Source organism: Phenylobacterium sp. (genome assembly GCF_036563285.1).
Lineage (GTDB): Bacteria > Pseudomonadota > Alphaproteobacteria > Caulobacterales > Caulobacteraceae > Phenylobacterium.
This window is the reverse complement of record NZ_DATCMR010000011.1, coordinates 440764-552028: the sequence shown is the minus strand read 5'-3', so window position 1 is coordinate 552028 and position 111265 is coordinate 440764. Positions and strand designations below refer to the sequence as shown.

At 70.9% G+C, this 111265-nt stretch carries 107 protein-coding genes, 2 tRNA genes and 1 pseudogene (2 of these 110 running past the window's edge); 55 read left to right on the top strand and 55 right to left on the bottom strand.

What is annotated here, in order from left to right; all coding sequences use genetic code 11:
* The 3 genes in view from nusA to infB are tightly spaced (at most 21 nt apart) and all read left to right on the top strand, a layout consistent with a single transcriptional unit that may run on beyond the window.
* Positions 1–21: the 3' end of a transcription termination factor NusA gene (gene nusA / locus VIL76_RS13385; RefSeq protein WP_332045527.1), read on the top strand. 1698 nt of this gene lie to the left of the window's left edge; 21 of the gene's 1719 nt are visible here — the last part of the coding sequence; its start codon lies beyond the left edge, outside the window; it ends in the stop codon at positions 19–21.
* 21 nt (positions 22–42) lie between these two features.
* Entirely contained in the window at positions 43–750 is a 708-nt protein-coding gene (locus tag VIL76_RS13380) for an RNA-binding protein (RefSeq protein ID WP_332045526.1), read from the top strand.
* 9 nt (positions 751–759) lie between these two features.
* On the top strand, positions 760–3711 hold the full coding sequence (gene infB / locus VIL76_RS13375; RefSeq protein ID WP_332045525.1) for a translation initiation factor IF-2: 2952 nt from the start codon (positions 760–762) through the stop codon (positions 3709–3711).
* Between the two features lie 56 nt (positions 3712–3767).
* Here the strand turns inward: infB and VIL76_RS13370 are convergent, their stop codons facing one another.
* Complete coding sequence (locus tag VIL76_RS13370; protein WP_332045524.1) at positions 3768–4271, bottom strand: GNAT family N-acetyltransferase; 504 nt, start codon at positions 4269–4271, stop codon at positions 3768–3770.
* Positions 4272–4339: 68 nt separating this feature from the next.
* Here VIL76_RS13370 and VIL76_RS13365 point away from each other — a divergent pair, with 68 nt between their 5' ends.
* The 6 genes from VIL76_RS13365 to pnp all read left to right on the top strand — a co-directional run bounded on the left by VIL76_RS13365 (position 4340) and on the right by pnp (position 9813).
* Entirely contained in the window at positions 4340–4837 is a 498-nt protein-coding gene (locus VIL76_RS13365) for a DUF2939 domain-containing protein (RefSeq protein WP_332045523.1), read from the top strand.
* Between the two features lie 35 nt (positions 4838–4872).
* A complete protein-coding gene (locus tag VIL76_RS13360) occupies positions 4873–5667 on the top strand; it encodes a dienelactone hydrolase family protein (RefSeq protein ID WP_332045522.1) in 795 nt (264 codons plus the stop codon).
* A 91-nt stretch (positions 5668–5758) separates the two neighbouring features.
* On the top strand, positions 5759–6196 hold the full coding sequence (gene rbfA / locus VIL76_RS13355) for a 30S ribosome-binding factor RbfA (protein WP_332045521.1): 438 nt from the start codon (positions 5759–5761) through the stop codon (positions 6194–6196).
* Complete coding sequence (truB, locus tag VIL76_RS13350; RefSeq protein WP_332045520.1) at positions 6196–7173, top strand: tRNA pseudouridine(55) synthase TruB; 978 nt, start codon at positions 6196–6198, stop codon at positions 7171–7173. The genes rbfA and truB overlap by 1 nt, the downstream gene beginning before the upstream one ends.
* Complete coding sequence (gene rpsO / locus VIL76_RS13345) at positions 7145–7414, top strand: 30S ribosomal protein S15 (RefSeq protein ID WP_332045519.1); 270 nt, start codon at positions 7145–7147, stop codon at positions 7412–7414. The genes truB and rpsO overlap by 29 nt, the downstream gene beginning before the upstream one ends.
* 254 nt (positions 7415–7668) lie before the next feature.
* A complete protein-coding gene (gene pnp, locus VIL76_RS13340) occupies positions 7669–9813 on the top strand; it encodes a polyribonucleotide nucleotidyltransferase (RefSeq protein ID WP_332045518.1) in 2145 nt (714 codons plus the stop codon).
* A 150-nt stretch (positions 9814–9963) separates the two neighbouring features.
* Here the strand turns inward: pnp and dnaA are convergent, their stop codons facing one another.
* From dnaA to mutM, 6 genes are all read right to left on the bottom strand, one after another.
* Positions 9964–11421: a chromosomal replication initiator protein DnaA gene (gene dnaA, locus VIL76_RS13335; RefSeq protein WP_332045517.1), complete on the bottom strand. Its 1458-nt coding sequence runs from the start codon at positions 11419–11421 to the stop codon at positions 9964–9966.
* Between the two features lie 400 nt (positions 11422–11821).
* Positions 11822–12088: a 30S ribosomal protein S20 gene (rpsT, locus tag VIL76_RS13330; RefSeq protein WP_332045516.1), complete on the bottom strand. Its 267-nt coding sequence runs from the start codon at positions 12086–12088 to the stop codon at positions 11822–11824.
* A 114-nt stretch (positions 12089–12202) separates the two neighbouring features.
* Positions 12203–12790, bottom strand: a complete 588-nt coding sequence (locus tag VIL76_RS13325) for a GDSL-type esterase/lipase family protein (protein WP_332045515.1) — start codon at positions 12788–12790, stop codon at positions 12203–12205.
* A gap of 5 nt (positions 12791–12795) precedes the next feature.
* Positions 12796–13575 carry an enoyl-CoA hydratase gene (locus VIL76_RS13320; protein ID WP_332045514.1) on the bottom strand — a complete coding sequence of 260 codons (780 nt, stop codon included), beginning with the start codon at positions 13573–13575 and terminating at the stop codon, positions 12796–12798.
* A gap of 30 nt (positions 13576–13605) precedes the next feature.
* Positions 13606–14469, bottom strand: coding sequence for a TraB/GumN family protein (locus VIL76_RS13315; protein WP_332045513.1), 864 nt, complete (start codon positions 14467–14469; stop codon positions 13606–13608).
* Positions 14466–15329 carry a bifunctional DNA-formamidopyrimidine glycosylase/DNA-(apurinic or apyrimidinic site) lyase gene (gene mutM / locus VIL76_RS13310; protein ID WP_332045512.1) on the bottom strand — a complete coding sequence of 288 codons (864 nt, stop codon included), beginning with the start codon at positions 15327–15329 and terminating at the stop codon, positions 14466–14468. Before mutM ends, VIL76_RS13315 begins: the two co-directional genes overlap by 4 nt.
* Positions 15330–15390: 61 nt before the next feature.
* Here mutM and VIL76_RS13305 point away from each other — a divergent pair, with 61 nt between their 5' ends.
* A complete protein-coding gene (locus tag VIL76_RS13305; protein ID WP_332045511.1) occupies positions 15391–16149 on the top strand; it encodes a class I SAM-dependent methyltransferase in 759 nt (252 codons plus the stop codon).
* A gap of 20 nt (positions 16150–16169) precedes the next feature.
* Positions 16170–17684 (top strand): 2-polyprenylphenol 6-hydroxylase, encoded by a 1515-nt coding sequence (gene ubiB / locus VIL76_RS13300; RefSeq protein WP_332045510.1) that lies wholly within the window; start codon positions 16170–16172, stop codon positions 17682–17684.
* On the opposite strand, the gene VIL76_RS13295 is transcribed toward ubiB, so the two are convergent.
* Both VIL76_RS13295 and VIL76_RS13290 read right to left on the bottom strand, forming a co-directional pair.
* On the bottom strand, positions 17681–18187 hold the full coding sequence (locus VIL76_RS13295; RefSeq protein WP_332045509.1) for a cupin domain-containing protein: 507 nt from the start codon (positions 18185–18187) through the stop codon (positions 17681–17683). The two genes, ubiB and VIL76_RS13295, sit on opposite strands and share 4 nt — an antisense overlap.
* Complete coding sequence (locus tag VIL76_RS13290) at positions 18187–18744, bottom strand: hypothetical protein (RefSeq protein WP_332045508.1); 558 nt, start codon at positions 18742–18744, stop codon at positions 18187–18189. Before VIL76_RS13290 ends, VIL76_RS13295 begins: the two co-directional genes overlap by 1 nt.
* A 114-nt stretch (positions 18745–18858) precedes the next feature.
* Here VIL76_RS13290 and coaBC point away from each other — a divergent pair, with 114 nt between their 5' ends.
* The 3 genes from coaBC to VIL76_RS13275 are packed head-to-tail and all read left to right on the top strand — an operon-like array spanning position 18859 to position 21112.
* Positions 18859–20049 carry a bifunctional phosphopantothenoylcysteine decarboxylase/phosphopantothenate--cysteine ligase CoaBC gene (gene coaBC, locus VIL76_RS13285; RefSeq protein WP_332045507.1) on the top strand — a complete coding sequence of 397 codons (1191 nt, stop codon included), beginning with the start codon at positions 18859–18861 and terminating at the stop codon, positions 20047–20049.
* Positions 20046–20501: a dUTP diphosphatase gene (dut, locus tag VIL76_RS13280; RefSeq protein ID WP_332045506.1), complete on the top strand. Its 456-nt coding sequence runs from the start codon at positions 20046–20048 to the stop codon at positions 20499–20501. The genes coaBC and dut overlap by 4 nt, the downstream gene beginning before the upstream one ends.
* A complete protein-coding gene (locus tag VIL76_RS13275; protein WP_332045505.1) occupies positions 20498–21112 on the top strand; it encodes a hypothetical protein in 615 nt (204 codons plus the stop codon). The genes dut and VIL76_RS13275 overlap by 4 nt, the downstream gene beginning before the upstream one ends.
* A gap of 3 nt (positions 21113–21115) precedes the next feature.
* On the opposite strand, the gene dapB is transcribed toward VIL76_RS13275, so the two are convergent.
* Complete coding sequence (dapB, locus tag VIL76_RS13270) at positions 21116–21877, bottom strand: 4-hydroxy-tetrahydrodipicolinate reductase (protein ID WP_332045504.1); 762 nt, start codon at positions 21875–21877, stop codon at positions 21116–21118.
* 66 nt (positions 21878–21943) lie between these two features.
* Positions 21944–22555 (bottom strand): glutathione binding-like protein, encoded by a 612-nt coding sequence (locus VIL76_RS13265; RefSeq protein ID WP_332045503.1) that lies wholly within the window; start codon positions 22553–22555, stop codon positions 21944–21946.
* A 71-nt stretch (positions 22556–22626) separates the two neighbouring features.
* Here VIL76_RS13265 and VIL76_RS13260 point away from each other — a divergent pair, with 71 nt between their 5' ends.
* Complete coding sequence (locus VIL76_RS13260) at positions 22627–23238, top strand: TetR/AcrR family transcriptional regulator (protein WP_332045502.1); 612 nt, start codon at positions 22627–22629, stop codon at positions 23236–23238.
* Between the two features lie 73 nt (positions 23239–23311).
* The gene (locus tag VIL76_RS13255; protein ID WP_332045501.1) at positions 23312–25603 is read left to right on the top strand and encodes an NADP-dependent malic enzyme; all 2292 of its coding nucleotides are present in this window, start codon (positions 23312–23314) and stop codon (positions 25601–25603) included.
* Between the two features lie 22 nt (positions 25604–25625).
* Here VIL76_RS13255 and VIL76_RS13250 read toward each other — a convergent pair whose 3' ends face one another.
* The gene (locus VIL76_RS13250; RefSeq protein ID WP_332045500.1) at positions 25626–25898 is read right to left on the bottom strand and encodes a hypothetical protein; all 273 of its coding nucleotides are present in this window, start codon (positions 25896–25898) and stop codon (positions 25626–25628) included.
* Positions 25899–26278: 380 nt separating this feature from the next.
* Here VIL76_RS13250 and VIL76_RS13245 point away from each other — a divergent pair, with 380 nt between their 5' ends.
* The gene (locus VIL76_RS13245; RefSeq protein ID WP_332045499.1) at positions 26279–26569 is read left to right on the top strand and encodes a hypothetical protein; all 291 of its coding nucleotides are present in this window, start codon (positions 26279–26281) and stop codon (positions 26567–26569) included.
* Positions 26570–26589: 20 nt separating this feature from the next.
* Here the strand turns inward: VIL76_RS13245 and VIL76_RS13240 are convergent, their stop codons facing one another.
* Positions 26590–30207: a CHAT domain-containing protein gene (locus VIL76_RS13240; protein ID WP_332045498.1), complete on the bottom strand. Its 3618-nt coding sequence runs from the start codon at positions 30205–30207 to the stop codon at positions 26590–26592.
* A gap of 61 nt (positions 30208–30268) precedes the next feature.
* On the opposite strand from VIL76_RS13240, the gene VIL76_RS13235 reads away from it, so the two are divergent.
* Both VIL76_RS13235 and VIL76_RS13230 read left to right on the top strand, forming a co-directional pair.
* On the top strand, positions 30269–31450 hold the full coding sequence (locus VIL76_RS13235; protein ID WP_332045497.1) for a S1C family serine protease: 1182 nt from the start codon (positions 30269–30271) through the stop codon (positions 31448–31450).
* A gap of 108 nt (positions 31451–31558) precedes the next feature.
* Positions 31559–32887, top strand: coding sequence for an Hsp70 family protein (locus VIL76_RS13230; protein ID WP_332045496.1), 1329 nt, complete (start codon positions 31559–31561; stop codon positions 32885–32887).
* A gap of 130 nt (positions 32888–33017) precedes the next feature.
* Here VIL76_RS13230 and VIL76_RS13225 read toward each other — a convergent pair whose 3' ends face one another.
* A complete protein-coding gene (locus VIL76_RS13225; RefSeq protein WP_332045495.1) occupies positions 33018–35852 on the bottom strand; it encodes a pitrilysin family protein in 2835 nt (944 codons plus the stop codon).
* A 132-nt stretch (positions 35853–35984) separates the two neighbouring features.
* A complete protein-coding gene (locus VIL76_RS13220) occupies positions 35985–36653 on the bottom strand; it encodes a glutathione S-transferase family protein (protein ID WP_332045494.1) in 669 nt (222 codons plus the stop codon).
* Positions 36654–36745: 92 nt separating this feature from the next.
* Between VIL76_RS13220 and VIL76_RS13215 the strand changes: the two genes are divergently transcribed.
* Positions 36746–37729: a LysR family transcriptional regulator gene (locus VIL76_RS13215; RefSeq protein WP_332045493.1), complete on the top strand. Its 984-nt coding sequence runs from the start codon at positions 36746–36748 to the stop codon at positions 37727–37729.
* Here VIL76_RS13215 and VIL76_RS13210 read toward each other — a convergent pair.
* The 4 genes and pseudogenes from VIL76_RS13210 to acs all read right to left on the bottom strand — a co-directional run.
* Positions 37726–38685: a small ribosomal subunit Rsm22 family protein gene (locus VIL76_RS13210; protein WP_332045492.1), complete on the bottom strand. Its 960-nt coding sequence runs from the start codon at positions 38683–38685 to the stop codon at positions 37726–37728. The genes VIL76_RS13215 and VIL76_RS13210 overlap by 4 nt on opposite strands.
* Entirely contained in the window at positions 38682–39260 is a 579-nt protein-coding gene (locus VIL76_RS13205; protein ID WP_332045491.1) for an SRPBCC family protein, read from the bottom strand. The genes VIL76_RS13210 and VIL76_RS13205 overlap by 4 nt, the downstream gene beginning before the upstream one ends.
* A gap of 17 nt (positions 39261–39277) precedes the next feature.
* Positions 39278–39664 (bottom strand): AMP-binding enzyme, encoded by a 387-nt coding sequence (locus tag VIL76_RS13200; RefSeq protein WP_332046501.1) that lies wholly within the window; start codon positions 39662–39664, stop codon positions 39278–39280.
* A 27-nt stretch (positions 39665–39691) separates the two neighbouring features.
* A pseudogene (acs, locus tag VIL76_RS13195) lies at positions 39692–41569 on the bottom strand (acetate--CoA ligase); the annotation flags it as partial.
* Between the two features lie 205 nt (positions 41570–41774).
* On the opposite strand from acs, the gene VIL76_RS13190 reads away from it, so the two are divergent.
* Positions 41775–42248, top strand: coding sequence for a DUF2939 domain-containing protein (locus VIL76_RS13190; RefSeq protein WP_332045490.1), 474 nt, complete (start codon positions 41775–41777; stop codon positions 42246–42248).
* Between the two features lie 18 nt (positions 42249–42266).
* The gene (locus VIL76_RS13185; protein WP_332045489.1) at positions 42267–43019 is read left to right on the top strand and encodes a creatininase family protein; all 753 of its coding nucleotides are present in this window, start codon (positions 42267–42269) and stop codon (positions 43017–43019) included.
* Positions 43020–43026: 7 nt separating this feature from the next.
* On the opposite strand, the gene VIL76_RS13180 is transcribed toward VIL76_RS13185, so the two are convergent.
* From VIL76_RS13180 to tsaD, 5 genes are all read right to left on the bottom strand, one after another.
* A complete protein-coding gene (locus VIL76_RS13180; RefSeq protein WP_332045488.1) occupies positions 43027–44187 on the bottom strand; it encodes a cell wall hydrolase in 1161 nt (386 codons plus the stop codon).
* Between the two features lie 163 nt (positions 44188–44350).
* The gene (locus tag VIL76_RS13175) at positions 44351–44713 is read right to left on the bottom strand and encodes a Rieske (2Fe-2S) protein (protein WP_332045487.1); all 363 of its coding nucleotides are present in this window, start codon (positions 44711–44713) and stop codon (positions 44351–44353) included.
* Positions 44700–44978 (bottom strand): YciI family protein, encoded by a 279-nt coding sequence (locus tag VIL76_RS13170; protein WP_332045486.1) that lies wholly within the window; start codon positions 44976–44978, stop codon positions 44700–44702. The genes VIL76_RS13175 and VIL76_RS13170 overlap by 14 nt, the downstream gene beginning before the upstream one ends.
* Positions 44978–45967 carry an NAD(P)H-dependent glycerol-3-phosphate dehydrogenase gene (locus VIL76_RS13165; protein ID WP_332045485.1) on the bottom strand — a complete coding sequence of 330 codons (990 nt, stop codon included), beginning with the start codon at positions 45965–45967 and terminating at the stop codon, positions 44978–44980. The genes VIL76_RS13170 and VIL76_RS13165 overlap by 1 nt, the downstream gene beginning before the upstream one ends.
* Positions 45964–47052: a tRNA (adenosine(37)-N6)-threonylcarbamoyltransferase complex transferase subunit TsaD gene (gene tsaD / locus VIL76_RS13160; RefSeq protein WP_332045484.1), complete on the bottom strand. Its 1089-nt coding sequence runs from the start codon at positions 47050–47052 to the stop codon at positions 45964–45966. Before tsaD ends, VIL76_RS13165 begins: the two co-directional genes overlap by 4 nt.
* A 69-nt stretch (positions 47053–47121) precedes the next feature.
* On the opposite strand from tsaD, the gene hemC reads away from it, so the two are divergent.
* The 6 genes from hemC (at position 47122) to VIL76_RS13130 (ending at position 52598) form a co-directional block, all read left to right on the top strand.
* Complete coding sequence (gene hemC, locus VIL76_RS13155) at positions 47122–48084, top strand: hydroxymethylbilane synthase (RefSeq protein ID WP_332045483.1); 963 nt, start codon at positions 47122–47124, stop codon at positions 48082–48084.
* A 78-nt stretch (positions 48085–48162) separates the two neighbouring features.
* Complete coding sequence (locus tag VIL76_RS13150; protein WP_332045482.1) at positions 48163–48867, top strand: uroporphyrinogen-III synthase; 705 nt, start codon at positions 48163–48165, stop codon at positions 48865–48867.
* Complete coding sequence (locus VIL76_RS13145; protein WP_332045481.1) at positions 48864–49739, top strand: COG4223 family protein; 876 nt, start codon at positions 48864–48866, stop codon at positions 49737–49739. Before VIL76_RS13150 ends, VIL76_RS13145 begins: the two co-directional genes overlap by 4 nt.
* Positions 49736–51265, top strand: a complete 1530-nt coding sequence (locus VIL76_RS13140; RefSeq protein WP_332045480.1) for a heme biosynthesis protein HemY — start codon at positions 49736–49738, stop codon at positions 51263–51265. The genes VIL76_RS13145 and VIL76_RS13140 overlap by 4 nt, the downstream gene beginning before the upstream one ends.
* A 40-nt stretch (positions 51266–51305) precedes the next feature.
* Positions 51306–51381, top strand: a tRNA-Thr gene (locus tag VIL76_RS13135).
* Positions 51382–51407: 26 nt separating this feature from the next.
* Positions 51408–52598, top strand: a complete 1191-nt coding sequence (locus VIL76_RS13130; protein ID WP_332045479.1) for a glycosyltransferase family 4 protein — start codon at positions 51408–51410, stop codon at positions 52596–52598.
* Here VIL76_RS13130 and VIL76_RS13125 read toward each other — a convergent pair.
* From VIL76_RS13125 to VIL76_RS13110, 4 genes are all read right to left on the bottom strand, one after another.
* Positions 52595–53008 (bottom strand): hypothetical protein, encoded by a 414-nt coding sequence (locus tag VIL76_RS13125; RefSeq protein WP_332045478.1) that lies wholly within the window; start codon positions 53006–53008, stop codon positions 52595–52597. The genes VIL76_RS13130 and VIL76_RS13125 overlap by 4 nt on opposite strands.
* 68 nt (positions 53009–53076) lie before the next feature.
* Positions 53077–53820 (bottom strand): Sir2 family NAD-dependent protein deacetylase, encoded by a 744-nt coding sequence (locus VIL76_RS13120; protein ID WP_332045477.1) that lies wholly within the window; start codon positions 53818–53820, stop codon positions 53077–53079.
* Positions 53821–53845: 25 nt separating this feature from the next.
* Complete coding sequence (locus tag VIL76_RS13115; protein ID WP_332045476.1) at positions 53846–54529, bottom strand: BON domain-containing protein; 684 nt, start codon at positions 54527–54529, stop codon at positions 53846–53848.
* 235 nt (positions 54530–54764) lie between these two features.
* Complete coding sequence (locus tag VIL76_RS13110) at positions 54765–55046, bottom strand: hypothetical protein (RefSeq protein WP_332045475.1); 282 nt, start codon at positions 55044–55046, stop codon at positions 54765–54767.
* A 154-nt stretch (positions 55047–55200) separates the two neighbouring features.
* On the opposite strand from VIL76_RS13110, the gene VIL76_RS13105 reads away from it, so the two are divergent.
* Entirely contained in the window at positions 55201–56409 is a 1209-nt protein-coding gene (locus tag VIL76_RS13105) for an ammonium transporter (RefSeq protein WP_332045474.1), read from the top strand.
* Positions 56410–56449: 40 nt separating this feature from the next.
* Here the strand turns inward: VIL76_RS13105 and VIL76_RS13100 are convergent, their stop codons facing one another.
* Positions 56450–56755 (bottom strand): YggT family protein, encoded by a 306-nt coding sequence (locus VIL76_RS13100; protein ID WP_332045473.1) that lies wholly within the window; start codon positions 56753–56755, stop codon positions 56450–56452.
* Positions 56756–56865: 110 nt separating this feature from the next.
* On the opposite strand from VIL76_RS13100, the gene VIL76_RS13095 reads away from it, so the two are divergent.
* Together VIL76_RS13095 and VIL76_RS13090 are read left to right on the top strand one after the other, a co-directional pair.
* A tRNA-Ala gene (locus VIL76_RS13095) sits at positions 56866–56941 on the top strand.
* A gap of 70 nt (positions 56942–57011) precedes the next feature.
* Positions 57012–57797, top strand: coding sequence for a metallophosphoesterase family protein (locus VIL76_RS13090; protein WP_332045472.1), 786 nt, complete (start codon positions 57012–57014; stop codon positions 57795–57797).
* Here VIL76_RS13090 and VIL76_RS13085 read toward each other — a convergent pair.
* From VIL76_RS13085 to VIL76_RS13070, 4 genes are read right to left on the bottom strand one after another with little or no spacing between them, the layout of a single operon-like run.
* Positions 57794–58672, bottom strand: coding sequence for a DUF1206 domain-containing protein (locus VIL76_RS13085; protein ID WP_332045471.1), 879 nt, complete (start codon positions 58670–58672; stop codon positions 57794–57796). The two genes, VIL76_RS13090 and VIL76_RS13085, sit on opposite strands and share 4 nt — an antisense overlap.
* A 41-nt stretch (positions 58673–58713) precedes the next feature.
* A complete protein-coding gene (polA, locus tag VIL76_RS13080) occupies positions 58714–61599 on the bottom strand; it encodes a DNA polymerase I (protein WP_332045470.1) in 2886 nt (961 codons plus the stop codon).
* 52 nt (positions 61600–61651) lie between these two features.
* Positions 61652–62044, bottom strand: a complete 393-nt coding sequence (locus tag VIL76_RS13075; RefSeq protein WP_332045469.1) for a hypothetical protein — start codon at positions 62042–62044, stop codon at positions 61652–61654.
* Positions 62045–62092: 48 nt separating this feature from the next.
* Positions 62093–62905 carry an isocitrate lyase/phosphoenolpyruvate mutase family protein gene (locus VIL76_RS13070; RefSeq protein ID WP_332045468.1) on the bottom strand — a complete coding sequence of 271 codons (813 nt, stop codon included), beginning with the start codon at positions 62903–62905 and terminating at the stop codon, positions 62093–62095.
* 118 nt (positions 62906–63023) lie between these two features.
* Here VIL76_RS13070 and recF point away from each other — a divergent pair, with 118 nt between their 5' ends.
* The 3 genes from recF to VIL76_RS13055 all read left to right on the top strand — a co-directional run bounded on the left by recF (position 63024) and on the right by VIL76_RS13055 (position 67134).
* Complete coding sequence (gene recF / locus VIL76_RS13065) at positions 63024–64169, top strand: DNA replication/repair protein RecF (protein WP_332045467.1); 1146 nt, start codon at positions 63024–63026, stop codon at positions 64167–64169.
* A gap of 186 nt (positions 64170–64355) precedes the next feature.
* Complete coding sequence (gyrB, locus tag VIL76_RS13060) at positions 64356–66794, top strand: DNA topoisomerase (ATP-hydrolyzing) subunit B (RefSeq protein ID WP_332045466.1); 2439 nt, start codon at positions 64356–64358, stop codon at positions 66792–66794.
* A gap of 4 nt (positions 66795–66798) precedes the next feature.
* Entirely contained in the window at positions 66799–67134 is a 336-nt protein-coding gene (locus VIL76_RS13055; RefSeq protein ID WP_332045465.1) for a TfoX/Sxy family protein, read from the top strand.
* Here VIL76_RS13055 and VIL76_RS13050 read toward each other — a convergent pair.
* The gene (locus tag VIL76_RS13050; RefSeq protein ID WP_332045464.1) at positions 67131–67823 is read right to left on the bottom strand and encodes a helix-turn-helix domain-containing protein; all 693 of its coding nucleotides are present in this window, start codon (positions 67821–67823) and stop codon (positions 67131–67133) included. The two genes, VIL76_RS13055 and VIL76_RS13050, sit on opposite strands and share 4 nt — an antisense overlap.
* Positions 67824–67972: 149 nt before the next feature.
* Between VIL76_RS13050 and VIL76_RS13045 the strand changes: the two genes are divergently transcribed.
* Entirely contained in the window at positions 67973–69112 is a 1140-nt protein-coding gene (locus VIL76_RS13045; protein ID WP_332045463.1) for an acyl-CoA dehydrogenase family protein, read from the top strand.
* A 29-nt stretch (positions 69113–69141) separates the two neighbouring features.
* Here VIL76_RS13045 and recQ read toward each other — a convergent pair whose 3' ends face one another.
* Entirely contained in the window at positions 69142–71454 is a 2313-nt protein-coding gene (gene recQ / locus VIL76_RS13040; protein ID WP_332045462.1) for a DNA helicase RecQ, read from the bottom strand.
* 134 nt (positions 71455–71588) lie between these two features.
* On the bottom strand, positions 71589–73328 hold the full coding sequence (locus VIL76_RS13035) for an N-acyl-D-amino-acid deacylase family protein (protein WP_332045461.1): 1740 nt from the start codon (positions 73326–73328) through the stop codon (positions 71589–71591).
* A 194-nt stretch (positions 73329–73522) separates the two neighbouring features.
* Here VIL76_RS13035 and VIL76_RS13030 point away from each other — a divergent pair, with 194 nt between their 5' ends.
* Positions 73523–73657: a hypothetical protein gene (locus tag VIL76_RS13030; RefSeq protein ID WP_332045460.1), complete on the top strand. Its 135-nt coding sequence runs from the start codon at positions 73523–73525 to the stop codon at positions 73655–73657.
* Positions 73658–73761: 104 nt separating this feature from the next.
* Here the strand turns inward: VIL76_RS13030 and VIL76_RS13025 are convergent, their stop codons facing one another.
* Positions 73762–74235, bottom strand: coding sequence for a hypothetical protein (locus tag VIL76_RS13025; protein WP_332045459.1), 474 nt, complete (start codon positions 74233–74235; stop codon positions 73762–73764).
* 46 nt (positions 74236–74281) lie between these two features.
* On the opposite strand from VIL76_RS13025, the gene VIL76_RS13020 reads away from it, so the two are divergent.
* The 3 genes from VIL76_RS13020 (at position 74282) to VIL76_RS13010 (ending at position 76887) form a co-directional block, all read left to right on the top strand.
* Complete coding sequence (locus tag VIL76_RS13020) at positions 74282–75418, top strand: DNA cytosine methyltransferase (protein ID WP_332045458.1); 1137 nt, start codon at positions 74282–74284, stop codon at positions 75416–75418.
* 72 nt (positions 75419–75490) lie between these two features.
* Entirely contained in the window at positions 75491–76480 is a 990-nt protein-coding gene (gene cysK, locus VIL76_RS13015; RefSeq protein ID WP_332045457.1) for a cysteine synthase A, read from the top strand.
* Positions 76477–76887 carry a DNA mismatch endonuclease Vsr gene (locus tag VIL76_RS13010; RefSeq protein WP_332045456.1) on the top strand — a complete coding sequence of 137 codons (411 nt, stop codon included), beginning with the start codon at positions 76477–76479 and terminating at the stop codon, positions 76885–76887. The genes cysK and VIL76_RS13010 overlap by 4 nt, the downstream gene beginning before the upstream one ends.
* On the opposite strand, the gene VIL76_RS13005 is transcribed toward VIL76_RS13010, so the two are convergent.
* The 3 genes from VIL76_RS13005 to VIL76_RS12995 all read right to left on the bottom strand — a co-directional run bounded on the left by VIL76_RS13005 (position 76877) and on the right by VIL76_RS12995 (position 79692).
* Positions 76877–77356: an OsmC family protein gene (locus VIL76_RS13005; protein WP_332045455.1), complete on the bottom strand. Its 480-nt coding sequence runs from the start codon at positions 77354–77356 to the stop codon at positions 76877–76879. The two genes, VIL76_RS13010 and VIL76_RS13005, sit on opposite strands and share 11 nt — an antisense overlap.
* Positions 77357–77358: 2 nt before the next feature.
* Complete coding sequence (locus VIL76_RS13000) at positions 77359–79143, bottom strand: acyl-CoA dehydrogenase C-terminal domain-containing protein (protein ID WP_332045454.1); 1785 nt, start codon at positions 79141–79143, stop codon at positions 77359–77361.
* Positions 79144–79224: 81 nt separating this feature from the next.
* A complete protein-coding gene (locus VIL76_RS12995; protein WP_332045453.1) occupies positions 79225–79692 on the bottom strand; it encodes a MerR family DNA-binding transcriptional regulator in 468 nt (155 codons plus the stop codon).
* Between the two features lie 144 nt (positions 79693–79836).
* On the opposite strand from VIL76_RS12995, the gene VIL76_RS12990 reads away from it, so the two are divergent.
* Entirely contained in the window at positions 79837–80256 is a 420-nt protein-coding gene (locus tag VIL76_RS12990) for an MAPEG family protein (RefSeq protein ID WP_332045452.1), read from the top strand.
* Here the strand turns inward: VIL76_RS12990 and VIL76_RS12985 are convergent.
* Complete coding sequence (locus VIL76_RS12985; protein WP_332045451.1) at positions 80253–81935, bottom strand: lysine--tRNA ligase; 1683 nt, start codon at positions 81933–81935, stop codon at positions 80253–80255. The genes VIL76_RS12990 and VIL76_RS12985 overlap by 4 nt on opposite strands.
* 101 nt (positions 81936–82036) lie before the next feature.
* On the opposite strand from VIL76_RS12985, the gene VIL76_RS12980 reads away from it, so the two are divergent.
* The 6 genes from VIL76_RS12980 to phnD all read left to right on the top strand — a co-directional run bounded on the left by VIL76_RS12980 (position 82037) and on the right by phnD (position 88865).
* Entirely contained in the window at positions 82037–82417 is a 381-nt protein-coding gene (locus VIL76_RS12980; RefSeq protein WP_332045450.1) for a hypothetical protein, read from the top strand.
* Between the two features lie 94 nt (positions 82418–82511).
* On the top strand, positions 82512–85070 hold the full coding sequence (locus tag VIL76_RS12975) for a TonB-dependent receptor (protein ID WP_332045449.1): 2559 nt from the start codon (positions 82512–82514) through the stop codon (positions 85068–85070).
* A 4-nt stretch (positions 85071–85074) separates the two neighbouring features.
* Positions 85075–86622 (top strand): alkaline phosphatase D family protein, encoded by a 1548-nt coding sequence (locus tag VIL76_RS12970; protein WP_332045448.1) that lies wholly within the window; start codon positions 85075–85077, stop codon positions 86620–86622.
* Positions 86615–87421 carry a hypothetical protein gene (locus tag VIL76_RS12965; protein WP_332045447.1) on the top strand — a complete coding sequence of 269 codons (807 nt, stop codon included), beginning with the start codon at positions 86615–86617 and terminating at the stop codon, positions 87419–87421. Before VIL76_RS12970 ends, VIL76_RS12965 begins: the two co-directional genes overlap by 8 nt.
* A complete protein-coding gene (locus tag VIL76_RS12960; RefSeq protein ID WP_332045446.1) occupies positions 87418–87882 on the top strand; it encodes a hypothetical protein in 465 nt (154 codons plus the stop codon). Before VIL76_RS12965 ends, VIL76_RS12960 begins: the two co-directional genes overlap by 4 nt.
* Positions 87879–88865 (top strand): phosphate/phosphite/phosphonate ABC transporter substrate-binding protein, encoded by a 987-nt coding sequence (gene phnD / locus VIL76_RS12955; RefSeq protein ID WP_332045445.1) that lies wholly within the window; start codon positions 87879–87881, stop codon positions 88863–88865. Before VIL76_RS12960 ends, phnD begins: the two co-directional genes overlap by 4 nt.
* Here phnD and VIL76_RS12950 read toward each other — a convergent pair.
* Together VIL76_RS12950 and VIL76_RS12945 are read right to left on the bottom strand one after the other, a co-directional pair.
* Complete coding sequence (locus VIL76_RS12950; protein WP_332045444.1) at positions 88862–89281, bottom strand: PaaI family thioesterase; 420 nt, start codon at positions 89279–89281, stop codon at positions 88862–88864. The two genes, phnD and VIL76_RS12950, sit on opposite strands and share 4 nt — an antisense overlap.
* The gene (locus VIL76_RS12945) at positions 89278–89724 is read right to left on the bottom strand and encodes a PaaI family thioesterase (RefSeq protein ID WP_414695433.1); all 447 of its coding nucleotides are present in this window, start codon (positions 89722–89724) and stop codon (positions 89278–89280) included. The genes VIL76_RS12950 and VIL76_RS12945 overlap by 4 nt, the downstream gene beginning before the upstream one ends.
* 315 nt (positions 89725–90039) lie before the next feature.
* Between VIL76_RS12945 and VIL76_RS12940 the strand changes: the two genes are divergently transcribed.
* Positions 90040–91050: a ligase-associated DNA damage response exonuclease gene (locus VIL76_RS12940; RefSeq protein WP_332045443.1), complete on the top strand. Its 1011-nt coding sequence runs from the start codon at positions 90040–90042 to the stop codon at positions 91048–91050.
* Complete coding sequence (locus VIL76_RS12935; RefSeq protein ID WP_332045442.1) at positions 91050–92672, top strand: cisplatin damage response ATP-dependent DNA ligase; 1623 nt, start codon at positions 91050–91052, stop codon at positions 92670–92672. The genes VIL76_RS12940 and VIL76_RS12935 overlap by 1 nt, the downstream gene beginning before the upstream one ends.
* A gap of 102 nt (positions 92673–92774) precedes the next feature.
* Here VIL76_RS12935 and VIL76_RS12930 read toward each other — a convergent pair whose 3' ends face one another.
* Complete coding sequence (locus tag VIL76_RS12930; RefSeq protein ID WP_332045441.1) at positions 92775–94220, bottom strand: PAS domain S-box protein; 1446 nt, start codon at positions 94218–94220, stop codon at positions 92775–92777.
* 101 nt (positions 94221–94321) lie between these two features.
* Positions 94322–94855, bottom strand: a complete 534-nt coding sequence (locus VIL76_RS12925) for an HAD family hydrolase (protein ID WP_332045440.1) — start codon at positions 94853–94855, stop codon at positions 94322–94324.
* A 95-nt stretch (positions 94856–94950) separates the two neighbouring features.
* On the opposite strand from VIL76_RS12925, the gene VIL76_RS12920 reads away from it, so the two are divergent.
* Positions 94951–96774, top strand: a complete 1824-nt coding sequence (locus VIL76_RS12920) for a dipeptide ABC transporter ATP-binding protein (protein WP_332045439.1) — start codon at positions 94951–94953, stop codon at positions 96772–96774.
* Here VIL76_RS12920 and VIL76_RS19725 read toward each other — a convergent pair.
* A complete protein-coding gene (locus tag VIL76_RS19725) occupies positions 96771–97514 on the bottom strand; it encodes a CatB-related O-acetyltransferase (RefSeq protein WP_349257485.1) in 744 nt (247 codons plus the stop codon). The two genes, VIL76_RS12920 and VIL76_RS19725, sit on opposite strands and share 4 nt — an antisense overlap.
* A gap of 102 nt (positions 97515–97616) precedes the next feature.
* Between VIL76_RS19725 and VIL76_RS12910 the strand changes: the two genes are divergently transcribed.
* From VIL76_RS12910 to VIL76_RS12900, 3 genes are read left to right on the top strand one after another with little or no spacing between them, the layout of a single operon-like run.
* Entirely contained in the window at positions 97617–98825 is a 1209-nt protein-coding gene (locus VIL76_RS12910) for a threonine ammonia-lyase (RefSeq protein ID WP_332045438.1), read from the top strand.
* Positions 98826–99359, top strand: a complete 534-nt coding sequence (locus VIL76_RS12905) for an FKBP-type peptidyl-prolyl cis-trans isomerase (RefSeq protein WP_414695432.1) — start codon at positions 98826–98828, stop codon at positions 99357–99359.
* Positions 99360–99372: 13 nt separating this feature from the next.
* On the top strand, positions 99373–99999 hold the full coding sequence (locus tag VIL76_RS12900) for a CoA pyrophosphatase (protein ID WP_332045437.1): 627 nt from the start codon (positions 99373–99375) through the stop codon (positions 99997–99999).
* Here the strand turns inward: VIL76_RS12900 and VIL76_RS12895 are convergent.
* Positions 99996–100844 carry a PhzF family phenazine biosynthesis protein gene (locus tag VIL76_RS12895; RefSeq protein WP_332045436.1) on the bottom strand — a complete coding sequence of 283 codons (849 nt, stop codon included), beginning with the start codon at positions 100842–100844 and terminating at the stop codon, positions 99996–99998. The two genes, VIL76_RS12900 and VIL76_RS12895, sit on opposite strands and share 4 nt — an antisense overlap.
* Before the next feature lie 86 nt (positions 100845–100930).
* Complete coding sequence (locus tag VIL76_RS12890) at positions 100931–101803, bottom strand: oxygenase MpaB family protein (RefSeq protein ID WP_332045435.1); 873 nt, start codon at positions 101801–101803, stop codon at positions 100931–100933.
* 80 nt (positions 101804–101883) lie between these two features.
* On the opposite strand from VIL76_RS12890, the gene argE reads away from it, so the two are divergent.
* Positions 101884–103056: an acetylornithine deacetylase gene (argE, locus tag VIL76_RS12885; protein WP_332046498.1), complete on the top strand. Its 1173-nt coding sequence runs from the start codon at positions 101884–101886 to the stop codon at positions 103054–103056.
* Here argE and VIL76_RS12880 read toward each other — a convergent pair.
* On the bottom strand, positions 103016–104011 hold the full coding sequence (locus VIL76_RS12880; RefSeq protein WP_332045434.1) for a glycosyltransferase family 2 protein: 996 nt from the start codon (positions 104009–104011) through the stop codon (positions 103016–103018). The two genes, argE and VIL76_RS12880, sit on opposite strands and share 41 nt — an antisense overlap.
* A gap of 62 nt (positions 104012–104073) precedes the next feature.
* On the opposite strand from VIL76_RS12880, the gene rfbC reads away from it, so the two are divergent.
* Entirely contained in the window at positions 104074–104628 is a 555-nt protein-coding gene (gene rfbC / locus VIL76_RS12875) for a dTDP-4-dehydrorhamnose 3,5-epimerase (protein ID WP_332045433.1), read from the top strand.
* Between the two features lie 104 nt (positions 104629–104732).
* Here rfbC and queG read toward each other — a convergent pair whose 3' ends face one another.
* The 5 genes from queG to VIL76_RS12850 all read right to left on the bottom strand — a co-directional run bounded on the left by queG (position 104733) and on the right by VIL76_RS12850 (position 109072).
* Positions 104733–105896 (bottom strand): tRNA epoxyqueuosine(34) reductase QueG, encoded by a 1164-nt coding sequence (queG, locus tag VIL76_RS12870; RefSeq protein ID WP_332045432.1) that lies wholly within the window; start codon positions 105894–105896, stop codon positions 104733–104735.
* Positions 105877–106563 carry a glutathione S-transferase family protein gene (locus VIL76_RS12865; RefSeq protein ID WP_332045431.1) on the bottom strand — a complete coding sequence of 229 codons (687 nt, stop codon included), beginning with the start codon at positions 106561–106563 and terminating at the stop codon, positions 105877–105879. Before VIL76_RS12865 ends, queG begins: the two co-directional genes overlap by 20 nt.
* 75 nt (positions 106564–106638) lie before the next feature.
* Positions 106639–107574, bottom strand: coding sequence for a cation diffusion facilitator family transporter (locus VIL76_RS12860; RefSeq protein WP_332045430.1), 936 nt, complete (start codon positions 107572–107574; stop codon positions 106639–106641).
* A gap of 162 nt (positions 107575–107736) precedes the next feature.
* On the bottom strand, positions 107737–107901 hold the full coding sequence (locus VIL76_RS12855; protein ID WP_332045429.1) for a hypothetical protein: 165 nt from the start codon (positions 107899–107901) through the stop codon (positions 107737–107739).
* Positions 107902–107986: 85 nt separating this feature from the next.
* On the bottom strand, positions 107987–109072 hold the full coding sequence (locus tag VIL76_RS12850) for a citrate synthase/methylcitrate synthase (protein ID WP_332045428.1): 1086 nt from the start codon (positions 109070–109072) through the stop codon (positions 107987–107989).
* An 82-nt stretch (positions 109073–109154) separates the two neighbouring features.
* On the opposite strand from VIL76_RS12850, the gene VIL76_RS12845 reads away from it, so the two are divergent.
* Positions 109155–110318 (top strand): citrate synthase, encoded by a 1164-nt coding sequence (locus VIL76_RS12845; protein ID WP_332045427.1) that lies wholly within the window; start codon positions 109155–109157, stop codon positions 110316–110318.
* Between the two features lie 76 nt (positions 110319–110394).
* Here the strand turns inward: VIL76_RS12845 and gltB are convergent, their stop codons facing one another.
* On the bottom strand, positions 110395–111265 hold the final stretch of the coding sequence (gene gltB, locus VIL76_RS12840; protein WP_332045426.1) for a glutamate synthase large subunit. It continues 3665 nt past the right edge of the window; 871 of the gene's 4536 nt are visible here — the last part of the coding sequence; its start codon lies off the right edge, out of view; it ends in the stop codon at positions 110395–110397.

Genomic DNA, 111265 nt, shown 5'->3' with positions numbered 1-111265 from the left:
GGCGAAGCCCGCGACGCTTAAGGTCCGGGACGGTGGCCGCCCATGGAACATCGAGCCCCCAGGACGGCCACCCTCGCTGAAGCCTCACGCGAGCGGCGTGACATCGTCACCGGCGAGGTCGTCGACGAGGCGCGCCTGATCCGCTTCGTCCCCGGCCCCGAGGGCGTGGTCGTGCCGGACCTGGCGCGCAAGCTGCCGGGCCGCGGCCTGTGGGTGGCGGCCGACCGCGCCTCCGTCGAGACAGCGGCGAAGAAGGGCCTGTTTTCGCGCGCCGCCAAGGCCAAGCTGTCGGCGCCGGCGGACCTGGCCGACCAAGTGGAAATCCTGCTGAAGCGCCGGCTTCTTTCGGCCCTGGGCCTTGCGCGCAAGGCCGGCGACCTTACCTCCGGGTTCGAGAAGGTCTCGTCCGCGGTCACCGGGGGCAAGGCCGCTTGGCTTATCGAGGCGTCGGACGGCGCCGCCGATGGCCGCCGAAAGCTCTGGGCGAAAGCCCGCAAGCAGTCTCCCCCTCCCGGCCTGTTCGGCGTGTTCTCCGCGTCCGAATTGGGTTTGGCCTTGGGGGGCGAGAATGTGATACACACCGCCTTCCTTGCGGGGCGAGCCGCCGATCGTTGGACGCAGGACGTCCACCGGTTGTCGGGCTTCTGTCCGCTCTTTCCTGAGAGTTGGCGCGAGGAAGCGGCGAACGGGGCCACCGCCCCGGGCGTCCATTCGACTATTGATGAGGGCCCATCCGGGGCCCGTGAGTAAAGCGAGCGCATGAGCGACGAGAACAACAACGGCCGCCCCTCCGCCCCCGGCGGACGCCCGCCCCTGACCCTGAAGCCCCGCGGGGGTGGATCGGTCAGCGCGGGTACGGTGAAGCAGAGCTTCAGCCACGGCCGTTCCAAGACGGTGGTCGTCGAGACCAAGCGGCCGCGTACGCACGCGGCCCCCGCCGGAAACCTGGCGGCCCCGTCGGCGCGTGAGAACCGGGTGTTCGACCCGAAGCCCGCCGCCGGCCCCGCGCCCGCGGCGCGCCAGCCCGCTGCGCCGTCCGACGGCCTGTCGGCCGAGGAGCGCGCCGCACGCCAACGCGCCATCGAGCTCGCCCGTCAGCAGCAGGCCAAGCAGGACGCCGAGCGCCGCGCCCGCGAAGAGCGCGCCCGCGCCGAGGCCGAGGCCGCCAAGGCCAAGGCCGCTCCGGCCCCGGAAGCTCCGGCCGCCCCTGCGGCTCCGGAAGCGCCGGCCGCTGCGGCTCCTGCGCCTGCGCCCGCCGCCGAGGCGCCCCAGGCGCCGGCTCCCCAGGCCGCGCCGCCCGCGCCACGCGCGCCGGCCGAGCGCGCGCAGCTGGGCAGCCAGACCCGCACCTATCAGCCGTCGCCCGACCGCCGCGACGACCGGCCGTCGACCACCACCTACCGTCCCGAGCGGCCGACCGGCCGCTTCGAGGGCGCCACGTTCAACCAGCGCGCGCCGCGCCGCGACGACGCTCGTCCCATGCGCGACGACCGTGGCCCGCGTCCGGGCGGCGATCGTCCGCCGCGCGACGACCGTGGCCCGCGTCCCGAGGGCGCCGGCGCCGGCACCGTCCGCTATTCGGCGCTCGCGCCGCGTCCCGCCGGTCCGCGTGACGGAGCCCGTCCGGGCGGTCCGCGTCCGCCGCGCATCGGCGCCGCCGCCCCGCCCGCGGCGCCCGAGATCCAGCGCGCCACCCGCCAGGCCCCGCGACCCGGCTCGGCCAACCTCGACCGCCGGCCGGACGAGGACGACCGTCGCCGCGACGCCGGCCCGGGCAAGGCCATCTCCCGCGCCAAGGGCGCGCCGCAGCGCCGCGAAGGCCGCCTGACGATCCAGACCGTGGCCGGCGACGGCGACGGCGCGGAGCGCATGCGCTCCCTGGCCTCGGTCCGCCGGGCCCGCGAACGCGAGCGTGAGAAGCGCAAGGGCGGCGCCACCGAGCAGGTCCGCGTGGCCCGTGAAGTGGTCATCCCCGACATCATCACGGTCAGCGAACTGGCCAACCGGATGGCCATCCGCGGCGTCGAGATCATCAAGTTCCTGATGCGTCAGGGCGTGATGCTGAAGATCAACGACGTCATCGACAACGACACCGCCGAGCTGGTGGCCACCGAGTTCGGCCACACCGTGAAGCGCGTCTCGGAAGCCGACGTCGAAGAAGGCTTCATCGGCGGCGAGGACCTGGACGATCACCTGGAGCCGCGGCCTCCGGTGGTCACCGTCATGGGCCACGTCGACCACGGCAAGACGAGCCTGCTCGACGCCCTGCGCTCCACCGACGTGGTGGCCGGCGAGCACGGCGGCATCACCCAGCACATCGGCGCCTATCAGGTCCGGCTCGAGAACGGCCAGCGCGTCACCTTCCTGGACACTCCGGGCCACGCCGCCTTCTCCGCCATGCGGATGCGCGGCGCGACGGTGACCGACATCGTGATCCTGGTGGTGGCCGCCGACGATGGCGTGATGCCCCAGACCATCGAGGCCATCAATCACGCCAAGGCCGCCGGCGCCCCGATCATCGTGGCGATCAACAAGATCGACAAGCCGGACGCCGATCCGACGCGGGTGATCAACGAGCTGCTGCAGCACGAGATCGTGGTGGAAAGCCTCGGCGGCGACACCCAGGTGGTCGAGGTCTCCGCGACGCAGAAGCTGGGTCTGGACGACCTGATCGAGAACATCCTGGTGCAGGCCGAGATCCTCGACCTGAAGGCCAACCCCGACCGCACCGCCGACGGCGTGGTCATCGAGGCCAAGCTGGACCGCGGCCGGGGCGCCGTCTCCACCGTCCTGGTGAAGCGCGGCACCCTGAAGCGCGGCGACATCGTGGTGGCCGGTGCGAGCTGGGGCCGGGTCCGCGCGCTGCTCAACGAACGCGGGGAGCAGGTCACCGACGCCGGTCCCTCGACGCCGGTGGAGATCCTCGGCCTGGACGGCACGCCCGACCCGGGCGAGCCCTTCGCGGTGGTGGAGAACGAGGCCCGGGCCCGCGAGCTCACGGAGTACCGCACCCGGGTGAAGCGCGAGAAGACCGGCGCGCCGGTCCAGGGCGCCTCGCTCGCCGACATGATGGCCAAGCTCGCCGACAAGAAGGTCAGCGAGCTGCCGGTGATCATCAAGGCCGACGTGCAGGGCTCGGCGGAAGCCATCGTGGGCTCGCTGGACAAGCTCGGCACTGACGAAGTCCGTGCTCGCATCATCCTGTCGGGCGCAGGCGCGATCAGCGAGAGCGACGTGATGCTGGCCAAGGGCGCTGGCTCGCCGATCCTCGGCTTCAACGTCCGCGCCTCGAAGCAGGCCCGCGACCTGGCCGAGCGCGAGGGCGTGGAGATCCGCTACTACGCGATCATCTACGACCTGATCGACGACATCAAAGGCGTGCTCTCGGGCATGCTGGCGCCGATCCAGCGCGAGACCTTCCTCGGCAACGCCGAGGTGCTGCAGGCCTTCGACATCACCAAGGTCGGCAAGGTCGCCGGCTGCCGCGTCACCGACGGGGTGGTCCGCAAGGGCGCCCGCGTCCGGATCGTCCGCCAGGACGTGGTGGTGCTCGAGCTCGGCACGCTGCAGACGCTCAAGCGCTTCAAGGACGAGGTCAACGAGGTCCAGTCCGGCCAGGAATGCGGCATGGCCTTCGCGGGCTTCCAGGACATCAAGGTCGGCGACGTGATCGAGTGCTTCACCCTCGAAGAGGTGAAGCGGACGCTCTAGGGCGACTGAGCCGATCGGAAATGCCTGAGCCCCGGAGCGACCCTCCGGGGCTCTTGCTATGTGGGTCGGTCCATCCGGTAGAGGCTGGAGAGGCCGCCGAAGCCCATGTCCTTGTCGCCCAGCCAGGTCATGCCGACCTTCTCCAGCACGCGCCGGGAGGCGAGGTTCCCCACGTCGGCGAAGCCGATCAGCGTCCGGTGCGGCGTCGTCGCGAAGAACCAGTCGACGATCCCTTGCGCCGCCTCGCTGGCCAGGCCCAGGCCCCAGGCGGCGCGGGCGAAGGAATAGCCGAGCTCGTAGGCGCTTTCCGGCTCCCACCAGGAGATCCCGGCGCGGCCGACGAAGGTCCCGTCGCGCAGGTGCGCCTTCCACTTGCTGACGCCCCGCGTCGCCTGGTCGGAGACATACTGGTCGAGCCGCTTCTGGATGGTCTCGCGGTCCCACATGCCGCCGATGTAGCGCTGCACCTCGGGGTCCGAGTGCAGGCTGGCCAGCAGGTCGAGGTCCTCGGCCGTGAACGGCGTGAACACCAGGCGCTCGGTTTCCAGGATGGGTTTCATACGGCCCCGCTTTCCGGTCGTGATGTAGCCGCGTTCATCGGCTACATCGAGGCATCGGAGGACCCTGCATGCGCGCCATCCTGATCGCCGTCCTGGCCCTGTTGCTCTCCGCCTGCGCCTCGGCCAAGCGTCTGGACGCGGCCAACGACGTCCACGCCCTGCTGCTGTCGATCCGCGACAATGACCAGGCGACCTTTGACCGGCACGTCGACCGCGGCGCGCTGAAGCAGGTGATCCAGGCCAAGCTCGAGACCGAGGCGGTGAAGGACAAACGGCTGAGCGGGATCGCGGCCGTTCTGGCGCCGTCCCTCGCCGAGTTCGCCGGCGAAGCGCTCGTCCAGCCGCGCACCTTCAAGATGGTCGCCGAGCAGTACGGCTATAACGAGCAGACCAAGATCCCGGGCCCCGTGGCCATTGCCAGCGCGCTGAAGACCCTGCCGGACGGCCGCGTCTGCGCGACGAAGACGAAGGACGGCCCCTGCGTGCTGATCTTCACCAATGTCGAAGGGACATGGAAGCTCTCCGGCTTCGAGGGCGATCTTTCCATGCTGCGCCTGAAGCTCTGATCGGCCTAAGCTCCGCCCGGGAACGGGAGGGCGCGATGAGCGGGCACGAGGCGGTTCTTTCGGCGTACGACAAGTTCCAGTTCACCGACGGGCCCTACACCCGCGACGTCTACCGCCGCGGCCAGGGTCCGGCAGTCATCATCATCCACGAGATCCCCGGGCTGCACCCGCTGGTCGTGCGGTTCGCCGACCGCGTCGCCGCCGCGGGCATGACCGTCTACTGCCCCAGCCTGTTCGGCACGCCGGGCAAGCCCGTTTCCAGGGGCTATGCCCTCCAGAGCATGTTCGGCGCGGTCTGCATCCGCCGCGAATTCCACGCGCTGGCGACCGACCATTCCAGCCCGATCTGCGACTGGCTGCGCGCGCTCGCCCGCTACGTCCATTCCGAGTGCGGCGGGCGCGGTGTCGGCGCGGTCGGAATGTGCTTCACCGGCGGCTTCGCCCTGGCGATGATGACGGAGCCAGTGGTCCGGGCGCCGGTGCTGTCCCAGCCCTCGCTGCCGGTCGGCCTGGGGGCCAGGCGGCGCGCCTCCATCGGGGTTTCGCCGAAGGAGATCGCTTGCGCGAAGAAGCGCTTCGAGGAGGAGGACCTGTCGATGATCGGGCTGCGCTTCCTTGGCGACGACTTCGTGCCGGACGAGCGCTTCGAGACCTACAGGCGCGAGTTCGGCGCCCGCTTCGAGCCCATCGAGATCCAGCCCAAGCACGCCGCCCCCGCGCCCATCCCGCCGCACTCCGTCCTGACCATCCACTTGGCGGAGGACGGCCCCACCAAGGAAGCCGAGCAGCGGGTCATCCAGTTCTTCCGGGAGCGCACCGGGGCCGCCTGACGCTGGACTTGGCGGAGCCGGGGCACTAGAAGCCCGCCCTTCCCCTGGCGTGGCGCGTCCGACCCGCGCCCCAGGCCGACAAGGCAAGACCATGAAGCGCCCCTCCCATCCCGGCCGCGGCCAGCCCGCCGGCCCCTCCCAGCGCCAGCTCCGCGCGGGCGAGCTGATGCGCCATTCGCTCGTCGAGATCCTGCGCGAGGAGGACATCACCGACCCTGCCCTCGAAGGCGTGTCGGTCACCGTCACCGAGGTGCGGATGAGCCCCGATTTGCGCCACGCCACGGTGTTCGTGGAGCCGCTCGGCGGCGGCCATGCGTCGGAGGTGGTGGCCGGCCTGAACCGCCACGCCAAGTTCCTGCGCGGCCGTCTCGGCCGCAGCATCGACATGAAATTCACGCCCGAACTGAAGTTCCTGCATGACGAGAGCTTCAACGAGGCGGCGCGGATGAGCCGGCTGTTCGACGATCCCAGGGTTCGCCAGGACCTGCACCCAGACGAGCCGTCGGCCGCCTGGAAGGACGAGGACTGATGGGCCGCCGCCGGAAGGGTGACGCGGTCTCGGGCTGGATCAATCTCGACAAGGGCTACGACCTCACCTCAACCCACGCGGTGAGCCGCATCCGCCGGCTGTTCAACGCCCAGAAGGCCGGCCACGCCGGCACCCTCGACCCGCTGGCAACCGGCATCCTGCCGATCGCGCTGGGCGAGGCGACCAAGACCGTCCCGTTCCTGATGGACGCCGACAAGGGCTACCGGTTCACCATCGCCTGGGGCCGCACCACGGCCACCTACGACCGCGAGGGCGCGACTATCGCGAGCTCGGACGCCCGGCCTAGACCGGCGGAGGTGGAGGTGGTGCTGCCCCGGTTCGTCGGCCAGATCGAGCAGGTCCCGCCCGCCTACTCCGCCATCAAGGTTGACGGCGAGCGGGCTTATGACCTCGCCCGCGCCGGAGAGACGGTAGAGCTGAAGGCCCGGCAGGTGGTGATCCATGCCGCCAGGGTCGCCGAAGCGCCCGATCCGGACCACGTCACCCTCGAAATCGAGTGCGGCAAGGGCACATACGTGCGCGCCCTGGTCCGCGACATCGCAGACGCGCTCGGCGCCTGCGGCCACGTCAGCGAGCTACGCCGGACACGAGTCGGCCGGTTTGGGCAAGAATCTGCGGTGACGCTGGAATTGCTTGAGGATTTAGGGCATAAGGCCCGACTTCTGGAGGCCCTGCTTCCGGTCGAGACCGCGCTGGACGACATCCCGGCGCTGGCCGTGACCGACGAAGACGCCTTCAGATTGAAGCAGGGACGGTCGATCGTTCTCGTTCCCCGACAGGTGGAAGCGGTGAAGGCCAGGCTCAAGCCGGGCTCGCGCACCGTTTCAGCCATGGCGGGCGGGTCGGTCGTCGCTCTCTGCGAGATGCGCGCGGGTCGGCTCGAACCCTCGCGGGTCTTCCATCTCGAAAAGAGCGGAGAACAACCCGATGTCGATTACGGCCGAACGCAAGGCTGAAGTGATCAAGACCCATGCCCGCGGCGAAGCGGACACGGGCAGCGCTGAAGTCCAGGTGGCGATCATGTCCGAACGGATTTCCAACCTGACCGAGCACTTCAAGACGCATAAGAAGGACAACCACTCGCGCCGCGGGCTGCTCAAGCTCGTGTCCGCGCGCCGGTCGCTCCTCGACCACCTGAAGCGGACCGACGAGGCCCGCTACCAGAAGCTCATCGAGACCCTCGGCCTGCGCCGGTAGGGGCTCACGCCAAGTTTCCCGACCGCCCGGTTGAAGACGCCGGGCGGTCGGCTTCAGGTTCTTACGCCGCTCCTCCGCAAACAGGCCGGGGGACCAGATGCGGCGCCCGAGGGTCCTCAAGGACGCCTCACACACGCCGAGGGTTCACTTAGGAAATCCTCACCCCGCCTGTTCATCTGGAGAGGATTTCGGAAGAGCCGATCCCCTGTCCGCCCCCGGCGGGAATACGCCCCCGGGACGAGAAAGAAGCGAAAATGTTCGACATCAAAAGAAAGACCATCGAGTGGGGCGGCAAGACGCTCACGCTCGAAACCGGCCGCATGGCCCGTCAAGCCGACGGCGCGGTCCTGGCCACCTACGGAGAGACGATGGTGCTGGCCACCGCGGTGTTCGCGAAGAGCGCGAAGCCCGGCCAGGACTTCTTCCCCCTGACGGTCAACTACCAGGAGAAGTTCTACGCCGCGGGCAAGATCCCGGGCTCCTTCCCCCGCCGTGAGGGCGCGCCTTCGCAGAAGGAGACGCTGACCTCGCGCCTGATCGACCGTCCGATCCGGCCGCTGTTCGTCAAGGGCTTCAAGAACGAAGTGCAGGTCGTCACGACCGTGCTCGCCCACGACCTGGAGAACGATCCGGACATCGTCGCCCTGGTGGCGGCTTCCGCCGCCCTGGTGATCTCCGGCGCCCCCTTCATGGGTCCGATCGGCGCCGCGCGCGTCGGCTTCGTCGACGGCGAGTACATCCTCAACCCGACGCTGGACCAGATGAAGGACAGCCGGATGGACCTGGTGGTCGCCGGCACCGGCGAAGCGGTGATGATGGTGGAGTCCGAAATCCAGGAGCTCTCCGAAGAGCAGGTCCTGGGCGGCGTCACCTTCGCCCACAAGGGCATGCAGCCCGTCATCGACGCGATCATCGAGCTGGCCGAGCACTCCGCCAAGGAGCCGTTCGACTTCCAGCCCGATGACACCGACGCCCTGAAGGCCCAGGTGAAGACCCTGATCGGGGAGGATCTGCGCGCCGCCTACGGCATCATGAAGAAGTCCGACCGCCACGCCGCCATCTCCGCGGCGAAGGATCGGGCGATGCACCAGTTCTCCAAGTCGGAGATGAACCCGGAAGGCGTCGATCCCAACAAGCTGGGTTCGGTGTTCAAGGAGCTCGAGGCCGACATCGTCCGCCGCGCGATCCTGGAGACCGGCACCCGCATCGACGGACGCAAGGTCGACCAGGTCCGCCCAATCGTCTCGGAAGTGGGCGTGCTCCCGCGGGCCCACGGCTCGGCGCTGTTCACCCGCGGCGAGACCCAGTCCCTGGTGGTCGCCACCCTGGGCACCGGCGACGACGAGCAGCTGATCGATGCCCTCGAGGGCAAGTACTACGAGAAGTTCATGCTGCACTATAACTTCCCGCCGTTCTCGGTCGGGGAGACGGGCCGCATGGGCGCGCCGGGCCGCCGCGAAGTCGGCCACGGCAAGCTCGCCTGGCGGGCCATCCGTCCGATGCTGCCGCCCTACGAGGAGTTCCCCTACACGATCCGCCTGGTCTCGGAGATCTTCGAGTCCAACGGTTCCTCGTCGATGGCCTCGGTCTGCGGCGCTTCGCTGGCGCTGATGGATGCGGGCGTGCCCCTGAAGAAGCCGGTCTCTGGCATCGCCATGGGCCTGATCCTGGAGAGCGACGGCTTCGCCGTCCTGTCCGACATCCTCGGCGACGAGGACCACCTGGGCGACATGGACTTCAAGGTCGCCGGCACCGCTGACGGGATCACCTCCCTGCAGATGGACATCAAGATCGCCGGCATCACCGAGGAGATCATGAAGAAGGCCCTCGAGCAGGCGAAGGGCGGCCGCGACCACATCCTCGGCGAGATGAACAAGGCCATGGAGGCGCCGCGCGCCGAACTGGGCGAGTTCGCGCCGAAGATCGAGACCATCAAGATCGCGGTCGACAAGATCCGCGAAGTGATCGGCTCTGGCGGCAAGGTGATCCGCGAGATCGTCGCCGAGACCGGAGCCAAGGTCGACATCGGCGAAGACGGCACGATCAAGATCGCGGCCGCCGAGCAGTCGAAGATCGACGCGGCGAAGGAGTGGATCAAGTCGATCGCTTCCGAGCCGGAAGTCGGCCAGATCTACACGGGTAAGGTCGTGAAGATCGTCGACTTCGGCGCCTTCGTGAACTTCTTCGGCGCCAAGGACGGCCTGGTCCACGTCTCGCAGATCTCGAACGAGCGCGTGGCCAAGGTCTCCGACGTGCTGCAGGAAGGCCAGCAGGTGAAGGTGAAGCTTCTCGGCTTCGACGACCGCGGCAAGACCCGCCTGTCCATGAAGATCGTGGACCAGGAGACGGGCGAGGACCTGTCGGCCAAGCAAGGCCAACCGGAGACGGCGGACGCCTGAGCGTCCCTAGTCACCGACTGACATGACGAGGGCGGCTGCAGCGATGCAGCCGCCCTTTTCTTTTCCCTGCCCTCCAGGGGAGAGAAAGGCGCATACGAAAAGGCCCGCCTTTCGGCGGGCCTCTCAGCAAGCTCTCCCCGAAAACTGTTGCTAGCCGCGCAGCTTGCGCAGCAGGACGTCCACGTCGCGGGCGATGCCGGCGTCCTCCGCCTTCAGGCTCTCGATGCGGCGTACGGCGTGCAGGACGGTGGTGTGGTCGCGCCCCCCGAAGCGGCGGCCGATGTCGGGCAGCGACCGGGTGGTGATCTGCTTGGCGAGCCACATGGCCACCTGCCGCGGACGCGCCACGGCGCGGGCACGGCGTTCGCTGATCAGGTCTGCCTGCTTGAGGTTGTAGTGCTCGGCGACGGTCTTCTGGATCATGTCCACCGTCACCTTGCGCTCGTTGCACGACAGGTGCGGGCGCAGGATCGATTGGGCCTCGTCGAGGCTGAGGCGGGCGAGGTCCGAGCCCACGCGGGCGACGAGCGTGTTCAGGGCGCCCTCCAGTTCGCGGACGCTGTCGGTGAAGCGGTCGGCGAGGAATTGCATGACTTCGGTGCGCGCGGCCGGCAGGAAGCGGCCCTGCGAGGCCAGGGTCTGCAGCTTGCGCTCGAGGATGCCCATGCGCAGCGAGCGGTCGGCCGGCTCGATGCCGCAGACCAAGCCGGCCTGCAGGTGTGAGCGCAGGCGCGGCTCCATCTCCGACAGCTCGTTGGGGGAGCGATCGGCGGTCATCACCACCCGACGGCCATCCTCGACCAGCGCGATCAGGGTGTGGAACAGCTCTTCCTGGGTGGTGGGCTTGCCGGCGACGAAGTGCACGTCGTCGATCAGCAGCAGGTCGGCGTTGCGCAGCTCGTCCTTGAACGCCTGGGTCTGCCGGTCCTGCAGCGCCTTCACGAAGGTCGTCGTGAAGCGCTCGGCGGTCAGGTAGACGACGCGCTTGGTGGGCTCGGCCTTCATGGCTTCCCAGGCGAGCGCGTTCAGCAGGTGCGTCTTGCCGTGCCCGTAGGGCCCGTGGAAGACGACCGGGTTGAAGTGCCCGTCGGCCCAGGAGGCCACGCGGCGGGCCACGGCGAAGGCGAACTCGTTGGCCGGGCCGGAGACGAAGGTCTCGAACGAGAAGCGCTCCTGCAGCCCCTGCAGCCGGCCCTGGCGGGCGGCCACGGGCGCAGCTTCGGCCTCGACTTCGAAGACTTCGGGGACGGCGACGGCGACAGCGGCAGACGTGCGGGCGACGGCGGCGACCGGCGCCATCACCGGCGCGGCGGCGGCCACGGAATCCAGTTCCATGCGCGACTTCAGGTCGAGCCTGCGGCCCAGCGGATCGTTCTGCGCCCAGAGCTCGCCGATACGGCGCCAGGCGTGGCGGCGGATCCAGTCGCGCGCCACGCCGGTCGCGGCCACAACGCACACCTCGTCGCCGGTTTCGCGCAGCGACGCCTGGCCCAGCCAGGACCCGAAGGTCGCGTCGCCAAGTTCGCGCTTGAGAACCTGGCAAGTCTTCGACCAGACGGCGCCCGCCGGTGACTCTGCCATAGCTCCCGCAACCCCCCCGCTCATCATCTCTCGTCTGCCCCGCCCTCTCGGTCGCAACCCCGCGCTGCGCCCGGCCTTTTCTCAACACGCACAAGCGCTTCCGGCGAATGCAGCTATGCTCCGCCGGCGTCTCGATGACTTCGAGATCAGTTGGAAGACGCCTGTAAGACCACTGAGACTAGTCGCGGGCGGGGGCCGGTCAACGGGGATTTTGGGCGCGCGCCGCGCTTATTTTTGTTGACTCGTTCGGACCCCTTGAGCGGCTTGGGAAACCTGCGTTTCGGGGCCCGAAATTGTGAAGATTGGTCGCAGGAGTCGCACCTACGGCGAAGCTCCAAAGCATAAAAAAACAGCGCCCAAGCGGGCGCTGCCTTTTTCGAAATCCCGGTCGGATCGGTGGGGTATGAGACCCCTGAAAATCCGTGGCTCAGGCGCTCAGCTTCTTCAGCTGCGCAGCCAGGCGCGAGACCTTCCGCGAGCCGGTGTTCTTGTGCACCACGCCCTTGGTCACGGCCCGCATCAGCTCGGATTGGGCCTTCACGAAGGCGTCCTTGGCGACGGCTGCGTCACCGGAGGCCACGGCCTCCTCGAACTTGCGCAGGTAGGTGCGCACGCGCGAGCGGCGGGCGGTGTTGACTTCGGTGCGGCGGGCGATCTTGCGGACCGCCTTCTTGGCGCCGGGCGTATTGGCCATTGGGTCGATGCTCTCAAAACGTATCGCGCCCGGCGGCGGCCGGGCGGGAAAATGGAGGCGCGGATATACTCAAGTGAGGTCGCGCGGTCAATGCCGCGACGCGGTTAACTGTGGTCACGTCTCGGGCGCTCCCGTGAAGCTGCGCCAGGCCGGATGCGCCGCCACGAGGTCGGCCATCCGCTGATAGCCCGCGGCGCCGGGATGCCCGCCATCGCCGGCCTCGGCGTCCCTGGCCCACAGGCCGTCTGCGGCCAGGGGCCGGAAGACGTCAATGAAGGGCGCCTGCAGCCGCCCGCAGAGCGCCTTCAGGTGCTCGTTCAACGCCTCCAGCCGCGCCGCCGCGCCCGGCTCGGGCATCGGCGGCGGACCCACCATCAGCACCGGCGCCGTCCGGGCCGCTTCGCTCAGGATGGCGCGGGCGTGGAGAAGCGACTGGGCGGCGGCGAGGCGGGGCGCTCCGCCGTCGCTCGAGCAGTCGTTGGCGCCGAACGAGAACACCAGCCGCACCGGCTCGTGCGACACCAGCCTCGGCTTCGCCTCCGCCCGCCATCGCGCGGCGATGTCGGCGCTGGTCTCGGCGCGGACGCCCAGATTGTAGAGTGTGACCTCCGGCCGCCCCGCCAGCGCGCGTCCGATCCAGCCCAGCCGGTCGGGATCGCCCTGACCCAGGACGAAACTGTCGCCGAAGGCCAGCAGCCGCATGCGCTCTAGCGCCCGGTGAAGTTGGGCTTCCGCTTCTCGACGAAGGCGGCCATGCCTTCCTTCTGGTCCTCGAAGGCGAACAGCGAGTGGAACAGCCGCCGCTCCAGCGCCACCCCGGTGGTCAGCGTGGTCTCGTAGGCCGCGTCCACCAGCTCCTTCGCCATCGCGACGGCAAGCGGCGACTGGGCCGCGATCTTGGCGGCGGCGGCCAACGCCTCGTCCATCAGCTTGTCGGCGGCCACGACGCGGGAGACGAGGCCGGCGCGCTCGGCCTCGGCGGCGTCCATCATCCTGGCGGTCAGGATCATGTCCATGGCTTTGGACTTGCCGACGAAGCGGGTGAGCCGCTGGGTGCCGCCGATGCCTGGCACTACGCCAAGGTTGATCTCCGGCTGGCCGAACTTCGCGGTCTCGGACGCAATGACGAAGTCGCACAGCATGGCGAGCTCGCAGCCGCCGCCCAGGGCGTAGCCGGACACCGCCGCAATGATCGGCTTGCGGAACTGCTCCACCTTGCGCGCCGCGGCGGTGAAGAAGTCGAGGCTGAACATCTGGGCGTAGCTCTTGTCCGACATCTCCTTGATGTCGGCGCCGGCCGCGAACGCGCGGTCCGAGCCGGTCAGCACCAGGCAGCGCACGCCGTCGTCGGCGGTCGCGGCGTCCAGCGCCTGCGACAGCTCGCCGAGCAGGGTGCTGTTGAGCGCGTTCAGCGCCTCGGGCCGGTTGAGCCGGATCAGCATCACGCCATCGCTGGGCGTCTCGACGATCAGGGTCTCGTAGCTCATCGCGCTCCTCCGAATTCCGCGGCCAAGCGCTTAAGGCCCCTTCACCGAATAGCCAAGCGCGCGCAGCCGCGCGGGCAGTCCGTCACGGCCGATCAAGTGGCCCATGCCGACGACCACAACGGTGCGGCCGCGGCCCTTCAGCCGCTGGTCGAGGGTGGCCGTCCAGCGAGCGTTGCGGTCGGTGACGAGGCGCTTGAACTGGGCCGGGGCGAGGCGGCGCTCGGGATCGATGGCGTTGCGCTGCAGCCACCTCAGGTCGCCCTTCATCCAGGCCTGCAGCATGCGCTCGAAGTCCTTGGACTGCGGCTTCAGCGACTTCAGTGTCGCTCGCAGCGAGGCGAGTTGTTCGTCGAGCGGTGCGCCCGCGAGGATGGCGATGTGCTCGGCGCTCGTGGCGAAGACCTGGCGCTTCGCCTGCGGGGGGGCCGCGGCGTCGACAGCGTCTTCGACGCCATAGGCCGTGGAGGCCTTGCTGTCCCGCGCCAGCACCTCCTGCACGATGAAGGCCTCCGCCAACCAGGGCTTCAGGCCGTCCAGCAGCGCCATGTCCAGATCGTACGCCGCCGCCACCCGCTTCAGGCGCGCCGCGTCTCGCCTGGAAAGCAGCTGGCTGAGCGACAGGCCGCGATCCGCCCGGCCGAGCCTGATCGCGAGGTCCGACATCTCGCGGTCTGCGGCTGAGCCGACGGTTGTCTCGAACCAGACGTCGTCCGCCGTCTTGAGCGCCGCCGCCAGCTCGGCCGGCATCCAGTCGACGCCTGGCGGCAGGATGTGCACCGAGCCGAACAGCACCATCTCGGAATCGCCGTCCGAGACGACCCAGACCGGCGGCTTGGCCTGTGCGGGGCTCGCCAGGAGGAGGAGCGCCGCAATGCCGGCGAGGAGTCCGTTCATCGCTGGCAGACAGGACAGTGGAAGGTGGAGCGGCCGGCCTGCACCCGCCGCGCGATCACCCCCGTGCAGCCCTCGTTCGGGCAGGGCCGGCCCTCGCGGTCGTAGACGCGGAAGCGGTGCTGGAAGTAGCCGAGCGCGCCGTCCGCCTGGGCGTAATCGCGAAGGGTCGAGCCGCCGGCGGCGATCGCCTCGCCCAGCACCTCGCGCACGGCGAGGGCGAGCTTTTGGAGCCGTGGCGCGGAGATGCGGCCGGCCGGCTTGAACGGCGAAATGCGCGACCGGTGCAGCGCCTCGCAGACATAGATGTTGCCGAGGCCGGCCACGATGCGCTGGTCCAGCAATAGGGTCTTCGGCCCCTGCTTGCGGTCGGCGAAAGCGGCCTTCAGGTGCGCGGCGCCGAAGGCGTCTGACAGGGGCTCGGGCCCGAGCCCGGCGAACCACGGGTGCAGGTGCATCGTCGCGGTGTTGACCAGCGCCATGTAGCCGAACCGGCGGGGGTCGTAATAGGTCACCCGCACGCCGGCGTCGGTCTCGAAGACGATGTGCGCGTGCTTGGGGTCGGGGTCCGGCGCGTAGTGGAACTGCCCCGGGCGCACGGCGCCCTCCGGCCGCGCGATCTCGAAGCGGCCGCTCATTCCGAGGTGCATCACCAGGGTGTCCTCGCGGTCCAGCCTGGCCAGCAGGTACTTGGCGCGCCGCTCCAGCTTCTGGATCGTGGCGCCGGTCAGCACCTGGACGAAGTTCTCCGGCAGCGGGAAGCGCAGGTCCGGCCGGCGGGCCTCGACGCGGGCGAGCCTGCGCCCCTCCAGCACGGGCGCCAGGCCCCCGCGCACCGTCTCGACCTCGGGCAGTTCGGGCATGGCGAACGCTTGGCATGGGGAGGATGGCGCGCCAAGGGGCGGGAGGCTAAGAGGTTCGCCCATGACGGAACGCGCCGCCACCTTCGGCTTCCAGGACGTCGACCCGCAGGCCAAGGCCGGCCTGGTGCGGGGCGTCTTCGACCGCGTGGCCAAGCGCTACGATCTTATGAACGACTTGATGAGCGGGGGCGTGCACCGGCTCTGGAAGGACGCCACCGCCGCGCGCCTCAATCCGCAGCCGGGCGAGACGATCGTCGACTGCGCGGGCGGCACCGGCGACATGGCGCGGCGGTTCTCGCGGATGGCGCGACGCGTCCAGGCGCGCCGTGGCGGGGACGACGCCAAGGTCATCGTCGTGGACTACAACGCCGAGATGATTGCCGCCGGCCGCGAGAAGGGCTCCGAGCCGGAGATGGCCTGGGCGGTCGGGGACGCCCAGAAGCTGCCGCTGCCGGACGCCTGCGTCGACGCCTATGTGATCGCCTTCGGCATCCGCAATGTCACCGACATCTCTGCCGCGCTGCGCGAGGCGCGGCGCGTGCTGCGGCCGGGCGGACGCTTCCTCTGCCTGGAGTTCTCACGGCCGATCACCGAGGCGCTGCAGAAGGCCTACGACGCCTATTCCTTCAAGGTGATCCCGGAGATCGGCGAGCGCGTCGCCGGCGACCGCGAGGCCTATCAGTACCTGGTGGAGAGCATCCGCCGCTTCCCCGACCAGAAGCGGTTTGCAGCCATGATCGCCGATGCGGGTTTCGCCTGCGTGGACGTCACCAACTTCACGGGCGGGGTGGCCGCGCTGCATACGGCGCGAGCGATCTGAGGCATGAGCGGGCGCCGATCTTGAGCGGTCCGGGGGCCTTCGGCCGGCTGATCGGCGCGGCCTGGATGCTGGTGCGCAACGACGCGCTCCTGCCGCACGAACTCGATCCGCTCTACTCGTCAGGCACGCGCACGCTCGGCAAGGTGCTGCGGATCTTCGCGGGCTCCCGCGCGCGGCTCGGTCGGCCGGGCGAGCGGCTGGCCCGCTCGCTGGAGCGGCTGGGGCCGGTGGCCATCAAGCTCGGCCAGCTGCTCTCCACCCGCGCCGACCTGTTCGGCCGCCAGTTCGCCGAGGACCTCTCGCGCCTGAAGGACCGGCTGGAGCCGTTCCCCATCGAGGTCGCCCGCGCTGAAGTCGAGTACCAGCTCGGCCGGCCCATCGAGAGCCTGTTCAAGGTGTTCGGCGAGCCGGTGGCCGCCGCCTCCCTCGCCCAGGCGCACGAGGCCGTCCTGTTCGACGGCCGGCACGTCGCGGTGAAGGTGCTGCGGCCGGCCATCGCCCGTCGCGTCGCCGACGATTCCGAGGTGCTGGCGCTCGCCGCCCGGCTGATCGACCGCTGGGTGCCGCCCGCGCGGCGGCTGGAGCCGCGCGGCTTCGCCTCGACCGTGATCCGCGCCACCGAGCTGGAGCTGGACCTGCGCTTGGAGGCGGCCGGCGCCGACGAGCTGTGCGAGGTGATGGCCAAGGACGGCTACATGCGCGCCCCACCGGTGATCTGGGAGGGGGTCGGCAAGCGGGTGCTGACCATGGAGTGGGCGCGCGGCATGCCGCTCTCCGAGGACCAGGCGCTGCTGCAGGAGGGCCTCGACCGCAAGCAGCTGGCGGACAACCTGATCCGCGCCTTCCTGGCCCAGGCCCTGGACCACGGCGTCTTCCACGCCGACCTGCACGAGGGGAACCTGTTCGTGGCCGCGCCGGCGGAGATCACCGCCGTCGACTTCGGGATCATCGGGCGCCTGGGCGCGCCCGAGCGGCGCTATCTGGCCCGCATCCTGTGGGGCTTCCTGCAGCGCGACTACGACCAGGTCGCCCGCGTGCACTTCGACGCCGGCTATGTGCCGGCCAATCACGACGTGGCCGCCTTCGCGCAGGCGCTGCGGGCGGTGGGGGAGCCGGTGTTCGGCCGCGCCGCCAGCGAGGTGCCGATGAGCCGGGTGCTGACCCAGCTGTTCGAGATCACCGCCCTCTTCGACATGCGACTGCGGCCGGAGCTCGTCCTGCTGCAGAAGACCATGATGACCGTCGAGGGCGTGGCCCGCCGCATCGACCCCGATCACGACATCTGGGCCGCGTCCGACCCGGTGGTGCGCCGCTGGATGGCGCGCGAGCTGTCGCCCGTCACCCGCATCCAGCGCCTGGCCGGGGAAGCCGAGCTCGCCATCCGCAACCTGGCGCGCCTGGCCGAGAACCCGCCCATGCCGACCGCCTCGGTGACCGTAGTCGAGGAGCGGCACGAGGGCTCCCGCTGGTTCTGGTTCACCCTGGGCGTGGTGGTCTCCGCCGCCGCCTTCGCGGCGGGCGCCTACTTCCTCTAGTCGTCGAGCCTGACTCGCGAGAACCACTCGGCCTGCGAGATCTCCTCGGCGTTGTCCTTGCCGTACATGGTGATCTGGCCGCCCCGGATGACCATGGTCTTGCCGATGGTCGGCATCTCCGCGATCTCGGTCGCGGTCCGCTCGCCGCCAGTCAGATAAACAAGGTCGCCCGGCCCGACGGCCTTCAGCGAGTGCACGACTCCGTCGGTGGGAAAGCCCACGAAGTCGCCGGGCCCGACCGGATGGACCACGCCATCGAGTGTCACCTCGCCCGCGCCCTCCAGGATAAAGACAAACTCCTCCTGCAGCGCGTGCGCATGCGGGATGAAGCTCTCCTTGCCCGGCGGGATGCGGATCAGGCTCACGCCCACCCGTTGCAGTCCGGTCTTGTCGCCGAGCGGCGCGAGCCGCATCTCCGAGGCGGCGTTGAACGGATGCCGGCCGCGGAAGACCTGCGCCCAGTCCAGCGCCGCCGTGCGCACGATGTGGGGATCGTCCGCCACTAGGCGTCGTCTTCGTTGCGGGGGCGGCTGCGGCGGGCGGTCTGGCGCGCGACGCTGTCCTTCTGCTTCTGCCAGTAGGCGGCGCCCTCGTCCGGCTTGAACATGGTGCGTGGCGCTCCGTCCTTGTTCGCGACGGCGAAGACGTTGGCCTTCGGGTCGTAGAACAGCATGTCGCCGTTGGCGCGCGTGAGCGTCTGGGTGCCGGCCGGCGGATGTTCGACGAAGGCGTGGGCCTTGCGCACGTACTGGTCCAGGTTCTTGGCCCCGAAGTCAGCCCCGTTGCGCTCGAAGGCGCTCCGGGCCCGCTCCTCGGCCGAAGCGCGCCGGCTCGCGGCCCAGATCGGCTTGCCGTCGACCAGTTTCACGGGGTCCGTCCGGTGATCGGTCTGCGTCGAGCGCGAGCCCTTGGCGGCTGGAGCGGCGGCGTCCGCCGTCGCCATCTGCGTGCCCGCCGCCTGGGGGGCGACCGCTGAAGGTCCGTTGTCACAGGCGCCCAGCAGGGCCAGCGCCGCCGTCGTTCCCAGCGCAATGGTGAGCGCCGTCCGTATCCCAGCCATCCTCTGTTCTCCTTGTAAGGTGGAGCTGGAACAAAGAAAGAACACAGGTCCGCGGGTTTGTCGAGTCCCCTCCCATGGCCTAAATCGAAGCCCTCACGCGGCGGGGCTCAGGGCTTGGACCAGAAGCGGATTCTGCTGATCGTCGGCGGCGGCATCGCCGCCTACAAGGCGCTCGAGCTCACCCGTCTGCTGCGCAAGGCCGGCGTCGGCGTGCGCCCGATCCTCACCGCCGCGGGCGCCCAGTTCGTCACCCCGCTGTCCCTCTCAGCCCTGGCCGAGGACAGGGTCTATTCCGACCTCTTCTCGCTGACGGACGAGGCGGAGATGGGCCACATCGAGCTCTCCCGCTCCGCGGACCTCGCGGTGGTCGCCCCCACAACCGCGGACCTGATGGCGAAGCTGGCCCACGGCCACGCCAGCGATCTCGCTTCCACGACCCTGCTCGCTACCGACAAGCCGGTGCTGATGGCCCCGGCGATGAACGTGCGGATGTGGGAGCACCCGGCCACCCAGCGGAACCTCGACCAGTTGAGGCGCGACGGGGTCCGCTTCGTTGGCCCCGAGGAAGGCGCCATGGCTTGCGGCGAGTACGGCCAAGGGCGCATGGCCGAGCCGCAAGCAATCTTCGACGCTATCATGCCGCTGCTCGGCGGCGCCGCGCGGCCGCTCGCCGGCAAGCGCGTCATCGTCACCGCCGGCCCGACCGCCGAGCCGATTGATCCGGTGCGGCTGCTGACCAACCGCTCGTCAGGCAAGCAGGGCTACGCCATCGCCAGCGCGCTCGCCGGCCTGGGCGCCGACGTCACCCTGGTCAGCGGACCGACCGCGCTTCCCGCCCCGGCCGGGGTCAGGCGCGTGCCGGTGGAGACCGCGCGCGAGATGCTGGCGGCCTGCGAGGCGGCCCTGCCCGCCGACATCGCCGTCTGCGTGGCCGCGGTCGCGGACTGGCGGCCGGAAAGCGCCGGCACCGGCAAGATGAAGAAGGGATCTGGCGGTCCGCCGCAGCTGACCCTCGTCGAGAACCCCGACATCCTGGCGACGCTCTCCAAGGACAGTCGCCGCCCGCGACTGGTGGTCGGCTTCGCGGCGGAGACCGACGACGTGGAGGCCCACGCGGCCGCCAAGCTCGAGAAGAAGGGCTGCGACTGGATCGTCGCCAACGACGTCAGCGTCGAAGGCACGATGGGCGGCGACGAGAACGCCATCGCCATCGTCACGCGCGGCGGAATCGAGCGATGGGAGCGCATGGCCAAGGGCGAGGTGGCCCGCAGGCTCGCCCAGCGCATCGCCGAGGAGCTCAAGTGATCCCGCCCATTCCCATCAAGCGCCTGCCGCACGCCGAGGGGCTGCCGCTACCGGCCTACGAGACGGCCCAGGCCGCCGGCATGGACCTGCGCGCCGCTGTGGCCGACGACGAGCCTCTGGTCCTCAAGCCGGGCGCGCGCTTCCCGGTGCCGACGGGCCTTGCCATGGCGATCCCGGCGGGCTTCGAGGGCCAGGTGAGGCCGCGCTCCGGTCTGGCGGCCAAGCAGGGGGTCACCTGCCTGAACACGCCCGGCACCATTGACGCCGATTACCGCGGCGAGGTGAAGGTCATCCTGATCAACCTCGGCGCCGAGGACGTCACCATCCGCCGCGGCGACCGCATCGCCCAGCTGCTGATCACGCCCGTCGAGCAGGCGCAGTGGACCGAGGTGGACGACCTCGACGAGACCGCCCGCGGCGCCGGCGGCTTCGGCTCGACAGGCGGCCGGTGAGCGAGCCGCCGCCGCCCGCGAAGAAGCGCCTGCCGATCCGCTGGCTGGCGCTGTCCGAGATCGTGGCGGTGGCGGCGGTGGTGATCGCCGCCCTCGGCTACTGGGACAGCCACCGGGAGCGCGGGCAGGAGGCCCGTGAGAAAGCTGCCGCCGCCCGCGAGCGGCAGGCCGAGCAGCGCGCCGCCCAGGCCAGGCAGGCCTTCCTTCTGAAGGGCACGGTGGAAGGCTCCGGCGAGCGCATCCGCCTGGAGCCCGTGAACGAGGGCCAGGTGATCCAGACCCAGACGGTGATCTTCCCCACGCCCGTGCGCGACGACGAGGTGGAGACCACCGGCAATCCACGGGTCGAGCGCCGCTGGTTCGACGCTGGGCTCAAGAAGGCCCGCCGCAAGGGCGCTGAGACCGGCCGCATGCCCGTTGGTGTCGTCACGACCTACATCCAGGACGGCCAGACGCGCTCCGACCACGCCATTTACATGCTGGGCTACAGCCTGGAGGACCGCATGCTGCGCGGGGACGAGGTGAAGCTCGACGGCCTGTCCTTCGCCCGCCGCGTGGGCTCCGGGGACCTGCAGAAGTCCGTCGACGCCCTCTGGGAAGGCGCGCGCTAGCGGCTACTTCAGCCCCAGCACGTCCTGCATGTCGTATTCGCCGGGCGGCTTGTCGGCGACCCATCTGGCGGCGGCGAGCGCGCCGCGGCCGAAGAGGGCCCGGTCGCGCGCGGAGTGGGAGAGGGTGAGGATCTCATCCTCGGCGGCGAAGATTACGCTGTGCTCGCCCACGATGCCGCCGCCACGGACGACGGAAAAGCCGATCTCGCCCGGCGGGCGCTCGCCGGTGATGCCGTCGCGGGTGCGGCGGGCGACCTGGCCCAGGCCCACGCCACGGCCGTCGGCGGCGGCCTCGCCCAGCATCAGGGCGGTGCCGGAGGGGGCGTCCACCTTGCGCCGGTGGTGGGCCTCGGTCACCTCGATGTCCCAATCCTGGGGCAGGGCGCGGGCGGCCTGGCGCACCAGGCCCATCAGCATGTTGACCCCCAGCGAGAAGTTGCCGGCGCGCACGATGGCGATACGGGCTGCGGCATCCGCGATGGCCCCGACATGCCGTTCGTCGAAGCCGGTCGAGCCGATCACCAGGGCCGGCCCGCCGCGTTCGGCGCAGCGGGCCGCGAGCTGGGCGGAGGCCTCGGCGGTGGTGAAGTCGATCACCACCTGGGCGGCGTTCAGCGCCTCCTCCATCGGGACCAGCCCATCTCCAACCTCGCGGTCGAAGCGCGCGGCGAGCGCCAGGCCGCGTTCGGCCTCCACCAGGGCGGAGACGACCTTGCCCATGCGGCCGTTCGCTCCGGCGACGGCGATCCTGACGGCTGCGGGCAAGCGGGCTCTCCGGCTGACGAGGCGGAGCGTAGTCTCGCGACCCGCCCCGCCCGGTCAACCTAGAAGCTACGCCGCTTGGTAGAGCGCGAATTCGTCCTGGGTCGCCTTGGCCACCGCCGGGCGCGCCATCAGCCGCTCGCGGTAGGCGACGACGTTCTTGTAGCCGCTGATGTCCAGCTTCACCGCCTGCGGCCAGTTCAGCACCGCGGCCAGGTAGCAGTCGGCGACGCTGAAGCGGTCGAGCAGGTACTCGCGGCCTTCCAGGTGTTCGTCGAGGTAGGCGAAGCGGGAGGCCGCCAGCTCACGCGCCAGGGACTTCACGGCGTCGGGAGCCGAGGGGTTGAACAGGGGCTGGAAGACCAGCTTGTGCAGCTCCGTGGCGACGAAGCTGAGCCACTGCTGCAGGCGGTAGCGCTCGAAGCCGTCGGGTGCGAGGCCGGCCTCAGGGTAGCGGTCGGCGATGTACTGCAGGATCGCCGCGTTCTCCGTCAGCACCTCGCCCTCCTCGGTCCGAAGCGCCGGCACCAGGCCCTTGGGATTGATGCGCCGGTAGTCGCCGCCGTCCGCGGTCCTGCCCTCGCGGGTGTTCACCCGGTGGAACTGAGCCTCGGCGCCGGCTTCGGCGAGCGCGATGCGGCTGGCCAGGGAGCAGGAGAGGGGCGAGAAGTAGAGGTCCATATATAGTCTCCTGACGTTGATATTTGTACCGTTTCGCATATTATTGTGGCGGTCAAGGGATTCTTTGCGAGATGGTACAGAATGAGCCGCGGCGGCGTGGGCGGCCTCGGAGCTTCGACGAGGGGCAGGTCCTGGAGAAGGCGCGGGGCGTCTTTTGGAACCTGGGCTATGCCGCCACGTCCCTGGACGACCTGGCGGCGGCCACGGGGCTGAACCGGCCCAGCCTCTACGCCGCGTTCGGCGACAAGCACGCGCTCTACATCCGGGCGCTGAAGGAGAGCCGCGACGCGGGGCTGGCCGGCATGCGCCAGGTGTTCGGCGCGGAGCTGTCGCTCAGGGACGCCCTGAAGATGCTCTTCGCCGGCGCGATCGCCGCCTACATGAAGGGCGACATCGGCCAGCGCGGCTGCTTCATCATCGGCACCGCGGTGACCCAGTCGGTGGAGGACGCCGAGGCCCGCGCCCTGGTCGCCGGCTTCGTGTCGGAGATGGACGCCATCTTCCTCGAGCGCTTCGAGCGCGCCCAGAACGAGCTCGCCCCCGGCGTCGCCCCCGCCCAGGCCGCCGCCATGGGCACGGCCACCCTGCACACGCTGGCCATCCGGGCCCGGACGGGTGACGACCACCCCGCCCTGAAGCGGGTCGCCGCCGCCGCCGTGGACATCATCTGCGGGCCGGCCTGATCCCACCGGTGGTTGTTCGCCAACCGCCGCCTCTCTATAGGTGCCCCCTCGAAGGGGACGGCCGAAGCCTAAGATGAGCGACTCCGAGAAACGCACCTTCACCGACCAGGAGGCGCTGGCCTTCCACCGCGAGCCCACGCCGGGGAAGATCGCCATCGCGGCCACCAAGCCGATGGCGACCCAGCGGGACCTCAGCCTCGCCTATTCGCCGGGCGTCGCCGTGCCGGTGCTGGCGATCGCCAAGAACCCCGACGACGCCTACGAGTACACGTCCAAGGGCAACCTGGTGGCGGTGATCTCCAACGGCACCGCCATCCTGGGCCTCGGCGACCTGGGCGCGCTCGCCTCCAAGCCGGTGATGGAAGGCAAGGGGGTGCTGTTCAAGCGCTTCGCCGACGTCGACGCCATTGACGTGGAGGTGGCCACCACCGACCCGGACGAGGTCATCACGGTGGTGAAGAACATCGGCCTGACCTACGGCGGCATCAACCTCGAGGACATCAAGAGCCCGGAGTGCTTCCGGATCGAGACCGAACTGCAGGAGCTGCTCGACATCCCGGTCTTCCACGACGACCAGCACGGCACCGCGATCATCTCCGCCGCCGGCCTGATCAACGCCTGCGAGATCACCGGGCGCGACATTTCCCAGGTGAAGGTGGTGCTGAACGGCCCGGGCGCCGCCGGCATCGCCACCATGGAGCTGATCAAGGCGATGGGCGTGAAGCCCGACAACGTCATCGCCGTGGACTCCAAGGGCGTGCTCTACCGCGGCCGGTCCGAGGCCATGAACCAGTGGAAGAGCGCGCACGCTGTCGACACCGACAAGCGCACGCTCGCCGAGGCCATGGAGGGCGCCGACGTCTTCATCGGGCTGTCGGTGAAGGGCGCCGTCACCCAGGAGCTGGTGAAGAAGATGGCCCCCAAGCCGATCATCTTCGCCATGGCCAATCCCGACCCGGAGATCACGCCCGAGGAGGTCTACGCCGTCCGCCCCGACGCCATCGTCGCCACGGGCCGCAGCGACTACCCCAACCAGGTCAACAACGTCCTGGGCTTCCCCTACATCTTCCGCGGCGCCCTCGACGTGCGCGCCCGGCGGGTGAACATGGAGATGAAGATCGCCTGCGCGAACGCGCTGGCCCAGCTCGCCCGCGAGGACGTGCCCGACGAGGTGGCCGCCGCCTACCACGGCATGCAGCTCAAGTTCGGGCCCGAGTACATCATCCCGACGCCGTTCGATCCCCGGCTGATCTGGTACATCCCGCCGTTCGTGGCCCAGGCGGCCATGGACACCGGCGTCGCCCGCAAGCCCATCGAGGACATGGACGCCTACCGCGCGGCGCTCGCCCAGCGGCTCGATCCGACGGCGGCCTTCCTGCAGAAGCTGCAGGGCGCGGTGCTGGCGGGGCCGAAGAAGAAGATCGTCTTCGCCGAGGGCGAGGAGCCCAGCGTCATCCGCGCGGCCTACGCCTTCCAGTCCGGCGGCCTGGGCGAGGCGGTGCTCGTCGGCCGCGAGGAGCTCGTCCACGAGAACATGCGCGCGGTGGGCCTCGACCCCACCGAGGTGAAGCTGGAGATCGTCAACGCCCGGTCCTCGCACTGGAACGACCAGTTCGTGGAGTCCCTCTACGAGCGGCTGCAGCGCGAGGGCTACCTGCGTCGCGACGTGCAGCGGCTGATCAACCAGGACCGCAACTCCTTCGCCGCCTCCATGGTCGCCCACGGCTACGCCGACGGCATGGTCACCGGCGTCACGCGCGCCTTCGACCAGGTGCTGGAAGAGGTGCTGCGGGTCATCGATCCGACCCCCGGCGGCCGCGTCATCGGGATGAGCGTGGTGCTCGCCAAGGGCCGCACCCTGTTCATCGCCGACACCAACGTCACCGAGATGCCGGAGGCGTCGGATCTCGTGGAGATCGCCATCGAGGCGGCGCGCGCGGTGAGGACCCTGGGCTACCGGCCGCGCGTGGCCTTCATGAGCTACTCCACCTTCGGCAACCCCATGGGCGAGCGCTCGGAGAAGGTTCGCGACGCCGTGGCCATGCTCGACGAGTACGACGGCCTCGACTTCGAGTACGAGGGCGAGATGCCGCCGGAGCTGGCCCTGGAGCCGGCGCGCCGCGGCAACTTCCCCTTCATGCGCCTGTCGGGGCCGGCCAACGTGCTGATCATGCCGGCCATCCACTCGGCCGCGATCTCCACCCAGCTCCTGAAGTCCATGGGCGGCGCGACCGTGATCGGCCCGCTCCTGCTGGGCCTCGGCAAGGCCGTGCAGATCACGCCGCTGTCGGCGTCGGTCTCGCGCATCCTGCACATGGCGACCGTGGCGGCCTACGACCGGCCGCTGACGGAGGTGGACGGGTAGGGCTGCGTTCCGAGACGGGGCTCTAGCAGACCATGCCGGCCGCTGTGCGGCCTCGATCCAGGGTGATGGCGACGCTGCATACCACCTCGCCCTTGGCCGGCTTGAAGCAGGTCAGCCCGCCGGCCGTCTTCTCCCTGGCGCGGGGCTCGCAGGCTGTCTTACGCGGTCGACCTGGCATGGCGTCATAGATCGCCTGCGCGCTTTCGCCGGTTAGCCACAGGTAGACCCGGTCCTTCTTCTCGCTGGGAGCTGGATCGAGGATTGTCTCGGATCCGATGCTGTATTGGCCTTCCAACGGCTTTAAGTCCTAGACGCCGGACGCGACGGCGGAGCCGACCACGGAGACCAGGACCATCGGCGCGACCAGCTTTCGCATCCGACTCCCGAGGCCTGCCCGCCGTGCCATCGTCAGATGCTTCCTGGCCATTGATCTCTTGGCCGGCAGGCAGAATGGCTGCCATGAGATTCAAGGCCGAGGCTGGCCGCTCCGGGCGTCCCTCTCCCGACGGGAGAGGGGTAGGGGAGGGGGCGGCGCCGAGCCTGCGGCGGGCAGGGCGAGGGGCCGGAGGTCCTCGGCCCCTCGGTTGAGCCATTTCGAGGCCGAGCCGCCCTCACCCTGCCCTCTCCCAAGGGAGAGGGGATGCGCTACAGCGCCTGTCTCGGAGGTTCGGCGTCTTGGAATTCCTCGCCGCATTGGCCGTCATCGCATGCATCGCGCCGCTGCTTGTCTGCATCGTCGGCTACCAGTGGCGGCTGGAGGCCGTTGTTCACGGCCGCCTCACCGAAGACGAGGCAATCCCCCCGGACCGGGAGCTCAAGTGGCTCTTCCTGGTCATCGTGGTCTGGACCGCGGAACACCGGATGTTCCGGGACCCGGAGCTGACCCGATGGGCCATCGCGGCGCGCATCGCGAGCCTTCCCGCGGCGCTCCTGGTCGCGGGCCTGATCGCGCTGGCGTTCGCCTGAACCGGCGGCAGCCTGGTCTCCTAGCGCGCGGCTGGCGCGCTCAGCTGGAAGATCGCCGCCTGGCCGGCGAGGGAGCCGCCGAGCAGGATATCGCCGCTGGGGGTGGCGGTCAGGGCGGTGACGTAGATGTTGGAGGCGGAGTCCAGGAACTTGGGGCGGGAGGCTGCGCCGCTCTGCAGGGTGACCAGCATGCCGGAGAAGGTGGGGACGAAGGGCTTGAGCGCGTAAGGGTCCGCGGCGGTGGGCCGGGCCGGCGGCTGGTAGTCGACCACGTTCGCCTTCGTGGCGGCGGCGAGCACCCGGCGGCCGGGGAGTTCGGCCAGCGCCCGGACCTCGGACTGGCCGAGGCTGTCGTCCTGGTAGAGACGGCGAATGCCGAGACCCGAGTCCACCGAGACCACCGCCGCCTTGCGCTCCTCGCCGCAGGCCGCGGTCTGGGAGCCGCCGATCAGCACCCGCCCATCCGCCGGGGCGAAGGCGGTGACTCCGACGAAGCCCTCCAGCTTCTGGCTCTTCAGCAGGGCCCCGGTGGCAGGGTCGCGAAGCTCCAGCCAGGTGACGCGCTCGGAGAGGCAGTCAGGAAGGTCGTAGTCGTCGGCCGGGCGCGCGTTGCGGCGAGGTGAGGGGACCTGGTCGTCGGCGTAGGTGACCAGCAGCTTGCCGGCGAGCGGCGTGATCGTCGCCTCGCCGATGCGGGTCCCGTCGGGCGCCTGGGCGGTGAACAGGGGCTGCGGGACGAGGTCGGGACCGACGCGGAGCACGTGCAGCCTGCCGCCGCCCGCCTCCGGGCCGTCGCGCAGGTTGACCTCGGCGGCGGCCACCACGGCGTCGGCAGGGCCGAGCATGGCGCCGGTCATCAGGAAGGTGTCCACCCTCGCCAACCCGTCGCCGCGCCACGCGGCGGTGAGTGCGCCAGTGTCGGGCGCGTGGGCCTGCAGCATCGGGGCGAAGCGGCCCGCTGGTGACGGCGCGTAGCCGCCGGTCACCAGGGCGGGGCCGAGCTTTGTCAGGAAGCGGGCCGCGCCGCCGGCCTCGCCGACCTGCCGCCACTGTTCGCGGCCGTCCGCAGCGGTGGCGCGCAGTGCAGGCTTGAGACCCTGGGCTCCGCCGCTGTCGGCGATGAAGCGCGCCGCGACTCCGGAGCCTGTCGGCGCCAGGGCGAAGACCTCGCCGCGCGGGCTCAGCACTTCCACTGAGCGGACCGCCGGGGTTGGCGGACGAGGGGCCGTCCGGGCTGCGGCGCCGTCGCCGAGGATGACGAAGGGCGCCCAGAAGCGCGGGTGCAGGTAGGCTCGTCCGGGCGGTGCGGCGAGGAAGGCGCGCTGCGCCTGGGCCAGCGCGTCGCCGGGCCCGCGGCCACCGGCCCGCAGCTGGTCGAAGACCCCGCTGACCACGCGCTTGCCAGTCTCGGAGTCCACAGGCCAGAGCGTGCCCAGCGTCGCCGGCGTCCCCGCCATGGCGAACGCAGAGGCCAGGGCCGGGAGCTCCTGGGCCATGATCTCGAGGTCGAAGTTGGCCGTATTGCAGGCCGAGAGCGCCACGAACAGCGCGCGCAGGTCGAGGTCGGCGATCTCATTGGCGGTGAGCAGGCCATCGTCCAGCGGGTCGTCCGGCGCCACGGGCGTGAGCACCAAGGCCGGCTCAGCCAGACCCTGCAGGTCGTCGCGGATCAGGCCGTGGGTGGCGAAGGAAAGGTAACGGTAGGCTCCGACCATCTCGCCACGGAACCGGCGCTCCGTGGCGTCGCCCTGCAGCAGCAGCCGACTGGTGGCGAAGCCTCGGGCCGAGGCCAGGAGCTCATCGCGGGTTTCCGGCAGGGGCGCCAGTCCCTGGACGCGCACGACGCTACGCACGCCGCGGGTCACGGATGGAGCCGAGGCGCTCGTCAGCACCGGATCGCCGACGCCCAGGAAATCGAAATCCGCGTCGCGCTCCGCGGCGCCGGAGCGGGCGGCGAGGATCACCGCCGCTGAGCCCGCGTAGCTGATGGCATGGCGGCGGACCAGCCAGTCGGCGGCCCCCAGGTCGTAGCCGGAGCCCAGCTTCGGCGGTGCGGCGGCCAGCAGGGCGGCGAGCGGCACGCCCGCTGTGGCGGCGCTGGACAGCCAGACGATCCGGTCGCCGGGCTTGAGGCAGGGCTCGAACGGCCGGACCAGGGCGTCGTACAGGCGGGTGGCCGGGCCGACGGGGAACTGGACGTCGAGGTCTTCCGAAGCGGCGTGGGTCGCGGTCAGCGCCTGTTGCAGCAGGCGCGTGTCCAGCTTCAGCTTCACGGGATCGACTGGGCGCAGGGTCTGGACGGTGCGGTCCCGGCGCACGCAGAGGTAGGCGTAGCCGCCGGCGCTCGGGGTCACCGCGAGGACCGCCTCGTCGGGTGCGAGCACGGCCTGCAGGCGGCCGAGGGCCGCCAGCGGAGGCTCCACCCCCAGCCCGGTCTTCGCCAGCGCGGCGCGGGCTTGGCCGATGCGGACGTTGAAGTCGCGAAGCTGCAGGCGGCCGGCCGCGTCGTGGACCAGCAGCGCCGGGGCGGCGGTTGTCCCCCCGAGCCGCTGGGCCACCCGCTGGGCCTGGATGCGCTCCAGCCGGTCGCGGCGCGCGCGCAGCCGCAGCGCCTGGTGGACGGTGCGGCGCTGCAGCTCGTCCTTCGCCTGCGACAGCGCCGCCAGGGCGTCGGCGTCGAACACCGGGCCGGTGCGGCCGGCGAGCTGGAAGAGGCTGAAGGCGGCCTCCGCACGGGCGCCGGTGGCGCCGGGCGCCTGGGTCAGCGCAAGCGCGATCAGCACCTGGTCGAAGACGCCGGGCCGGCGCCAGGCGGGATCGACCTTCGCCGCCTCGTGGATCAGCCGGCCGAGCTCGACGAGCCTCGCCTGCCGCTCCGCGCCAGGCGGCAGCGCCATGGCCGTCCCGGCGGCCCTGAGGACCGCCACCCGGGCGGCGGTGATCGGGTCGGGCAGGGCTGGGATCGGCTTCTGCAGGGCGTCGGCGGACAACGGATCGGGAATCTGGGCGAGCCCGGCGACCACGGCGCGGACGGCGAGGTAGCTGACCTCGTCGTAGCTGCCGGGGGTGCGGCCCGGCTGTCCGTAGAGCACCGCATCCGGGTGGGCGCGCAGCGCTTCGCGCGCGGCCGGGAGGTCGCCTGTCGCGGCGCTGAGTTGGGCCTTCAGCACCAGCGCGCGCGAGGCCATGACGCTGCGCAGATCAGGCGGCATGTCGGCGCCGCGGAGCGCCGCCAGCGCCGCGTCGAGCGCGTGGTGCGCGCCGGGCGCGTCGCCGACCTGCTGGCGAAGCTCGGCCTCGCGCAGGCGGTGCAGGGCCGCCGCCGGGCTGGTCGCCGGCAGGGCCCGGACAATGCCGCCGCCGGCCGCGCTGTAGAGGCCCCAGGCGCGCTCGAGGTCGCCGGCTTCGGTGAGCAGGCCAATGGATTCGGAGAGCGCCACGCCGACGGCGGCGGGCGCCGCCTCGGGGTTCTTCAGAGTGGCGATGAGGGACAGGATCTTGTCGATGGCCAGGCCGGCGGCGGCCTTGTCCCCGCGCGCGAGCGCCGTGCGCGCCGCGGCGGTCTGCTCCCGGAGATAGGCGGCTCCGTCGGAGGAGGAGGTCTGTCCCCGGGCCTGCGCAACCGGGGCGAGAAACAAGGTTGTGGCTACGGCCCAGCCGGCTAGTCTCCGCAAAACGTGTTTCCGTTCGGGGGTTTGCATGAAGTTGGTCCGCATGGGCGCAGGCTTGGCCGCCGCCTTCGCCTTGGCATCATACGCACAGGCCGCCGACCCGGAACCCCGGTTCGGCGGCCGCGCGGACCTGCCGGGCGCCGCGCCCGCCGAGGGCGCGCCGAAGGCCCCGCTGGGCCAGCTGCGCACCGGCGGCAGCGTCGCGTACGGCAAGGCGCTCTCGCGTCTGCGCCCCGAGCGGCAGGGCGCCACGCGCGGCGCCGCCGAGACGCGGGTCTACCAGCGCGCCTCGCCGGCGGTGGTGCTGATCGTCACCCGCGGCGGCCTGGGCTCCGGCGTGCTGATCTCCGCTGACGGCAAGATCGTCACCAACCACCACGTGGTGGGCGACGCGGAGGAGGTCGGCGTGATCTTCAAGCCGGCCCAGGAGGGCGCGTCGGTGGGCGAGGCGGACGTGCGCCGCGGCAAGGTGCTGCGCCGCGACGATGTCACCGACCTGGCGCTGGTGCAGGTGTCCGAGGTCCCGGCGGGCGTGACGCCGCTGCAGATCGGCAACTCGACGACGGTGCAGGTGGGCGCCGACGTCCACGCCATCGGCCATCCCACCGGCGAGGCCTGGACCTACACCCGCGGCATCGTCAGCCAGATCCGCCGCGCCTATGCCTGGAAGGCCCAGGGCCTGCAGCACGAGGCGACGGTGATCCAGACCCAGACGCCAATAAATCCCGGCAACTCGGGCGGGCCGCTGCTGGACGAGAACCTCAATGTCGTGGGCATCAACAGCTTCGTCAGCGACGGCGAGGGGCTGAACTTCGCGGTCTCGGCGGAGGACGTGAAGTCGTTCCTGGCGCGCTCGGAGGACCGGCTGACCGCCACGGCGGCGCGCAAGGCGGCGTGCAAGGAGGGGGTGGTGCTGAAGGAGGAGCCGTCCACCAAGCCCAAGGGCATTAGCCAGCTGCTGGACACGAACTGCGACGGCAGGGGCGACGCGCTCCTGATCGCGCCGACCAGCCGCCGCGACGCCACCGTGCTGTGGAAGGACACCGACGACGACGGCGAGCTCGACGCCATGTTCTTCGACGACAACCACGACGGCTATCCGGAGCAGGCGCTCTACGACACCGACGGCAACGGCAAGCCGGACATGAAGGGCGACTTCCGCAAGGGCGAGCTGGAGCCCTATCGCTGGGAGAAGATCGCCGAGACCTGAGGCTCGGCGAACGAGGCTTTGCAATCGGGGCGGCGCTTGGGTTAGAAGCGCCGCCTTTCTCATCTCCACGCCACCTCGGCTCCGCGGCCCCGCGGAGAGGAGCCCGCCATGCCGGCTGCGTTCAGCCTGGGCATCGACTTCGGCACGACCAACACCGTGATCGCCATGGCGGCCGCGGAGGGGCCCGCGCGCCTGGTGCGGTTCCCGACTCCGGAAGGGGAGCTGTTCGCGTTCCGCTCGTGCCTGTCGTTCCACGCGCCGCCGGAGCATCCGCAGGACCGGGAGATCGCGGCGGGGCCGTGGGCGATCGACGCCTATGTGGAGGACCCGGCCGAGACGCGGTTCATCCAGTCGTTCAAGACCTTCGCGGCGCAGGAGAGCTTCACCGAGACCCAGGTGCTGGGCCGCCGCTACCGGTTCGAGGACCTGCTCTCCACCTTCCTGCTGAAGGTGCGCGACTATGCCGGCGCGGAGATGGCCGACCTGCCCAAGCGGGTGATCGTCGGGCGGCCGGTGACGTTTGCCGGCGCCTCGCCGTCGGAGCCGCTGGCGCTGGAGCGCTACGAGACCGCGTTCCGGCGGATGGGGTTCGAGGAGATCCTCTACGCCTACGAGCCGGTGGGGGCGGCCTTCTTCTTCGCCCGCGAGCTGGATCGGGACGCCACGGTGCTGGTGGGCGACTTCGGGGGCGGCACCTCGGACTTTTCGATCATCCGCTTCGAGCGGGAGGCGGGCGAGATCAGGAGCCATCCGCTGGGGCGCTCGGGCGTCGGCGTGGCGGGCGACGCCTTCGACTACCGGATCATCGACCAGCTGGTGTCGCCGGCGCTGGGCAAGGGCTCCACCTACGAGAGCTTCGGCAAGGTGCTGCCGATCCCGCAGCGGTACTACGCCGCCTTCGCGCGCTGGGACCAGCTGGCCCTGATGCGGGCGAGCCGCGACATGCGCGAGATCCGCAAGCTGGTGCGCGACGCCACCGAGCCGGAGAAGCTCGAGCGGCTCGTGGAGACCCTGGACGAGAACTACGGCTACCACCTGTACCGGTCGGTGAGCCGGCTGAAGGAGGCGCTCTCGGCGCAGGCGCGGGCGGAGTTCGTGTTCGAGGCCGGCTCGATCTCGCTGCGGCGCGAGGTGGCGCGGACCGAGTTCGAGGGGTGGATCGCGCCGGAGCTGGCGCAGATCGAGGCCGCCGTGGACCGCGCGCTGGAGGCGGCGAACCTGCAGCCCCACGAGGTCGACCGCATCTTCCTCACCGGCGGCTCGTCCCTGGTGCCGGCGGTGAGGGACATCTTCCACCGCCGCTTCCCCGCCGAGCGGATCGAGACCGGCGCCGAGCTGGAATCCATCGCCTCGGGCTTGGCGCTGATAGGACGGGAGCGGGACCTGGGGCGGTGGACCAGCACGTCCTCTCCCGAGGGGACCCTCGGGAGAGGGTAGGTGAGGGCCGGCTCGTGCAGCGGACACGCGCCGGATGCGAGTCCGAGGGCCCTCGGCGTCAGATCCGGAGCCAGCCCAGCCGGCCCTCACCCCTGCCCCTCTCCGGCTCGCTGCCGCTCGCCGTAGAGGGCTATTTCCGCAAGGTCGGGCTGTCCAGGTCGAGTTGGTCGACCGGGATCACCTCCAGGTTGGGGAGCTTGGCCTTCAGCGGGGCGGCGAAGGCCTTGGCGTCGCCGGCGACGATGACGCTGGAGGTCCCCGGCTCGAAGACGCGGGCGGCGAACTGCTGGACCTGGCCGGGCGTCACCGCCTCCACCTTGCGGGTGTAGAGGTTCATCTCCTCCAGCGGCAGGCCATAGAGCGCCAGGTTGCCAAGGATGTCGGCGAGCCCGCCGGTGGTGGCGAGCTCGCGGCCGAACGAGCCCACCAGCACGGACCTGCGGGCCTTCATCTCGTCGGCGCCGGGGGCGGGCAGGGCGGCGAGCTTGTTCATCTCGGCGACGATCAGGTCGTAGACCTCCGGCGCGGACTCGTTCTTGGTCTGGGCCGAGGCCGAGAAGGAGCCGACCGTGCGCATGGTCGAGAGCCGGGCGCGGGCGCCGTAGGAGAGGCCGCGCTTGATGCGGATCTCCTGGTTCAGACGCGCCGAGTAGCCGCCGCCGAGGATCGTGCTGGCGACGATGCCCGGGTAGTACTCCGGCGAGCTGCGGGCGATGGCGGGGCCGACGATGGTCACCGCGGCCTGGCCGGTGCCGGGCAGGTCGAGGGCCAGCTGGCGCTGGCGGCTCGTGGCCGTGATCCGCGGCGCGGCGGGGAGCGGCGAGGCCGGCTTGGCCCAGCGGCCGAACGCCCGCTCGGCGATGGCGAAGCCCTGCTCGGGCGTGATGTCGCCGGTCAGCACCAGGATGGCGTTGTCGGGGCGGAACCAGGTGCGGTGCAGGGCCTGCAGGTCGGTGGTCTTCAGCTTCGGCAGGGACCCCGGCGTGCCGCCCGGCACGTGGCCGAAGGGGGTGCCGGCGAACACCACCGGGGCGGCGGCGAAGGACGCGACCGACCCGGGCTCCTGGTAGGCCACCTGCAGGCCGTCGAGGGCCTGCTGGCGCTGGCGCTCCAGCTCTTCCTGGGCGAAGGCCGGGTTCGTGGCCACGTCGGCCATGATCGCCATCGCCTGGTCGAGCTTGTCCGGCATGACGTTGACCGTCACCGACGAGCTCTCCAGCCCGCCGCCGGACGACAGCGTGGCGCCGAGCGCCTCGACCTGCTGGGCGATCTGCTGGGCCGAGCGGGTCCTGGTGCCTTCGGTGAGCATGCCGGCGGTCATTCCGACGGCGCCGGAGAGGCCCTGGGGATCGGCCCAGGCGCCGGTCTTCACGGTCAGGTCGGCGGTGACCAGCGGCAGGTCGCTGGAGCGGGCGACGATCACCCGCAAGCCGTTGGCGAGCGTGCGCTCGGCGGGCTTCGGCAGCACCGGCTCCACGGGCGTGGCGAGAGGCGGCGGCGCGACCCTCTGGCCTTCGGGGGCGAGGGTGAAGACCGGGCCGTTGTAGGTGGCGACCTGCTTGGGCGGAGTCGGCGGGGCGGGCGGCGTCTCGCCGGCGGGGCGGTCCTTCTCCGGCCGGTAGCGGATGGTCATGCGCCGCTCGTCGGCCAGGTACTTGCGGGCCACGCGCTGGACGTCGGCGGCGGTCACCGCCTGCAGGTCCTGCAGCTCGGTGTTGGCCTTGGCCGCGTCGCCCTGGATGCGCAGGGCGTAGCCCAGCGCGAAGCCGCGGCCGTCGATGGTCTCGCGCTCGCGCAGCTTGCCGGCGATGAGCTCGTTCTTGGCCTCGGCCAGCTCGGCGGCAGAGGGCGGGGCGTCACGCAGGCGCTTCACCTCGGCCAGCAGGGCCTTCTCGCCCTCCTCGATGGTGTGGCCGCTGGCCATGATCGCGCCCACCGCCACCATGCCGGGCTGGGCCGGGAGGTCGGCGGAGGAGAACGCCTCGGCGGCGATCTGCTTCTCATAGACCAGGCTGTTGTAGAGCCTGGACGACTTGCCGGCGGACAGGATCGCGTCGAGCACCTTCAGCGCGGGGGCGTCGGGATCGGAGGCCTTGGCGCCCAGCCAGGTGACCGCCACCGCCGGCAGCGGCACGTTGGGGCCGTAGCCGTTGAACACACCCGGCTTGCTCCGCGGCGGCTCCACCGCGGTGACGCGGCGGATCGGCTCGGCCGGCCGCTTGATCGGCGCCAGGTACTTGTCGATCCAGGCGTTGAGCTGGCCCTCGTCGAAGTTGCCGACCACGATCAGGGCGGCGTTGTCGGGCCGGTAGTAGGCCTGGTGGAAGGCCCGCACGTCGTCGATGGTGGCGGCGTCCAGCTCCTCGATGGAGCCGATGCCCGGCCGCTTGTAGGGGTGGGTCGTGTAGCTCGCCTGCGGCAGGTAGAGGGCGAAGAGGCGGCCGTACGGCGAGGCCAGCACCCGCTGGCGCAGCTCCTCCTTCACCACGTCGCGCTCGGACTTGAACACCGCCTCGTCGACGACCAGAGAGCCCAGCCGCTCGGCCTCAACCCAGATGAGCCGCTCGAGGTGATTGGCCGGCACCACCTCGTAGTAGTTCGTGAAGTCGTCGTAGGTGGACGCGTTGTTGAAGCCGCCCACGTCCTCGGTCATCCGGTCGATGCTCTCGGCCGGCAGGTTCTTCGTGGCCTTGAACATCATGTGCTCGAAGAGGTGCGCGAAGCCCGAGCGGCCCTGCGGGTCGTCCTTCGAGCCGACCCCGTACCAGACCTGGACCGAGACGTTCGGCGTGGTCCTGTCCTGCGAATAGAAGACCTGCAGCCCGTTTTGCAGGGTGCGCTGCTTATAGACGATCGGCGGCACGGTGGCCTGGGCGGCCGGACGGGCCTGCGCCAGGGCGGCGGTGGAGAGCGCGGTGGTCGCCAGGAACACGGCGAGGCCGGCGGCGCGGGCGGTGCGGAGCATGCGGAGGCTTTCCCCAAAGAAACGGCGGGCGTTGGGCAAACCCATACCACCCGCCGTCAAGGGAGGAAGCTTACGGACCTGTCATCCTCACCCTACCCTCTCCCACGCGCTGCGGCGCGTGGGAGAGGCGTTTTACGCCGGGATCTGCGACTGGCTGCGGATGAAGCTGACCAGGCCATGGAAGCCCGCGAAGGTGCGGTCGAAGGCCGGGCGGGCCTTCATGCGCGCGATCCAGCGCTCGATGTTCGGATACGGCGAGAAGTCGACCGCCGCGACCTCGCCCAGCAGCACGAACGAGATGCCGAGGTAGTCGGCGATGGAGATGTGGTCGCCGGCCACGAAGGCGCGGCCGCCCAGCATGTGCTGGTCCAGCACCTTCAGCCAGCGGACGGACTGTTCCTCGCCATAGGCCATCAGCCCCTGCGCGAGGACGGGGTCGAGACCGTGCGGCACCCCCATCGTCGGGTAGCAGGTGAAGAGGCAGAAGTACTCGTGGAACTGCATCGAGAACCACGACACCGCCTCGTCGACCTTGGCCCGCGCCTTGAGGTCGGCCGGGTAGGTGGCGGAACCGCTCTTCTGGGCCAGGTAGCGCAGGATGGCCGCGGACTCGCCCAGGCCGAAGTCGCCGTCCACCAGGAAGGGCACGATGCCGTTGGGGTTGAGGGCCAGGTACTCGGCGTCCAAGTTGCCGCCGTTCATCAGATCCACGTGCACCAGCTCGACCGCCAGGTGGTGCTCGGCGATGAACAGCATCACCGGGCGGGAGGTGGTGGAGATCGGGTCGCAATAGAGTTTCACGGCTGGCCCTTTGCACGCAGCGGAGGAGGGCGCGGCTTAGTGGCCAAGCCTGATTTCAGCAATCAGCGCTCTTGCAGCAGCGTTCTGCGGGAATGCAGAATGGCCTCATGGCCTTCGACTGGAACGACCTGAAAGCATTCCTCGCCGTCGCCCGCGGCGGCTCCACCCTGGCCGCCGCCAAGGCGCTGGGTGTCAACCAGACGACGGTCGCGCGGCGCATCGAGAGCCTGGAAGGCGCGCTGTCGCTGAAGCTCTTCGAGCGCGGCCAGTCCGGCAGCCGCCTCACCGAGGAAGGCCGCGACCTGTTCGCGGAAGCCGAGAAGGTGGAGCGCGCGGCGGTGGCCTTCGAAAGCCGGGCCCAGGCGCACGGCCGCGGCCTGGCAGGCTCGATCAAGATCACCTGCTCGGAGATCCTGGCGAACGCGTCGATCACCCCGGCCCTCGCCCACTTCCGCCGCCAGTTCCCCGAAGTGCAGATCGAGCTGATGATCACCGACGAGGTGCTCGACATCGCTGCGGGCGAGGCCGACATCGCCATCCGCGCGGGGCGGCTGCTGGAGCCTTCGGACCTGATCGCGCGCAAGCTCGCCGACTACCAGTTCGCGCTCTACTGCAGCCGCGGCTATGCCGCCCACCGGGGCGCGCCGACGACGCCGGTCGAGCTGAAGGACCACGACCTGATCACCGGCGAGACGGCGGGCCGGCCCCTGCCCGGGGTGACCTGGATGCTGGAGCAGGCGGGCGGCAAGGCGCCGTCGCACACCTCCAACAGCCTGACCAACCTGCTGCACGCGGTGCGCGCGGGCCTCGGCGTGGCGCCGCTGAGCTGCCTGCTCGCCGACGGCATGACCGACCTCGTGCGCTGCTCCGACGAGATCGAGGAGGCCCGCGGCTCCTCATGGCTGGTCACCCGCCGCGAGGCCAAGGACACGCCGCGCATCCGCGCCTTCATCGACTTCATCGTCCCCCACGTGCAGGCGGAGCTGAAGGCCCGCGAGGCGAAGAACCGGCTGATCCAGCAGCGCGCCGAAGCCGAGGCCCGGGCCGGGGAGGCCATGGACGGCGCGCTGATCTAGAGCGCGTCGCCCCAGCCGAGCCGCCGCGCCTTCGCGTGCGCCTGCTTCTCCCGCCGCGCGACGAAGCGGCTTTCCAGGCCCTGCGGCCCGCACAGCTTCAGCTCGATGCCCGGCTTGCCGGCGCGGGGGTGGGCGAGGACCCGGGCCCCGCGGTCTGCATCGGCGATCCCCGGCCGGGCGGCGATCAGGTAGGCGAACTTCTCGTCCTCGAAGGGCAGCTCCGCGCCCTTGGCCATGCGGTGCTCGCGGCTGCGGGGCAGGCGGATGCTGAAATGACACCAGTCCGGCGAGGCCAGTGGGCAGTCGCGGGCGTGCGGGCACGGCGCCAGCACCTCGGCGCCGTGCGCGATCAGCGCGCTCCGCGCCGCCAGGATGCGCCCGAAGCCGGCGGGCGTGCCGGGCTCCACGAGCGCCAGCAGGCCCTCGGTCGCCGCCCAGAGGCTGCGCACCACGTCGGCCTGCCTGGCTTCGGCGATCTCGGCGAGCGCGTAGCTCGCGACCACCAGGTCGGCACGCGGCCAGGGACCGGCTCCGGTGAGGTCCGCCCGCAGGCGGTCCGCCTGCGGCAGCGGCCCGTCCTCGGCCAGGCGTCCCGCCATGTCGAGGAACGGTGCGCTGGCGTCCAGCCAGGTCAGGGCTTCGAGCTCCCACTGCCCGGCCGCCGCCCAGCTCGCCGCGGCGGTGCCTGAGCCGGCGTCGAGCAGCCGCTTCGGCGCGAAGCCCGGCGCCATGCGTGCGGCCTCGGCGAATACCGCGACGCAGGCGGCGTAGGTGGCGGGCAGGCGTGTGAGGGCATAGGCGAGCGCGTCCTCGGCGCTGCGGATGGCGGCGGCCGAGGTCCCGCCGGCCCGGTAGGTCGCCGACGTCGCCCCCGCCCGCTCCGCCAAGCCCTTGCGGCCGACACCTTCAAGCTCGCGGGCGATCGCCGCGCGCAGCGGCGCGGGCAGCTCGCTCATCGCGTGGCGCGGGCCATGGATTCCCGGCGCAGGGTGGCCATGGAGACGGGGACCTCCTTGCGCAGCGCCATGCGGGTGAGGGCCGCAGGGATGCGCAGGTTCGCCGCCATACGCGCCTCGTAGGTCACCCGCACGACGCCGCCGGCCCGGGGCGTGAGCCGCCACTCGCCCTCAAGCATGCGGAGATCCCCGTCGATCTTGCGGAAGCGGATGGCCCGCGGCCGCTCGTAATCGGCGCGCATGACGTTGCGCAGGGAGGGGATGATGCCCGGCTTGGTGATCTGCTCGCGCACTTCCCACCGGCCGGCGGGGTCGCGCTGCATCACACGGCAGCTCTTCAGGTTCGGCGACATCTCCGGCGCGCGCTCGCAGTCGGTGACGGTGGCCCAGATCGTCTCGACGGGCGCAGCGATGTCGACCGCTGCCTGGATCAGGCTCGCGCCCTCGGCGGCCTCGGACACCTGCACGAAGGCCTTGCCCTGGGCGAGCGCCGCCTCGGCCTTCTGCGGCACGTCGAAGGCGAAGGCCGGCGTGGCGAAGCCGAGGAGGGCGAGCAGGAGGACAGGACGGGACATGCCCCCATCCTATCGGTTCACGCCTCTGCGGTCGCGCGGCTCTTCAGCAGCGCCTCGACGACGGACGGATCGGCGAGGCCGGCGGTCTCGCCAGCGGCCTTCTCATCGCCCTCCGCGATGCGCCGCAGGATCGGACGCACCAGCTCGCCGGCCTCGGTTTTCGGCAGGCCTGGCGCGAACTGCACCACCTGGGGGACCGCCGAGGGGCCGACCTCGCGGCGCACCCAGCCCTTGAGGTCGGCCTGCAGCACGTCGTTGGCGTTGGCGTCCGGCTCCAGCAGTACGAAGGCGTAGACCGCCTCTCCCGCGCCGCGAGCCACACCCACCACGGCGGCGTCGACCACGTCCGGATGGGCGCGCAGGGCGGCTTCGATCTCCGGCGCGGAGAGCTTCTGGCCTTCCACCACGATGGTCTCGTCGCCGCGGCGGGCCGCCCGGTTCTTCACCAGGTCGTCGACCACGCTGGGATCGGCGAGCGTCGAGGTGTCGCCGAGATTGCCGAGGTCGTCCTCGGCGATCTTGCGCAGGATGCGCCGCATGATCTTGCCTGAGCGGGTCTTCGGCAGGCCGGGCGCGAACTGCAGCACGTCCGGCGCCGCGAAGGGGCCGATGTCGCGCCGCACCCAGCCCCGCAAGTCGGCCTTCAGCGCCTCGGTGGCCTCCTCGCCGACCTTAAGGGTGACGAAGCAGTAGATGCCTTGGCCCTTGATGTCGTGGGGGTAGCCGACGACGGCCGCCTCGGCCACGCTGTGGTGGCCCACCAGCGCGCTCTCCACCTCCGCGGTGCCGATGCGGTGGCCGGAGACGTTGATCACGTCGTCCACCCGGCCCGTGATCCAGTAGTAGCCGTCCTCGTCGCGCCGGGCGCCATCGCCGGTGAAGTACTTGCCGGGATAGGTCGTGAAGTAGGTGTCGATGAAGCGCTGGTGGTCGCCGTAGACCGTGCGCATCTGCCCCGGCCAGGAGTCGGTCAGGCACAGGTTGCCGCTGACGGCGCCTTCGAGGACCTTGCCCTCGGCGTCCACCAGCTGCGGCTTCACGCCCGGCAGGGGCTTGGTGCAGGAGCCGGGCTTGAGCGCCGTCGCGCCCGGCAGCGGGCTCATCAGGGTGGCCCCGGTCTCGGTCTGCCACCAAGTGTCCACGATCGGGCAGCGCTCCTCGCCGACCGCGCGGTGGTACCAGAGCCAGGCCTCGGGGTTGATCGGCTCGCCCACGGTGCCCAGCAGGCGGATGGATTGGCGCGAGGTGCGCGTCACCGGCTCGTCGCCCTCGCGCATCAGGGCCCGGATGGCGGTGGGGGCGGTGTAGAAGATCTCCACCTTGTGCTTGTCGCAGACCTCCCAGAACCGCGAGCTGGTCGGGTAGTTGGGAACGCCCTCGAACATCACGCTCGTGGCGGCGTTGGCGAGCGGGCCGTAGACCACATAGCTGTGACCGGTGACCCAGCCCACGTCGGCGGTGCACCAGAACACTTCGCCGGGCCGGTAGTCGAAAACCACCTCGTGGGTCCAGCTGGCCCAGGCCAGATAGCCGCCGGTGGTGTGCAGCACCCCCTTCGGCTTCCCCGTCGAGCCCGAGGTGTAGAGGATGAACAGCGGGTCCTCGGCGTTCATCGGCTCGGGGTCGCACTGGTCGGACACGGTCTTCTTCAGCTCGGCGTAGAAGGCGTCGCGGCCCGGCGTCATCGGCACGTCGGCCTTGGTGCGGCGGACGACGATCACGTCGGTAACGCCAGGGCAGGACTTCAGCGCCTCGTCGACGTTGAGCTTCAGCGGCACGGTCTTGCCGCCGCGCAGGCCTTCGTCCGCGGTGATGACGACCTTGGACTCGCAATCCTGGATGCGCCCGGAGAGGCTGTCCGGCGAGAAGCCGCCGAACACCACCGAGTGCACCGCCCCGATCCGCGAGCAGGCCAGCATGGCCACCGCCGCCGCCGGGATCATCGGCAGGTAGATGGTGACCCGGTCGCCCTTGCTCACGCCCTTGGCCTTGAGCACGTTGGCCATTCGGCAGACCTCGGCGTGCAGCTGGCCGTAGGTCAGGTGGTCGTAGACTTCCGGGTCGTCGCTCTCCCACAGGATGGCGATCTGGTCGCGGCGGTCCTTCAGGTGCCGGTCGATGCAGTTGACCGACACGTTCAGCACGCCGTCGGCGTACCAGCGGATGTGGAAGTCCTTCTTGTCGAAGGAGACATCCTTGATCTGGGTGGGCGGGGTGATCCAGTCCAGCCGGCCGGCCAGCTCGCGCCAGTAGCCTTCCGGATCGGCCTCGACCCGCTGGCACGCCGCCTCATAGGCCGCCGCGTCCATGTGGGCGCGCTTTGCCCAAGGTTCGGGGACCGGAAAGACCTCGTCGTGGGACACCGCCGCAACTCCTGAAAACGCAGTCGGAAGGCAGTATGCGAGGCCGGGCAGGCCGCGCAACCTCGCCAGCCGGCGAAAGGCCCACAGCTTCCGTCAAGCGACGCTCACACCGGTGCTTGCTGCGATTCACCCGCGCGGCCATCTTCCCGCGATGCTTCGGATAGGCGCGGCGATCGCGCTGACGACCATTTCGGTGGCGGCGCTCGCCGCAGGACGCGGCGGCGCCAGCGACGACGCTGCCGCGCAGAGCGTGCAGGCCGTGCTCTCCGCCGCCCGCGCCGGCGACGCCGCGGCGCTGGAGAAGGTCATCGACCGCCCCGCGGTCCGGGAGGACCTGCGCCGCCAGATGGTGGAGATGGCGCAGGCGAACGGGGTGCTCGTGGACGGGGGACCATCCAACCTGGTGCTCGACCGCATGATCGGCCCCGACCGGGTCAGGCTGGCCGCCGAGCAGGTCGGCGACGTCGAGGGCCGGCTGAAGAAGATCGGCAAGTCCGAGGTCTGCCTCACCGACGAGAGCGCCGAGTGCGTGCTCACCTTCGCCCGACCGAAGGGGCAGCGGGGCTGGCGGCTGGTAGGCATGCAGGCGCCGGAGCCGGTCGCGGGCGTCGACCTGGGCGACTGAACGGGGTAGGCGGGGCGCATGCTGTTGCACCTCTCCACCTGGGCCGAGATCGAGGACTACCTGAAGCGGTCGAAGACCGTGGTCATCCCCATCGGCTCGAACGAGCAGCACGGGCCCACCGGCCTGCTCGGCACCGACTGGCTGTGTCCCGAGATCATCGCCCACGAGGCGCAGAAGCAGGCCGACCTGCTGGTGGCGCCGACCTTCAACATCGGCATGGCGCAGCACCACCTGGGCTTCCCCGGCACCATCGCGCTCAGACCCTCGACCTTCATGGCGGCGATCGGCGACTGGTGCCGCAGCCTGGGCCTGGCGGGCTTCGAGAAGCTCTACTTCCTCAACGGCCACGGCGGGAACGTCGCCACGATCGAGGCGGCGTTCTCCGAGCTCTACGCCGAGGCGAGCTATGCCGGCCGCAACCGGGGCTTCGCCTGCAAGCTGAAGAACTGGTGGGAGCTGTCGGGCGTCCTGGCCCTGGCCAACCGCCAGTTCCCCACCGGGCACGGCAGCCATGCGACCCCCTCGGAGATCGCGGTCACCCAGTGGGCCTATCCCGACGCGATCAAGGCGGCCAACTACGCGCCGCAGGTCGCGCCGACCGGGCCGATCCGCGAGGCGCTGGATTTCCGCGCGCGGTTCGCCGACGGCCGGATGGGCTCCGACCCGGGGCAGGCGACGCCGGAAAAAGGCGGCGAGCTGGTGGCGCTGGCCGCGAAGGGCCTGATCGACGACGTGGCGGCGTTCAGCGCCGAGCGCGCGCCCGGAGCCTAGCCTTCGCTTAGAAGCTGGCCCCGCCGCCGGGGATGGCGATGCGCGGCGGCGTCTTGGTCTTCGGCCGCCCGGCCCAGTCGAGCTCCTCGGCCTTTATCATCGCCTTGGCGGCTGCCGCCGACATGTCGGCCGCGGCGACCAGTTCCGGCTCGGACTTCACCGGCTCCGCCGCCGGGGCGGCGACCTCGAGGGCGGGGCTCTCGTTCACCGCCACTTCCGGCGTGGTGTTCGACGCCAGCATGACCTTGCCCGGCCCCTTCGACAGCTTGTCGAGGGTGGCCATCTGCAGGCCAGCCATTTCGCCGCCGGCATAGCGGCCGCCGAAGGCCGGGGGCAGGCCCGCGCCGCCGGTCCAGCGGTAGAAGATATGCGCGCCGACGTTGCCGACCTTCACCAGGCTCGGGCTCCAGTACGGGGCCACGTAGCTGGCGTGGTAGTGGGTGGCGTTGCCGACCTTCTTCATCACGTAGCCGTTCAGCGCCGCCTCGGCGATCTTGCGGGCGCGGGCCCAGATCTCCGGGTTCGGCTCGCGGGCCAGCGCGCCGTCGCAGGTGAAGGTGAACTGGCAGCCGGTGGTGCGGTTGGAGCCCTGGAAGACCACGCCGCAGACGCTCTTCGGGAAGGCCGGGTGGCGCATGCGGTTCAGAACCACCTGGGCCACTGCCCGCTGGCCGTCGACGCTCTCGTAGGCGGCCTCGTAGTAGATGGCCGCGGTCATGCAATCCAGCGCGCGGGCCTCGTCCAGCACGCCCTCGGTCTTCAGGAAGAACGGGCGCGCGGCGGGGTTCGGCAGGGTGGAGACCGGCTGGGCGGCGTTCCACAGCCGGGCGGCGTCGGGCGACAGGTCCTGCAGGCGGATGACGCCGGCCTCGGTGTCGGAGACGAGCTGGGCGGTCTGCAGGCTCTGGTCGGCGATGGCCGGGCGCAGGGCGACCGGCTGGACCTTCGGCTCGAAGCGGCCGGCGAGCGCCAGCATGGCCGGGTCCATCCCGCGGGTCAGGCGCGCGAAAGCCTGGGCGGAGATGTCGCCGCCGAGCATCCGCGCCAGCCGCTGGCCGTCTTCAGCCGGGACCGCGGCGATGGCGAGGCCCGCCGACAGCAGGGTCACCAGCACGAGTTGGAGGCCGGCCAGAAGCACGGCGTAGCCGTTACGAAGTCTTGAAATCACGCGCCCTCGAGCCTTTTCGGCTTCACTTGAAGCGCGACCCGATAGTGCCGATACGCCAGAAAAGCGAGTCTTTTCTTTAACGCGTGGTTAACCACCCTAAGATGAAGGCGAGTAAATTCAACGCCTTAATGGATCGTCGATCCGTAGGCTGATGTGACACGGGTCACGCGGTGAACACCGCTCCGCCCCTCACCTCCACGGGCCAGGGGTAGAGCCGCTCGCCCTCGCAGGGGCCGGCGACGCAGAGGCCGTCGAGGCGGAACAGGGCCCCGTGGCCGGCGCAGAGGATGTGCTCTCCAGAGCGGGTCAGGTAGCGATCCTCCCATCCCGCGAGGGGCCAGCCCGCGTGGGGGCAGCTGTCGACGTAGCCGGTGACGGTGTCGCCCGCGCGGACGACGAAGCCCGCGAACAGCCGGCTCTCCTGGCGGAACCGGAAGCCCTTGGCGCCGGGGTCGGCGAGCTCGGCGACTGCGCAGAGCCGGACGCCTGCGGGCGGCCGGGCCGGATTCGCCTCAGAGGTTGGCAAGGGTGACGCGGAACGGCCGGATGTCGACGCTCTCCCACAGGCCGGCCTTGGTGTAGGGGTCCGCGGCGCTGAAGGCCCGGGCCGCCTCGATGTCCTCGGCCTCGATGATCATCAGCGAGCCGGCCATGTCGCCCGCCTCGTCCAGGAACGGCCCGCCGAGCTTCAGCGGCTGGGTCCGCACCCAGGCCAGGTGGTCCTCCCGGGCGGCCATGCGCACGGACAGCGAATTGGGCTTGTCGATGCAGACGAGCGCGAACTGCGGCATCAGTTTTCCTCGCGAAGGGGACGGGAGAGCAGGCCGGCGATGGCCTCGTCGACGCCGATCTCGCCGGCCAGGATGGCGGCGGTGGCCTCGCAGATGGGCATGTCCACGCCGAGCTTGCGGGCCAGCTGGCGCACGGCGGGCGCAGAGGCGACGCCCTCGGCCACCGACAGCTTGCCGGCGAGCGCCTCCTCCAGGGTCTGGCCGCCGCCCAGCGCAAGGCCGACGCTCATGTTGCGCGACTGGGGGCTGGAGCAGGTGAGCACCAGGTCGCCGAGCCCGCAGAGGCCGGCGACGGTCTCGGCCTCGCCGCCCAGCGCCACCGCGATGCGGGTCAGCTCGGAGAAGCCGCGGGTGATCAGCGCGGCGTGCGCCGAGCGGCCCAGGCCGCGGCCCTCGACGATCCCACAGGCGATGGCCAGCACGTTCTTCACCGCCCCGCCGGCCTCCGCGCCGATCATGTCGGTGGCGAAGTAGGGCCGGAACGTCGGCGTGGCGATCGCCGCGCCCAGTTGCTCGGCGCAGCCCTCGTCGGGGCAGGCCAGGGTGACGGCGGTGGGAAGGCCGCGGGCGACCTCCCCGGCGAAGCTGGGCCCGGAGAGCACCGCGGCCTGCGCCTGCGGCAGGGTCTCGGCCAGCACCTCGGTCATCAGCTTCAGCGAGCCCTGCTCGACGCCCTTGGAGCAGAGCAGGACCTGCAGGCCGTCGCGCACATGCGGCTCGAAGGCGGTCAGGGTGGCGCGCATGTGCTGCGCCGGCGGGACCGCGAGGACGATGTTCCGGTCGGCCAGGTCGGCGAAATCGGCGGTGGCGCGGATGGAGGCTTCCAGCGCGATCCCGGGCAGGAAGAGACGGTTCTCGTGCGCGCGGTTGACGTCGGCCACCACCTCCGGCTCGCGGGCCCACAGCACGGTGTCCAGACCGGCCCGCGCGCAGACCTGGGCGAGCGCCGTTCCCCATGCGCCGCCGCCGATGACGCCGGCCGACCTCATGCCTTCGCGCCCTTGCGGCCGGCAGGGTGGGTGGGGTTCGCGACGGCGGCCGCTGCGTCGAGCGGCCAGCGGGGCCGGGCGGCGGCGTCCAGCGCGTCCGTGAGGCCCAGGGCCAGGCGCTCGGCGCCGGCGAGCGCGATCATGGCGGCGTTGTCGGTGCAGTAGGCCAGCGGCGGGGCGGTGAAGGCGAAGCCGCGGGCGGCCGCGGTCTCCTGCAGGCGCGCCCGCACGGCGCCGTTCGCCGCGACCCCGCCGGCGACGACGAAGCGCAGGCCGCGGCCCTCGTGCTCGTGGGCGTAGGCCTGCATGGCCCGGTCGCTCCGCTCGGCGAGCTGGCGGGCGATTGCGGCCTGCACGGCGGCGGCGAGGTCGCGGCGCTCGGCCTCGCTGGTCAGCCCCTCGGCGAGGCGCGCCGCGGCGGTCTTCAGCCCGGAGAAGGAGAAGTCGCAGTCCTTGCGGCCGAGCAGCATGCGCGGCAGCTCGAAGCGGCTGGCGTCGCCGCCCTGCGCCAGCTTCTCCAGGGCCGGGCCGCCGGGGTAGGGCAGGCCCAGGGTCTTGGCGATCTTGTCGAAAGCCTCGCCGGCCGCGTCGTCGATCGTGGAGCCCAGCCTGCGGCAGGCGCCCACCCCGTCCACCGCCAGGAGCTGGCAGTGGCCGCCGGAGACCAGCAGCAACAGGAAGGGATAGGGGACCTCCGCCCCCAGCCGCGCGGACACCGCATGGCCCTCAAGATGGTTCACCGCCACCAGCGGCAGGCCGCGGGCGAGCGCCACGGCCTTGCCGAACGAAAGGCCCACCATCACCCCGCCGACGAGGCCCGGCCCGGCCGTGGCCGCCACCCCGGTGAGGTCGCCGTAGCCGAGCCCCGCCTGCTGCAGCGCTTCGGCCGCAATGGCGTCGATGCTCTCCACGTGGGCGCGCGCGGCGATCTCCGGGACGACGCCGCCGTACGGCGCGTGGGCCGCGATCTGGCTGCCCACGACGCTCGACAGCACCTCGGCTCGGCCGTCCGTCAGGCGCACGACGGCGGCGGCGGTCTCGTCGCAGCTGGTCTCGAGGCCGAGGACAGTGTGGGGCTGGGTCATCCGGTTGCCGGGGGCGGCCTGCTCCTGTAGCAGGCGCTACGCCTTCCGCTCCGAGGTAGACCGCCCACCGTGCCCACGCAACCTGTCGTCCGGATCGGCGCCCGCGGCTCCAAGCTCAGCCTCGCCCAGTCGGGTATGATGCAGCGCCGGATCGCCGCGTCGCTTGGCGTGGACCCCTCCGACCAGTCGGCGGTGGAGCGCGTGGCGCCGCTGGTGGTGATCACCACGACCGGCGACCGGGTGCAGGACCGCCGGCTGCTGGAGATTGGCGGCAAGGGCCTCTTCACCAAGGAGATCGAGGAAGCCCTGATCGAGGGCCGCATCGATTGCGCGGTCCACTCCCTGAAGGACATGCCGGCCGCCCTGCCCGACGGGCTGTGCATCGCCGCGATCCCCGAGCGGGAGGATCCGCGCGACGCGTTCCTCAGCCGCGGTCCGGAGAGCCTCGAGGCGCTTGCGCAGGGCGCCAAGCTCGGCACCGCCAGCCTGCGCCGCCAGGCCCAGTGCCTGCACCGCCGCCCGGACCTGCAGGTGAACATGCTGCGCGGAAACGTGGACACGCGGCTTGCAAAGCTGGAGGCCGGCGAGGCGGACGCCATCCTGCTGGCCTACGCGGGCCTGAAGCGGCTGGGGCTCGGCCACCTGCCCAAGAGCCTCATCGACCCCAAGGCCTGCCCGCCGGCCCCGGGCCAGGGCGCGCTCGCCATAGAGACCCGCATCTGCGACACCGAGCAGTCCTGGGTGCAGGCCCTGCGCCACGAGGCGACCATGGTGTCCGTCGCCGCAGAGCGCGGCGCGCTCACCGCGCTGGAAGCCTCCTGCAAGACGCCCATCGGAGCGCACGCCTGGTTCGAGGGCGGGTCCCTGAAGCTGATCGTCGAAGCCCTGTCGCCCGACGGGGTGCTGGCCTTCCGCCACTCCGGCGAGACCGACGCATCGCAGCTCTCGGACCCCGAAGCCTCGGCGCGCGACCTGGGCTTCTCGCTGGGCATGGCCATCAAGGAAGAGGCCGGCGACGCCATCGAGTTCTGAGGCGCGCTTGATCCCGAGCCCGCCGAGCGGCACGGTCGTTGCATCAAAAGGTTAAGTTCCGTCCGATAGAAGGGCCGGATGGCCGCACGTCGACAGCGAATCTGGATCACCCGCGCCCAGCCTGGCGCGGACGCCACGGCTGAGCGCGTGCGGGCGCTGGGCCATGAGGCGCTGGTCGCCCCGCTGCTGGCCGTGAAGCCCGTCGAGAACGTCGCCATCGACCTTAACGGCGTAGCCGCGCTGGCCTTCACCAGCGCCAACGGCGTGCGGGCCTTCGCCGACCTGTCCGGCGACCGCTCCCTGAAGGTGTTCGCGGTGGGCTCCGCCACCGCCCAGGCGGCGCGGGCCGCGGGTTTCCGCTCGGTCCTGTCGGCCGATGGCGACGTGGATGCGCTCGCCGAAGGCATCGCCCTGCGCCGCGCCGAGCTGCGGGGCGCGGTCCTGCACCCCGGCGCGGCGGAGCCGGCCGGCGACCTGGCCGGAGCGCTGGAGAAGCACGGCGTCGAGGCGCGCCGCCTCGTCCTGTACGAGACCGGCCCCGTGCAGCTCTCCGACGCCCAGGCCCAGAGCCTGGTCAGCGCCGACGCCGCCCTGATCCATTCCCCCCGCGCCGCCCAGGTCCTGGCCAAGCTGCTCAAGGCCCACCCCGCGCCGCGGATGCGCGCGCTGGGCCTTTCCAAGGCGGTGATCAAGCCGCTGCAGCGCACGCCCCTGGCCGGCAAGGCCTATCCGCCGTTCCCACTGGAGGCGGCGCTCCTCAACCTGATCGCCCGCAACCCATGAGCGCGCCGCCGGACCCCTCCGAGATCAGCGCCCCGAAGGATCCGGCGGAGTACCGGCCGAAGCCGCTGCTGGGACCTGCGTTCTGGGTCTGGATCGTGTTCGGTCTGGTCTGCGTGATCGCCGGGGCCGTGCTGGCCACCCTGGGGCCGAAGCTGCTGCCCGCCCGTCCCAAGGCCGCCGCGGCCCTGCAGGTCGAGCGCACCGCCACAGCCCCGCTCAACCCGGCGGCCTCTCCCGTGACCGTCGCCGGGCCGCTCCCGCCTGCGCCGGAACCCGCGCCCGCGGACGTCGCGGGCCTGGCCGCGCGGGTCTCGGCGCTCGAGGGCCAGGAACGCGGCACGACCCAGGCCGCCGCGTCGGCCCTCGCAGCGTCCGCGCTCCTGGAGGCCAGCCGGGGCTCCGGCCCCTTTCGCGCCGAGCTTCACGCCCTGCGCGCCGCCGCCCCCGACCTGCCGGAGCTCGCCGCCCTCTCGCGCATGGCCGAGACCGGAGCGCCCAGCCGCGCCGCGCTGGCGGCCAGCTTCCCCGACTACGCCATGCGCGCCGCCAGCGCCGCTCGCGCACCCGGCGAGGGCGCAGGCCTGGGCGCCCGCGTCGGCTACGCCCTGACCCGCATCGTCAGCATCCGCCGGGTGGCGGAGACCTCCGGGACCGACGCCGACGCCCTCCTCGCCCGCGCCGAACAGCAGGTGCAGGACGGCGACATCGACCGCGCCCTGCGGACCCTCGACCAGCTTCCCGCCGCCGCGCGGGAGGCCATGGCGCCCTGGCGCGCCCGCGCCGAGCGCCGGGCCGAGATCGACCGCCAGGCCGCCGCCCTTCGTCGCCGCGCGCTGCAGTCGCTGGCGCAGCCCTCGCGGGGCGGCCCGTGATCCGCGCCGGCCTGTTCGTGCTGCTGGTGGCCGCCGTGGCGGTCACCATCCTGGCGCTGACGGGCGATGCGGGCCGCGCGACGGTGGTCTGGCTGGGGTGGCGGGCGGACATGACGGCCGCCGTGGCCGCCTTGATCGTGCTCTTCTCGGCGCTCGTGGCGGCCATCGCCTGGCGCACCGTCCTTTGGATACTGGCCGCGCCAGAACGCGCCCAGCGCCGCCGCGCCGAGCTGCGCCGCCGTCAGGGCAACGAGGTGCTGACCCGCGGCTTCCTCGCCGTGGCCGCGGGCGACGGCTCGGAGGCCAGGCGCCTGGCGCTGAAGGCCGCGGACCTTGCCGACGAAGCGCCGGGGCTGGTGCGCGTGCTCGCCGCCCAGGCCGCGGAGGCGACGGGCGATCCGGCCGCCATCCACGCCGCCTACGGCGCCATGCTCGGCTTCCCCGACATGCGGCTGGCCGCCCACCGGGGGCTGATGCAGCTGGCGCTTTCCCAGGGCGACCGCGCCACCGCGCTGCGCCACGCCCAGGAGGCCTATGGCGAGGCCCGCACCGCGCGCTGGGCCTGGCGGGTGCTGCTGGAGGACCGGCTGGAGCGCGGCGAGTGGGACGGGGCCCTCGACCTCGTGAAGGGCGCGCTCTCGCGAAAGGTGGTGAGCCCGCTGGTCGCCGACCGCGCCCGGGCGGCGCTCCTCGCCGCTCTCGCCGCCCAGCTGGAGCACGCGCCCGAGCCCAGGGCCCGCGCCGAGGCGCTCGACCGGGCCGTCGAGGCGGCCCGCCTGCAGCCGGGCTTTGCCCCCGGCGTCGTGATGGCGGCGCGCCTGCTGGCGCAGGAAGGCAAGGCCAACCGCGCCGCGTCCATGCTGGAGAACGCCTGGAAGGCCGCGCCCCACCCGGCGCTGTTCCTGGCCTACCGCGACCTGAGAACCGACGAGACGCCCAAGGCCCGCGCCGCCCGGCTGCGCGACCTCGCCGGGCAGAACCCGAGGCACCGCGAGAGCCGTATCCTGTTCGTGGAGCAGGCGCTGATCGCCGGCGACCCCGCCGGCGCCCGCGACGCCGCCCTGGCGCTGGAGGCCGAGCCGGTCACCGCCCGGATCGCCGGCCTGAGGGCCCGCGTCGCCTACGCCTCCGGTCAGCCGGACGAGGCGCGTCTGTGGATGGCCAAGGGCATGAGCGCCCCGCACGAGCCGGACTGGTCCGACCTCGACCCGGAAGGTCGCGCCTTCGCTTACCACGCCTCGGACTGGGCCAGGCTGGTCGCCACCTTCGCCGAGACCGGGGAGCTGATCCATCCGCGCCTGGAACGCCACGAGCGCAGCATGAGCGAGCTCCCCGAGCTGCCGCTCTCCTATGCCGACGCCGCGCCTCTGCTGGCGGCCGGCGCGGGCGAGGCTCAGCCCTATCCGGTGGACGAGGGCCACTTCCCGGAGGAGGAGCCCGCGGAGCCCTCGCCGGACGCCCCTGCGCCGCATCGCCGCTCGCAGCCCAGGCGGCGCTTGGCGAGCGCGCCGAGAGCCGCTAAATAGCCCCACCTCGCGGCCCGGTCCGGCTGCGAAGCCCCTGTGGGCCGCCTTAGCTCAGCCGGTAGAGCGGCGCATTCGTAATGCGTAGGTCAGGTGTTCGAGTCACCTAGGCGGCACCACTTCTTCCCGTGACATAGCCGGACGCATGCCTATCCAGGTCGTCATCAACTGGGGGGTGTCGAGCTTCTACGGATGGGGCGTCTACGGCCTGAACCTGGCGCTGGCCTGGGCGGCGGACCCGCAGGTCGAGGCAGCCTGCGCCATGCCCATCCTCGCCGACGAATTCGTGGTCGACCCGCTCCGGCGCGCGGCGCTGGCGGCGTTCGGCCGGCGCTCCGCCAGCCTGCAGGCCCAGCTCGTCGCCCGGCCTCCCGGCGAGGCGAAGCTGGCGGCGGCGGTGCTCGACGGCCTGCACCAGTCCTTCGAGCCGGTGCACACCCGCCCTGACACCCCGCTGGTGGGCCAGCCCAGCCTCGGCGTCACCTTCTTCCAGGACACACAGCTCGCCCCCGAGGCGGTGGAGCGGGCGAGGCGCTATCCGGCCGTGGTCGCCGGCTCCACCTGGAACGCGCGGCTGCTGCAGGCCCACGGCCTGAGCAACGTGCGCACGATCCTGCAGGGGATCGACCCGGCGCTGTTCCACCCGGCGCCGCGGCTGGGGCTGTTCCCCGACCGGTTCGTGGTGTTCTCCGGTGGCAAGCTGGAGCGGCGCAAGGGCCAGGACATCGTGATGGCGGCCTTCGCCCGGTTCGCGCAAGCCCGGCCGGACGCCCTGCTGGCGGCGGCCTGGCACAGCCCGTGGCCCGCTGAGGCGCGTACGCTCGAACAGGGCGGGGTCGCGGCGGCGCTGCCGTTCGACGCCGAAGGGCGCGTCGACGTCGCCGCCTGGGCCGCGGCGTGCGGCGTGCCGGCGCGGCAGTTCCTCGACCTGGGCGCCATCCCCAACCTGCAGCTCGCGCCCGTGCTGCGCGAGATGGACGTGGCGGTCTTCCCGAACCGGGGAGAGGGCGGCACCAACCTGGTGGCCATGGAGTGCATGGCCTGCGGCGTCCCAGCCATTCTGTCGCGCAACACCGGCCACCTCGACCTGATCCAGCCGGACAACAGCTACACTCTAGACCGGCAGGCGTCGCTCGAGGGGCTGGAGGGGCCGATGGGCGATGTCGAGGGCTGGGGAGAGAGCGACGTGGACGAGGTGGTCGCGCGCCTGGAGCAGGCCTACGAGGACCGGGCCGAGGCGCGCGCCCGGGGTCTGCGCGGCGCCCAGACGCTGGCGAGGCTCACCTGGGCCGGGACCGCCGGCCGCATGAAGGCCCTGATCGACGAGCTGCGCTAGCCGGGCGTGGCGCCGGTGGCGGCCTCGCAGGTCCCCATGTTGACCGGGCCCGTCTCCGTCCGCGTCCAGGCGCCGTTCGCCCGGGTAAATTCCGCGAAGGCAGAACCCGGCTTGGCGTCCGCCGCGCGGCTGTTGAAGGTGACAGCCGCGACCAGCTTGGCGGTCACCCCGCGGGCCTGCTCTTCCGGCGTGATCGCCCGCTCGCGCTTGCACGCCACGGCGAAGTCCTGGCAGCCCTTGCCGCCCTCCGCCTTGACCTTGCAATGCGGGCTCTCGGCCTCGATGGCGTCGCGCCAGGCCACGATCTGCGGCTCCAGGCCCGCGAACTTGCCCTCTTCGCCGGTGGGGTTCTCGGCCTTGCTGCAGGCGGCGAGCGTCAGGAGCAGGAGGGGCAGGGCAATGTGGCGCAAGGGCGGTCTCCGTCTGGGGCGGCAGGCTTAAAACGCGCGGATCAGGGCCAAGGCGTGGCGAGCGGCGTTCAGTTTGCGGGTACGACCGCGCTCAGCGCCGGCCCGATCTCGTCGTGCAGCACGAGGTCGGCGTAGGGGTCCATCTCTGTGGGCTCGCGGTTGACGATGGCCAGCGCTGCGCCGTTGCGCTTGGCCATCAGCGGGAAGCCGGCGGCGGGGAACACCACCAGGGACGAGCCCAGCACGATGAACAGGTCGCAGGACAGGGTCTCCTGCTCGGCCCGCGCCATGGGCTCCTCCGGCATGGCCTGGCCGAACGAGATGGTGGCGGTCTTCACCAGTCCGCCACAGCGGCGGCAGTAGGGGATCTCGCCGGCCTTCAGGAAGCTGTCCTTCAGCTCCTCCAGCTCGTGCCGCTCCCCGCATTCCAGGCACTTGGCGTAGCTGGCGTTGCCGTGCAGCTCGATGATCCGGTCGTCGGGGACGCCTGAGTCCTGGTGCAGGTTGTCGACGTTCTGGGTGATCACGGCGGCGACCTTGCCCTGCTGCACCAGGCGAGCCACGGCGAAATGGCCGCTGTTGGGCTGCCGGCCGGTCCAGCCGGCGCGGCCGGTGAACACCCGCTCCCACGCCTCGCGGCGCTTGGCGGGGTCGGCGACGAACTCCTGGAAGTAGATCGGCTTCATCTTCGACCACACGCCGCCCGGCGATCGGAAGTCGGGGATCCCCGACTCCGTCGATATGCCCGCGCCGGTGAACACCACGCAGCGGCGGGCGTCGGCGATCATCCGGGCGAGGTCGGCGCGGGACATGGGACCGATCCTCGCCGAAGCCGGCTCAGGTGGGAAGGATCGGATAGCCCGGCGGGCTACGGTCTGTGCGCTGGCCGGCGTCCTCGCTCGCGTGCCGGGGCATGGAGCTTGCCCCGCCCTCGCGCACGCTCAGCTCCACGCGCACATCCTTCACGCCCGACGCCCGGCGGGCGATCTGTTCGGCGCGGTGCGGGTCGGCCGCGCCCATGGCCTCGCCGCGCAGGGTGACGACGCCGTCCTGCACCTCGACCTCGATCTCGCGGGCGTCGATCAGCCGATCCTCGGCCAGCCGCTCACAGACGTCCTCGTGGATGCGCTGGTCCGCGCGTGTCCAGCCCTGGGGCCCACGGCCGCGGTGCGGGCCGCCCCCGGCGATCTCGCGCTCGGCGCGGTGGTCCATGAAGCTGCGCGAGGAATCGCCGCCGAAATCCTCGCCGCGCGGGCCGTGGTTCCGCTCGTAGTCGGAACCGAACATGCCGCCGCCGTACGCCTCGCCGCCGAAGCCCTCGCGGTAGTCGGAGGCGCCCAGGCTTCCGCCGTAGCCCTGACCCCAGCTGCCGTCGGCGCCCTGGTTCAGCCCGCCGCCGCCGAAGTCGCGGCCGTAGCCGCGGCCATAGCCGATCGCGGCCGGCCCGCCCGAGGTCTCGCGGCTCTGCTGGCCGCCGTCGCGGTCGGCTTCAGGGACATTGCGGTCGCGTGCGTCGGCCATGGGTGGGTCCTCCTCGAACTGGAACGCTCGAAGGCGAAAAGCAGACGACCGCGCAGGCGTTCCGCGCGGCGTGAAGAGCTGAGGGGAGGGAGACGATCGGCCCGGCCGTGGTCGGGGGGATGCCAGGGGTGTGGGCCGGGCCGATCGGCGCCGCTCGTGTCCGACAGGCAAGTCGTTGAGCGACAGGGCTAGAACTCGCTATCAAAAAGCAAGTTCCGACCGGGCGCGGAAAAACTCAGCTGCCGAGCCGATTCCCCCGGTCGCCGAGGCGCTCGCCGGTCTGGGCGTCGCCGGACGGGTCCTTGGTGCGGCCATCGAGGCTGCCGAAGTTCTGGTCGGCGGAGTCCGCCGTGTCGGCATCCGGATCGCGGACGGCGCCGCCTTCCTCCGGGTTGTGGGCGGCTTCGGTGTCTGACGGGCGGGCTTCCGGCGCGCCGTCGGGTTGCGGGATCACGCGCGGCTCGCCCAGCGGGGCGGTGTCGCCGGCCTGGTTCGGCTGGCTCTGGTTCTCGGGCATGGTGGGTCACTCCTCCGGGATTCCGCAGGAGAAGCGGCCGGGGCGCTGCGATGTTCCGGGGCATGAAATGCCGCTTTTCTAATCACAGCGGTCTGCCAATATATTGGGCAAACGCGACTCGGCGAACCGGGCGCTGCGAGGGGGGATTGCGATCATGGACGCGGCCAACACCGCCTGGATCCTGACGGCCACGGCGCTCGTGCTGTTCATGACCCTGCCCGGTCTGGCGCTGTTCTACGCCGGCCTCGTGCGGTCGAAGAACGTGCTGTCGGTGATGATGCACTGCGTGGCGATCGCGTGCCTGGCCTCGGTGCTCTGGCTGCTGGGCGCCTATAGCCTGGCCTTCTCCGGGACCGGGCCCCTGATCGGCGATCTCGCCAAGTTCGCCCTGGCAGGCGTCGGGCGCGACAGCGTCTCGGGCACGCTGCCCGAAGCCCTGTTCTTCATGTTCCAGATGACCTTCGCGATCATCACCCCGGCGCTGATCGTGGGCGCCTTCGTGGAGCGCATCCGCTTCGGCGCGGTCCTGCTGTTCTCCGGCCTGTGGCTGTTCGTCGTCTACGCGCCGGTGGCCCACTGGGTATGGGGCGGCGGCTGGCTGATGGCGCGCAGCGTCATGGACTACGCGGGGGGCCTGGTGGTGCACGCCACGGCCGGCGTGTCGGCCCTGGTGCTCGCCTGGCGGCTCGGGCCGCGCGACGGCTATCCGAAGGACCTGTCGCCGCCGCACGCCCCGGGCCTGACCTTCATTGGGGCGGGCATGCTGTGGGTCGGCTGGTACGGCTTCAACGCCGGCAGCGCGCTGGCCGCCGACGGCTCCGCCGCCTCGGCGCTGATGGCGACGCACCTCTCCGCGGCCACCGCGGGCCTGGTCTGGGCGCTGATCGAGAAGCTGCGGTTCAAGCGCGCGAGCATGGTGGGCTTGGTCACCGGGGTGGTGGCAGGCCTCGCCACCGTCACTCCGGCCTCGGGCTTCGTCGGCCCGCTGGGCGGCATGGTGCTGGGCGCGCTGGGCAGCCTCGTCTGCTACCAGGCCGTGGAGTTCGTGAAGCAGAAGGTCCGCATCGACGACAGCCTCGACGTCTTCGCGGTGCACGGCGTGGGCGGCATCCTGGGGACCCTGGCGGTCAGCGTGCTGGCCGCCGAGCAGTTCGGCGGCGTCGGCTACGCCGAGGGCGTGAACATGGGCGGCCAGGCGGTGACCCAGGTTCTCGGCGTGCTGGCCGTGGTGGTCTGGTCCGCCATCGCCACCCTGGCCATCGCCTTCGTCGTCGAGAAGACCGTCGGCCTGCGCGCCCGCGACGAGCAGATCGAGGACGGCCTCGACATGGCCGCCCACGGAGAGCGCGCCTACAACCCCTGAGGCCCGCCGAAGGCGCGGTCGAGGTCGGCCACCCGCATGGCTACCGCAGCACGGCGATGATCGGCGCGAAGATCAGCGGCAGGATGTACATCCGGACGCCCTGCAGGATCAGGATGACGATGATCGGGCTGATGTCGACGCCGCCGAGCGGCGGGATGATCCGCTGGAACGGCGCGAGCACCGGCCGGGTCACCGCATCGAGGAACCGCGCCACGTTGTAGACGAAGCGGTTGCGCAGGTTGATCACGTCGAAGGCCACCAGCCACGAAAGGATGGCGCTGATGATGATCGCCCAGATCAGGAGGTTCAGCAGCGAGCTGACGATGAAGTAGAGGAAGCTGCCCATCCGCCGCTTCTAGCGGGGTTTGGGCCTGAGGCAAGGCTGCGGCGAGTTGCCAGGCGTTGATGGGGGCGGCTTGACGCGCGCCGCGCCGCCGCCTACTTCCGCGCCTTCCTGGGGCCGTAGCTCAGTTGGTAGAGCGCCTCGTTCGCAATGAGGAGGTCAGGGGTTCGACTCCCCTCGGCTCCACCAGGACCCCCTCACATTGTAGCCCCACCCGGCGCAGCCTATCTTCCGGGCCAGTCTGGATCCGCCGCCGCCCGTGTTCTTCGACCGTTTCTTCAAGCGTAACCGTCCGCAGGACGTCCCGCCTTCCACCGGCGGGCGGCTGGTCTATGCGGTGGGCGACGTGCACGGCCGGCTGGACGCCCTGGAGCCCCTGCTGCGCCAAGTCGCCGAGGACTACATGCTCGTCAGGCCGGCGGAGCCCGCCAAGCTGGTCTTCCTGGGGGACTACCTGGACCGCGGGCCGGACTCCAAGCGTGTGGTCGACCTGGTGCTCGGCATGCGCGGCCACCCTGAGTTCGAGGTGCGTGCGCTGAAGGGCAACCACGAGGAGGCCCTGCTGCACTTCCTCGAGGACCCGCCGTTCGGCGCCCAGTGGATGGAGCACGGCGGAGGACCGACCCTGGTCTCCTACGGCGTGCAGCCGCCGCCGACCCGCACCGACAACGACGCCTGGGCCAAGACCGCCGAGGAGCTGAAGGCCGCGATCCCCGAGGCCCACATGAGCTTCTTCCGCGAACTGGAGCTGATGGTGACGGTGGGCGACTACGCCTTCGTCCACGCTGGCGTGCGTCCCGGCGTGCCGCTGGACCAGCAGGTGGAGCGCGACCTCCTGTGGATCCGCCAGGAGTTCATCGCCGAAAAGGGTCCGCACCCGAAGGTGATCGTCCACGGCCACACGCCCAACGAAGAGGCGCAGCTCACCCGCTGGCGGCTCGGCGTCGACACCGGCTGCTACGCCACCGGCCTGCTCACCGCCGTGCGGCTGATGGATCAGGAGCAGCGGCTGATTCAGGCCCGCGCAGTGAGGCGTTTGGCCTAACCGTCGATGACGTGCTCTGGCCGGATGCTGCGGCTCCAGGCCTCCAGGAAGGCGTAGGCGCCGAACGCCATCAGCCCCAGCGCCAGCAGCGCCAGGATGACGCTGCCGTACGGCTGGTCGTTGAGCTCCTGCAGGGCGCCGCCCAGCCCCCGCGCATCCGAGGCCCGGGCATGCCAGCCGGCGCTGGCCGTGTAGGCCCCGGCCGGCAGCAGCGCCACGCCGCGCCCGAAGTAGCCCGCCCGCGCCACAAGCCCGGCCCAGCGCGCGCCCTCCTCGTGGTTGGAGACGTGGCGGCCGAAGTGGTCGAAGACGGCGCGGATCATGCTGCCCAGCCCCGCAACCAGAACGAACAGGCCCACCGCCGTCACCAGCAACCCGCCGGCGGGAAGCTCCAGCGCCTGCTGCACGGCCGCGATGGTGGCCGCCTGGTCGTCGGCCTCGTGCAGGTCCTCGATGGCGTCGAGCAGGCCGAACACCGACACCGCCAGGGCCCCGTAGACGAAGCCGCTGATCGCCTGGCCGGCGCGCGAGGCCAGGGCCTTGGGGCTCTTCCCCTGCCGGTCGGCGTCGAAGATCGCCTGCAGCGCCCGCCAGCCGGCAAAGGCGTATAGCCCGAGCCCGATCAGCCACAGCAGCGCGATCCCGGCCGGCCAGCGGCCCCAGGCGTAGAGCGCGCCCACAGCGCCCTCGGCCTTGGGCCAGAGCCCGACCGCGGCCATCAGCGCGACACCGCCCAGGCTGACATAGACCGCGCCGCGCGCCGCATAGCCGGCCCGCGCCGCCATCTCCGCCAGCGTCGCCCATGGCCAGCGCGCGAAGCGTCGGCGCAGGCGACGGATCGCCCGCAGTCGGTGGAGGAAGTCGGGCGCGGCCATGGGCCTCAAAAGCTAAGCTGTCCGGAGCTGGTTCCGAAGCCCTAGTGCGCGTCGTCCCAGTTGGCGGCGGCGCGGGCCTCGACCACCAGCGGCACGGAGAGCGACACCGCCGGCTCGTGGGCCTTCTCCATCACCGCGCAGGCGACCTTGATCACCGCCTCCGCCTCCGCCTCCGGCGCCTCGAACACCAGTTCGTCGTGCACCTGAAGCAGCATCTTCGCCTTCAGGCCAGCGTCCTTCAGCGCACCCGGCATGCGCACCATGGCCCGGCGGATCACGTCGGCGGCCGCGCCCTGGATCGGCGCGTTGATCGCCGCGCGGTCGGCGAAGCCGCGCTCGGCCTGGCTCTTCCCGCGTGCGGCGGGGATGTGGACCTTGCGGCCGAAGATGGTGGTCACGAAGGCCTCTGCGCGCACCTGCCGCTGCTGGCGGTCCATGTAGGCGCGGATGCCCGGGAAGCGCTCGAAATAGGTCTTGATGTAGGCGCCGGCCTCGTCGCGGCCGATGCCGAGCTGGTTGGCCAGGCCGAACGCGGAGATGCCGTAGACGATGCCGAAGTTGATCGCCTTGGCGCGCCGGCGCGTCTCCGCCGGCATGCCCTCGATCGGAACGCCGAACATCTCCGAGGCGGTCATGGCGTGGATGTCCAGGCCCTCCTTGAAGGCGGCCTTCAGCTGCGGGATGTCGCCGATGTGGGCGAGCAGGCGAAGCTCGATCTGCGAGTAGTCGGCGCTGATCAGGACATTGCCGGGCTCGGCGATGAAGGCGCGGCGGATCTTGCGGCCCTCCTCGGTGCGGATCGGGATGTTCTGCAGGTTAGGGTCGGTGGAGGCGAGCCGGCCGGTGGTGGCCGCCGCCAGCGAGTAGGAGGTGTGCACCCGACCCGTCCGCGGATCGATCGCGTCCACCAGGTTGTCGGTGTAGGTGCCCTTCAGCTTCGACAGCTGACGCCAGTCGAGCAGCACGCGCGGCAGCTCGTGGCCCTGCGCGGCCAGGTCCTCCAGCATGGAAGCGTCGGTGGAGAGCTGGCCGGTGGCGGTGAACTTGCCCGACCCCAGCCCCATCTCCTTGAACAGCACCTCGCCGATCTGCTTGGGCGAGCCCAGGTTGAACGGCCTGCCCGCCAGCTTGTGCGCCTCGGCCTCCAGCTCGCCCATGCGCACGGCGAAGTCGTTGGAGAGCTTGCGCAGCTGGTCGGGGTCGACCTTCACGCCGGCCAGTTCCATCTCCACCAGCACCTTGGGCAGCGGCCGCTCCAGGGTCTCGTAGACGGTGAGCAGGCGCTGTTCCGCGAGCCTCGGCCGCAGGTGCTCGTAGAGCCTGAGGGTGACGTCGGCGTCCTCGGCCGCGTAGCAGGTCGCCGACCCCAACTCGACGTGCTTGAAGCTCTTCTGCGCCTTGCCGGTCCCGGCCACCGTCTTGAACGTGATCGGCTCGTGGCCCAGCCAGGTCTTGGAGAGCTCGTCCATGCCGTGGCTCTTCCGAAGGCCGCCCTCCAGCGTGAAGCTGATCAGCATGGTGTCTTCGATCGGCCCCACCTCGATCCCGTAGCGGGAGAGGACGGCCATGTCGTACTTGCCGTTCTGCGCCACCTTCAGGACCGACGGGTCCTCCAGCAGCGGCTTCAGCCGCGCGATGGCCTCGGCCATGGGGATCTGTTCGACGGCTTCCTTGGCCTCGAAGTCCAGCCCGCCGGTCGCCTCGTGCTCGTGCTCGTGGCCGACGGGGATGTAGCAGGCCTCGCCGGGCGCCACGGCCAGCGACACGCCGCAGAGGTTGGCGCTGGTCGCCGACAGCGCGTCGGTTTCGGTGTCGAAGGCGACGATCCCGGCCGCGCGGGCCTTGGCGATCCACGCGTCGAGCGTCGGGATGTCGCGGACGCACTGGTAGGCTTCCACGTCGATGGCGCCGTGCTGCGGCGGGGCCTTGGCGCGGGCCTCGGGCGCCGGCGTGGCGAGCGGCGCCTCGGCCTGCCCGCCCGCCTTGCCGTCGCCGATGCGGCGGGCGAGCGTGCGGAATTCCATCCGCTCGAGGAACTCCGCCAGGACCGAGGGCTCCGGGTCCTCCACCTTGAGTTCGTCGATGGGGCAGGGCAGCGGGGTGTCGCAGTCCAGCTTCACCAGCTCGCGCGACAGCCGGATCTGGTCGGCGAACTCGATCAGGGTCTCGCGTCGCTTCGGCTGCTTGATTTCGCCGGCCCGGGCCAGGAGCGTGTCGAGGTCGCCGTATTCGTTGATCAGCTGGGCCGCGGTCTTGATGCCGATGCCGGGCGCGCCGGGCACGTTGTCCACGGAATCGCCGCAGAGAGCCTGAACATCGACGACCTTCTCCGGCGGAACGCCGAACTTATCGGCGACCTGCTCAGGTCCGATCCGCAGGTTCTTCATGGTGTCGAGCATGAAGACGCCGTCGCCGACGAGTTGCATCAGGTCCTTGTCCGATGAGACGATCATGACCTCGCCGCCCATGTCGCGGACCTTGCAGGCATAGGCGGCGATCAGGTCGTCGGCCTCGTAGCCGGGCAGCTCGAGGCACGGCACCCCGAACGCGCGGACCGCCTCTCGCACCAGCGGGAACTGCGGGACAAGGTCCTCCGGCGGCGGCGGGCGGTGGGCCTTGTACTTGTCGTAGAGCTCGTTGCGGAACGTCTTCTCCGAGTGGTCGAAGATCACCGCCAGGTGTGTCGGCGCCTCGCCCGAGGTCTTCATGTCGACCAGCAGCTTCCACATCATCGAGCAGAAGCCGGAGACCGCGCCGACCGGCAGCCCGTCGGACTTCCGCGTCAGCGGCGGCAGGGCGTGGAAAGCCCGGAAGATGAAGCCGGACCCGTCGACCAGGTAGAGGCGGATGCGCGGCCCGTCCTGGGTCGGCTCGCGCGGGATATCGGCCAGGGTCTCCGGGGCTTCGGCGTCGAGGGTGTCGGTCATCCGGGAAACATAGGACCGAGGCGCGCGTGGGTCACCTGCGACGCGCGGCCCTCTACGGCGGCGGAGCCTCGTCTCGCTCGGCCAAGGCGCAGTCCAGGTAGGCCCGCGCGTTCTCGGCCGTCACGAAGATCCTGATCTGCCGGTCGGAGAAGAACTGCCCGATCGCCGCGACCCAGAGTGGATAGTTGGGGTCGGTGCTGACGAAGCAGCTGTGCTTGAGCCCCGGCGTCCGCTCGTGGCGGTGGTAGGCGGCCGCCACCAGCTCCAGGCCGGCCTGGGTGGCGCCCTCGTCGCTTCCCCGCAGGTCGAAGATCAGGTCGTAGGACGCCGTCCTGGGGTCCTCGTCGAACATCCCCGCGATCGCGCGGCTCAACACGAGGCCTGAGAACCCGGGGCCTGCCGTGAACTCGGCTCGGCGCTTTGCGTGGTCGATGGTGACGCCCATGGCCCAGCCATAGCCGGACGGAGCCGAAGATTTGGTGAATGCGCCGTTTCAGCCGCCGGTGAAACGCTTGTTGAAATTGGGGAATCCCTCGCCGAGCCGGGCGAGGGCGTCCGCGTCGCCGCTCGCGAGAAACGCTTCGACCGCCCGCATCAGCGGAGCGTAGGCGGCCCGGAAGGGGTTCGTCGCGGAGGACACCCGCCGCACGCCTAGGGCCTGCAGCCGCTCGGCCTTTGGCACGCCAAGCCAGCCCATGATGTTGAGTGGCAGGCGGATCTCGCCGGCGAGACGACCAATCAGATCCTCGTCCGACGGGCCGGGCACGAAGATTCCGTCCGCGCCGGCCGCCTGGTAGCGCTCGGCCCGCGCCAGCGTCTCGCGGAACGCGGCCTGACCTTCGGCAAGGCCCTTCAAGTAAACGTCGATCCGGGCGTTGATGAACAGCGGGACCCCGGTCGCGTCCGCCGCCTTGCGCGCCGCTTCGACCTTCCTCTCGTGCAGGCCGGCGTCGCGCTTGCCGTCCTCCAGGTTGATCCCCACAGCGCCGGCCTCGATCACGCGCCGGACCGTCTCGGCAAGCTCTGTCAGGTCGTCGGTGTAGCCGCCCTCGATGTCGGCGGTCAGCGGCACGTCCACCACCCGCGCCGCCTCGGCGATGGCGCGGAACAGGATCTCCGTCGGCAGGGCGTCGCCATCCGGGTAGCCGTGCGCCCACGCGACGGCCGCCGAAGAGGTCGCCACCGCCTTCGCGCCGGCGTCCGCCATCAGCGCCGCGCTCGCCGCGTCCCAGGCGTTCGGCAGCACCAGGATCTCGCCGCCTCGGTGCAGCGCCTTGAACGCCTCGGCCTTCTGCTTCTGGTCCATCCGCCCCCTCCGTCCTCGTGGCAAAGCTTATGACGCCCATATGGGGAGCCCTGTGACATCCCGCTCGCGGATTCCGGACACCTTCGCTCAGGGGCGGGAAACCGGCTAAGACCCGCCCGTGACCGCCGCGGCCCTTTCCCGCCTGACGTTGACCGACTTCCGCTCCTACGAGCGGGCGGAGCTCGCGCTGCAGCCCGGGCCGGTGTTCCTCGTGGGGCCGAACGGGGCGGGGAAGACCAACCTGCTGGAGGCGGTGAGCCTGCTCACCCCCGGCCGGGGCCTGCGCGGCGCGAGCCTGGCGGAGGTCGGCCGCCGGCTGCCGGGCGAGAGCCACGGCCGCGCCTGGGCCGTGGCCGCCACGGTGGGCGCCGGGGAGGACGAGACGCGGCTGGGCACCGGCGTGGAGCAGCCGGGCGCGGCGCGACGCGTCGTGCGCCTGGAGGGGGAGACCGTGCCGCCCGGCCGGCTCGCCGACCACCTGCGCCAGGTCTGGCTCACGCCGGCCCAGGATCGGCTGTTCCTGGAAGGTGCGGCCGACCGCCGGCGCTTCTTCGACCGGCTGGTGTTCGCCGCGGAGCCCCTGCACGCCGCTCACGTCACTGCCTACGAGCGCGCCATGCGCGAGCGGATGCGGCTGCTCACCGATGAGGGGCAGCCTCCCGACGCCGCCTGGCTGGACGCCCTGGAGGCCCGCCTCGCCGAGGCCGGCGCCCTGATGGCCGCCTCCCGCGCCCGCACGCTCGCCGCCCTGCAGGCCGAGATCGACAGCCGCGGCGACCGGCCTTTCCCCCAGGCGAAGCTCAGCCTCGCCGGCGAGTGGGAGCAGCTGGCGGGCGAGGGCGCGGACCTCGCCGCCCTGGAGAGCCGGCTCGCCGCCGCCCTGAAACAGGCCCGCGACCGCGACGCCGCCGCCGGCCGCGCGCTCACCGGCCCCCACCGCGGCGACCTCTCCGTGCTCCACGCGGAGAAGGACCGCCCGGCGGCCGAATGCTCCACCGGCGAGCAGAAGGCGCTGATCCTCAACCTGGTGCTCGCCCAGGCTGCCCGCCTGGCCCGCACGCCCGACGCGCCCAGCCCCATCCTCCTCCTCGACGAGGTCGCCGCCCACCTGGACCGCCGCCGCCGCGCAGCCCTGTTCGACGAGATCCTGGCGCTTCGCCTGCAGGCCTTCCTCACCGGCACCGACGAGCACCTGTTCGATGAACTGAAGGGGCGCGCCCAGGGCGTGCGGGTGGAAGGCGCGGAGCTCGGCCGGCTCGCCTAGCGGCTCCGCTCACGCGCGTACGTACGCGTACGCGCGGGGGTGCGCGCGAGCGGTTAAGGCCCTATATTGCCGGAAGAGATTCGGCCGGTTGGCCGTAGGCGCCGTTCCGGCGCCGCCAGAGCAACCCCATCGAGTTCGGGAAAGGCGTCCGCCGCGGACGGCCTGCTCGACTCCACCGGACGCGTGATGAGCGAAGACAACGAACTTCCTGAGACGAACGGCAACAACGGCGCTGACGACTACGGCGCGGAGTCGATCAAGGTCCTGAAGGGCCTGGACGCCGTGCGCAAGCGGCCGGGCATGTACATCGGCGATACCGACGACGGCTCGGGCCTGCACCACATGGTCTACGAGGTGGTCGACAACGCTATCGACGAGGCCCTGGCCGGCTGGGCGACGCGGGTGGAGGTGATCCTCAACGCCGACGGCTCCTGCACGGTCACGGACGACGGGCGGGGGATCCCCACCGACATCCACGAGGGCGAGGGCGTCTCGGCGGCCGAGGTCATCATGACCCAGCTGCACGCCGGCGGTAAGTTCGACCAGAATTCCTACAAGGTCTCCGGCGGCCTGCACGGCGTGGGTGTGTCGGTGGTGAACGCGCTTTCCGACTTCCTGAAGCTGAAGATCCACCGCAATGGCCAGGCCCATGAGATGGAGTTCCGCCGCGGCGACGCGGTCTCGCCGCTGGTGATCACCGGCGTCTCGCCGAAGCGCGAGAACGGGGAGTTCCTGACCGGCACCGAGGTCACCTTCCTGCCGTCGCTCGACACCTTCCGGTTCATCGAGTTCGACCGGAAGACGCTCGAGCACCGGCTGCGCGAGCTCGCCTTCCTGAACTCCGGCGTGACCATCTGGCTGAAGGACCTGCGCGAGGCCGAGCCCTTCGTCGAGGTGATGCACTACGAGGGCGGCATCGAGGCCTTCGTGCGCCACCTCGACGTCCACAAGACGCCGCTGATCAAGGACCCGATCGTCATCCGCGGCCGCCGCGACACCGTCGAGATCGACCTGTCGCTGTGGTGGAACGACGGCTACCACGAGAACGTGCTCTGCTTCACGAACAACATCCCGCAGCGGGATGGGGGCACGCACCTCGCCGCCTTCCGCTCGGCGCTGACGCGGATCATCACCAACTACGCCGAGAGCTCCGGCGCGGCGAAGCGCGAGAAGGTCTCCGTCTCCGGCGAGGACGCGCGCGAGGGCCTGACCTGCGTGCTCTCGGTGAAGGTGCCGGACCCGAAGTTCTCGTCACAGACCAAGGACAAGCTGGTCTCCTCCGAAGTCCGCCCGGCCGTGGAAGGCCTGGTGCAGGAGGGGCTGGCGACCTGGTTCGAGGAGCACCCCACCGAAGCCCGCCACATCGTCCAGAAGATCGCCGAGGCCGCCGCGGCGCGCGAGGCCGCCCGCAAGGCGCGTGAGCTCACCCGCCGCAAGTCGGCGCTCGACATCACCTCCCTGCCCGGCAAGCTCGCCGACTGCCAGGAGAAGGATCCGGCCAAGTCCGAGATCTTCCTGGTGGAGGGCGATTCCGCCGGCGGCTCGGCCAAGCAGGCGCGCAACCGCGAGAACCAGGCGATCCTTCCGCTCCGCGGCAAGATTCTCAATGTGGAGCGCGCTCGCTTCGACAAGATGCTGTCGTCGGATCAGGTCGGCACGCTGATCACCGCGCTCGGGGCCGGCATCGGCCGCGACGACTTCGACATCGAGAAGTTGCGCTACCACAAGATCGTCATCATGACGGACGCCGACGTGGACGGGGCGCACATCCGGACGCTGCTCCTGACCTTCTTCTACCGGCAGATGCCGGAGGTGATCGAGCGCGGCTACCTCTATATCGCCCAGCCGCCGCTCTATAAGGCCGCCAAGGGCAAGTCCTCGCGCTACCTGAAGGACGACGCCGAGCTCGAGACCTTCCTGATCGACGAAGGCATCGACGGGGCGACGCTCGACCTCGCCTCGGGTGAGCGGCTCACCGGCAAGGACCTGCTGGGCCTCGTGCAGACCGCCCGCGGCGCCAAGGCCAACGTCGAGCGGCTCGCCGCTCGCGCGCCGGCGTTCGCCATCGAGCAGGCGGCGCTGGCCGGCCTCTTCGTCGAGGCGGGCGGCGACCCGGCCGCGGCGGCGCGGCGCCTCGACCTCTACGCCGAGGAGGGCGACGGCGCCTGGACCGGCGAGAAGGGCGAGTTCGGCGGCTACGTGTTCACCCGGGTGAGGCGCGGCGTCTCCGAACGGGTGGTCCTCGACGACCTCCTGCTGCACGCGGCCGACGCCCGGCGCCTGGCCGAGCGGGCCAAGGACCTCGCCACGGTGTTCTCCGGGCCGGCGACCTTCACCCGGCGCGACAAGACCACCACCGTGCGCGGCCCCATCGACCTGATGAACGCCGTCATGGACGCCGGCCGCCAGGGCCTGAAGATCCAGCGCTACAAGGGCCTGGGCGAGATGAACCCGGACCAGCTCTGGGAGACCACGCTCGACAAGGAGGCCCGCACCCTCCTGCAGGTGAGGGTCAACCACGCGGACGACGCCGACGACATGTTCACCCGCCTGATGGGCGACCTCGTCGAGCCGCGGCGCGAGTTCATCCAGGAGAACGCCCTGGACGCCGAGGTCGACGTTTAGGGTGATGCCGGTCAGCGCGGGCTTCCTCGACGCGCTGGCCGACATCCTCCACTTCGTGCCGGGCTACCGCACGCGCCGGATGTTCGGCGGCGCCGGCGTCTATTCCCACGACCTGATGTTCGCCCTGGTGCTGGACGACGCGCTCTACCTGAAGGCCGACGACGCGACGGCGGCGGAGTTCGAGGAACGCGGGCTGGAGCCCTTCATCTACCGCGACCGCAACGGCCGCGAGGCGCCGATGAGCTACCGCCAGGCGCCCGAGGAGGTGCTGGAGGACCCCGACGCCGCCCGCGAATGGGTCGGCCGCGCGCTCGCCGCCGCGCAGCGCAAGAAGGCCTAGGAGGCCATCCGCTCCACCGGCGCCAGCGTCGACAGGCCCAGCCAGGCCTGCATGTTCGACGCCAGCTCGCGGTCGCCGATCAGCGTCAGCCGTTCGCTGGCGATCGCGCCGCGCAACGTGTCATAGCCCATCCAGATGGCGGTCATGGTCCGCAGGTCGCTGGAGACGTAGAGGTCCACGTCGAAGCCGGGATCCACGCTGCAGAGGTCCACCGCCTCGCCCGGCTCGACCACCAGCCACCAGCACCGCTCCGTCGCCGGCCGCTCCGGGTACTGGAACTGGATCACGCTGCGCCGCCGGGGCATAGGATCGAGGTTCAGCCGCCGGCGCATGTCCCACATCAGGAGCTGCGCATCGAGGTGCTGCAGCGAGAGGTCGGAATCGATCCAGCGCTGGCCCCACATGCCCATGGCCTCGACGATGGGCCGCAGCTCCTCGCCGGCCGCGGTCAGGCGGTATTCCGAACTGTTGCCGGGCCCGGCGGTGCGGCGGATCACGCCGGCCGCCTCCAGCTCCTTCAGCCGCTGCGAGAGCAGGGCCGGCGACATCCGGGGCAGGCCGCGGCGGAGGTCGTTGAACCGGGTCGTGCCGAAGATCAGCTCGCGCAGGAGCACGATCGTCCACCGGCTGCAGAGCACCTCGGCCGCCATGGCCACGGGGCAGAACTGGGCGTAGCCGCCTTGCGCCATCGCGCATCTCCTTCGAGCTTGCTCAGAAGTCCTAAACCCGCCGACCGGTGTTCGCCTAGTTCAGTTCCTGTACCGCCGCGATTCAGTTGCTGAACTGGAAGAACCGTGGTCGCCATGGGATCAGGCCTCAACGAATGAGGACCACCACCATGACCGACGACGCCATGACCTTGACCCGCCCCACCGACTGGACCGCCGCCGCCGAGGCGATTGCCGCCAAGATCGCGCTCGCCGCGCCGCTGCACGACGCCGACGACAGCTTCGTCGCCGACGCATACGACCTCCTAAAAGCCCAGGGCTTCTTCAAGGCCCACGTCCCCACCGAGCTGGGCGGCGGCGGCGCCTCTTATGCCGAAATCTGCAGCGTGGTGCGCACCCTGGCCCGCGCCTGCGGCTCCACGGGCCTCGCCTTCGCCATGCATACCCACATCGTAGCGCTTGCCGTCTGGCGCCGCGCCAACGAGGGCGCGCCGACCGAGGGCCTGCTGAAGCGCGTGACGGCCGAGGACCTGGTGCTGGTCTCCTCCGGCGGCTCGGACTGGCTGCAAAGCGCCGGCGCCGCGGAGAAGGTCGAGGGCGGCTTCCGCGTCACCGCGCGGAAGATCTTCTCGTCGGGCTCGCCTGCCGGCGACCTGCTGTCGACGAGTGCGGTCTACGACGACCCCGAGTCCGGCCCGACGGTCCTGCACTTCGCCGCCTCGCTGAAGGCCGAGGGCGTGAAGATCCACGACACCTGGCGGACCCTGGGCATGCGCGGCACCGGCTCCAACGACGTCGAGTTCACCGGCGTCTTCGTGCCCGACGCGGCCATCGCCGGCCGCCGTCCGCAAGGCAAGTGGCACCCCCTGTTCCACGCCATCAGCATGATCGCCTTCCCGATCATCTACTCGGCCTATCTCGGCGTCGCTGAGTACGCCCGCGGCAAGGCGTTGGAGGTCGCCCGAAAGAAGGCGCCGGAGGAGGCGCTCACCCTCTTGGTCGGCGAGATGGAGAACGCCTTCGCAGCCGCTCGCATGGCCGTCGCGGAGATGATCTCCACCGCCGAGACCGCAACGCCCGGACCGGAGACCACCAACCGCACCATGATCGGCCGCACCCTGGCCGCCCAGTCCGCGATCCGTACAGTCGAGAAGGCCATGGAGGTCGCCGGCGGCGCCGCCTTCTACCGGGCGCTCGGCCTCGAGCGGGCGTTCCGTGACGTGCAGGCCGCCCGCTTCCACCCGCTGCAGGAAAAGCCCCAGCTCCGCTACGCCGGCCGCTTGGCGCTCGGCCTCCACATCGACGGCTGAGCCGTGTCGACGATCGTGGCGGGGCGCTCTTAGGGATTGTCGAACCCGCGCACGACCTCCAGCACAGCCTCGCCGTAGTGGGCGAGCTTGGCTTCGCCTACGCCGTTCAGCCGCTCCAGGGCGGCGCGGGTCCCGGGCCGGGCGCCGGCGATCTCCGCCAGCGTGCGGTCGTGGAAGATCACGTACGGCGGCACGTGCTGGGCCTTGGCCTCGCGCGACCGCCAGGCGCGCAGCGCCTCGAACAGCGGCTGGTCGTGTGGCGAAAGGGTGGCCATGGCCTCGCGGGTGCGCTTGCGCGGCCGGCCGGAGCGGGTGCTCGGGTCGTACCCCTCCGCCGGCTTGCGCATGGCGATCCGCCGCTCGCCGCGGAACACCGCGCGCACGGCGTCCGCCTCGCCGATGCCCACCAGCGGCCGGCCGTCGTTGGGGTCCTCCTTCAGGAGCCCTTCGAACAAGAGCTGCTCGGTGAGGTCGCGCCACTGCGCCGCCGACAGCTCCGCACCGATGCCCCAGGTGGACAGGGACGTCTCGAAGTCGCTCGGGTCCTTGGTCTTGCCCAGCAGGTGGTCGACGAGCCGTCCGCGCCCGAACCGCCCGCCCAGCCGGTGCGCCGCCGAGAGCGCCTTCTGCGCGGCCTCGGTGGCGTCCACCGTCGCCACCTTCCCCAGGCACAGGTCGCACTGGCCACAGGCCTCCACGCCCTCTTCGCCGAAGTAGCGCCGCACGGCCGCAGCGCGGCAGCCGGTGCCGTCCAGCAGGGTGTAGAGCTGGCGCACCTTGCGGACCTGCACCTGCTTGACCGCCTCGTCCATCTCGCGCTCGGCGATGCGGCGCAGCGCCCAGCTCATGTCGGCGCCGCCGTAGAGGGTGATCCCCTCGGCCGGGTCGCCGTCGCGGCCCGCCCGGCCGATCTCCTGCCAGTAGGCCTCGATGGAAGACGGGGGGTCGGCGTGGATCACGAAGCGGACGTCCGGCTTGTCGACGCCCATGCCGAAGGCGATGGTCGCCACCATCACCGCGGCGTCGGCCTCCAGGAATTCCTCCAGCCGCTCGGTGCGCAGCCGCCGCTCCAGGCCGGCATGGTAGGCCAGCGCTGGCACGCCGGCGTCGCGCAGCGCCTGGGCGAGCTTCTCCGTGCCGTCGCGCGAGCCGGAATAGACCACGCCGGAGCGGTTCGGCCGGGCCGTCACCAGCTCCACCACCCGCTTCTCCTTCGAGCCTCGCTTGCGCTCGGCCGACAGGATCAGCTCGGGCCGCGCGAAGCTCGCCACGAACTCCCTGGACGTCTCCAGCTTCAGCTCGGCGCGGATGTCCTCCCGGGTCCGGGCGTCGGCCGTGGCGGTCACCGCCAGCCGCGGCACGGTGGGGAACAACTCCGCCAGCCGCCCGAGCATCCGGTATTCGGGGCGGAAGTCGTGACCCCACTGGCTCACGCAGTGGGCCTCGTCGATGGCGATGAGCGCCAGCGGCGTGCGCGACAGCCGCTCCATCATCCAGGGCTGCATCAGCCCTTCCGGCGAGATGTAGAGCAGGTCGAGCTCGCCGGCCTCGATCCGCCGCCAGGTCTCGGCCTTTTCCGAAGGGTCGATGTTGGAATCCAGCCTGGCCGCCGCCACGCCCGACTGCACCATCGCCGCCACCTGGTCGGCCATCAGCGCGATCAGCGGCGAGACCACCAGCCCGAGCCCGGGCCGCATCAGGCTGGGGATCTGGTAGCACAGGCTCTTGCCGCCGCCCGTGGGCAGCACCGCCATGGCGCTGCGCCCCGCCAGCACCTCGGCGATCACGTCGCCCTGCAGCCCCCGGAACTCCTGGTGCCCGAAGGTGCGCCGCAGGATGTCGCGGGCAGCGTCGAGGGGCTGGAGATGGGACTCGGCGACGGCGGGGGACATGCGCCGGTTATGGCGGGGAATCGGGGCGATTGCGATGCGTCTTTCCCTCCCCTCCTGGGGAGGGGCAGGCCGCGCAGCGGCCTGGGTGAGGAAGGGTGGTTCAGGCGCAGGCGCATCTAGCGCGGAGAACACACGATCCATGACGCCGTGGAGGTTCGTTCGCACGTCGCCCGCCCACACGCGGAGCACGCGATAGCCGTCACGCGCCAGGATCCTGTCGCGCACGAAGTCGTGCTCGGATTGTAAGTCGTCGCCATGTTGGCTCCCGTCCACCTCGACCACGAGGCCGCGGGAAGGGCAGACGAAGTCCAGGAAATAGCCTCGGTGCGGCCGCTGCCGATGGAAGACGTAGCCCTGTTCCCGGAGGCGTCGCAGCCTCGACCAGAGGATCACCTCCGGTTCGCTCATGTTCCGGCGAAGCTCACGCGCGCGGGCGGTCTCGGGCCGCATGAGCAGGGACGATGTTCCACGTTTGTTCTTAAAGCAAGTCTCGGCCTCAGCGCGCCGCGCTCCGGCCCGCACTTCCTCACCCGGCTCGCCTTCGGCGAGCTGTCCCTCCCCGGACGGGGAGGGAAATCGGGCGCCTACTCGGCTGCCATGGCCGCCGGTTCTGGCTGGGCGCCGCGCAGGAGCCGCCCCGGCAACGCGCCCGTGGGCTCGCCGTCGCGGTAGGTGACTTCGCCGGCGACGATCGTGGCGCGGTAGCCGTCGGCGCGCTGGATCAAGCGCCGGCCGCCGGACGGCAGATCGTACGCGACTTGGGGGGCCTTCAGGGTCAGCCGGTCGTAGTCGATGACGTTGATGTCGGCGCGGTAGCCCGGCGACAGCAGGCCGCGGTCGTAGAGGCCCACCGTCTCGGCGGTGTCGCGGCACTGGGCCTTGACCATCCGCTCCAGCGGGATCTTCGGGCCCCGCGTACGGTCGCGGGTCCAGTGGACAATGTTGGTGGTCGGGAAGCTGCCGTCGCAGATCATGCCCACGTGCGCCCCGCCGTCGGACAGCCCCGGCACCACGCACTCGTGCTGCAGCATCTCGTAGGCGGGCTCGAGGCTGTAGTCGGCGTAGTTCAGCAGCGGCAGGTAGAGCATCCCGCGACCGTCCTTGGTCAGCATGTGGTCGAGCGCGATCTCGTACACATCTCGTCCCTCGCGCTGCGCCATGGCCGCGATGGAGGTCTCCGCCGTGGGCTCGTAGTCCGGCTCCTCGCCCATCAGGTAGATCCGCTCCCAGGAGCGCATCGGCGACAGGCCCGGCGCGCGGGCGCTCTCGGCTTCCTCGGCCAGCAGCCGCGCCCGGAACTCCGGATCGCGCAGCCGCGCCACGCGCTCGTCCAGCGGCAGGTCCTTGATGGCCCTATAGCTCGGGTGGGAGCTGAACGGGTTCGCCGTCAGCTCCAGGCCGAACAGCACCCCCACCGGCCGGGTCGCCACCTGGGCGCGCATCTCCAGCCCCCTGGCCTTCGCCGCCGACAGCCGGTCCAGCAAATAGCGGTACTGCTCCGGATGGCGCGGGCTCTGCAGCAGGCTGAACGACAGCGGCCGCCCCGAGCGCTCCACCAGCCGCTGCAGCATGTCGAACTCGGCCTCGGGATCGTTGAAGTCGGAGACGAACTGCAGGACGCCGCGGCCCGCCGCGGCCATGCCCAGCGCGATGCCGGTCAGTTCGTCCTCGCCCGCCGTCAGGGTGGCGATCGGCGAGCCGTCCGACGAGCGGTGGTTCAGGGTGCGCGAGGTGCCGAAGCCGATGGCGCCGGCCTCCATCGCCCGCCTGGCGATCGCCGCCATCGCGTCGACGTCGGCCTCCGTCGCCGGCTCGCGGTCCACGCCGCGCTGACCCATGACGAAGACCCGCAGCGCCGCGTGCGGCAGCATGCTGCCCACGTCCACGTCGAACCGCCGCTTCGCCAACTGCTCCACGTATTCCGGATAGCTCTCCCAGTTCCACGGCAGGCCGTCGGCGAGCACCGGGAAGGGGATGTCCTCGACGCCCTCCATCAGGCGGATCAGCCGGTCGTGGTCGTCCGGCCTGCAGGGGGCGAAGCCCACGCCGCAGTTGCCCATCACCACCGTCGTGACGCCGTGCCACGACGAGGGCTGCATCCGCTCATCCCACGTCGCCTGGCCGTCGTAGTGGGTGTGGACGTCGACGAAGCCGGGCGTCACCACGAGCCCGCGCGCGTCGATCTCTTCCGCCCCTGAGCCTGCGATCCTGCCCGCCGCCGCGATCAGCCCATCCTTCACCGCCACGTCGGCCTCGAAGGCCGCAGCGCCGGTACCGTCAACGACGGTCCCGCCCCGGATCACCAGGTCGTAGGCCTTCTCCATCGCGTCCTCCCGGGCGCCGTTGAACGGCGGTCTTTTCCGTGGCCGACATTAGCCGCCCGCCGTCGCGGGATGGTCAAGGGCCGTTGAAGCTCTACCGGAGGAACTCACTGATTATTCAGCTTGTTGGTTCCGGGCCCATTAACCCGTCAGGCGTAAATGTGGCGTCTGTGCTGACAAGGTTGAGGGACCCCGTCATGCCGCTCAAGATGTACCTGGCCGTAGCGGCGGCCGCAGCGATCGCCCTGGGGCTCATGCTCCCGGTGCCCAACCAGGGCGCCTCGGCGTCTGCGCAGTCCCAGATCGAGACCCTTACGGTCGGCCGCGGCTGAGCGCGTCGAGCAAAAGTGGTCCCACTTTTGCGCCCGCGATGCGCTCCACTTCAAAGTTCTAAAGCTCGATTCAGCCGTCAGGCTCCGCCTGACGCCATCGTGCTTTAGCGCGGCCGCTCGCGGGCGAGGTCCGCCTGCTTGGCTGCGCAGCCGCGCAGCGTCTCCCCCGCAAACTCCACCTCCGCCACCAGGGGATAGCGGATGTCGCTCATCCCGTCATTGCACTCGCTGCCGTAGAGCGTCAGCGAGAGCGTCTGGCCGTCGGCGGACCTGGCCTGCCAGACGCCCTTGCCGGGCGAGATGGTGGCCCCTGGCGCCTCGAACACCAGCTCCGGCTGCTCCGGCCGCTGCAGGGTCAGCTTCACGCCGTCCATCCGCACCGCCCAGAAGGGCTCGTTGCCGCGCGCCAGCATCGGCTGCGAGAAGTCGGTGCTGCCGATCGCGCGGGCCTCCCCGGGGGCGACGGTCTTCACCGCGACGGGCGGCGCCTCCGCAGGCGCCGGCGCGGCGGCCCCCTGCGGAGTTCGCGGGCTGCAGGCGGCCAGCGCCAGGGCGGATAGGGCCAGGACTGCTCGCATGTCGGGGGGTCTCCGTCTTCGGCCAAATCACGCTAGCGTCTCCGACGTGAGCGCGCAGCCCTTCACCTTCTACGAGTTCTTCGCCGGCGGGGGGATGGCGCGCGCCGGCCTGGGCGACGGCTGGGCCTGCGCCTTCGCCAACGACTTCGACGCCGTGAAGGCCGCCGCCTACCGCGACAATTACCCCGACGCCGCGGACCACTTCCGGCAAGGCGATGTCTGGCAGCTCACGGCGGCCGACCTGCCGGGCGGCGTCGACCTCGCCTGGGCCTCCTCGCCCTGCCAGGATTTCAGCCTCGCCGGAGCCCGCGCGGGCCTGTCCGGCGGCCGGTCCAGCGCCTTCTTCGGCTTCTGGCGGCTGATCGAAGGCCTCGCGGCGCAGGGGCGCGCGCCTCGCCTTGTGGTCATCGAGAACGTCAGCGGCCTGCTCACCTCGCACGGCGGGCGCGACTTCGCAGCGCTCGGCGAAGCGCTGGCGGCTCAGGGATACAGCTTCGGCGCCCTGGAGATCGACGCCGCCGTCTTCACGCCCCAGTCCCGCCCCCGCGTGTTCGTGGTCGCCACGCGCGAGCCGCCGCCGGCCTGCCTGCTCGGCGAGAGCCCCTTCCACACCCGCGCGGTGCGCGCCGCCGCCGCGGCCCTGCCCGAGCTGCTGGCCGAGCGCTGGCGGTGGTGGCGCCTGGCCGCCCCGCCGGCGCGCAACACCGACCTCGCCGCCCTCCTGGAGCCCGACGGTGCGGTCGAATGGCATGCGCCCGCCCGCACCCAGCGGCTGCTCGAGCTGATGGCCCCGCTGCACCGGACCCGGCTCGACGCCGTCCGCGCCCGCGGCGGGCGGGATGTCGGGGCCGTCTTCCGCCGCACGCGCATCGAGCACGGCCGGCCGGTGCAGCGCGCCGAGATCCGCTTCGACGGGCTGGCGGGCTGCCTGCGCACCCCGCGCGGCGGCTCCTCGCGCCAGGCGATCGCCGTGGTGGACGGCGGCGAGGTCCGCACGCGCCTGCTCAGCCCTCGCGAATGCGCCCGCCTGATGGGCCTGCCGGACAGCTACCGCCTGCCTGCCGCCGCCACCTCCGCCCTGCACGTCACCGGCGACGGGGTCGCGGTCCCGGTGGTCCGCTGGCTGGCCGCCGGGCTTTTAGAACCTCTATCGAAGCCGGCTGCATTCCTAGCGGCCGAGTAGGCGATCAGGGCCTTTCATTCCCTATAGGAAGTCTTAGGTTCGCAGGCTCGCATCCCAGCCTGAGGCCCCGCCATGGACGCCACTCCCGACAAGGTCTACGACGCCGCGCGCTACGAGCGCGCCGGCCGGGGCAAGATCTTCGACTCCATCATCGACACCATCGGCGACACGCCGCTGGTGCGCCTGCCCAGGCTGACCGCAGCCCTGAAGCCCAGGGGCGAGGTGGTCGCCAAGCTGGAGTTCTTCAATCCGATCTCCTCGGTGAAGGACCGCATCGGCGTGGCCATGATCGAGTACCTGGAGGCCAAGGGCGTCCTGAAGCCGGGCGGCGTCATCGTCGAGCCGACCTCCGGCAACACCGGCATCGCGCTCGCCTTCGTGGCCGCGGCCAAGGGCTACAAGCTGACGCTCGTCATGCCCGAGAGCATGTCCATGGAGCGGCGCAAGATGCTGCTGCTGCTGGGCGCCAAGCTGGAGCTCACCCCGCCGGAGCGCGGCATGGCCGGCGCCGTGGCCAGAGCCAAGGAGATCGTCGACGCGACGCCGGGCGCGGTCATGCCCCAGCAGTTCGACAACGTCGCCAACCCGCTGATCCACCGGGTGTCGACCGCCCAGGAGATCTGGAACGACACCGAAGGCCGCGTGGACGCGGTGATCTCCGGCGTCGGCACCGGCGGCACCATCACCGGCGTCGGCCAGGTCCTGAAGGCCCGCAAGCCGTCGGTCCGCATGATCGCGGTGGAGCCGGTGGCCTCCCCGGTGCTCTCCGGCGGCCAGCCCGGCCCGCACAAGATCCAGGGCATCGGCGCGGGCTTCGTGCCTTCGATCCTCGACCGCGGCGTCATCGACGAGGTGGTGCAGGTCTCCAACGAGGACAGCTTCACCATGGCCCGCCGCGCGGCCGCGGAAGAGGGCATCCCGGTGGGCATCTCCTCCGGCGCGGCGCTGACGGCGGCCTTCGACGTGGCCAGCCGCGAGGACATGGCCGGCAAGCTGATCGTGGCCATCATCCCGAGCTTCGCCGAGCGCTACGTCTCGACGGCCCTGTTCGAGGGCCTTTGAGCGACGTCTACTCCGCGGAGAAGCGCTCCGCCGTGATGCGGCGGGTGAAGGGCGCGAACACCACGCCCGAGATGAAGGTCCGAAAGGCGCTGACCAGGCTTGGCGCCCGCTACCGGCTGCACCGCAAGGACCTGCCCGGCAATCCGGACATCGTCCTGCCCGGGCGCAGGCTGGCGCTCTTCGTCCACGGCTGCTTCTGGCACGGCCACGACTGCGCCAGAGGCGCGAGGGTGCCCAAGCAGAACCGCGACTACTGGGTCGCCAAGGTGGCCCGCAACGTCGCCCGCGACGCGTCGAGCCGCGGATCCCTCGCCGACCAGGGCTGGCGCGTCGAGACGATCTGGGAATGCGAGCTGAAAGACGCCGCGGCCTTGGACCGGCGGCTCACCGAGCTGCTCAGGCGCTAGCCGCCTCGACCTCTTCCACCGTGATCTGCGTCTTCACGGAATTGGCGATGAAGCACATCTCGTGGGCGGCGTGGTGCAGGTGGTCCCGCTCCTCGGCGGTGGGTTGTTTGCCTGAGTAGGTCACCTGCGGCCGAAGGGTGCAGCGGGTGACCGCCTGGCGGCCGTCGCCGATGTCCTCCATCAGCCCTTCGGCGTCGTCGCGGTAGCGCGCCACCACGTATCCCGCCTCGCGCGCCACGTGCAGGAAGCTGAGCATGTGGCACTGGGAGATCGAGGCCACCAGCATCTCTTCCGGGTCGACCGCATTGGGCGCCGCCCAGCGGTTGCCGATCACCTGGTGCGAGGCGGTGCCGGGGACCTCGACGCCGCTGCCGAACGCCACGCGGTGGGCGCGCGGGTAGCGGCCCTTCAGGAAGTCCTCGCCCGGCGCGTCCAGCGTCCAATCGCAGCTCGCCCGGTACGTCCCCATCGTCAGAAGGCCTCCGCCGGCAGGGCCATGACGAGCTCGGCCCCGGTCTTGAGCTTGGCCAGGTGCGACGTGGTCTCCGGCAGGACCCGCTCCATGTAGTAGCGCCCGACCGTGAGCTTCTGGGCGTAGATCGGGTCGGTTTCGCCCGCCGCGATCTTGGCGTTCGCCGCCTCGGCCATCAGGCACCACATGTAGGCCAGTGCGGTCAGGCCGAAAAGGTGAAGGTAGTCGGACGAGGCCGCCCCGGCGTTGTCCGGGTTCGCCAGGCCGTTCTGCATCAGCCACATGGTGGCCTCCTGCAGCTCGCCCTTGGCCTTGGCCAGCGGGGCCGTGAACGGCTTCATCTCCGGGCTGTCGTGGGCTTCCACATAGGCGTCCAGCTCGGCGAAGAAGCTCATCACCGCGCGGCCGCCGTTGGCCGCCAGCTTGCGGCCCACCAGGTCCAGCGCCTGCACCCCGTTGGTGCCCTCGTAGATCAGGGCGATGCGCACGTCGCGCAGGTACTGGCTGACCGGGAAGTGCTCGGTGAAGCCCGAGCCGCCGTGGATCTGCATGGCGTTGGAGCAGACCTCGAAGCCCTTGTCGGTGAGGAACGCCTTCACCACCGGCGTCATCAGCGCCATGTAGTCGTCGCCCTTCTGGCGCACCGCCTCGTCCGGGCTGCCGTGGGCCAGGTCGCCGTGCAGGGCGGTCCAGAACAGGAAGGCGCGGCCGCCTTCGATGATCGCGCGGCTGTCCATCAGCATGCGGCGAACATCGGGGTGGACGATGATCGGGTCGGCCGGTCCGTCGGGGTTCTTCGGCCCGGTCAGCGAGCGGCCCTGCAGGCGGTCCTTGGCGAAGTCCCGGGCGGCCTGGTAGGCGGCCTCGGCCTGGGCGAGGCCTTGCATGCCGACCCCGATCCGCGCCTCGTTCATCATCACGAACATGATCGCCAGGCCCCGGTTCTCCTCGCCGATCAGCCAGCCGGTGGCCTCCTCGTGGCTGATCACGCAGGTGGCGTTGCCGTGGATGCCCATCTTCTCTTCCAGGCCCAGGCACTTCACCGCGTTGCGCTCGCCCGGGTTGCCGTCGGCGTCCGGGATGAACTTCGGCACGATGAACAGGCTGATGCCGCGCGTCCCCTGCGGCGCCCCCTCGATCCGCGCCAGCACCAGGTGGACGATGTTCTCGGTGAGGTCCTGCTCGCCGCCAGAAATCCAGATCTTCTGGCCCGTGATCCTGTAGGTCCCGTCCCCGGCGGGGACCGCCTTGGTCCGCAGCATCCCCAGGTCCGTGCCGCAGTGCGGCTCGGTCAGGTTCATGGTCCCGCCCCACTGGAACGAGGCCAGCTTCGGCAGGTAGAGGTCCTTCTGCTCCTGGGAGCCGCCGAAGTGGATGGCGGAATAGGCGCCGTGGGTCAGGCCAGGGTACATGGCGAACGCCATGTTCGCCGCCGAGCTCATCTCGGAGAAGGCCAGGTTCACGACGTGCGGCAGGCCCTGGCCGCCATATGCCGGGTCCGACCCCAGCGCGGGCCAGCCGCCTTCCACCAGCGCCTTGTAAGCCTCCTTGAAGCCCGTCGGGGTCTTCACCGAGAAGTCCGCGTTCCAGGTGCAGCCTTCCTTGTCGCCCACCGAGTTCAGCGGCGCCAGCACCTCGCTCGTGAACTTCGCCGCCTCGTCCAGGATGGCCTCGATCGTGTCCATCGAGGCGTCGGCGAAGGTGGGCAGGTTGCCGTACTGCTCGAGCTTCAGCACGTCGCGCAGCAGGAAGGCGAAGTCCCGCACCGGGGGCTGGTAGGTCATGGGCGCTCCGAAGGGCAGATGTGCCTCCGCCCCTCTATACGAGAAGTCTTAACCGTAAAGGACCGGGCGCCTTCGTACCGGCTAGGTCTCTGCGCCTTCGAGGCGGCGGCGCAGGACCTGGTCGTACTCCTGGGCCTTGGGCAGCAGGTCCGGCCGGGTTTCCGACAGGCGCTTCTCCATGGCCTCGCACCCAGCGCGCAACTCGGCGATGGCGTTGTCGATGTCGACCTTCTGGCTCTCCAGCGCCAGGATGCGCTCGCGGAACTTCTTCAGCGAGCGGGCCGCCTGCTGGGCGCCGGTGTCGTCGGCCTCGTAGAGGTCGAGGATCTCGCCGATCTCGGCCAGAGCCAGGCCCACCCGCTTGCCGCGCAGGATCAGCTGCAGCCGGGCCCGGTCCTTGTAGGAATAGACCCGGTTCATCCCGTCACGGGCAGGCGCGAGCAGGCCCTTGTCCTCGTAGAAGCGCAGCGCCCGCGGCGTGCATTTGAACTCCTGGCAGAGCTGCCGGATCGTGAAAGTGCGGTTGGGTCGGCGCAGGTCCGTGGGCATGCTGTGGCTCCTGGACGCGGGGGTAAGTTGCCCTGACAGCGTAAAATCACCTTTCCGCACGCGTCAAGCAGACTCACGTTCACGTAATGCTGAGACGAGGCGGCGACCGGTGCTACGGTGGAGCTTCGAAGCCGAGGGGAAGAGATGACGAGCCCGATCCTGCAGCCGGTCGTCGTGCTGGTGCTCTGGTCGCTGGTGATGTGGGCTTGGCTCTACGCCACCCGCATCCCGGCCCTGCAGCGCGCGAAGTTCGAGCTTAGGCCCGACCGCTCCAAGGAGGAGATGAACGCCGCGCTACCGCCCCAGGTCCGCTGGAAGGCCGACAACTACAACCACCTGATGGAGCAGCCGACGATCTTCTACGCCACGGCGCTGGCGCTGGCGCTGGCCGGCCAAGGCGACGGACTGAACGCCGGGCTGGCATGGGGCTACGTGGCCCTGCGCGTCGTCCACAGCCTCGTCCAGGCGACTGTGAACGTCATCATGCTTCGCTGGGCCATCTTCATGACCGCCACCGTGGTGTTGGTGGTGCTGGCCGTCCGCGCCGCGATGGCGGTGTTCTAGGCCGGCGCCAACTCACCCGCGAGAGCCCGCTCGATCAGCTGGATCGTGCGCTCAACGCCAAAAATCGCCACGAACGAGCCGAACCGCGGCCCGGTGGGCTGGCCCAGCAAGACCTCGTAGAGCGCTCCGAACCAGGCGCGCAGCGGCTCGAAGCCCGCGGCCTTGCCCGCCTCGAACACCTCATTCTGGATCGTCTCGGCGTCGGCGCCCGCGGGCAGCGCCTTCAGCCGCGCGACCAGGTCCGCCATCGCCGCGCGTTCCTTCGCGTCCGGCGCCCTGAACGTCTTCGCGGGCTTCACGAAGTCCTCGTAGTAGTTCAGCGCGTAACCGGCGAGCTTGGCCAGCAGCGGCTCGCTCTGCGGCGTCGCGCCCGGGATGTAGCGCTCCAGGAAGCCCCACAGCACGTCGGTGGTCCCGGCGTCCGCCGCCGACACCAGGTTCAGCAGAAGCGAAAACGACACTGGCGAGCCGCGCTCCGGCGGCGCCCCCCGGTGTACGTGCCAGGCGGGGTTGTCGATCGCCGGCGCGTTGGCGCCCTCCGCGCGCGCCTTGTTGAAGCTGTCCAGGTGGCTCAGGTACTCGTCCGTCGCCTTGGGGATCACGTCGAAATAGAGCCGCTTCGCCGACTTCGGCGACTGGTACATGTAGTAGGCCAGGCTCTCGGGCGTGCCGTAGCGCAACCACTCCTCCATGGTCAGGCCGTTGCCCTTGGACTTGGAGATCTTCTGGTTGTTCTCGTCCATGAAGAGCTCGAAGTGGAAGGCCTCCGGGGGCTCCCCGCCCAGCGCCTTCACGATGCGGTTCGAGACCCGCACGCTGTCCACTAGGTCCTTGCCCGAGGCCTCGAAGTCGACCTTCAGCGCCGTCCAGCGCGCCGCCCAGTCCGGCCGCCACTGCAGCTTCACGTGGCCGCCGGTGACCGGGACCTCCGTCGGCGTGCCGTCCTCGTCGGGGAAGACGATGGTCCCCTTCGCGACGTTGCGCTCCAGGGTGGGCGCCTGCAGCACGCGGCCGGTCTTCGGGCTGATCGGCAGGAACGGGGAATAGGTCGCCCGCCGCTCTTCGCCCAGCGTCGGCAGCATGATCCCCATCACCGCGTCGAACCGCTCGAGGATGCGCAACAGCACCTCGTCGAAGCGGCCGGACTTGTACGTCTCGGTCGAGGACATGAAGGTGTAGTCGAAGCCGAAGCCGTCGAGGAAAGCCCGCAGGCGGGCGTTGTTGTGCGCCCCGAAGCTCTCGTGCTCGCCGAATGGGTCGCGGACCGAGGTGACCGGCTTGTCGCGGTCCTCCTCCAGCATCTCGCGGTTCGGCACGTTGTCCGGGATCTTCCGCAGGCCATCCATGTCGTCGGAGAAGACGATCAGCTGGGTGGGGATGGCGTCCTCGGTGAGCGCCCGGAAGGCGTTCCTCACCATCGTCGGCCGGGCCGCTTCGCCAAAGGTGCCCATGTGAGGGAGGCCGGAGGCCCCGTAGCCGCACTGGAAGACCACCGGCTCGGTAAGCGCTGGGAACTGCCGCACGGCCTCGGCGAACTTGCCTTCGACGAACAGCGACGCCGCCAGGTCCCGCTCGCCGTCGCTCAGCCGCAGCCGGGTGATCCGCTCCAGCAGGATCCGCGCCTGCTCGAACGGCCAGCTCTTCGCCTCGCGCGCCTGTCGGGAAAGTCCTTGCAGCATGGGGGCGGCCCTACCTGCCAATCCCTGCCGCCTCAAGGCCTTTTGGAACTAAGGCCGAGCTCCTGCGTCTTGGCGCTGACGACAGACGGGACCGTACGACCATGAACCTCACCATCGCCAAGCGGGCGCTCGGCCTGCTCTCCATCGGACTGGGCATCGTCGCTGTCGCGGCGCCCCGTCGGATGTCGTCCACGCTCGGGCTCGAGGCCGACGAGCAGGCGGTGAGCGCCTTCGGGGCCCGCGAGATCGCCTCCGGCGCCGGCCTGCTCTCGCCCGTGAAACCGGGTCCGTGGTTCTGGACCCGCGTCGGGGGCGACGTGATGGACCTCGTGGCACTGGGGAAGGCGTTGAACCGGGACAACCCCCGCCGCCACATCGCCGCGGCGGCCGCAGGCCTGGTGGCGGTGATCGCCGTCATCGATACCTGGATGGCCATCGAGGCCCTCGTGGACAAGCGCGCCAACGCCCAGGCTGCGACCTAGCCGCCGCGACAAACCAATGTCTCAAAACTGACGTAACGGCATAACCGAATCGTCGTGTCCTCCCCGTAAGGGCCTCTGAGCCCAGGGGGAAAAGATGCGGACACGTCATATACAGCCCAGCCGGCTGGTCCTTGTCCTGGCCATGCTGGCCGCCACGCCGGCGGCGGCCCAGGAGGTCGAGGAGCTGGTGGTCACCGGTCAGCGGGCCGCCCAGCAGCGCGCCATCGAGACCAAGCGCGAAGCCGACACCGTCGTCGACGTGATCTCCGCCGACGACATCGGCCGGCTGGCCGACAAGAACGTCGCCGAGAACATCGAGCGCCTGCCCGGCGTGGGCCTCGCCTACGACCAGGGCGAGGGCCGCTACGTCTCGATCCGCGGCACCCCGTCGAACCTCAACAACGTCACCCTGAACGGCGTAGAGGTCGGCAACCCCGACGGCGACAGCCGCGCCCTGCCGCTCGACGTGGTCTCCGGCCAGCTGCTCGGCCGGGTCGAGGTGGTGAAGGCGGTCACGCCCGACTACGACGCCCAGGGGATCGGCGGCACCGTCAACCTGGTCAGCCAGTCGCCCTTCGACAACGGAAAGGACCTGTTCGCCCGCGGCTCGCTGCAGGTGGGCTACCAGGAGCTCAACAAGAAGAGCCCGATCCAAGGCGACGCCACGGTCGGCGCCATCTTCGGCGGCGGGAACTGGGGCGTGTTGCTGGGCATCTCCGGCTCGTCGCGCGACTACGACTCAGAGGGCCTCTACCCCGACGACTGGCGCACCGTGCCGGGCGTCGCCCGCGGCGGCCTGCCGATCAATCTGAAGTACACGAACTACAACCTCGTCCGGGAGCGGATCGGGGTGTCCGGAGCGCTGGAGTTCCGGCCGACGGACGGCGACAAGTTCTACCTGCGCGGCCTCTATTCGAAGTTCACCGAGGACGAGTACCGCCAGCGCTTCCGGCTCGACTTCGCGTCCAACCTCGCCAATGTCACGCTGAACCCTGACCAAGCCACCGGCGTCTCGACCGGCGTCGACGCTCGCCAGGACCTGCGCCTGGAGTACAAGGAGAAGTCGATCTCTTCCTTCCAGGCCGGCGCCGAGCACGAGCGCGGTCCGTGGAACATCACCTACGACGCCTCCTACGGCTACAACGAGCTGATCGAGCCCAACCAGCTTTGGCAGTTCCGTCTGCCGACCGCGAACCTCACCGTCGACTTCGACATGCGGCCGCTGCTCTATACCGCGGTCCCGCGCAGCCTCTCGGCCTCCAACCTGCAGTTCCGCCAGCACACCGTGCAGGACGAGTACGGCGAGGAAGCCAACGTCGCGGGCCGCATCGATCTGCGCCGCGACATCGACATCGGCGAGAAGAGCTTCTTCAAAGTCGGCTTCAAGGCCCGTCAGACGGACAAGATGTTCGACGGGCGGACCGACCAGTACGACCGTGGAACCGCCGCCAACCGCTTCACCCTGGCCGACTTCAACCTTCTGGGTCCGCAGATGGAGGTCGACGTCGGCGACCGCGTCTACGTCAACCGCTTCGTCATCGACGCCGCCGCGATCCAGGCCTTCACCGCGGCCAACCGCGGTGGCGCGCGCATGGTGCTGAACACCGCGAACACGCTCTCCAACGCCACCCTCAACGACTACGACCTGACCGAGAAGGTGCTGGCCGGCTACGCCATGGCCAACATCGACTTTGGCCGCTTCGCGATCATCGGCGGCTGGCGTGTGGAGCACACGAAGACCGACGTCTCCGGCTTCCGCCTGGTCGGGCAGACCGGCACCGTCACGCCGGTCTCCCAGCAGGGCAAGTACACGACCTTCCTGCCCAACTTGCACCTGCGCTTCGAGCCCAGCGAGGACCTCGTCGTCCGCTTCGCCTACACCCGCACTCTGGGACGTCCCCAGTACCCGCAGCTGAAGCCGGGCGGCGCGCTTACCTTCACCGAGATCACGCCGGGCAACTTCGAAGGCGAGTTCGCCGAGGGCAACGCCGACCTGAAGCCCTACGTCTCCGACAACCTCGACGCCTCGGCGGAATGGTACTTCGCGCGCGGCGGCCTGCTGTCGGCCGGCGTATTCTACAAGAAGATCAGGGACCCGATCTTCGGCTTCCGCCAGACGCTGTCCGGCGTGACGCTGGAGGGCCGCACCTACAGCCGCCTGGAGTACACCCAGCCCCGCAACGCCGACTCAGGCGAAATCAGGGGCGTCGAGCTGAACTACCAGCAGCAGTTCGACTTCCTGCCCGGGTTCTGGAGCGGCTTCGGCGCGGCGGCCAACGTCACCGTCACCGACTCCAGCCTCACCGTGCCGGGCCGCGGCGAGCTCGCCTTCCCGGCGCAGTCCAGCCTGCTCTACGGCGCCCAGCTGTTCTACCAGGCCGGACGCGTCGAGGCGGCGCTCTCCTACCACCATACCGGCTACGCGATCCAAGGCCTGGGCGCCAGCAACGACGCCGACACCTACGACGACGACTACCGCCGCCTGGACGCCAAGGTCAGCTACCAGCTCACCTCCAACATCGAGGTCTACGTCGACCTGCAGAACCTCTCCGACGAGGTGCTGCGCGAGTACCAGGGCGGCCACCGCGACTGGCTGACCAACTACGAGCGCTACGGCCGGACTTACTACGTCGGTGTTTCCGCGCGATGGTAGGCGCGTGAGCCTTACATCCCGACGACTTCTGCTGGGACAGGCCGCGGCGCTTGCGGGCGCCGCGCTCCTGCCCGAAACCCGCTCGGCCTTCGCCCAGACCCGACTGACCGAGGATCCCTTCAGCCTCGGCGTCGCCTCCGGCGAGCCCAGCCCCGATGGCATGGTGCTCTGGACCCGGCTCGCGCCGCGTCCGCTGCAGCCGGACGGCGGCATGCCGCCTGCGCCGGTCCAGGTCCGCTGGCAGGTGGCCGAGGACGAGCGCATGACCCGCGTCGTCCGCTCGGGCTACGAGATCGCGAGCCCCGTGGCCGGCCACTCGGTCCACGTCACGGTGGTGAAGCTGAAGCCGGGCCGGCCCTACTGGTACCGCTTCATGGCCGCCGGCCACGCGAGCCCCGTGGGCCGTACGCGGACCGCCCCGGCGCGAGGCGCCGATGTACAGCGCCTGCGGCTCGCCTACAGCTCCTGCCAGAAGTTCGAAGCCGGCTACTGGGGCGCCTACGAGCACCTTGTCGCCGACGACCCCGACCTGGTGCTATTCCTCGGCGACTACATCTACGAGCAGAAGGCGACCAACAACGGCGTCCGGCGTCACCCTGACGAGGAGCCGAAGGACATCGGCGGCTACCGGGTCCGGTACGGCGCCTACAAGTCCGACCCGATGCTGAAGGCGGCGCATGCCGCCGCGCCGTGGATGGTGATCTGGGACGACCACGAGGTGAAGAACGACTACGGCGGCGACACCGACCGGGCCAACACAGACCCCGCCGTCTTCCTGCGCCGCCGCGCCGCCGCCTACCAAGCCTACTACGAGCACATGCCGCTGCGCCGCCGGCAGGTCCCGGTCGGGCCCAGCATGCTGCTGCACCGGGCGCTGGACTGGGGGAGCCTGGCCCAACTGCAGTTCATCGACACCCGCCAGCACCGCCCGGCCCGCACCTGCGATGCGCTCGCCTCCAAGGATGACCCCAAGATCATTCCCGACTGCCCCGAGCGCACCGACCCCCGCCGCTCGTTGCTCGGCGCGCCGCAGGAGCGCTGGTTGCTGGACACGCTCGGCGCCTCGAAGGCCCGCTGGAACATCCTCGCCCAGCAGTACGTCATGGGCGAGCTCATGCGCCCGGCCGCCGACGGCCCGCGGTTCTCCAACGATGGCTGGAGCGGCTATGCGGCCAGCCGCCAACGCATTCTCGAGCGCTGGCGCGACGCCCGCGTCTCAAATCCGCTTGTCCTCGGCGGCGACATCCACTGCTTCGTCGCCGGCGACCTGAAGCTCGCGCCGGACCAGGCTCCGATCGCCACGGAGTTCAACGGCGGCTCGATCAGTTCGCTGGGCGCCGCCAACGCGACCCTCGCCGCGCTCGCCAAGCCCAACCCGCACATCCGCTTCACCGAAGGCGAGCACCGCGGCTACGGCCGCGTCGACATCACGCCCAACGGCGCCGACGTCACCTTCCGGGCGATCCAAACGGCGCTGAAGCCCACGTCCGACGCCTACGATCTCGCGCGCTTCCACGTCGAGTCCGGGAGGCCGGGGGTGCAGCGTGCGTAGCCTTCTGCTCGGCCTGTTCTTCGCCGCCTGCGCGGCGACGGCATCCGCCCAGCCGGGCCTGTCCGCAGAGCTCGTCCGGCGCATCCCAGCCCCTGAAGCCCGTCAGGGCGTGGCCGTCGACGCCCGCTACGTCTACGCCGTCGATAACTCCGTCATCGGCAAGTACGACAAGGCGACCGGCGCCAAGGTCGCCGAGTGGAAGGGCGATCCCACCCGCTTCCCGCACCTCAACTCCTGCGCCGTGATCGGCCGCGAACTGGTCTGCGCCTCGTCCAACTACCCCGCCGTGCCGATGGCCAGTTCGGTCGAGATCTTCGATCCCATCCGCATGGTCCACCTGCGCAGCGTCTCGCTGGGCCCGCAGGTGGGCTCGCTCACCTGGGTGGACCGCAAGGACGGCGCTTGGTGGGCCACCTTCGCCAACTACGGCGACCGGGGCGGCGAGCCCGGCCGCGACACGCGCTGGACCACCCTGGTGAAGTTCGACGACCAGTGGCGTCGGATGGAGGCCTGGCTCTTCCCGCCCTCGGTGATCGCGCGGATGACACCGCGCAGCTCGTCTGGCGGCGCGTGGGGCGAGGATGGGCTGATCTACGCCACCGGGCACGACGAGCCGGAGGTCTATGTGCTGCGGCTGCCGCAGGGCGGCGCCACGCTTGAGCACGTGGCCACCATCCACGCCGCCAACGAGGGTCAGGCCATCGCCTTCGACCGCTCGCAGCGCCGCATGCTCTATGGCATCAGCCGATCGAAGCGCGAGGTGGTCGTGATGCGCCTGCCGCCCGTGTCGCCGCGATGAAGCTCGCTCTGTGGATCATGTCCGCGGCCGCGCTTCTGGGCGCCCATTCCGCCTCCGCCGCGCCGCGGGTGCTCACGGTCGAGACCTGGACCGTCGATTGCTACACGGGCGATGATGAGTTCGCCGTTCGCTGCGAGGCCGTGGCCCACGCGGGCGTGGTCGAAGTCCGTGTCTCGACGGGCGACAGCCAGCTCTTCGCCTCGGCGAAGGTCAGCGGCTGCCCGGAGGCTGAGTACGCCAGCTGGTGGCGCGACGAAATCGCGGCCAAGCCCGACCGTCTGGCGCAGGTCGGCCGAGCCCTCAATTCGGCGATCGCGGAGACGGGCAGGCAATGCGCGGCTGCCCGCGGTACGAAGCTGCGGTTCAGGTCGCTACCGGATTTGGCGAACGTTGGCGATCCGCCGCCGAAGTGGGTCAGGATGCATGGCGGGGCCGAACTGAAATCGCGAGAGGCAAAATGATCGCTCGTATTGTCGCTGTCCTCGCCGTGCTCGGGCTCGCCGCCTGCTCGCCGGGCGGGGAGAAGAAGCCCGAAGGTCCCAAGACCGTCCTCAACTTCTCGATCCTCTCGACCGAGAGCCGGGCGTCGGCGGAGGCGGACTGGACGCCATTCCTGGCCGACATGGAGAAGGCCATCGGGATGCCGGTGAAGGCCTACTACGGCACCAACTACACCGGGCTCATCGAGGCCCTGCGGTTCAAGCAGACCGACCTGGGCTGGTTCACCAACCAGTCCGGCCTGGAGGCTGTGCGCCGCGCCGACGGCGAGGTCTTCGCCCGCTCGGTGAACCCCTCCGGCGTCGACGGCTACGAGGCGGTGATCATCGTCCCGAAGGGCTCCGGCTTGACGCTCGACATGCTGCTCAAGTGCGACAAGACCGTCGACTTCGGCATGGGCGACGCCAAGTCCACCTCCGGCACGCTCGCGCCCATGACCTACCTGTTCGCGCCGCGGGGCATCGACCCCAACACCTGCTTCAAGACCGTGAAGTCGGCGAACCACGAGGCCAACCTGTTCGCCGTCGCCAACGGGGTGGTGGACGCCGCCACCAACAACACCGCCTCGATGGAGCGGCTCGGCATGCTGAAGTCCGGCACGGGCGCGCAGGTGCTGAAGAAGGTCGAGATCATCTGGCGCTCGCCGCGCATCCCCGAGGACCCGCTGGTCTGGCGCAAGGACCTCGATCCCGCGCTGAAGAAGAAGGTGTCCGACTTCATGTTCTCATATGGCGTCGGCGACACCCCGGAGGCGGCCCGCCAGCGCGCCATCCTGGAGCGCATCCAGACCAAGCCCTTCGTTCGGGCCGACGACAGCCACCTCATCCCCGTCCGCGAGATGGAAGCCACGGGCGCCCTGCTGCAGGCCAGGAGCCGCGGCGACCAGGCCGCCATCGCCAAGGCCGAGGCCGAGCTCGCCCAGTTGCGCAAGGAGAAAGCGGGCTAGCGGGGCTCGCTCAGCAGGAAGTGGCCCCTGAGCGCCGCCACCGGCGAGCTGCGCTGCTCCTGCCAGGCTTCCACGTGCACATTGGCCACCCGGCGGCCCACCTTGCGCAGGTCGGCCCGCGCGTAGGTGGTCATCGCCCGGCCCGGCCTCAGGTACTCGATGGTGACGTCGATCGTCTTGTGCACCCTGGCCGAGCCCTGCACGACGGAGAGCTGCGCCAGCGCGGTCATCTCCAGGAACGCCCCGATCACCCCGCCGTGCAGGGCCGGGATCATGGTGTTGCCCACCAGGTGCTCGGAGAACGGCAGGATGGCCGTCATCTCGTCGCCGGCCAGCTCGGCGCGCATGCCCAGGAAGCGCACGTACGGCACGCGCTGCAGGAAGGCTTGCAGCTGTTCGGCGGCCGCATCGCTCATGGCTGCGGCCTGTTTAGCACGAAGGCTGCCTGGGCCGTGGCGATGGGATCGGACGGATCGGCGTCCCAGGCCTGGGCGCGGACGAAGGCGATCGAGCGGGTGAGCTTGTAGCAGTGCGCTTCGGCAGTGACGCCGGCCCGCGGCGCGGCGGGCCTCATGTAGTCGATGCGCAGGTCGAGCGTCGCGGTGCCGAACGGCCCGCCGATCGAGGCCGCCGCCGAGGCGATGGCCAGGCCGCAGGTGTGGTCCAGGAGGCTCGTCACCACCCCGCCAGCGATCACGCCCGTGTGGGGGTCGCCGACCAGGTCCTCACGCCAGGGGACTTCGAGGGAGCCGCGGGCCTCGCCCACGGAGACGAACTTGAAGCCGAGCGCGGCCGCCTGGGGCACGGTGGCGGCCATGTGCTGGCCCATCTGGCCGCGAGGATCGTCAGCGTCGCTCATGCCGCCAGCGGTAGGGGCTATGTCAGCCCCAGGTCAATTCGCTTAGACGGCGATCATGATCAGGTAGGCGAGCACGGCCACCAGCGGCGTCGCCGCCATGGTGATGTTGAAAGCGCCGAGGAGCGGCTGCATGTGGTTCAGCATGGGTATTCCCCTTCATTAGATGTTGCCGGTCGCAGAGCTGCGCCCGACAGCGAGGGGTGTATGGCAACCTGTGCTTGAATACTCGTTAAGTCGGCGTCATGACGTCGAATTAACAACGTGAATACTTCGTAAGGATCGGAAGCTGCCGTTCGGGGATTGTTAGCCGAGACCATGATCCGCCCGCAGGACCTGCTCTGCCCGAAGCCCGAGGGCCTCTACTGCGCCCCTGGCGACTTCTACATCGACCCGGTCCGCCCCGTGGCGCGGGCGGTGATCACCCATGGCCACTCCGATCATGCGCGGGCCGGCCACGGCGCGGTGCTCGCCACCCACGAGACCCTGGACATCATGGGCGAGCGCTACGGCCTGGGGTTCTCCGAGAGCGCCCAGGCCGCGGCCTACGGCGAGGTGGTGCGGCGCGACGAGGTGGAGGTGGTCCTGGTCCCCGCCGGCCACGTCCTGGGCTCGGCCCAGGCGGTGGTGCGCTGGAGGGGCCTGACCATGGTGGTCTCCGGTGACTACAAGCGAAGGCGCGATCCCACCTGTCCGCCCTTCGAGCCGGTGCCCTGCGACGTCTTCATCTCCGAGGCCACCTTCGGCCTGCCGGTCTTCCGCCACCCGCCGGACCGGGAGGAGATCGCCCGCCTGCTGCGCTCGGTCGCCCAGTTCCCGGAGCGCAGCCACCTCGTCGGCGCCTACGCCCTTGGCAAGGCGCAGCGGGTGATCCGGCTGCTGCGCGAGGCCGGCTGGGAGCGGCCCATCTACGTGCACGGCGCCCTGGACCGGCTGAACGCCCTCTACCAGAAGCACGGCGTGGACCTCGGACCCCTGGAGCCCGCCACCAGCAAGACCAAGCAGGACTTCGCCGGCGAGATCATCATCGCCCCGCCCTCCGCCCTCCAGGACCGTTGGAGCCGCCGCTTCCCGGACCCGGTCGGCGCCTTCGCCTCCGGCTGGATGCAGGTCCGCGCCCGCGCCCGCCAGCGCGGCGTCGAGCTCCCCCTGGTGATCTCCGACCACGCCGATTGGGACGAGCTCACCACCACCATCGACGAGATCCGCCCCGGCGAGCTCTGGATCACCCACGGCAGGGAGGAAGCCCTCGCCCGCTGGGCCGAGCTGCATGGCGTGCCCGCCCGCGCGCTCGCCCTCGTGGGCTACGCGGAAGAGGGCGACGACTAGTGCGCGCCTTCGCCGAACTGCTGGACCGGCTGTCGCTGACCGCCTCGCGCAACGCCAAGCTCACCTTGGTGCGCGACTACCTGCGCGACACGCCGGACCCCGACCGCGGCTGGGCCCTGGCGGCGCTCACCGGCGACCTCACCTTCTCCGCGGCCAAGCCCAACTTCATCCGCAAGGCCGTCGAGGAGCGGATGGACCCGCAGCTGTTCTGGTGGTCCTACGACTATGTGGGGGACCTCGCCGAGACCGTGGCGCTGGTCTGGCCTCGGCGGCCCGGAGCCAACCGCGAGCCCGAGCTGAACGAGGTGGTCGACGGCCTGCGCACCGCCTCGCGCGCCGATGTCCAGCGGCTGATCGAAGGATGGCTGGACGACATGGACGAGCCGCGCGAGCGCTGGGCCCTGCTCAAGCTGATGACCCGCGAGCTGCGCGTTGGCCTCACCGCCCGCCTCGCCAAGCGCGCGGCCGCCGAGATGGGCGGCGTCGAGCCCGCCGAGATCGAGGAGCTGTGGCACGCGCTGCACCCGCCCTACGAGGACCTGTTCGCATGGCTCGAGGGCCGCTCCGAGAAGCCGTCCTCAGAGAACCCCGGCCGCTTCCGCCCTGTGATGCTGGCCCAGGCCATCGACGAGGCGGTGGACTTCGGCAAGCTCGACCCGGCCGACTACGCCGCGGAGTGGAAGTGGGACGGCATCCGCGTCCAGCTGGTCAACGAGGGCGGCGAGCGCCGGCTCTACACCCGCACCGGCGACGACATCTCGCGCACCTTCCCCGACCTCCTCGACGCGCTGTTCGAAGAGGGCGTCCTCGACGGGGAGCTGCTGGTCGTCCGCGACGGCCAGGTGGCGAGCTTCGCCGACCTGCAGCAGCGCCTGAACCGCAAGGCCGTGGACGCCAAGCTGCTCGCCCAATACCCGGCCGGCATCCGCGCCTACGACATTCTCGCGGAAGGCCGCGAAGACACCCGCACCCTGTCCTTCGCCGAGCGCCGCCAGCGGCTGGAGGCCTTCGTGGGACGCCAGGCCAGCCCCCGCATCAGCCTCTCGCCTACGCAGCCGTTCGAGACCTGGGCCGAGCTCGCGGAGCTGCGCGCCAGCCCGCCGGCCGGCGACCCGCAGATCGCCGAGGGCCTGATGCTGAAGCGGTGGGACAGCCGCTACGAGGCCGGCCGCCCGAAGGGCCCCTGGTTCAAGTGGAAGCGCGACCCCTACCTCGTCGACGCCGTGCTGATGTACGCCCAGCGGGGCCACGGCAAGCGGTCCAGCTTCTATTCCGACTACACCTTCGGGACGTGGACGGAGGACGAGGGCGGCAAGCGGTTCCTCACGCCTGTCGGCAAAGCCTACTTCGGCTTCACCGACGAGGAGCTGAAGCAGATCGACAAGTTCGTTCGCGACAACACCGTGGAGCGGTTCGGCCCCGTCCGCTCCGTCCGCGCCGAACCCCACTTCGGCCTCGTCTTCGAGGTCGCCTTTGAAGGCCTCCAGCGCTCCGGCCGCCACAAGTCGGGCGTCGCCATGCGTTTCCCGCGCATCAACCGCATCCGCTGGGATAAGCCCCCCGGCGAGGCCGACGAGCTCTCCACCCTGGAGCGCCTCCTGGAGCGGATGGAGAGCCGCTGAGGCGGCGGCCCATCCAAGACGCCGTTGAGCAGTTCGCTCATCGTGGGCTCTGGGCAGTCGATTGCAGCCGCACTGTGGCGTGCCGATTGCCGTCGACGCCCCTTAGGAGCTGAGCTGCGACAGCAGGACGTCCCCTGTGCGCGCTTCCCCTGTAAGCCGTCCGTCTATCCGCCAGACGAGGCCCTCGGGCCGCCAGTCCGCCATAGCCGTCCCGGCCAGCTCCTGCGCCAGCCCGCGCATCAGGCGCGACCCGAAGCCCTGCCGCGTGGGCGGCTCCACGGCCGGCCCTCCGTCCTCGCGCCACATCAGAGTGAGGCGGCCAGGCCGGTCTGGGTCCTCGTCGTCGGCGCCCACCTCCCAGCTGATCGACACGCGCCCGCCCGGAACGCTTAGCGCGCCGTATTTCACGGCGTTGGTGGCCAGCTCGTGCAGCGCCATCGAGAGCGCCAGCGCTTCCTGGGGCGCGAGCCGCACCCGGGGCCCCTGCAGGCTGAAGCTCTCGGGATCCTCGCCCCCGAAGGGCGCGAGCGCCGCCGCCGCCGCCGCCGCCAGCTCCGCGCCTGCCCAATGCTCCCGCGTCAGCACGTCGTGTGCTCTCGAAAGCGCCATCAGCCGGTCCAGGAAAGCCGCGTGTCCGCTCCGCGGGTCCTCCGCCCGCGCGGCCTGGGCCGCCAGGGACTGCACGGTGGCCAGGGTGTTCTTTACGCGGTGGTTCAGCTCGTTCATCAGCAGTTGCTGGCGCATCTCGGCGAGCTTCGCCGCGGTGATGTCGACCACAACGGCGGTGATGTACTGCGCCTGGCCGTCGGGCCCCCGCTGCGCGGAGACATTGTTGCGCACCCACACGACCGAGCCGTCGCCCCGCACGTAGCGCTTCTCGATGACGAACGGCTCTCCGGTGGCGGCGAGCCGGCGGAACTCGGCCTCGTTGGCGGGCAGGTCCTGCGGGTGGGTGACCGCCTGCATGGTCAGGCCCAGCAGCTCTTCGCGCGTGCGGCCCAGGATCTCGCACTGACGGTCGTTGACCAGCACGAACCGCCCCGTGAGGTCGGTCTGGGCGATCCCCACCGTCACCTGGTTGAAGATGCCGGCGAACCGCGCCTCGCTGGCCCGCAGCTCCCGCTCGGCGCGCACCCGGTCGGTGATGTCGCTGCCCTGGGCGAAGATGCCGACCACCTTCCCCCAGCGGTCGACGATCGGCTGGTAGACGAAGTCGAAGTAGCCGACCTCGAGCGGCCCGTCACCGTCCTGCGGCAGTTGGATGGGTATCTCGCGGCCCTCGAACGGCTTGCCCGTGCGGTAGACCTCGTCCAGCAGCTCGAAGAAGCCCTGGCCCTCAAGTTCGGGGATGGCCTCGCGCAGGGGTTTGCCTTCCAGGTCGCGCCAGCCCATCAGGCGCAGGTAGCCCGGGTTGGCGTACTGGAAGACGTGGTCGGGTCCGTGCAGCACGACCGCCAGTCCCGGGGCCCGCTCGAACAGCTGGCGCAGTTCGGCCGATACCGCCGCCCACGCCTGGCTCTCGTCGGATGCCCCTTCCTGCTCGTTCACCGTCGCCGTCGCTCGTTTGGATTGATCGCTGGGTTGGCGCAACGCCGCCCGGTTGTGCTCATAACTCGCATGTCGAGAAGGCGGCTGCCCACCCACTGCGATCAAGGGATCGGAAGTAACCCTTGCTCTTCGAGGAACGCTTTGAGGTCTCCGCCCTCGAACAGAACCGCGCGCACGCCGGCCCGGGCGGCGGCCTCCATGTCCGAGGCCTTGTCACCCACCATCAGCGAGCGGCCCTTGTCGATCGGCCAGTCCGCCAGCGCGCGCAGGATCATGCCCGGATTAGGCTTGCGGTCCGGAGGGTCGGGGTGGCGGTAGGCCTCCACCGGCGCTTCGGGGTGTTGCGGGGCGTAGTAGAAGGCGTCGATACGCCCGCCGGCCTTGGCGAGGTCGTCGACCATCTGCGCATGCAGGGCGTGCATGTCGGCCTCGGAGTAGTAGCCGCGCCCCACGCCCGACTGGTTGGTCACCACGACCACATACCAGCCCGCGCGGTTGAAGGCGGCCACCGTCTCCTGCGCCCCCCGGATCCAGGCGAAGTCCTCCCACCGGCTCACGTATCCACGGTCCTCGTTCAGGACGCCGTCGCGGTCGAGGAACAGGGCGGGCTTCAGGGGCTGGGGCGGAGCGCTCACGACAGAGGCCTTATAGCGAGGCGGCCGCGGGCGCGATTTCAAAAAGCCTAAATCGCAGGCTAAGGTCCGCCCTCCGATCATCGAAGGCGCACCGCTTGCCCACTTCACCGCCCGCCGTACTCACCCTCGATGACCTGAAGGTCGACTTCGAAACCCACGACGGGGTGGTCAATGCCGTCCGCGGCGTCTCCCTCGCCATCCCGCGCGGCGAGACCCTGGGCGTCGTCGGTGAGAGCGGCTCGGGCAAGAGCCAGACCTTCATGGCCGTCATGGGCCTCTTGGCTCGCAACGGCCGCGCCTCAGGCTCGGCGAAGTTCCAGGGCCAGGAGCTGCTGGGGCTGAAGCCCCACGAGCTCAACCGCATCCGCGGTTCGAAGATGACCATGATCTTCCAGGATCCGCTGACCGCGCTCACGCCGCACGTGCGCATCGGCGAGCAGATCGCGGAGCCGCTTCGCCTGCACGACGGTCTGTCCGATGCCGACGCCAAGACGAAGGCGCGCGAGTGGCTGGAGCACGTGCGCATCCCCGACGCCGCACGGCGCATGCGCCAGTACCCGCACGAGCTCTCGGGCGGCATGCGCCAGCGGGTGATGATCGCCGCGGCCATGGCCGGTGGGCCCGAGCTGCTGATCGCCGACGAGCCGACCACGGCGCTCGACGTCACCGTCCAGGCCGAGATCCTCGATCTGATGGCCGAGCTGCAGCGCGAGACCGGCACGGCCATGGTGCTGATCACCCACGACATGGGGGTGATCGCCCGGCTCGCCGACCGCGTCTGTGTGATGAAGGACGGAGCCTATGTGGAGGAGGGCGCCGCCGCGCAGATCTTCTCCAAGCCGACGACCGAATACACCCAGGCCCTGCTCGCCGCCGTGCCCAGGCTCGACCGCCTCGACCGCGGCGGCCGCCCAACGTTGTCGCCGGTGAAGAAGACCGCGCCGGTGATCGTCGAGGGCAAGGACGTGAAGGTCCATTTCCCGATCCACGAAGGCCTGTTCGGCAAGACCCGGACCCTGCGCGCGGTCGATGGCGTGTCCTTCCAGGTGCGCCAGGGCGAGACGCTGGGCGTCGTCGGCGAGAGCGGCTCGGGCAAGTCGACGCTGGCGCGGGCGGTGCTCAACCTGCTGCCGGCGAATGAGGGCGCCGTGACGCTCATGGGCCGCGACATCACCCATGCCGACCGCGAGACCCTGCGCAACGCGCGCAAGGACCTGCAGATCGTCTTCCAGGACCCTCTGGCCAGCCTCGACCCGCGCATGACCATCGGCGACTCCATCGCCGAGCCCCTGAAGGTCTTCAAGCCGCAACTCGACCGTCCCGGGCGCGACGCGGAGGTGCAGGCGATGATGGCCAAGGTCGAGCTCGATACGGCGCTCATCAACCGCTACCCGCACGAGCTCTCGGGCGGCCAGAACCAGCGCGTCGGCATCGCCCGGGCCATGATCCTCAAGCCGAAGTTGGTGATCTGCGACGAGGCGGTCTCGGCCCTCGATGTGTCGATCCGCGCGCAGATCATCGACCTGCTCATCGCTCTGCAGAAGGAGATGGGCCTGGCGATGATCTTCATCAGCCACGACCTGGCCGTCGTGCGCGAGATCAGCCACCGCGTGCTGGTGCTCTACCTCGGCCGCGTGGTGGAGCTCGCCGACCGCGACCGGCTCTACGCCGAGGCGCACCACCCCTACACCAAGGCCCTGCTCTCCGCCGCGCCGATCCCGGACCCGAAGATCGAGCGCAACCGCAAGCGGCTGAAGCTCACCGGCGAGCCGCCCAGCCCGATGGACCCGCTGGCGGCATTCCGGTTCCTGCCCTCGCGCCTGCCGGTGGACCCGAATGCGCCCATGCTGGCGCCGGAGCTGAAGGAGGTCGCCCCCGGGCACCTCGTGGCCGAGTTCGATCCGCCGCAGGCCGCCTAGGCCTCGGCCGCCGCCAGGATCTCCGCCGCCGTCACCGGCTGGGGCTTCAGCACCTGCGGCCGCCGCTCGCGCACCTCGGCGAGGGCGTCGAGGAAGCGCTCGGGATCGTTCATCGGCAGGGGCTGCAGGACGTTCGGCGCATACCGCCACCACTGCGCCTCGAGCATGCGCGGGATGAGGTCCTCCGCCAGACGGTAGCGAAGCACCCGCGCCGGCTGCCCGACTACGATTGCGTAGGGCGGCACGTCGTGCAGCACCAGGCTGCGGGCCCCGACGATCGCGCCGTCGCCGATCTTCACGCCCGGGGCGATCATCGCCCCGTCGCCGATCCAGACGTCGTGGCCCACCTCGACCAGCCGCAGGCCGAATTCGTAGGGCCAGGCGGGCGCCGTGACCCCGTAGGTTTCCCGGAAGTGTCCGGTCGCCGGCAGGGCGTCGTCGTAGAACACCGGCGAGGTGCTCACCCAGTCGGTGGGGTGCGGCTGGCCCATCCAGCGCACGTGCCGCCCGATGGAGCCGTAGCGGCCCACCTGGACATGCAGCTCCAGCTCGGCGTTCGAGTATGTGAATGCGCCCATCGAGAGCGGCAGCACCACCCCTTCGAAGATCTGGGCGTAAGGCTCCAGGGCGCAGGCGTCGTGGAACGCCAGCCGCTGGCCGACCAGCCAGCGTCCCTTGTGGAAGATGCGGCGCGCCTCGAAGAAGGCGAGCAGCCCCGGCGTGACGGTCACCACCTGCATGGCCAAGGCTCCTAGCACAGCCCCACCGGGACGTGCTGCATTGCGGGAGGCGCATGCCGCCGCTAGGTTGCCCGGCCTTTCGACCGGACCCCGCCCCACCGTATGACCCTGGCCTTCGACGACATCCTAGCCGCCAAGGAGCGGTTGCAGGGCCAGATCGAGCGCACCCCGTGCCGCCATTCCAAGACGCTCTCGGAGATCACGGGGGCCGAGGTCTGGGTGAAGTTCGAGAACCTGCAGTTCACCGCCGCCTACAAGGAGCGGGGCGCGCTGAACAAGCTGATGCAGCTGGGGGAGAACGCCCGCAAGCGGGGCGTGATCGCCGCGTCCGCCGGCAACCACAGCCAGGGCCTCGCCTACCATGCGGCCCGGCTCGGCGTGCCGGTCACCATCGTCATGCCCAAGACCACCCCGTTCGTGAAGGTGCAGCAGACCCGCGCCCACGGCGCGGAGGTGGTGATCGACGGCGACGGCTACGACGACGCCTCGGCCACGGCCCGCAAGCTCTGCGACGAGCGCGAGCTGACCTTCGTCCACCCCTTCGACGACCTGGACGTCATGGCCGGCCAGGGGACGGTCGCGCTGGAGATGCTGGAGGAGGTCCCCGACCTGGAGGTCCTCCCCGTGCCGATCGGCGGCGGCGGACTCATCGCCGGCATGGCCACGGCCGCCAAGCACGTGAACAAGGACATCCGCATCGTGGGCCTGGAGCCCGCCATGTTCCCCTCCTTCACGGCCAAGATGCGCGGCGTGCGCACGGCCAAGAACCTGGGGGCCTCCACCATCGCCGAAGGCATCGCGGTGAAGGAGGTGGGCGAGCTCACCTACGCCATCGCCCGGCCGCTGATCGACGAGGTGCTGCTCATCGAGGAGCCCTACTTCGAGCGCGCCGTTGCGCTCTACTGCAACGTCGAGAAGACCGTGACCGAGGGCGCGGGCGCCGCGGCCCTCGCCGCGCTGCTGGCCTATCCGTCCAAGTTCCGCGGCAAGAAGTGCGGCCTGGTGATCACCGGCGGCAACATCGACACCCGCCTGCTGGCCAGCGTGCTCACGCGCGAGCTGGTGCGCGAGCAGCGGCTGGTCAGCCTGCGCATCGTCGGCGACGACCGCCCCGGTCTGCTGGCCACCGTCTCGGCGGTGATCGCCCAGATGGGCGCCAACATCATCGAGGTGGCGCACAACCGCCTGGCCCTGGACGTGCCGGCCAAGGGCGCGGAGTTCGACATCATGATCGAGACCCGCGACGCCCAGCACACCCAGGAGATCATGGACGCGCTGCGCGACCGCGGCTATCCGCCGAGGGCTATCTGAATGCTGTTCCGCCTCTTCGTCATCGCGCTGGCCGCGACCAGCCTCGGGTCCTGCCAGAAGGCCGGCGGCAAGGCCGACGCAAAGGCGCCCGAAGCCACGGCACAGGCGTCCGAGCCCACGCCGGAGGGCAAGGCCTTCCTGGAGAAGACGGCCAAGGAGCCGGGCGTGAAGCCGCTCAGCGACGGCATCCTCTACAAGGTGGTCCGCTCCGGCCCCACGACCGGGCTGAAGCCGCAGCTCGGCGACGAGATCAAGGTCCACTACGAGGGCAAGCTGATCGACGGGACGGTGTTCGACAGCTCCTACGACCGCGGCCAGCCCGCCGCCATGGAGCTGCGCCAGCTGATCCCGGCCTGGGAGAAAGCGCTGCCCCAGATGCGCGCCGGCGACGAATGGATCCTCTACGTCCCGCCGGCGCAGGGGTACGGCGCCGAAGGTACGCCCGGCGGTCCCATTGGCCCCAATGCGGTGCTCGTCTTCCGCATCGAGCTCATCGACCTCCTGCCGCGGCCGGGACGGGTCCAGCAGGGGTGATCGCCCCCTGCCGATGACCTTCCCCTTCACCGACGCCACCCGCGAGAGCCTCGCCGCCGCGTGCCGCGCCTTCCCGCGCTCGCCGCACGACGGCCACGGCTTGAAGCCTGCCGCCGTCGCGATCGTGCTGACCGAGACCGACGATGGCTCGGGCGAGACCGCTTTCCTCCTCACCCGGCGCGCCACCACGCTCCGGGCCCACGCCGGGCAGTGGGCCCTGCCCGGCGGCCGGTGCGATCCGGGCGAGACCCTGGAGCAGGCCGCCCTGCGCGAGCTTCACGAGGAGCTGGGGTTGAGGCTTGCGCCCGACCACATCCTGGGCGTCCTCGACGACTACCCGACGCGCTCGGGCTACGCCGTGGCGCCGGTGGTCGCTTGGCTGGACGATGCGCGCGACCTGCGGCCCAACCCGCACGAGGTCGCTTCGGTTCACCGCTTCCGTCTCGACCGGATGGCCCAGGACGGGGCGGTCGAGTTCGAGACGATCCCGGAGAGCCCGCGGCCGGTGATCCGGCTGAAGCTCGGCGAGCACGACATCCACGCGCCCACGGCCGCCGTGGTCTACCAGTTCCGCGAACTGACGTTGGGGCGCGTCACGCGCGTGGCCGACTTGGAACAGCCGGTCTTCGCCTGGCGCTAGAGCCGCAGGTCGGGCGCCTGGCCCGTGATCAGGCTCACGGTCCGCCCGCTCACCCAGACCTGCCCGTTGGCGTCCTGCCGCAGGCGCACCCGGCCGGTGCGGCCGAGGCGGGCGCCCTGGGCGGCGACGTAGCTGCCCCTGGCGCGGCCTGACGCGAACAGCCATTGCGCGAGGGAGGCGTTCAGGCTGCCGGTCACCGGGTCCTCCAGCATGCCGCCGAACTGGTCGGTGAAGAAGGCGCGGACCTCATAGTCGACGTCGCCGCCCGCGTGGGGGCCGATCACCCCGATCTCTATGCGGCCGGTGTGCGAGCGGTCCGGCTCCAGGGCGAGAACCGCCTCGGCGGACTTCAGCATCACGCCACGCCAGCCGGGGCCGTTGTCGACCCACGCGCTGTCGACGATCTCGCTCGGGTCGATGCGCAGGACGTTGGCGATCTCGGCGACCTCGCCAGGACTCAGGGCGTCGGAGCGCACGAGCGGCGGGGCGGCGAAGGCGAGCTGGCCGGCGTCGCGGGTGATGGCGACCAGGCCGACCGCGCACTCCTGCACGATGAGGTCCGCATGGCGTGGCTTGCCCCCCGCTTCGAGCCAGGCGTGGCAGGTGCCCAGCGTCGGATGCCCGGCAAACGGCAGCTCGCGGTCCAGGGTGAAGATGCGCACGCGGTAGTCGGCGTCCGGACTGGTCGGGCGCAGCAGGAACGTGCTCTCCGACAGGTTCATCCAGCGGGTGATCTGCTGCATCGCCTCGGTCTCGAGGCCGTCGGCGTTCGCGAACACCGCGACCGGATTGCCCGAGAAGTGGGCGAGGCCGAACACGTCGACCAGCTGGCAGGGATGGCTCATGGCTGCGGTCTCCGGATGAGGGCTTCGCCACGGCCCCACCCGTGACGCACGACTTGTAGCGCAGCCGTGGGGCCGCGCCACCTGGCCTAGGCGGCCAGTTCCACCGCACGCCGCCGCGCCCGGGCCTCGGCGTTGTTGACCAGCGCCCAGCGCAACATGCGGCCGAGGCTCCGGACGCCGGCCCGCGCGACGGCGCGGCGCGCCGCGGAGAGCCGGAAACCGTGCAGGTCGGCCGCCCACTGGGGCAGCAGGTCCTTTGCGGCGTCGAAGGCTGCGGCCATCGCGGGCCCGGCCGCGGCGGTCGGCGGCCGTTCGGCGAAGAGCGCCTGGACCACCTCGCGGGTCCGGTGGTCGTAGCGCAGTTGCGGGCGCATGGCGTCCAGGTAGGCCGCCACCTCGGCCCGGCTCTGCGGCACGTTCGTCGCGCCGAGCCGCCGCGCGATCTCCGCGGTCTCCCGGTAGTAGCGGTCCTGCTCCGCGGCCGGGAACGCTGGGTCAACGTAGCGGAGGTAGCCGGCCAGGAACGAGCTCACCTCGGCCACGTGGACCCAGGTCAGCAGGTCCGGGTCGTCGGCGGAATAGGGCGTCCCGTCGGGCAGGGTCCCCGCGACGCGGCGGTGGATGGCGCGGACGCGATCGATCAGACCCTGCGCCTCGGTCCTGTCGCCGTAGGTCGTCCCCGCGATGAACCGGGCGGTGCGCTTCAGGCGGCCGGACATGTCGTGCCGGAAGTTCGAGTGGTCCCAGACGCCGGCGAGGGCGGCGGGGTGCAGCATCTGCAGGAGCAGGGCCGTGATCCCGCCAACCATCATGCCGGCGAGGTCCCCGTGCACCTTCCAGCAGGCGCTGCCGGGACCGAAGAGGCCGGTGTCGCGCCGGTTGCGCTCGACCGTGTCGTCGCCGGTCCCGCCCATGAGCTGGCGGACCTGCAGCACGATCGCGTGGCGGAGGGAGGGCATGCGCTGGAACATAGGGGGTGCGCAGCGATCCGGAAGCCCGCGCACTGGTTCCGCCGTCGGTCCGGGGCTATGCCTCGCCCATGGCCCGCGACCTCGCCCCCGCCGCGATCGAGATCCTGTCGACCCTGGTCTCGTTCGACACCACCTCCCGCGGTTCGAACCTGCCGCTGATCGAATGGGTGGAGGGCTACCTCGATGGGCTGGGCGTGCCGCACCGGCGGGTTCCGAACGAGGACGGGAGCAAGTCGAACCTGATCGCCTCCATCGGCCCGGCGGAGGCCGGCGGCGTCGTGCTCTCCGGCCACACCGACGTGGTCCCGGTGGACGGACAGCCGTGGTCGTCGGATCCGTTCGTGCTCACGGAACGGGACGGGCGGCTCTACGGGCGGGGGACCTGCGACATGAAGGGGTTCCTGGCGCTGGCGCTGGCCGCCGCGCCCGACCTGGCGGGCGCGCACCTGAAGAAGCCGGTGCACCTGGCCTTCTCCTACGACGAGGAGATCGGCTGCCTGGGCGCGCCGCGGATGATCGAGATCATCGGCCGCGAGCTGCCGAGGCCGGCGCTGGTCGTCGTGGGCGAACCGACCGGCATGGAGGCGGTGAACGGCCACAAGGGCATCGCCACCTTCAACGTCACGGTGACCGGCCGCGAGGGGCACTCGAGCCTGCCGCACCTGGGGGTCTCGGCAGTGATGGAGGCGATCCCGCTGATGGCCGCGCTGCGCGAGCTGGCCGAGCGGCTGGACCGCGAGGCCGATCCGGCCAGCCCGTTCACGCCGAAGGGCGCCACGCTGACGATCGGCCTGCTGAACGGCGGGACGGCGCACAACATCCTGGCGCGGGAGTGCCGGTTCACCTTCGATCTGCGCTGCCCGCCGGGGTTCGATCCGGAGGCGGTGCTGGCGCCGTTATACGAGCACGTGCGGGCGCTCGACGAGGCGCTGAAGGCACGGGCGCCGGAGGCGGGGGCTACAATCGAGAAGCGCACCGACGTGCCGCCGTTCGCGCCGGAGCCGGGCGGCGTCGCCGAGGCGTTCGCGCGGCGGCTGGCCGGCGACAACGGCCCCGCACGCGTGGTGGCGTTCGCCGCGGAGGCCGGGCAGTTCCAGCGGGGCGGGTTCTCGACGGTGATCTGCGGGCCCGGCTCCATCGAGCAGGCTCACCAGCCGGATGAGTACGTCGACATCTCCCAGATGGAGCGCGGCGCGGCCTTCATGCGCCGGCTGGTCGAGTGGGCCGCCGCGGGCGAATGACCACGCGCCGGCCGAACAGGTCCAGCGGGTTCCAGGTCATGGCGCGCGCGATCTCGAGCGAGCCCACCTTCCGCTGAGCCTGCGCCTCGCGGCGGGCGTCAAGCGCGATGTGCAGGTCCTTCAGCCCCGCCTTGAAGCCGCGCCACGGGGAGGCCAGCTCACCACGGGTGGCGTGGCGGGCGAAGAGCAGCGCCGTCGCCAGCAGGTGCACCGGAAGGGTGAGCCAGAAGAGCACCGGCGGGGTGTCCTTCACGAAGATCCAGAGGCGGTTGCGGGTGCCGTGGAAGACCGCGAAGTCGGAACGGGGACCGCCGGAGGCCGTGCCGCCCACGTGGCGGACGACGGCGTCGGGGACGATGAGCGTCGGCTCGCCGCGCAGGCGCAGCCGGTAGCCTAGGTCGACGTCTTCGCAGTAGCAGAACAGCCGCTCGTCGAAGCCGCCCATCTCCAGGAACAGGGCCCGGTCGATCAGCATGGCGCCGCCACAGGCGGAGAAGGCTTCGCCCGCGGCCATCGGGCCGGGGTCCGGTTGGAGATAGCCGCCGCGGAAGGGGAAGCCGGCGGCGGCCATGACGTCGCCGAGGCCGTCCAGGCGGCTGGTGTCCTCGGCCAGCAATTGGCGGCAGCCGAAGCTCTTCACGGCGGGGTTGTCGGCGGCGGCTGCCAACAGCTTCTCCAGCCAGTCCGGCTCAGCCATGGCGTCGGGGTTGAGCAGGGCGAGCCAACGGCCCTCGGCCGCGCGGGCGCCCTGGTTCACGGCGGCGGCGAAGCCGAGGTTCTCCGCGTTGCGGATGAAGACGACCGAAGGGTCCGCCTTGGCGGCGGCCTCGGCGGCGCCGTCTGTGGAGGCGTTGTCGACGAGGATCACCTCGGCGGCGACTGTCTGGGCCTTCAGGCTGGCCAGGCAGTCGCGCAGCAGCGGCCCGCTCTCGTAGGCCACCACGACGACGCTCACGGTCTTGTCTTTTGCGCCCGCGCGGGCCATCCGACGGCTCAACTCCGAACCTTCGAGTCGACATGACCACGATCACGCCGCTCGCCCTCGCCGAGGTCCTGCTTATCACGCCCAAGCGCCATGGCGATGCGCGCGGCTGGTTCACGGAGACCTGGAGCAAGCGCGTCTTCGACGAGGCCGGCGTCGCGGCCGACTTCGTGCAGGACAACCAGGCCTTCAACGCCAGGAAGGGTACGCTGCGCGGCCTGCACTTCCAGAAGGCCCCCCATCCGCAGGCGAAGCTGGTACGGGTGCTGAAGGGCGCGATCTGGGATGTGGGCGTCGACGTCCGGCCAGGGTCGCCGACCTATGGCCAGTGGGCGGCGGCGACGCTGACCGCCGACGGCGGCGAGCAGATCTTCATCCCCCGCGGCTTCGCCCACGGCTACGTCACGCTCGAGGACGACACCATGCTGGCCTACAAGGTCGACGGCCTCTATGCGCCGGACCGCGAGGGCGGGGTGCTCTGGAACGACCCCGATCTGGCGCTGCCCTGGCCGCTGGAGGGCGAGCCGGTGCTGTCGGACAAGGACCGGGTGCTGCCGCGGCTGAAGGACCTGGGACCGGTCGAGTTCTAGGCATGTCACATTACGTGGCAGGGCTATTTGAAGCACCGAGCGCGACAACTCTCGGAGTGGACTAAGTCCATGATACACAATGAGAAGAACCTCTCGTGAGTGTATCAGACAGCCTCAAACGCCCCAAAAGAAAGCAAGCCTGAGTTCCATTCGGCGAGGACGTCCGGGTCGGTCTCCGGCTGGGCCGCGCGCAGCGCTGCGAAGGCTTCGGGTTGCAGAAGGCGCGACAGCGCCCAGACGGCGGCGCCGCGGACCAGGGGCGAAGGATCCCCGAGGAGGCGCTCGGCTTGGGGGGCGAGGGCCGGGTCGCCGGAATTGCCGATGGCGTAGAGCACGTTGCGGACGAAGCGGTCGCGGCCGATGCGCTTCACCGGGCTCTTGGCGAACAGGGCGCGGAAAGCGGTGTCGTCCAGGCGGGACAGTTCGGCCAGCGCGGGCGCCTTCAGGGCCTCGCGGGCGGCCAGCTTCTGTTCCCGGGCCGCCGCGGCGAACTTGTTCCAGGGGCAGACCGCCAGGCAGTCGTCGCAGCCGTAGATGCGGTTGCCGAGCATCGGCCGGAACTCGGCCGGGATCGCCCCTTTCAGCTCGATGGTCAGGTAGGAGATGCACCGGCGCGCATCGAGCTGGAAGGGCGCCGGAAAGGCGTTCGTCGGGCAGACGTCCAGGCAGGCGGTGCAGGAGCCGCAGTGGACCGGCTCCGGGGCGTCGGGGGCGATCTCCAGCGTGGTCAGGACCGAGCCCAGGAAGAGCCAGGAGCCGAACTCCCGGCTGACCAGGTTGGTGTGGCGGCCCTGCCAGCCCAGGCCGGCGCGCTCGGCCAGCGGCTTCTCCAGCAGGGGCGCGGTGTCGACGAACACCTTCACCTCGCCGCCGAACCTCGCCTGGATCCAGCGGGCCAGCGCCTTGAGCTTCTTCTTGATCAGCTCGTGGTAGTCGTCGCCCTGGGCGTAGACGCTGATGGCGCCGCGGTCGGGCTGCTTCAGCACCGCCAGCGGGTCGTGCGCGGGGCCGTAGTTCACGCCCAGGACCACGGCGCTCTTCGCCTCCGTCCACATGGCCCGCGCGTGGGCGCGGCGCTCGCGGGTCTCCGCCATCCAGCCCATCTCGCCGTGGCGACCGGCGTCGAGGAACTCGGCCAGGCGGGCGGCCGCGGGCCAGGCCTCGTCGATGTCGGTGAAGCGGCAGAGGTCGAAGCCGAGGGCATGGGCCTCAGCGCGGATCAGGTCGGCCCAAGTCTCTCTTGGCGTGTCAGAAGTCGAGGTCGTCATAATGCGGCGCAGGCGTCAGGCCCGGCCAGCGATCCGTCAGCAGCGGCCGGAAACACGGCCGGGATTTCAGCTTCATGTACCAGGTCTTGGCCTGCGGGAAGTCCGCCCAGGGCACGTCGCCGAAATAGTCGATCACACTGAGGTGGGCGGCGGCGGCGAAATCGGCCAGCGACAGGCGCTTGCCGGCCAGCCAGTCGCGGTCGGCAAGCAGGGCCTCGACGTAGAACAGGTGGTTCTTCAGCGCTTCGCGGCCCTGGCGCAGGTTGGCGAACTCCGGCGCGCCCAGGCCCAGCAGCCGCTTCTCCATCTTCTCGTGCAGCAGGAAGCCGCCGACCTCGAAGTCGAACTTGCGGTCGAACCACTGCATCAGCCGGCGGGCCTCGGCGCGCTCAGCGGGGCCGCGGCCTAGCAGCGGCGGCTCGGGGTTGACCTCCTCCAGATGGTCGAGGATCGCGCGGCTCTCGCAGAGCACCAGGCGGGCGTCGCCCTCGCTCTCCACCAGCACCGGGGTCATGCCGGACGGGTTTAGCCGGATGAAGTCCTTCGGCCGCTCCCAGTACTTCACCGCCACCTCGGTGAAGGCCAGCCGCTTCTCGCCCATGGCGAGGCGCACCTGGCGCGAGGCCGGGTCGAGGGGGAAGTGGTGCAGGGTGCGCTCGAGGCTCATGTCGGCTGCCGCGGACCTTGCAGGCTAGGGGAATCGATTGCGGCCACCAAGCGCCTGAGACCTTTAAGGGTGCGTTTACTCTGCCGGGCTTTCGGCGAACGCGCCGCCGTGCGGCTCGGCCCGGCCGCGGGGGTCGGCGTGGATCAGGATGTCGGCCTGCGGGAAGGCCCCGAGCAGGCGCTTCTCGGCGGCGACGATCACCTCATGGGCAGCCTCCAGGGTGAGGTCGGGATCGAGGTCGACGTGCATCTGGATGTGGACGTAGGGGCCGGACGCGCGGGTGCGCAGCTGGTGGACGTCGGTGAGGCGCCGGTCGGCGGTCGTCAGCTGGACGATGCGGGCGCGGTCCTCGTCGGGAAGCTCGTGGTCCATGAGCTGGTTCGAGGCCTCGCGGAACACGCCCACGGCGCCCCAGAGCAGCAGGGCGGCGATCACGACCGCGGCGGCGGCGTCGAGGCCGTTGACCCCCAGCCAGGCTGACGCGGCGATGCCGATCAGAGCCACGATGTTGGAGGCCAGGTCCGAAGCGTAGTGGGCGCGATCGCCGGAGACCGCGACGGAGGCGGTCTGGCGCAGGACGCGGGTCTGGGCGGTGATCAGCAGCATGGTCAGGGCGGTGGAGACCAGCATCACCGCGATGGCCCAGCCACCCTCGCGCAGCGGGTGGGGCGAGAGAAGGTCGCCCACGGCTTCGCGGGCGATGAGGGCGGCCGACGCGAAGACCAGGCCGGCCTGGACGAGGCTTGCGAACGCCTCGGCCTTGCCGTGGCCGAAGCGGTGCTCGGCGTCGGGCGGGGCGGCGGCGTAGCGGACGGCCCAGAAGGTGGCGAGCGAGGCGATGAGGTCCAGACCGGAGTCGGCGAGCGAGGCCAGCAGGGCCGTGGAGCCGGAGGCCAGCCAGGCGGCCGCCTTGATAGCGACGAGGATGGTCGCGACGGCGACGGAGAGCAGGGTGACGCGGCGGGTCAGCGCGGCGGTCTCGGCGGGGGATTTGCCGGGGAGGGCAGTCATTGGGGCGGAGGGTAGCGTTTCCCTCCCTTGATGGGGAGGGATAGGCCGCGCAGCGGCCCGGGTGAGGGAGTTGGGATCAAGCCCCCACGCCTCACTCCGGCCCACACTTCCTCACCCTGCGCGCCGTGGGCGCGCTGTCCCTCCCCATCACGGGAGGGAAAGCTACTGCGCCGCGACGGCGGCCATGAAGACGACGGCGGCGAGCGTGATCCAAATGATCGAGTTGGCCAGCTGCCGCAGCAGCCCACGCTCGTGCTCGTCGGTCGCGCCGAGCACGTCGGCGAGCCGGTCTCCGGGGAAGAAGTAGAGGAACTTGATCAGACGCATACGCGGCCCCCTTTCGGACCTCGATTCTTGGGCCCGCGGGGCGGTCTGCGGTATTCGGGGAAAGTACGTAGTTTGAGGGTGGCGCTTAGGCCGCCTGCAGCGGCATCGGGCCGATGTAGCGCGACGCCGGGCGGATGAGGCGGCCGCCGACGAGCTGCTCGCGGGCATGCGCGATCCAGCCGCCGACCCGGCCCATGGCGAAGACGCAGGTGAAGGCGGACGGCGGCAGGCCGAGGGCTTCCAGCAGCAGGGCCGTGTAGAACTCGACGTTGGTGTCGAGGGAGCGGTTGGGCTTGCGCTCCTTGAGGATCGCCAGGACCGAGGCCTCGACCGCCTCGGCGAACTCCAGCCGGCCAGGGGGAAGGTTGGAGGCGTCGAGCAGGCGGCGCACGGCGGCCTTGAGCGCGTCGGCGCGGGGGTCGCGGACCTTGTAGACGCGATGGCCGAAGCCCATCAGCCGGTCGCCGCGGTCCATGGCCTCCTCGATCCAGGCGCGCGCGTTCTCGGGGCGGCCAATCTCGTCGAGCATGTCGATCACCGGGCCGGGCGCGCCGCCGTGCAGCGGGCCCTTCAGCGCGCTGATCCCGCCCAGCACCGCCGACGCCAGGCCGGCGCGGGTGGAGGCGATCACGCGGGCGGCGAAGGTCGAGGCGTTGAGGCCGTGGTCGCTGACGGTGACCAGGTAGGTGTCGAGGCCGGTGACCTCGGCGCGGCCGGCCGGGGCGCCGCGGACCATGCGCAGGATGTCGGCGGCGTGGGAAAGCCCGGGATCCGGGCGGATGGGCGCCTCGCCGGACTGAGCGCGTACGACGGCGGCGGTGAAGACGGCCGGGGCGGCGGTGAGGCGGAGCGCCACCTCCAGCTCGTCCCCGTCCGCGAGGCGGGCGGTGAGCGCCCGCATGGCCTCGATAGGTGTGCGGTCGAGGAGGCCGGTGTCGAGGGCCGCCACCTCGGCGAACACCTCGGCGCGGGCGGCGGCGAGCGCCGGCGTCAGGTCCGTCGGGAGGTCGTCGAAGAAGCCGTCCCAGAGCAGGCGCAGGACGTCCTCGTAGCGGGCGCGGCCGGCGAGCTCGTCGAGGTCGTGGCCGCGGATGATCAGGCGGCCGGCCTGGCCGTCCACTTCGGAGAGCACGGTATCGGCGGCGACGACGCCTTCAAGGCCATCGGACATTTCGAACCTCCATCGAACTTGCGCAGTGAGAGATTTGCCGCCAAGCTCGTGTCGTCAATCTTGATCAACATGATCAATGTAAATGCCTGCTGCGGAATGGATTGCGGCCGAAGAGGCCCGTGAACGGCTCGGCGTGCGGCCGCAGACGCTCTACGCCTATGTGAGCCGCGGGCGGGTGCGGGTGCGGCCGGACCCCGGCGACCCGCGGCGCAGCCTTTATCGCGCCGAGGACATCGCGGCCCTGCGGCAGCGCAAGTCGCGCAGCCGCAAGCTCGCCGAGGTGGCCGCGGGCGCCATCGCCTGGGGCGAGCCGGTGCTGGAAAGCCAGATCACCACGGTGGCGGGCGGGCGGCTGTTCTACCGCGGCCGGGACGCCATCAAGCTTGCCGAGACCGAGACGCTGGAGTCCGTGGCGCGGCTGCTGCGCGGCGGCCATGGGGCGGCGCTGAAGCGCACCGACCGGCCGAAGCCGCCGGAGGCGCGTGACATGCGCGAGCGGGCGTTCGTGGCGCTGGCGGCGCGGGCGGCGGTGGATGCGCCGGCGCGCGGGCGCAATCCGCTGGCGCTGGCGGTGGAGGCCGCGACCCTGCTGGACGTGCTGACGGACGCGGTGGCCGGCGAGGTGGGCGGGGGCGCGATCCACAACCGGCTGGCGCTGGCCTGGGGACAGGGGCCGGGCGGTCCGGGCGCCGACCTGATCCGGCGGATCCTGGTGCTGGTGGCCGACCACGAGCTGAACGCCTCGGCTTTCGCGGCGCGGGTGGCGGCGTCGACGGGGGCTTCGCTGTCGGCGGCTTGCCTGGCGGGGATCGCCACGCTGTCGGGGCCGAGGCACGGCGGGGCGACGGCGGCGGTCCGGGCGTTCGCGGCCGAGGCGGGGCAGGCCGGGGCGCACGAGGCGGTGGCGCGGCGGCTGGCCGACGACCGCGCGCTGCCGGGGTTCGGGCACCCGCTCTACCCGGACGGGGACCCGCGGGCGGACGCGCTGCTCGGCCGCTTCCGGCCGCCGAAGGAACTCGCCGCGCTGCGCAAGGCGGCGCACGAGGTCGCGGGGCTGACGCCGAACGTGGACTTCGCGTTGATGTCGGCGTGCGAGGCGTTGAAGCTCCCGCCAGACGCGCCGTTCGCGCTGTTTGGGGTGGCCCGGTGCGCCGGATGGATCGCCCATGCAATCGAGCAGGGGCAGGCGGATACGCTGATCCGCCCGCGGGCGCGGTACGTGGGGCCGGAGCCGGAGTTCGCCTGACCGGAGTCCCTCTCTCGGCGCGGCAGCGCCGGGAGAGGGAGAGCCCGCCGCAGGCGGGAGGGGGAGAGCGGGGGTGTCAGGCCCGCAGGTGCACGGCTTCTTCGGCTTCAAGGGCATGGTCGAGGCGGCCGACCATTTCCTTGGGGCAGACCTGCCAGAACTGGCCGAGGGCGCGGTCCCAGTCGCGGAGGAGGTCGTCGGCCAGGGCCGAGCCGGTCTCGCGGGCGTGTTCCTCGACGAGGTCGCGCAGGACCGCCTGCCAGTGGGCGGACGAGACCCGGCAGGTGACCACGCTGTCCTTGTTCAGCGCGCGGTGCAGGCCGTCGGTCGGGTCGTGGACGAAGGCCATGCCGCCGGTCATGCCGGCGGCGAAGTTGAAGCCGACGGGGCCGAGGATCACGGCCGTCCCGCCGGTCATGTACTCCAGGCCGTTGGCGCCGCAGCCTTCGACCACCGTCACCGCGCCGGAGTTGCGCACGGCGAAGCGTTCACCGGCCAGGCCGGCGGCGAACAGGCGGCCCGAGGTAGCGCCGTAGAGGACGGTGTTACCGATCAGGGCGTTGGCCTGCGGCCGGGCCAGGTGCGGCGAGGGGCGGATGGCGATGGTGGCGCCGGAGAGGCCCTTGCCGACATAGTCGTTGGCCTCGCCGGTGAGCTCGATGCGCAGGCCCTGGACGGCGAAGGCGCCGAGGCTCTGGCCGGCCGAGCCCTTGAGCTGGACGGTCAGGTGGCCGGCCGCGAGCCCGTCCATGCCGAACTTGCGCACGATGTGCGAGCTGGTCCGGGTCCCGATCGAACGCTGGGTGGAGGCCACCGTGTAGGTGAGCTGCATCTTCTCGCCGCGTTCGAAGACGGGCGCCGCGTCGCGCACGATCTGGGCGTCGAGGGTGTCGGGCACCTCGTTGCGGCCCACGACGGTGCAGTAGGGCTTGTTGAGGCCCGGGTCC

What these genes read in the sequence shown, in the direction of transcription:
- tsaD (WP_332045484.1), bottom strand. Translation starts at nt 47,052, where the DNA reads ATGACCCAGCCCCACACTGTCCTCGGCCTCGAGACCAGCTGCGACGAG.
- VIL76_RS13025 (WP_332045459.1), bottom strand. Translation starts at nt 74,235, where the DNA reads ATGCGAGCAGTCCTGGCCCTATCCGCCCTGGCGCTGGCCGCCTGCAGC.
- recQ (WP_332045462.1), bottom strand. Translation starts at nt 71,454, where the DNA reads ATGCGGCCCGAGACCGCCCGCGCGCGTGAGCTTCGCCGGAACATGAGC.
- VIL76_RS13255 (WP_332045501.1), top strand. Translation starts at nt 23,312, where the DNA reads ATGAGCGACTCCGAGAAACGCACCTTCACCGACCAGGAGGCGCTGGCC.
- VIL76_RS12960 (WP_332045446.1), top strand. Translation starts at nt 87,418, where the DNA reads ATGAAGCTCGCTCTGTGGATCATGTCCGCGGCCGCGCTTCTGGGCGCC.
- VIL76_RS12990 (WP_332045452.1), top strand. Translation starts at nt 79,837, where the DNA reads ATGACGAGCCCGATCCTGCAGCCGGTCGTCGTGCTGGTGCTCTGGTCG.
- VIL76_RS13190 (WP_332045490.1), top strand. Translation starts at nt 41,775, where the DNA reads ATGCTTCGGATAGGCGCGGCGATCGCGCTGACGACCATTTCGGTGGCG.
- dnaA (WP_332045517.1), bottom strand. Translation starts at nt 11,421, where the DNA reads ATGATGAGCGGGGGGGTTGCGGGAGCTATGGCAGAGTCACCGGCGGGC.
- VIL76_RS13075 (WP_332045469.1), bottom strand. Translation starts at nt 62,044, where the DNA reads ATGGGCGTCACCATCGACCACGCAAAGCGCCGAGCCGAGTTCACGGCA.
- VIL76_RS12985 (WP_332045451.1), bottom strand. Translation starts at nt 81,935, where the DNA reads ATGCTGCAAGGACTTTCCCGACAGGCGCGCGAGGCGAAGAGCTGGCCG.
- VIL76_RS13045 (WP_332045463.1), top strand. Translation starts at nt 67,973, where the DNA reads ATGACCGACGACGCCATGACCTTGACCCGCCCCACCGACTGGACCGCC.
- gyrB (WP_332045466.1), top strand. Translation starts at nt 64,356, where the DNA reads ATGAGCGAAGACAACGAACTTCCTGAGACGAACGGCAACAACGGCGCT.
- VIL76_RS12900 (WP_332045437.1), top strand. Translation starts at nt 99,373, where the DNA reads ATGACCTTCCCCTTCACCGACGCCACCCGCGAGAGCCTCGCCGCCGCG.
- rbfA (WP_332045521.1), top strand. Translation starts at nt 5,759, where the DNA reads ATGAAGCGCCCCTCCCATCCCGGCCGCGGCCAGCCCGCCGGCCCCTCC.
- VIL76_RS13265 (WP_332045503.1), bottom strand. Translation starts at nt 22,555, where the DNA reads ATGGACCTCTACTTCTCGCCCCTCTCCTGCTCCCTGGCCAGCCGCATC.
- VIL76_RS13370 (WP_332045524.1), bottom strand. Translation starts at nt 4,271, where the DNA reads ATGAAACCCATCCTGGAAACCGAGCGCCTGGTGTTCACGCCGTTCACG.
- VIL76_RS13170 (WP_332045486.1), bottom strand. Translation starts at nt 44,978, where the DNA reads ATGCCGCAGTTCGCGCTCGTCTGCATCGACAAGCCCAATTCGCTGTCC.
- mutM (WP_332045512.1), bottom strand. Translation starts at nt 15,329, where the DNA reads ATGCCCGAACTGCCCGAGGTCGAGACGGTGCGCGGGGGCCTGGCGCCC.
- polA (WP_332045470.1), bottom strand. Translation starts at nt 61,599, where the DNA reads ATGACCGACACCCTCGACGCCGAAGCCCCGGAGACCCTGGCCGATATC.
- VIL76_RS12910 (WP_332045438.1), top strand. Translation starts at nt 97,617, where the DNA reads ATGACCCTGGCCTTCGACGACATCCTAGCCGCCAAGGAGCGGTTGCAG.
- rfbC (WP_332045433.1), top strand. Translation starts at nt 104,074, where the DNA reads ATGACCACGATCACGCCGCTCGCCCTCGCCGAGGTCCTGCTTATCACG.
- VIL76_RS13105 (WP_332045474.1), top strand. Translation starts at nt 55,201, where the DNA reads ATGGACGCGGCCAACACCGCCTGGATCCTGACGGCCACGGCGCTCGTG.
- VIL76_RS12850 (WP_332045428.1), bottom strand. Translation starts at nt 109,072, where the DNA reads ATGTCCGATGGCCTTGAAGGCGTCGTCGCCGCCGATACCGTGCTCTCC.
- VIL76_RS13110 (WP_332045475.1), bottom strand. Translation starts at nt 55,046, where the DNA reads ATGCCCGAGAACCAGAGCCAGCCGAACCAGGCCGGCGACACCGCCCCG.
- VIL76_RS13315 (WP_332045513.1), bottom strand. Translation starts at nt 14,469, where the DNA reads ATGAACGGACTCCTCGCCGGCATTGCGGCGCTCCTCCTCCTGGCGAGC.
- VIL76_RS12940 (WP_332045443.1), top strand. Translation starts at nt 90,040, where the DNA reads ATGATCCGCCCGCAGGACCTGCTCTGCCCGAAGCCCGAGGGCCTCTAC.
- VIL76_RS13055 (WP_332045465.1), top strand. Translation starts at nt 66,799, where the DNA reads ATGCCGGTCAGCGCGGGCTTCCTCGACGCGCTGGCCGACATCCTCCAC.
- rpsT (WP_332045516.1), bottom strand. Translation starts at nt 12,088, where the DNA reads ATGGCCAATACGCCCGGCGCCAAGAAGGCGGTCCGCAAGATCGCCCGC.
- queG (WP_332045432.1), bottom strand. Translation starts at nt 105,896, where the DNA reads ATGACGACCTCGACTTCTGACACGCCAAGAGAGACTTGGGCCGACCTG.
- VIL76_RS13260 (WP_332045502.1), top strand. Translation starts at nt 22,627, where the DNA reads ATGGTACAGAATGAGCCGCGGCGGCGTGGGCGGCCTCGGAGCTTCGAC.
- VIL76_RS13230 (WP_332045496.1), top strand. Translation starts at nt 31,559, where the DNA reads ATGCCGGCTGCGTTCAGCCTGGGCATCGACTTCGGCACGACCAACACC.
- VIL76_RS13000 (WP_332045454.1), bottom strand. Translation starts at nt 79,143, where the DNA reads ATGACCTACCAGCCCCCGGTGCGGGACTTCGCCTTCCTGCTGCGCGAC.
- VIL76_RS12995 (WP_332045453.1), bottom strand. Translation starts at nt 79,692, where the DNA reads ATGCCCACGGACCTGCGCCGACCCAACCGCACTTTCACGATCCGGCAG.
- VIL76_RS13145 (WP_332045481.1), top strand. Translation starts at nt 48,864, where the DNA reads ATGAGCGCGCCGCCGGACCCCTCCGAGATCAGCGCCCCGAAGGATCCG.
- VIL76_RS13325 (WP_332045515.1), bottom strand. Translation starts at nt 12,790, where the DNA reads ATGCGGCTGCTGGCCTTCGGCGACAGTTTCGTCCTGGGTCAGGGCGAT.
- VIL76_RS13360 (WP_332045522.1), top strand. Translation starts at nt 4,873, where the DNA reads ATGAGCGGGCACGAGGCGGTTCTTTCGGCGTACGACAAGTTCCAGTTC.
- pnp (WP_332045518.1), top strand. Translation starts at nt 7,669, where the DNA reads ATGTTCGACATCAAAAGAAAGACCATCGAGTGGGGCGGCAAGACGCTC.
- VIL76_RS13130 (WP_332045479.1), top strand. Translation starts at nt 51,408, where the DNA reads ATGCCTATCCAGGTCGTCATCAACTGGGGGGTGTCGAGCTTCTACGGA.
- infB (WP_332045525.1), top strand. Translation starts at nt 760, where the DNA reads ATGAGCGACGAGAACAACAACGGCCGCCCCTCCGCCCCCGGCGGACGC.
- VIL76_RS13050 (WP_332045464.1), bottom strand. Translation starts at nt 67,823, where the DNA reads ATGGCGCAAGGCGGCTACGCCCAGTTCTGCCCCGTGGCCATGGCGGCC.
- VIL76_RS12845 (WP_332045427.1), top strand. Translation starts at nt 109,155, where the DNA reads ATGCCTGCTGCGGAATGGATTGCGGCCGAAGAGGCCCGTGAACGGCTC.
- cysK (WP_332045457.1), top strand. Translation starts at nt 75,491, where the DNA reads ATGGACGCCACTCCCGACAAGGTCTACGACGCCGCGCGCTACGAGCGC.
- VIL76_RS19725 (WP_349257485.1), bottom strand. Translation starts at nt 97,514, where the DNA reads ATGCAGGTGGTGACCGTCACGCCGGGGCTGCTCGCCTTCTTCGAGGCG.
- VIL76_RS13215 (WP_332045493.1), top strand. Translation starts at nt 36,746, where the DNA reads ATGCAGAATGGCCTCATGGCCTTCGACTGGAACGACCTGAAAGCATTC.
- VIL76_RS12945 (WP_414695433.1), bottom strand. Translation starts at nt 89,724, where the DNA reads ATGAGCGACGCTGACGATCCTCGCGGCCAGATGGGCCAGCACATGGCC.
- VIL76_RS13290 (WP_332045508.1), bottom strand. Translation starts at nt 18,744, where the DNA reads ATGGCTGGGATACGGACGGCGCTCACCATTGCGCTGGGAACGACGGCG.
- VIL76_RS13085 (WP_332045471.1), bottom strand. Translation starts at nt 58,672, where the DNA reads ATGGCCGCGCCCGACTTCCTCCACCGACTGCGGGCGATCCGTCGCCTG.
- VIL76_RS13235 (WP_332045497.1), top strand. Translation starts at nt 30,269, where the DNA reads ATGAAGTTGGTCCGCATGGGCGCAGGCTTGGCCGCCGCCTTCGCCTTG.
- VIL76_RS13225 (WP_332045495.1), bottom strand. Translation starts at nt 35,852, where the DNA reads ATGCTCCGCACCGCCCGCGCCGCCGGCCTCGCCGTGTTCCTGGCGACC.
- VIL76_RS12860 (WP_332045430.1), bottom strand. Translation starts at nt 107,574, where the DNA reads ATGACTGCCCTCCCCGGCAAATCCCCCGCCGAGACCGCCGCGCTGACC.
- VIL76_RS13120 (WP_332045477.1), bottom strand. Translation starts at nt 53,820, where the DNA reads ATGTCCCGCGCCGACCTCGCCCGGATGATCGCCGACGCCCGCCGCTGC.
- VIL76_RS13210 (WP_332045492.1), bottom strand. Translation starts at nt 38,685, where the DNA reads ATGAGCGAGCTGCCCGCGCCGCTGCGCGCGGCGATCGCCCGCGAGCTT.
- VIL76_RS13365 (WP_332045523.1), top strand. Translation starts at nt 4,340, where the DNA reads ATGCGCGCCATCCTGATCGCCGTCCTGGCCCTGTTGCTCTCCGCCTGC.
- VIL76_RS13380 (WP_332045526.1), top strand. Translation starts at nt 43, where the DNA reads ATGGAACATCGAGCCCCCAGGACGGCCACCCTCGCTGAAGCCTCACGC.
- VIL76_RS13035 (WP_332045461.1), bottom strand. Translation starts at nt 73,328, where the DNA reads ATGGAGAAGGCCTACGACCTGGTGATCCGGGGCGGGACCGTCGTTGAC.
- VIL76_RS13305 (WP_332045511.1), top strand. Translation starts at nt 15,391, where the DNA reads ATGACGGAACGCGCCGCCACCTTCGGCTTCCAGGACGTCGACCCGCAG.
- truB (WP_332045520.1), top strand. Translation starts at nt 6,196, where the DNA reads ATGGGCCGCCGCCGGAAGGGTGACGCGGTCTCGGGCTGGATCAATCTC.
- VIL76_RS13150 (WP_332045482.1), top strand. Translation starts at nt 48,163, where the DNA reads ATGGCCGCACGTCGACAGCGAATCTGGATCACCCGCGCCCAGCCTGGC.
- phnD (WP_332045445.1), top strand. Translation starts at nt 87,879, where the DNA reads ATGATCGCTCGTATTGTCGCTGTCCTCGCCGTGCTCGGGCTCGCCGCC.
- VIL76_RS12895 (WP_332045436.1), bottom strand. Translation starts at nt 100,844, where the DNA reads ATGAGCCATCCCTGCCAGCTGGTCGACGTGTTCGGCCTCGCCCACTTC.
- VIL76_RS12855 (WP_332045429.1), bottom strand. Translation starts at nt 107,901, where the DNA reads ATGCGTCTGATCAAGTTCCTCTACTTCTTCCCCGGAGACCGGCTCGCC.
- VIL76_RS13030 (WP_332045460.1), top strand. Translation starts at nt 73,523, where the DNA reads ATGCCGCTCAAGATGTACCTGGCCGTAGCGGCGGCCGCAGCGATCGCC.
- VIL76_RS13165 (WP_332045485.1), bottom strand. Translation starts at nt 45,967, where the DNA reads ATGAGGTCGGCCGGCGTCATCGGCGGCGGCGCATGGGGAACGGCGCTC.
- VIL76_RS13070 (WP_332045468.1), bottom strand. Translation starts at nt 62,905, where the DNA reads ATGGACCAGAAGCAGAAGGCCGAGGCGTTCAAGGCGCTGCACCGAGGC.
- argE (WP_332046498.1), top strand. Translation starts at nt 101,884, where the DNA reads ATGGCCCGCGACCTCGCCCCCGCCGCGATCGAGATCCTGTCGACCCTG.
- VIL76_RS12905 (WP_414695432.1), top strand. Translation starts at nt 98,826, where the DNA reads ATGCTGTTCCGCCTCTTCGTCATCGCGCTGGCCGCGACCAGCCTCGGG.
- VIL76_RS13005 (WP_332045455.1), bottom strand. Translation starts at nt 77,356, where the DNA reads ATGGGGACGTACCGGGCGAGCTGCGATTGGACGCTGGACGCGCCGGGC.
- rpsO (WP_332045519.1), top strand. Translation starts at nt 7,145, where the DNA reads ATGTCGATTACGGCCGAACGCAAGGCTGAAGTGATCAAGACCCATGCC.
- VIL76_RS13205 (WP_332045491.1), bottom strand. Translation starts at nt 39,260, where the DNA reads ATGTCCCGTCCTGTCCTCCTGCTCGCCCTCCTCGGCTTCGCCACGCCG.
- VIL76_RS13100 (WP_332045473.1), bottom strand. Translation starts at nt 56,755, where the DNA reads ATGGGCAGCTTCCTCTACTTCATCGTCAGCTCGCTGCTGAACCTCCTG.
- VIL76_RS12975 (WP_332045449.1), top strand. Translation starts at nt 82,512, where the DNA reads ATGCGGACACGTCATATACAGCCCAGCCGGCTGGTCCTTGTCCTGGCC.
- VIL76_RS13320 (WP_332045514.1), bottom strand. Translation starts at nt 13,575, where the DNA reads ATGAGCTACGAGACCCTGATCGTCGAGACGCCCAGCGATGGCGTGATG.
- VIL76_RS13185 (WP_332045489.1), top strand. Translation starts at nt 42,267, where the DNA reads ATGCTGTTGCACCTCTCCACCTGGGCCGAGATCGAGGACTACCTGAAG.
- VIL76_RS12890 (WP_332045435.1), bottom strand. Translation starts at nt 101,803, where the DNA reads ATGCCCTCCCTCCGCCACGCGATCGTGCTGCAGGTCCGCCAGCTCATG.
- VIL76_RS13115 (WP_332045476.1), bottom strand. Translation starts at nt 54,529, where the DNA reads ATGGCCGACGCACGCGACCGCAATGTCCCTGAAGCCGACCGCGACGGC.
- VIL76_RS12950 (WP_332045444.1), bottom strand. Translation starts at nt 89,281, where the DNA reads ATGAGCGATGCGGCCGCCGAACAGCTGCAAGCCTTCCTGCAGCGCGTG.
- VIL76_RS12980 (WP_332045450.1), top strand. Translation starts at nt 82,037, where the DNA reads ATGAACCTCACCATCGCCAAGCGGGCGCTCGGCCTGCTCTCCATCGGA.
- VIL76_RS12865 (WP_332045431.1), bottom strand. Translation starts at nt 106,563, where the DNA reads ATGAGCCTCGAGCGCACCCTGCACCACTTCCCCCTCGACCCGGCCTCG.